The organism is Fructilactobacillus sp. X7R4C1, from assembly GCF_059901115.1.
The window spans coordinates 1-115,343 of the sequence record NZ_JBWXVD010000005.1; the positions used below are offsets into that span (position 1 = coordinate 1).

Here is a 115,343-nt window from a genome sequence, read left to right on the forward strand (position 1 = left end):
ACTTGGTATTGTCCGGGTACTTGGTTATTAACTTTCGAAGTATCAATCTTGGTAATCTTTGCGGGAGTTCCATCTTCGTTAGTTGCACTGGCACCGTAAGCTGCGGCATCGGTTGGTACATCGTCGCCGGCATAGATTGAAATGCCATGAGCGGTAATGTTAGCTTGATTAACCAAAACTGTTACCGGAACAAAGAAGGTTTTACCGTTGGAAGCAGAAATCGCAACTTGGTATTGTCCGGGTACTTGGTTATTAACTTTCGAAGTATCAATCTTGGTAATCTTTGCGGGAGTTCCATCTTCATTAGTTGCAGTGGCACCGTAAGCTGCGGCGTCGGTTGGCACATTGTCACCAGCGTAAATGGTGATGCCATGGGCAGTAATGTTGGCTTGATTTGCTAAAACAGTGACCGTAACCGTCATGCTTTGACCATTTGAGGAAGTGATGGTGACTGGGTATTGTCCGGGAACCTGATTATTAACTTTTGAAGTATCGATTTTAGTAATGGTAGCTTTGGTGCCATCTTCATTGGTAGCCCCAGCGTTATAAGCTGCAGCGTTGGTTGGAACAGCATCACCAGCGTAAATAGTAATTCCCTGAGCATGAATTGAGGATTCATCTTTAACTGGATTACCCCAAACCCATGTTCCGGGATGAGCTTCACCGTTGGTTAATTCATCTGAAGACAAGGCGTTTTGACCAGGAATCACGTGGCCATTGGCGTCGACTTGAACCCAACCAGCGTATTGACTAGGAACCGCTGGCAAATGGGAATCCAGCAAACCAGTTTCATTGCCTAATTTGAGTTCACTTAAACTTTGATCGTTTGCCAGCATGTCAGTCGTGTTAGTGGTTTGGGTATCAAAGTTAGAAAGGTCCAAACTTTTAAGGTCATAGCAGTTGGCAAACATGTTACTCATCGACGTCACGTTACTAGTGTCCCAGTTGGTAATTCCACTTAGGTCCGTGATGCTTTGATCACCGTTAAACATGTAACTCATGTCAGTTGCTTTACTAGTATTTAAGTTTGAAAGACCTTTGATGTTGAAGCCGTCAGTTAAAACACCGGTTCCGCAGAACATGTAAGCCATATCAGTTACATGACTGGTATTAAAACTACTTACATCTAATCCTTCCAATCGATAAGTAGATTGGAACATGCTGTGCATTACTTGAGCACTATTAGTATTTAGCTTGTTTATACCGTAGATACGCTTCAAAAATTGATCATCTTTAAACATGTTATAGAATCTAGTTACCTTTGATGTATCAATGCCACCAAGGTTTACATATTCAAGTTTAGTTCCGGTCATTCCATCCAAACCAGCGTTGGTGTAAAACATAGCATCCATGTCGGTTACATTACTGGTATTCATTCCCGTCAAATCGACCGACTTAAGTGCATGGTTGTCTAAGAACATATTGGTCATTTTGGTACAGTTCGAGGTGTCAAGGTTGTACAAGTTTTGATAATCTTGCACACCACTCCAATAAGCAAAGAGACCGTTAGCGTCATCAACAATTACCTTGGAATTAAAGATAACGTGTTGAACTTGTTTATAATTTTCTTGCAACCAATCATCAAGTTGAAATTCGTTGCCTAAGTCTCCACTGTCATTAAATGAGAGTGTTCTAGTTTGGGCATCATAAACATACTTAGCAGAACCCCAGGTTCCCTGTTGCGTCTGGTCAGCTAATTGAACGTTTTTGACTGGTTGAGCGTTAAATTGAACAGCTTGGTTATTTTGAACGTTGTTAGCAACTGAATTAGCTTGATCATCAATCTTTTCGACTGGTTTTGGTTCTGGATTCGTTGGAACAACAGCCGCTTTGTTTTGGTCCACCTGTGGCTGGTCGGCTTTGACCGGGTTAGTTTGCTGCTTCACACCCTGGTTATCAGCGTTTTGATTGGTAGCTTTTTGATCGGTTACTTGTGATTTGTCGGGCTGAGCATTTGAAGCATCAGTCGTTTGATTATTAGTCTGTGATTGGTCCTGTTTAGCAGGATTGGCAGTTGATTGACCATCATTTTGCTGGTCATTTGATTGCGCAACTGCTGGTTGATCGTTACCGTTTTGGTTTTGTGCTGATGGAGTAACGGTGTTCTTTTGAGTCGTTTGTGATTCCGCTTGCGCATTAGTTGCTGCAGGTTGATTTGATTGGTCATCTGGCTGCTGCTCGTTAGCAGTCGGTGCTTTATCAACCTGAGTTTGATTATTAGTTGTCGTTGGGTCAGCTTTAGTAGCATTTACAGGAACTGCGCTACCTGCTGCTTGTGCATCGGTTTTCACATTATTTGTAGCCGGTTGAGCGGTGGTATCAGCACTTACTCCGACGGCTAAACCAGACACGGTAGCAAAGGTTACCAGCCCAGCGACCATCCACCGCTTTCCAGCTTTATACATTTTGAAATGTTTCTTTGGATTACTTAACATAAAAACTCCTCCCACTCCATTTAAAAACACGCTTTGTGAAGTAATAATAATTACAATCACGGCCGTTAAGGTCCATTGCCAATCAAGTAATTAATTAATACTTCACAAGAATAACGTGGTTTGAACAAAATTCACGAAGTATTTTATGAACAATTTATTAAAAATTAAAATAATAGACGGAACAATTCGTAGAGTGGCAATAATTTGAGTACATCATCACAATTTAGATGGTTTTAAAATATATGTTACATAACATAATATTTGTAACTTTTAGTGTTGCTTGTAGGTAATTTGTGAAAAATAATTATGTGATTTCCATAATAATTTAATAATCATTATTCGATTATAATCGCCGTCTGGTGTGCAATTTCTCTGATTATAATTTTTATTCCATGATAAAAATTGATGTATCACAACATTATTAGCAATTCAAATATGAGAACAAAAATAAAAAGAGTTCACTATCATTTTTGGTAGTGAACACTTTTGAAGTTGTTATAAATGGTCCTAAGGACTGGTAAAATAAATATATACTATGTGATGGGTGATGTGAACGTGACTAAACCAATTATCAGAAATACCTACGATGCATTGATTATCTTATTAGCAATAATTTCCATTGTGCTGACCGTTCTTCAGTTCTTAAATAAGCTTAATCTTGACGCTGAACCAATACGTGGCTATTGACGATGCCATCTGGGTGATTTTTACCGTCGACTACTTCGGTGGGCTCTTGCTTGCCAAACCAAAATGGCAGTACGTAAAAACTCATCTGTTTGATTTACTCGCAATCATTCCGTTTGGGTACGGCTTATCTTTCTTCAAAATCTCTCGGGTAACCCGATTAACCCGCATCTTCCGACTTTTCAGGGTCGCGGGTGTCCTTGGTAAATTCAAGGAACGAATCGAACGGTTTCTTAAAACCAACGGCTTTATTTACCTATTACTCATATGTACGATTATTATCTTATTGTCAGCCGGCCTCTACTCCATCGTCGAAAACACGTCGCTCACTAACTCGATCTGGTGGGCCATCGCGACTACCACGACCGTCGGCTACGGTGATATTAGTCCTAAGACCGAAATTGGGAAGGGAATTGCCGTGGTTTTGATGTTAGTGGGCATTAGTTTTGTAGGGATGCTGACGAGTACCCTCACTACCTTCTTTTCCAAGGAAACAGACCACGGACCCGTTTCAGAAGCAGACGAGATTCGCAAATTCAAAAAGTTAATGGACGATGACATTATTACTAGAGAAGAGTTTGAACAAAAGAAGCGGGAATTGTTGAGAAAGTAGCACATGATTAAGACTTAACGTTAATAATTCTCTATTATTAAATATTCATAAGTCATTTTTGACAAAACAGTCATTTAACCTTATGATATATAGTAAGGTGATTTGTAGACAATATATTGACATAAGGAGGATGTTTATTATGGCAACTAAAAGTTTTAGTACTAATTTTAATTTCACAACAAAGTCTGCTCGTTCACTATATGACGCAATAAACGAATCCAAAAGAGTAGATATTAAAACGACAAAACCCGTTAAAGAATTTAGTAGTAAAGATCCTAATAGCTTACATCAAGAATTTGATTCATTATTTAGGAGAAAATAATTAGTGGCGTATAAAATTGTGAGCTTAGGCGATCTATTAGAGAATTACAAGGAACCAGAAATAACAGAAGTGTTCAACACCTTTCAAAGTAAGAATAAAGATGTTGAACACTTTTTAAAGTCTAAATCCATTGAATTTCAAAGGGTAGGATTATCAAGAACAACTTTAGTATTTTCAAATGAAAAACATCTTATCGGCTATTTCTCCATTTCTACAAAGCCCTTAACAATTTCAAGGAAAAACTGGAATAAACTTTCTCATAATATTCAAAAAAGATTAAATCCAATGGACGCACAATCATCACAAGGAACTCACGAAATTAGTTCCATTTTATTAGGACAATTAAGTAAAAACAATCGATATTGTCAAGAAATAAGTGGTAATGACTTATTATCTCTAGCTTACGACAAAATACGAGAACTCTGGAAATTAGGCGGTGGAAGAGTTCTTTACGTTGAAGTTGATGATAACCCGAAATTAGACTATTTTTATTGTAAAAATGGATTTAGAAGACTAGAAATTAGATCTGGCAAGAATGATAAAGACATTATTCCATATAAAACACTAAACAAACAAAACTTGTATGTAAAAAAATTATCAGATATTTAATTGACCATTTATACCAATAAAAAAGATTATCTTCGAATAAAGTGACCCATAATCATTAGATTATGGGTCACTTTATTAATGGCCTCTAAAAACAACAAAAGACTTAGATTAACGACATTTGAAATCAGCTTCAAATTGCCTTCTCTAAGTCTCACATTTGTCTTTAGTATCAAATAGTCAACCATAAGGAGCGATTTGCGCTCGCTCCTTACTACATTTTTAGTATAACACACTATCATCAATTACATATGGGAGGTATGACATGAAAACTAGAGAATGGAAAATTGGAAAGCACATAACCATCACGATGACACCACACCGGCCAACGTATAAAGACTGGCTCGGATTAGCCTTAATCATCTTCATCATCGCTTTGATTATTTGGTGGCTCGTTTAAATCCAAACTGAATATGATTAAACCAGTGCTTTACGCGCTGGTTTTTATTTATTGAAATAAAATAAACTCACATAATTATCACTTTTTACTTAAAAAAATTGTATTATAAAAGTCCTTATAGTATTATCAATTATGCAAAATAATTTATAAGCAGAAAGGACTTATGTTATGAGTAAATTTATTAAGTATGATAATTGTAAGGTATCAAAAGATGATAGTCATCAGTCGCACGTGAATCCAGTAAGGCTACATAAACGTTGGCTAAGGATTACTACTAGAAGCGCTTTGGTAGCGTCGGGAGTGTTTGCAGTGGGAGTATTCAACAATGCTGCTAGTGCAAACGTCCAGACGCAACCCACTATTCAACAACAAAATGGCACGTCTAATGCTATCTCAACTGATCAAAATCAGGTCAACCATGACAAGACGGCTGTAAACACCGACCAAAAGAACGTCGATTCCGACTCTCAAGCCGTAAGCAATCAACAGGGTGTGGTAAACAAAGACCAAGCTGCCGTTGACCAGGCTCAAAAAGAAGCGGCCGATGCCACTCCCGAAAACATCAAAAAGACTCAGGACCAAATTAATCAGACCGATAACGACATTAAAAAGGACCAAAGTCAAGTTGATAACGATCAAAAAGCCGAGAATGACGCCCAGGCGACCGTGGAGAAAGATGAGAAGAACGCTGATAATACTCAGCAGGCCCAAAATCAAGCCCAAAACGCTGTTAATAACGACCAGAATCAGTTAAACCACGATACTGACGCGCAAAATCAGGCGCAAAGTGCCGTTGACAACAACGAACAGAGCACCAAGGACGCCCAGCAAAAACAAGAACAAGCTGAACAACAAAAAGCGGATACTCAGACCACGCTTGACAACCTAGACAAGTGGCAAGCCGCCACTAAGAAAAAGCATGACGAGGCCGAAAACAACGTTAAACACGACCAAGATGCCATCAATAAAACGAACCAGGACATTAGTAACGCGCAAGATGACATTAGTTCATGGAACTCAACCCTTAGTGACGCTCAGAGTACCTTAAACGACGAGAAACAGTCTGAGAGTGCCTTTGAGCAAAGCATTCACATTCCCGCTGGCATGACCTTACAGGGCTTTCAGCAATGGAAGCAACAACATCCAAACGAAAACGCATCCGACTGGTTCAACCAGTTTGATAATGCGGCAATGGCTGCCAACCACTATCAACCAAGTGACATTGCGAAGCAGGATTATGTCCAGGTCGGGACTAACAGTAATGGCCAGGAAACCCCACAATTCACCAATAATCAAAAACTCGAAATGGCAGAATACGTCCAATGGCTCATTAATCAAATCCACAAACAGTTTGGTACCACTGACGTTGAAATTGGTAGTTATAGTATGGGCCAATTCGTTGACGACTTGGTAAATGCTTATAACCAAGATGATTGGAACATTAATAACAAAAATGGTTATGACGTCAACGCCATCAACAACTTGGCAGCCAAGTATGGGCTGAAAGTCTATCCCGGAGTGGACGGTTACGAAATCGTTACCCCTGGTGACATGACCTTTGACAACTACACCACCATGGATACCATCTACTCCAAACTCTACAGTATGATTATGAACTTGCTGTTTAATGACAGTAAGGCATCGGATGCTCACGAGATGAGTCTTCTGGGTCTCGACCCGCATACCGGAAACGTCAATAACGACAAATACCTTGGCATCAGTGTTGATAACTACGGTCAAATTCACTTGGTTTTGATTAGCCCAAGTCAAATTCAAGATTCGACTAAGTTTAATGTAGTTGCTACATTTATCGCGACTCCCGAAAAACTTGAACGCCAAATCGATGACACACTCGAATTAATCTCGGACTGTAAAGGAGCAATCAAACGTGCCCAACAAACGCTAGAAAACTCACAAAACAAGCTGGGACGTCTGACCAATCAATTAGGTAACGATGAAAAGCAAGTTACTCAGTATGATCCAGATAAATGGTCCGCTAACATTCACAAGGCCAAGGCCGAAATCAACGACTTAAACAATCAGATTGCCCAGCAGCAACAGACCATCGATCATAACAACGCTGCCTTTCCTGGCTTGCAGAACAAGTTAGCCCAAGCCAAACAGCGGGTCGCAAACGACACCAACCAACTTCATAACGATCAAAATAAGTTACAAAAGGCAACGGCCGCTAACGAACAGGCTCAAAGTGATTTAGACAAGGCCACCCAAGACCTCATCAACAAGCAAAAGGCCCTTGAACAAGCAGAAAAGCAACTCCAAGATGACCAAGCTAAACTGGCCGCCTTACAAAAACAACTGATTAATTACCAAAATGAAGCCAATAACTTAGCGAACGCCAAGGCCAAACTAGCCAACGATAAGGCAAAGTTAGCCGACCTTGAAAAACAAACGGGCGCCGATCAAGCCGCTTTAGATAAAGCTAAAAGTGACCTGGCAAAGGACCAAGCCGCACTGGCTCATGACGAGCAGGCTGCTAACCAAACTAATGGTCAAAACACGACCAAAAAGACGCACGCTCAAATCATCAACCACGCCATTGACCACGCGCAACGGACCACGAAACCACGGGCAGCTTACATCAACCACGCGGAAACGGTTCGTCCTGAAAGCGTCCAGGCCAATACGTCCGGTGTAACCCCGTTAACCGAAGTTAAGTACCGCATCAGTAAACAAGCCGATAATCATTTGACCACCTCACCGCTTGCTTATCGTCAATCTGTCAAGGTTGATAAGCTGACGAACCAGAAGAAGGGAATTTCAAACGTGACCCTTCCTCAAACCGGACAATCAAATACCACTTGGTTATCAATCGTCGGACTTCTCACCGCTCTGATGGGCATCTTTGGATTTGCTGACAAGCGCAATAAATACCTCAAATAATCTTTCACACATTGATATCCTAATAAACCCTAGTGATCATCACTAGGGTTTATTTTTTAATCGTGCTAATTGGATTTTATTTTAAATAATCGAAATTCATAAAAAATTTCTCCTTAAAGTCCGTATCTAATAATGAAAGAACAAAAAAGGAGAGATATCATGGAACTAAATGAATTACCACTGAATCTATGTGAACCACTTAAGCGAAAGATGCGCAACGAATTTGCGGTCGATATCAACTCGATTTTACCGTCACAGGTGAACCGGAAACTGACCACCTACGCCGTTAACTGGGACTCGGTCCTGTTGCTCATTAATTTAAAGGACGCCCACAACCAATTTGATTCCCTCGTCGTCGACCGTGTCTCAGGCTTTACCCTCGTGAAGCAAACCACCAACGTCTTAATGAAGGAGCTGTGGCAAAAGAACCACTTGTCCCTTGATAAAATCAAAACGCTGGCGGGTCACTGTCAGATTAGAAAGAACATCCCGTACGTTCGAAATGACGTCCAACTCCTGCGCTTAAAGCCCATTGACCATTGCAAGCGCAACACGTCGTGGGTCGCCTATCACAATCTCAATCATGTGATTCGCAGGGGCGACGACCGATTAGAACTGTACTTCAACGACATCGTCACACCAATTTATCTGGACGGCTCTTTTCCCTTTATCAAGAAACAGGAGGAGTATTCATACAAAATCAGAAGTTTGGAGGAAATGATATCCCGACAGGTGAATAACTTGTTTGGCTGTCAAGATGGTGGTAATTCTAACTATCACGGTCCGATTTCAGGTGGATCAGGATGGGAAGAATTGAACGAGCTATTGAAATAAAAATTGACGTACAAAGATTAAATATTTAAATAATTAACCTGTAATATTACCGATAGATAAAAAGTAGAGTTAGTATTACATACTAACTCTACTTTTTATCTATATACTTATTTATTAAAGAAACCTATTCTTTAGTTCACTAGCTTTTGTTTCAAATTCACTATTTTCGTTAGGATATATCCCAATTTCATTTATATGCTTTGTATCAAGTTCATTCATTATAGTTTCTTTATAATCACTAGGAATAACAATTGGACAATGTTTTAAAAATTCGTCTTCTGTACTAGAATCAGATTGATAAACAAACCAGCCCGATTGAGCAGAAATTCTATCATTACTTTTTCTTGGTTCAATCAAAAATTGATCATTTAATTGTAAATCACCAAACCAACACTGACGAATGATACTAGTATAATTTTCTCCTAAAATATCTTTAAGTTGACAAATACATTCATCCCGCAAATTGTAATATTCTTTTTTTCTGTTCTCCATTTCATTGTTTATCTGATCAACATTTTTATTAGGGTACTTTTGCAATGCTTCAACCTCAAAATCATGTTTTTTATTTACTTCCTTCACAATTTCTTCAAGCATTTTCTTATTTTCAATACCTTCAACTAATTCAACATTAGACAAAAGATTAGCCCTATTACTCGAATCATTACTAGTCATTTTATCACTATAGTCTGTACTAAAGCACTGATAAATGTATGCATCATCAGTTGAATGCTTCTTATCATTGTCTTCACAAGCAAAATAAGCAGCAACATCAACATTAGTTGTAACGTCTAATAATTTAGTTGGTAAACCATAATGTTGCATAAAAGATAGTTTATCAAATGGTTTTGGTAAACTATCAAATTTTTTAGGAAATTCAGCCATATATTCATTATACATGGCAGATAAATTTGGACTATCAAATCTACTTGCTAATGTCCTGTTTGGATTGGGATACTTTTTAGCTTCTCCTCTAAATATTTGTGGATCATCGGTTCCTTTAACTTTATTTCCGATAATATTACTGGTAGATCCATTCCCAGTATTAGTTGGATAAACCAATTTAACTGCTTTATGAATATCATCAAGTGATTTACAAACTATACTGCCATTAGTCATTTCCATAGATTTCCTCACTCTTCTTATACATTACTATTTAATTAGTGAATAATTTAATTATATCATTTCCAATTAATTGAAAAATACATTTAATTGCTTATAAAACAAATCACACTTTTAAAAAACTAAAATTAGGAAGAAAAAGTTAACATAATAAGTAAATATTTTGATGGATTCCTAGAAATAATTAGAAACTTAGTTATTTATAATGAATTGCATCATGTAGTTTCTATAGATGGGATTACTAAAGATACTCAAATTAATAATATTATTATGGATAAAAATAAATCAAACACTATATATAAAAAAATTGTAAAGAATGTTACCAATTAATTGAATCTTAAAACAGAATTTAATAACATCAAAATCATTTCCAGAACAAAGTATAATGTTATGCAAAATATTAAGTTGAGTGAAGATGAATTAGAACCTGAACATATTTTGCCCAAAACAATGTCAAAATATCATCATACTAAACAACAAGCAGTATCTCTAAATACAAATCACATAAAAAATATACATTTAATTGTTAATTTTTTAAAGTCTAAGTCAAAAAGTGTAACTTCAATCTCTAATAAACAAAATGTTACTTCAATATGAAATTTTAATTTTTTCTTCATAAGCAACTAAACATGTAGGTAAAGGAGAATGTAAATATGAATCATATAAAAATTATGGAAGAAGATAAACGGATACCTAAAAAAATAAAAATTAGAAATAAAAGATTAGCAAACTTAATTATAAATGCATTAACCATTTTTATATGCGTCATATTATGAATATAAAATTAACTCTAATCATATTTTGATAAATAATCTATATTAAAAAATTTGAATAGTTTATATTTGTAAAATAATTCTGTGAAACACAATTGTGAAATTAATTATTAATTTGTTTTAATTAAAACACTTATACTCATTGGCAGCGATAATATTATCCATTACATATAATATGTTACCAATTTGTTTTTGTTCTTTTAAACTTGGAATGGTTAAATTAATTTTTTGTAGATTTTTCTTGCTAATTCGTTTACGAGTGGATCCACTAACATAAGCATTTATTTTATTTAATGTTTCATTAGAATTAATTAATGAAATCAAAAACATGGAATCATTTTCTGAATTGGGTCTTGCTACTGCCACATCGACAACTGTAACCATCTTAATCGGATTATTTGGAACTAAAATAGCTCTTCCAGCTGGATCTGCAAGTCTACAAATTAAAATATCGTTTGGAAATACTTCATTCCCATTTAATTGTTCAAAATCGGAATTATTTATATATTTTGCTGTTTTATGATTATCTAAATACTTTCCCACTCCAATATTACCTGTTTGAATGACTCTATAATTCCCATTCTCGTGTATGTGTTCTTTTTCAATCCAATTTCCATCAGAAAGATTCGGGAAAAGCTCACCTAACTCACGCTGCTCCCAAACTAAAGCGCATATTTGCTTTGTGTATTTAGCTTACCTTTGGGAGCAGTGTAAGCTTGGTGATTTTAGTAATTCATACGCAGGAGGGACGCCATCAGTTACTCATAAAAGTTATTATGGGGGTGACATTCCGTTTATTAGATCATCAGAATTAAATTCTAAAATTACAAAATTATCTCTTACTAAACAAGGGATAGAAGAATCTTCTACTAAACTTATAAAAAAGGGAAATGTTTTGTACGCTTTATATGGAGCTACAAGTGGCGAAGTTGGAATCGCAAAAATAGATGGGGCCATTAATCAAGCAATTTTATCCATTGATACCGATATGGATAATGATAATTACTTTTTGTATTTATTTTTGAATTTTAATAAAGGAAAAATAATTCATAAGTATTTACAAGGCGGTCAAGGAAATTTATCTGGACAAATTGTTAAAAAAATACTTATTAAAAAGCCAAGAGATATAAAAGAACAGAAGTACGTAAGTTCTTCCTTTGGTAAAATAAATGATATTATCGCTGCCAATGAACTTAAGCAAAAAAGTGTCCCTACTGTAAGTTATGGACACTTTTTTAGATTTTTAGCTATTTAATTTCACAATCTAGATCAAACTAGCCAAATGTTTCATGACTTTATCATTATCCTGATTTTCTAACTCTTGAATAATATGAAGATATGTTTGTTGCGTTGTCGTCATATTAGAATGTCCCAATCTCCTCGCTACCGAAGCAACACTAACGCCAGCATACAATAACAAAGATGCATGCGTATGACGTAGTCCATGGATCGATATAACTGGAATATTAACTTTTTTACACAGTCGTTCTAACTTGTGATTAATCGTATCATTATAAACCTTGCCATGAACGAAAACTGGCTTATCTTGCGGTAAATTCTTCGTTAGCTGAGAAAATTGGATTACTGTTTGCCAATCTAAGGGTATCTTTCTGACTGAAGATCGATTTTTTGTTGGTGCATAGCCACCTTCAGCTGACTTATAATTCCATGTTTTACTTATATTAAGTGTCTGATGAGCAAAATCAAAGTCCTCTGGAGTAACTCCTAGAGCCTCAGCAAACCTTAATCCCGTCTTAGTTATCAATAGAATAAAGTAATCCCAATTAACTTCAGACCCTAAATCTAATGAGTTTAAAAGTGCCTGTAACTCATATTGATGTAAATACTTAATCTTGTGTTTCCGTTGTTTAACACCCTTAATAATCGCCTTTCTAGTTGGATCACGGTCAATAAAATCCTCTTCTAGCGCATCAATCAATGATCCCTTTAAATGCCGATGAAAGTCCATCGTTGTTTGTCGTTCATGACTTTCAGCATAATCATTTAAAAGTTGTTGATACGATAATCTACTAAGGTCTGACAACAATAGTTCCGGTGCCAGTTTTACCAACTGTTTATGAGTCATAATGTACTTTTCATAAGTAACATCCCTTACCGCATCTAACTTATATAACCTCATCCATTGATAAAAATATTCGTGAAACTTTACATCCTGTGCCATTAAAGCACCTCCATAAAAAATAAGTCGTTAGAAAGCTAACGACTTATTTTATCCTAAAGGTTTCACTCATCAGGATCATAATTTAAATTTTTTGGCATTTATACGTATTTTTTAAACAAACATGTTTTGCATCAAATATTTCTTCAGATTTTTGAGTTCATCGATCCTACGTTCATTGGCAGCGATAAGTGAGTCAAAGTTTTTGAAAAGAGTTCCAATTTTGTTTTGTTCATCTATTAATGGAAGTGCTAATTCAAAATTATTCAATGCTTTTTTTGTAATTGTTTTTATTGTTCCGCCCGGAGCTTTTTGTTTTTCTGTACGAAACAATTTTTGAAGTGAAATACTAAAAAAATATTTATCAATTGGATAATTAAATTTCTGAAATATTAATAAAGTTCGATCAACATACGCTGGATATTGTGTTATAGCAACTCTTCCAATGCTTCCTTGAATTGTAATTAAAATACTCCCGGTTTCTACAAATACACTTTTTGACTCAGCAACTTTTGAAATCTTTTGTTTAGTGTTCTTAACTAATTTTAAATTATTATTAACATCAACAACTTGCACAAATGGTTTACCATTTTCTTCGTCATACCATTCTTTTTTTCCATAAGGTTGGGGAAAAGATCCTCGTCTATACGTTGATATGTTTTTTAACTTACGCTGCTCCCAAGGGTCAGTAAATCCTTTAAATCTCCAATTTTGACTAAAAATTCGTTGCATTAACAACTTTTTTAGTTGTTTCAACTGTTCTAATTTACGTTCATTGGCAGCGATAAGTGAATCAATATCAGAAAGAAAAATACCGATCTTTAATTGTTCTTCTATAGTTTTTGGCATACTAGTTACTATTTTTTTTAAGTTTTTTTGACTTATTCCTTTGGCCGTTCCACCAGAAGATATTTTCATAATTTGTCGTTGGAATAAGTTAGATCTTAAGTATTGTTCAAAAAACTCATTATTCACTTTGAATTTATTTGTTTTAAATGCAATTATTCTCTGACTTAATATATATTTTTTATTATCAGGAACCAATGTGACATTTCCAGCTGGGGCTTCTGTAGTAAGAAGAACATCACCAGCATTAAGTTCTTTGTCCCCCATCCATTTTTTATAAAGATTATCATCAGCAAAATGTGCATCTACTAAGTTATCAATATATCCATTTTTTACATTTAAAGCTGAAAGAGCAAGAATATTACCATTATCACTCCATTCCAATCCAATCTTTTTTGGTGTCTTACCTCGATGATCCAAGACATCGTCTAAATTGTCATAGAACTTACGCTGCTCCCAAGGGTCAGTAAATCCCTTAAATCTAATTTTTGGAGTCATTTCTTCATTTTTCATTTAAATAACTCCTTAATCTGCTCAAGCTGCTGTTGAGCGACAGCATCCTGACCCACAAGATCGTCTAACATACCTGATATATCAGTTTCTAACCCACTAATTTCTTTATCAGTAGATTGAATATCTGATACTAATTTATCAACATCGACAGGAGGTTCTTCCTCAAAAGTATCAACATAACGCGGAATATTAAGGTTAAATTCATTCTCTTTAATTTCGTCTAAGTCAGCCTTATGAGCGTATTTATCTACGTCTTCTCGTTTCTTATAAGTTTTAACAATCTTATCAATGTCTTGTTGACGTAAAACATTTTGATTCTTGCTTTTTTCAAAATCACTTGAGGCGTCAATAAAAAAGATATCTTTATTAGTACGATGCTTAGAGAATACCAAGACAACCGTTGGAATTGAAGTTGAATAGAAAAGTTTTGCTGGGAGTCCAACAACAGCATCTAAATAATTTTTTTCAATCAAAGTTTTTCTAATGGTACCTTCAGCTCCCCCACGAAATAAAACACCGTGTGGTAAAACAATTGCCATCTTACCTTCGTTCGATAAATGATAAATAGCATGCAGAACAAAAGCAAAGTCAGCCTTTGATTTAGGTGCTAAACGACCAAAATCTCTAAAACGTGGATCTTTCATCTTGCGTTCATTATTGTCCCAATGGGCAGAATATGGTGGATTAGCAACCACAGCATCAAAGTTTCGCGGATGATCGACACCATCACTGTCCATTCCGTCTGGCCAATCCATTTCAAGCGTATCGGCGTTCCGTAAGTCCATATTTTGATATTCCACGCCATGCATCATAAGATTCATTCGTGCCAAGTTATAGGTTGTCGTGTTTAATTCTTGTCCAAAGAAACTAACTCGACCTTCATAACCCTTATGTTTTAACACATCTTGAACGGTCAAAAGAAGTGAACCAGAACCCATGGCAGGATCATAAACCGTAAACTGATGATCAATTCCATTAAAATCAGAAGTAGCTAATTCTGCCAACAATTTAGAAACTTCATGAGGAGTATAGAATTCACCAGCTTTTTTACCTGAACTACTAGCGAATTTAGCAATTAAATACTCATAAACATCCCCAAGAATATCATGTCCATCAGCATCGTTATAGTTAAATTTATTAACCATTTTAACGATATTGTTAAGAGCACGGGCTCTAGAACTCATGTTGTTCCCTAGACGAGAATTATTAAGATTCATATCAGTAAAGATGCCACTGAAATCTTGGCGAGCTTCTTTATTAATTTGTGCGTTTCGGTTAAAATCATCAAACATTTCTTGAAAGTCAGTGGCAGTAATAGTGCCATCTTCAACTTTTTGATTAATCGTAGCCCAGGTATATTGAGGTGCAATGGCATATCCAAGTGAATCGGCAGCGTCTTCCAAATAATCCTTTAAACTATCAGGATCTTCTTTAACAGCTTTTACATATGCATCATTGATGGTTTCACCATCTTGTAAATCAAATAAATCAGCATTTTTTTGATATTGTTCCTGACGTTCAGATAAGTAGCGGTAGAACATAAAACCCAGGATATAGTTCCGGTATTCACTAGCATCCATATTCCCACGAAGTTCATTCGCCATTGCCCATAATTCTGAAGTTATATCTTGTGCTTCTTTTGTTTGTTTTTCAGCCATTATTTAGTTCCTTCTCTATTTTTAATATTCTTGAGTTAAATTATCTGCGAATTTTTCTACTGCTTTACGTAAGTTAATTCTGTATTTAATCCTTGAAAGTGACTTAACTTCCGGATCAATGGCATCTTGCTGATAATAATTTTGAGCTAAATTAATAATCTTTTTTAATTCTCCATTGTTATCAAGGTCATCATTCCCATAAATGTGACGATCTAAGATCTTATTAAATAAATCCTTAGTTCCATCAGCATCAACAAATCCATACTTTTGGCGAAATTTTAAGATCTCACTTCGTCGTGATAGGTCTTCCTGATTATCCATTAAATCTTTCATGTCATCACCGTTTAAGGGATAAGCACCAAGTTTAGATTTATCGATTTCATCATTTTTAATTGCCTCAGCAGTTCGTTTGATTTTTTGAGCATATTTTTCATCAACTTGATTGGCGAGATCGTTCAATTTGTTATATGTTTCTACAGCACCATCTTCGTCTTGATCGTTGACTTGATTGGCAAGTTTAGCCAATAGTTCTCTGAGGTAATCGTAATCAACATCAATTTCATTAATATGTTCCATTTTAAAGTCAATCTCAAAATCAGGATCATCTTTTTTAAATGTATTCTTTAATTCCCGTTGGATCTTAGTGGTTAATGCAACCTCCTGGTCTTCAGAAATACCAAGCTGATTTAATAAATCATTTGGATTATCATAATCGTACTCGTCGTACTGTTTCAAAGCTACAACATTATTATTGTATGTTTTTAATAACTTTAAGGTCTCTTTATCCTCATCACGACTAGGTGAGATATATTGAAATCCATTGGTTAAGGTATCTAACTTATCAACCACATCAGACGTTTCAGTGATCATGTCCTTATAATCAGGGAGGATTACAGCCTCATCTGCTTCTTCATCCATTGGAAGTTTGGTTTGATAATTAGCAGAATCTTTGTTGGCATATACAGCCAAAGCATCATTCATCAAATCTTCAGATAATTTCGGCCATCGATAATTAACAATACGACCAAATCGTTTATAGTTGGAGTCTTGAATCCGATTAGTTCTGGAATAAGCCTGAATTAAATTAGCTCCACGCAAAGTTCGATCGACATATAACGTATTTAATGTCGGGGCGTCAAATCCAGTTAAAAGTTGATCCACTACAATTACTAGCTCAAGATAATTACCATCTGAAGCACTACGATTAAGTCTTGCCATCACATCTTCGCGGTATTCTTTAAAAGTGGTATCATCAAAATTTGTCCCAAACGTTTGATTATATTGTTTTATGGCATCACGTAAATTCCGATTAGTTTCTCCCATATTGTCTTTGTTGGAATTATCGTTACTAAAAGTTACCGCGACTTTTAATGGATGATCAGAATTGGCTGTTTTCTTAGTAATTGCATCATAATACATTTTAGCCATTTTAGATGATGAAGCCATCCCACCAACATGAGTCGTCAAGATGGCACTATATCGGTAATCAACAGAGCGATTCTTCCACTTTAAAAGAATATCATCAACTACTTTATTAATATGGTCTTCATTATAATCATAGACACTACTTGACACTTGGTCGTCCATGTCGGCCTGAGTAAGATTATTGATCTTATTATTAATTTTTTCTTGCGACCATTTGGGATACTTCTGTCGATAAAATTCAGGTAAATACTGAGTCCTTAAAATTGATTCTGGCAAGGTAGTGTTGAAGTCCACTTTAAATCCAAGCACATTATGGTCGGCAATTGCCTGACGAATGGTATAAGCATGAAGCAAATCACCAAAAATTTCTCGAGTCGTGGGTCCATCACTTTTACCATTTTTATCAGCAAATTTCGGTGTTCCTGTATATCCAACCCATTCAGAATGTGGAAATGCATCTTTAGCACGTTGCAACATATCTCCACTAGTGGAACGATGAGCTTCATCGACAATGAACAAAATATTTTTATCAGGTAATTTGGTTTTTCTTTGAACTAATTTATCTAGCTTTTGAATTGATGTTACAACAATTCCATTACCGTTACTTTTCAACTTTTTAGCTAAATCTCTGACGTTGGCAGTATTATCGACTACCCCATTTTTATTATTATCATCACTATCAGGATCATATGCTGAATAGCTTTCAGCCGTTTGTTGCGTTAAAGCTCTACGATCAACGATGAAGACAACTTTATCAACATTAGGGAGACGTGAAGCTAACCAAGCCGTTTTAAAACTACTAATGGTCTTACCTGAACCAGTAGTGTGCCAAATATAACCTAATTTTTGGTCTGCTTTTTCAAAAGTTGCCGTTTTTAGTTTATTGATGACACGTTTTGTAGCATAAACTTGATAAGGACGCATGACTTTAATACTTTGATGACCTCTAGATCCGTCTAAAATCATATAGTTGGTTGCCATTTCATGAGCCATGGGAATTGATAGTACTCGATTACTAAAATCACGCCAGTTTAATACTGGCTCATTATTACTTTCTTTTTCCCATTGAAAAGCAAAATCCGTATTAAAATCATCGTATGGAGTATTAGCCATGTATCGTGTTTCATTTGGTGTCATTCCCACTAGGATTTGAAGCGTCGAAAAAATATCAGTGTACTGACCTTCATCAATATACTGTTGCATTTGATTAAATGCTTCTTTTACTGGATGATCAGCTCGTTTTTCTTCGATTTGAATTATAGGAAGACCATTAATCAACATGGTAACGTCAAAACGACGATCTCTTCTTCCAGAGATCTTGGCAGGTCTCTCAATTTGGTTAACGATTTGATAAATATTGTCTCCGGCACCAATTTGATCCTGTTTAAAAACAGTTAAAATACCCTGTTTTCCATTATCTAGATCAACACTTACTTCTGATTGACCATTAAAACCATATAAAAAACGACCTGCCATGTATGGAGTATGAAGATCCTCAATTTGTCGTTTAACTTGTGAAAATTCATTAATACTTAACGGTCTATCTAATTTATCTTGATTATGTTGTTCAAGAATCACTTTGAAATTATTCCATAACTGCTCAGTCGTTTTAATATTAGGATCATATTGCCACTGTTTATCGTTTCCAATTTTAGTTAAATGATCGATTAATTCATCTTCAAATCCTAGTTCTGATTTCATATAAAAGTTACCACCTCATGATTTTAAAAAAATGCATATACAATGTGAATTTTATCATTAATAAAAGCAACTAGCAAAATGCTACGTAATAAATGGTCCTATAATTAACTTAATTATAGGACCATTTATTACTTTTATATCTTATACACTTTACTCTCATACGCCCTCAGCTTCTTACCAGCATCATCGTCGTAATTCCCAATCAACTTTTCCGCACCATCAGGTACCTCATAATCACGTTCCACCTCATGGTCAGTGAAATTACTGATAACTAATAAATTTTCGCCTTGATAGTGACGCTTATAGGCAAAGACCTCCTCATCGTCTGGGTCTAAGAGTTCAAAATCACCTTCAATGATAATCGGATTAGTCTTTCGTAGTTCAATTAACTTCTGATAATAGGCAAAGACCGAGTTTGGATCGTCAACCTCATCTTCAGCGTTAATTTCTTTGTAATTTGAATTTACCGCAAACCACGGTGTCCCACTAGTAAAGCCAGCGTTCTTGGAAGTACCCCACTGCATTGGTGTTCGCGCATTATCCCGCGACATATGAGCCAGATAACTCATCATTTTCGTTGGCGAAACAATCTTTTCTTTTTTGACATACTGGTCATAAGCATTAATTGTTTCAATGTCTTCATACTGACTCAAGTCCTCTTTATGAGCGTTCGTCATCCCAAGTTCTTCACCCTCAAAGATGTATGGCGTTCCTTGCATCATGTGAAGCGTGGTGCCAAGCATTTTAGCAGCCAATACACGATACTTGGGATCATCGGTGGCAAACCGACTCACCGCGCGTGGTTGGTCATGATTACTCCAGTAAAGTGAATTCCAACCCTTACCATTTAGCTTCGTTTGCCAGTTATTAAAGACTTGCTTTAGTTCAGTTAACTTAATTGGTTGATCGTTCCACTTTCCCAGTCTTGGATCTGGGTTGGGCGACAGCTCAACGTGCTGGAACTGGAAAACCATGTTCAACTCATGCGCGTTAAAGCCAGTGTATTCAATGGCTTGTTCTGGGTTAGTCCCTGACATTTCTCCAACCGTCATGATGTCATACTTAGACAAGACGTCGGTATTCAACTCGCGTAGGAATTCGCTTAAGCGTGGTCCATTCAACACCCCAGCACCCGGTGCCGAATATTTAGCATTGGCAGCTTTCGGCATGTTTGGCAATCCTTTGGGCTTGGAAATCAAGTTAATGGCGTCCATTCGAAAACCGTCAACACCCTTATCTAACCAGAACTTCATCAGACTTTTAACTTCTTCTCTAACTTTGGGATTTTCCCAGTTCAAATCAGGTTGACCGTCCGCAAAGAGGTGCAGGTAGTACTGACCCGTCTGTTCATCATACTTCCACGTTGAACCGTTGAAAAAGGAACCCCAGTCATTTGGGGCGTGACCGTCAACTGGATCACGCCAGTAGTAATAATCGCGGTACGGATTGTCTTTTGATTTCCGACTTTCCTGAAACCACTTGTGCTGATCGGATGTGTGATTAACAACTAAGTCCATCACAATTTTAATGCCTAGTTCATGAGCCCGGTCTAATAACCTCTGAAATGACTTCATGTCGCCGTACTTCGGATTAATTTTGCGATAATCTGAGATGTCATAACCGTTATCTTCTTCTGGCGACTCATAAATGGGATTAAGCCAGATGACATTGGCTCCTAACTTTTTAATGTACGGCAACCGTTCTCTAATACCATTTAAATCACCGACTCCATCACCGTTACTATCCTGAAAACTTTGTGGGTAAACTTGGTACACCACTGCATTTTTCCACCATTGTTTATCTTTCATCATTTCCACCTCTCAAATCAATTTTCACCAAGAATAGGCTCATCAAGGTATGGTTTGATGAGCCCATTTTTATTTACTTAAATAAATTCTTGTTTCATAAGTGCGCAACTCACTTTCGATATCATTATAATTCTGACGGATTTCTTTTGCATTTTCCACCATTGATAATTTTTCATAACAAACTCCTAAATTAAATCTTATTTTGAAGTTACAATTGGTTTCACGTGAATAGCACTAACAGCTAATACTCCAATCAACATCATAATTCCAGCTACCAAAATCATCCCCGGCATTGATTTACCAATTAATGGTAAGATCACAAAGCTGGCCAACGATGCGATGATCTGTGGCATACAGATACTAATATTAAAGAGTCCTAAGTAAGCACCTTCGTCCTCACCGTTTAAAGCTCCGGTAACGATTGACAAAGACTCAGATTGCATTGCCAAAAAGGAAATTCCGATTAAAACAAAGGCTAACACTGAAAGAGCTTGGGAATGAATAAATGACAACCAAACAAATCCAACCCCACCGGCAAACAATCCAATTCGATACCACATTTTACGTGAATTGGGTTTAGTTCGTGATAGAACCAAGAAACCAAAGATAGCAGCAGCCAGTCCCTCAATTCCTGACAAAATTCCAAACCAGTTCCCGGCTGCTTGGTATGCAGCAGAAGTTGGATCAGTGACATGCCAAATCGTCTTGGCAATTGAACCCGTTCCGTAAGTCCATAAGTATTGAAAAGCAAACCAACTAAAGAATTGGACGAACGAAACTTCCCAAAACGGACGAGGAGCAGTTCTTAACAATTTAATTAAACTACTCTTAGTTTTTTGACTGTTAACGTCAATCCCATGGTATTTAGCGTAGACCGTCGGACTGTATTCGTGAACCGATAATACCGTATACAATGACATGATTAAAAGAACTGCGGCAGCGATGTAAAAAGACATCTTAACCGATAACGGAACCACACCTTTTGGGGCAACGTTAGAAATTCCAATTGCCGTTAAAATAAATGGCAATAACGTCGCAAACACTCCACCTAGATTGGCATAGGACTGCTGCCATGACCAGGTCAAATCCTTTTGATCTTCATTTACCATGTCACCAACAATCATCTTGGAAGGTTGCATACATGCATTTGACGAAACATCCATCACAGCAATTGTGATAGCACCAAAAAGCAAAGCGGCAAACGATCCGTAACCAAATCCAAAGGATCCAGCGTTTGGCAATAATACCAACACGATGGCAGCTACTGGAGCACCCACTAGTAAGTATGGCATTCTTCTACCAAACCGATTCCAAGTGACATCTGAATATTTCCCAATTAAGGGCTGTATAATCATTCCAGCCAACGGTGGTAGTAGGAAAAAGAATCCTAATTTAGTTGGATCGGCACCAATGGTCTGAAAGATCCGTCCCATCTGTGAACTTTGAAGCGAAAATGCCATACTGACTCCAAAGAAGCCAAACGTCATCGCAAAAATTGTATACAAACTTAGCCGCGGAAGGGTGTCCTTCTTAGGTTTTGATTTTGATTTATCCATAACCATCCTCCTATTGCTTAAATTGTTGCTTTTTTAACAAATTCAATGTGATCACAATTTCAGTATAACGAATTGTTTGACTATGTAAATCGCTTACATACGCAACAAATTAACGGTTTGGGCCATTCACACAATTTATTTTATAAGATAAAAAATCTTGACTTACCATATGAAAACGCTTACTCTCAAAATAGAAATCACTACAAATGAAATGATTTCTAAGGAGATGTTTTAAATGACCGAGAAAATAACTTCAACTAACAAAATTATTAGTAATTTAAAGGATAAATTTCAAGACTTGTATTCACAGGAACCGACCAAGGCGTATTTCGCGCCCGGCCGAATCAACCTAATTGGCGAGCACACCGATTACAACGGTGGTCACGTCTTCCCGTGTGCCATTAGCCTCGGAACGTACACCGTGGTGACTCCGAGTAACGACAAACAGGTCAACATCTATTCGGAGAACTTCCCGGATACGGGAGTCAACTCGTTTCAAATCGACGACCTAACAATTAACCACGATGATGGCTGGATTAACTACCCCAAAGGCATGTTTAAGGCCTTTGCCGACAAGGGTCACAAGCTGGATCATGGTTTCAACATTCTAATTTACGGCACTTTACCGGATGAATCAGGATTATCATCCTCTGCTTCCATTGAGATGTTGTTTGGCAAGATTTTAAACGACCAGTTTAATGACGTCTTCTCGGGACCAGAACTAGCCAAACTCGGACAGCACGTGGAAAACACCGACATCGGTGTGAATTCCGGCATCATGGACCAGTACGCCGTTGAGATGGGCAAAAAAGACACGGCCATTCTGCTGGACACCAACACGATGAAGAGCGAGTTCGTGCCGATTAAACTCGGAAACGACAAAATCGTCATCATGAATACCAACAAAAAACGAGGACTCAAAGATTCCAAGTACAACGAACGGCGACAAGAGTGTGAGGACGCCCTAAAACTCGTCAATCAGGTGGCCGACTTCTCCTCATTTGGTGCCATGTCAAATGATGAATTCGACGAATACACCTACACCATTAATGACGCAACGTTGTTGAAACGAGCCCGTCATGCCGTTTCTGAAAACCAACGAACCTTAAGAGCCGTGAAGGCTTTACGCAACAACGCTATTGCTGAATTTGGTCGACTGGTGAACGCTTCTCACATTTCACTAGAATACGACTACGAAGTCACTGGTCCGAACTTGGATACGCTAGTTCATGAAGCTTGGAAGAACGGTGCCGTTGGATCACGAATGATCGGTGCTGGCTTCGGTGGTTGTGCGATTGCGATTGTTCCATCCGACCAAGTCGCAAGCTTCACCAAGAACGTTGGTGACACCTACAAATACCGCTTCGGCTACGACGCTGACTTTTACATCGCCAACATCTCAGATGGCCCTAAAGAAATCCAGATTTAGGTGAGGTGAACAACATGGAAAATCTCGTTGAACACTACGTGAACCAAGTCATTGATACTGGACAAACGTACCGACCAACGGATCGCACGTATCTCATAAATTATCTTTACCATCTGGTTGGTGAAAAGAACGTGTCCAGTCCGAATTTATCTGACCAATTATTGGCAACGGTCGACCAGCTAATCGACGTGGCCGTTAAGAATGGTCAAATTGACGATACCCTCAAAAACCGTGAACTGTTAGAAGCGGAACTGACTAATCTCTACACCCCGCTTCCAAGTGCAGTCAATGACAAGTTCTGGAACCTGTATCAGCAGGCTCCAGATCGGGCCACAAACTATTTTTACAATTTAAGCCAACAAAATAACTACATTAAAACCGCTCGCATCAAGAAGAACCTGCTCTGGGACATTGACACCAAGTTTGGGGATCTGGAAATCACGATTAACCTGTCGAAACCGGAGAAGGACCCCAAGGACATTGCCAAGGCCGGTCAAAACACCCACTTTGGTTATCCCGAGTGCAACCTGTGCGCTCAAACCGAGGGTTACTACGGTAATTCGCAAATTCCGGTGCGGGTCAATCACCGCATCATTGATGTTTTAGTCGGCGGGAAGCCGTGGGGCTTTCAGTATTCACCGTACTCCTACTTTGATCAGCACTGCATCTTTTTGGATGATGTTCACGAGCCGATGAAAATTAGCGCGCAGACGTTTTTCAATCTAACTGAAATTGTTTCGATGTTCCCTGCGTACTTTATGGGGAGTAATGCAGACCTGCCAATCGTGGGTGGTTCAATTCTGAGTCACGAACACTACCAGGGTGGCTATCATACCTTCCCAATGATGAAAGCACAGACCCGGTTTGCCTTTGACCTGGACCAGTATCCAGATGTCAAAGCCGAAGTTCTGAATTGGCCGATGTCGACGATTCGCCTGACTGGGACCGATAAACAGGAACTGATTGATTTTGCGACTCATATCTTAAATGAATGGCGCAAGTATTCGGATCCATCCGTCGATGTCCGCGCCGAAACAAACGGAACACCGCATCACACGGTCACACCGATTGTCCGCATGAACGAACAGGAGCAGTTTGAGGTCTACGTGGTTCTGCGTGATAACCAGACGTCCAAGAAGTATCCCGATGGCATTTTTCATCCCCACGCCGAATACCAACACATCAAAAAGGAAAACATTGGCCTGATTGAAGTGATGGGACGGGCCATTCTACCCGCCCGTTTGAAATCCGAACTGGCCGAGGTCAAGAAGTATTTACTTAATCAGCCCAACGACATCGCCGACTACCACGTTCCCTGGGCCAATCAACTTAAACAAAATTACCAACTCAATCCCGACAACGTCCAAGACGTGATCGATAAAGAAGTCGGGATTACCTTTATGCACGTCTTGGAAAACGCCGGGGTCTTCAAGCTTGATGACCAGGGGACCGCAGCGTTTCAAAAATTCATTCACACACTTTAGGAGGTTATTATTATGAATTGGCTAGCGATATTAATTGGTTTAGGACCAATGGTCGGTTGGGGACTTTTCCCCACGATTGCTTCGAAGGTTGGTGGAAAACCCGCCAACCAAATCTTAGGTGCCACCCTTGGAACCTTAGTCTTTGCGGTCGTCCTGTTTTTCATTGAAGGATTAGCCCTTCCCGGCTGGATCAGTACCACTTTTGGAATTATTTCTGGACTTGGCTGGGGCTTTGGTCAGATCATGCAGTTCAAGGGTTTTAAGTTAGTTGGATCATCACGAGTAATGCCGATTACCACGGCCTTTCAGCTGATTCTGACGTCGCTTTGGGGAGTCTTTGTTCTAGGCGACTGGACTGGCATTATCGGAAAAGTCTTAGGATTTACTGCCCTAGTTATCGTAATCCTTGGTGCGACCCTCACTGCTTGGGTCCAAAACCCAGAATCCACCAATAAGGGTGCTTTAAAGAAAGCTACGATCTTTCAGCTGATTGGTGCCCTTGGATACTTAGTTTACTCAGCCGCTCCACAGGTGGTCATCATGCCATCAATGAAGGCTTTATTGCCAAACATGCAAGCCATGGACGGGAACCATGCGTTTCTTCCCCAGGCCATCGGAATGGTACTATGTGCCGTGATTTACGATTTGTGGAACCTAAAAGACGAAAATGTCTTCATTCAATCCGTTTCATACAAGAACATTCTCGCTGGATTATCGCAAGGCTTTGGTATGTTAATGTACTTAATCTCAGCTCAACCTGACATGAACGGATTGGCCACTGCCAACGTTCTGGGTCAATTAGCCGTCCTCGTTTCCACTCTGACCGGAATTTACTTCTTGCACCAGAAGAAGACGCCAAAGGAAATGACTCTGACCTACCTCGGGTTAGTTCTCATTGTCTTTGCTTCCGCCATTACGGCATTTATTTAATTAAATTGAAATGGTATCATAGAAGTAACGAGGCTCCCTGCGTTAGTGGGAATGGCACCATCTTGTCAATGTCTCCACATTAGCGAGACCTATAGTACCAAAAAGGCTGAAACCGATTTAGGTTTCAGCCTTTTTATGTAGTTTTATGGATAAAAAAAGAGCTCATCAGCGACAGACCGATGAGCTCTCGATCATCAATTCTACCGAAAACCGGTGATCATGTATTACTTGTTATAAATATATTATAACTTAGTTAAATAGTAATTCAATCATACTATATAACAACTAAAAAAGAGTTCATCAACTTTTAGCTGATAAACTCAGTCCCATCACCCTATTAAATCGATGAGTAGATTGTATAATCTTCATTTGTTATTATACAGCATAATTATGTTAAATTAACTATTATTTAAAATAATTCGTTTTTCCATTTTTCAATTGCTTCTTCGAATGTTCCAAGAACTTCAAATTCTCACCATTCTCACAATGAATGGTAACCTCTTCATCGTCCTTCATAGCTTGATCCATGTACGTTTCAAAGTTCACTTTGAAATTATTACAATTAACCACTTTCATGTAGTATCATCTCTCTTCATACGTAAAAAATGAAATTTTTTATAGTGATGATTATACCATATAGAATAAAAAGTAAAACTAAAAAGAATGTCTTAAAAAAAGACACTCTCAATAATTGTTAAATACTGACTAAAATTAATATTCACTTTTAATCTTAAGTCTCGTTCTTCGACTTACCCGTCGTCAACATTTCATGAAAATTGTCGTAACTAACGGTAATCATGTCCGTCAAAGCCGGTTCCGTAAACGAACCAACGTGCGGCGTCACAATTGCGTTTGGATACTTTTTCATTAGGTTAACGACTTCCTGGTTCTTAATATTGTCGATCCCTTTGAATTCGTGACCAAAAATGTTAGCTTCATCAATTAACACGTCAGAACCATATCCACCTAATGTGCCGGACGCAAGAGCATTATCGACGGCTTTTAAGTCAACCACTTGACCACGAGCCGTATTAACCAAAATGGCATCGTCTTTCATTAAATTGATTTGGGCGGTACTGATTAAGTTATCAGTTTCACCTTTAATGTAGGGAACGTGCAGTGAAACAATGTCAGACCGCTTCAATAGTTCATCAATGGGGACGTATTCATCGATTTCAGGAGCGTTAACCTTGTGACCGTCGTTAGCGAGCACGGTTGCACCCATTCCACTGTACAAACTAGCTTCAGCACGACCAATGCGGCCCGCACCGATAATTCCAACGGTACTAGAATGAATCTCACGACTAAAGTACGAATCATTGACGATAAAATTGCCAGCGTGAGTGGCGTTGATTTCGGAAGCTACTTTACGAAATAGACTCATTCCGAGAGTCATTGCTAGTTCAGCCACAGCATATGGCGAATATCCGGGAACGCGAGCGACCTTGATGCCAAGTTCCTTGGCAGCCTTCATGTCAATATGGTCGTATCCAACCGTGCGTGTGAAGACATACTTAATACCCCAGTCGGCAAATTTCTGTAAATTTTCCCGGTCAGTCAGACAATTTCCACGAACTAACACCCCTTTTGACCCTTTGGAATCAATGGCGTTGTCGCGATTTAACATTTCTGAAACCAGGTTCAATTCATAATCGTATTTATTCAAATCTTTGAAGTAACTGACTTCAACGGGACGCACCCCGTACGCAGTAATTTTGAACATTTTATCACCCATTATTTGATAATCCCGGAGTTATTAATGACTTCCAGCAGCGCAATCCAAATTGGCATCATGATCACTGACAGAATAGTCGACAAGAACGATGCGTTGGAAGCCAAGACTGGATCCCGATTGAAACTAATTGCGTATGCTGAAGCAACCGTGGCAGTTGGGGTTGCCATCATGATGACAATCGTTGCAATGGCCACGTAGCTCATTGGCATGATGCCCAGCATTGAAAGTGCAGTCAAAGCAATCAGGTTGAACAATGGCACAATGATAACCTTGTTCCAACTGTAGTACCAAGAAAGCTTGTTGGAAGCGGCCTGCTTGAATGAAATGGAACCAAGCGTAACACCGATTGATAACCAAGCAAGTGGAGAGGATAGTTGCGCTAAGTAGTTCAACGGTTTCCAGAGCCACAAGGCGGTTTGGTCAATTCGATAGAAGGCCACACTACTCGTACCTTTGCCAGGAATTCCATTTAACATCGTTTGGACTGTTACATGTGGAACATAGTTTTGTCCTAGCCACAGAAAAAGCCCGAGGAAAGTTGCAATTACAACCGGATTTAGAAACATTTTCTTGATGTTTTTCATTTCCATCTTCAAACCTGACATTCTGATGTAGGCGTATGAATAAAGGAAAACCCGGTAACCAATGTTGAAAATGGAACTGTACATAATTCCTTTGGGTCCAAAGACTGCACCAACGATCGGAATTCCAAAGAAAGTCGTGGAACCAAACGTCGTTAAAATTCCCATCACTTCTTTTTTATCCTTGTCTTGTTTGGGATAAAGCAGTGGCGCAACGAAAATCAAGATGATGTAAATGATGAAACCCCATAATAGGACATTCATTCCTTCTTTCAAGGTATCATCGTTGATTGGCTGCATGAATGAGTTCAGTGCCAAAGCTGGAATGGCGACGGTCAGTACGACCTTTGACAACATCTTCCCGAATTTGTCGGTAAAAATGTTCTTCTTACGTAAAAAGAAACCAAGTAAAATAATGAAAATTGTTGAGGTGATCGAACTAATGATTCCCGCATTAGTGACGGTCTTCTCAATTGCTTGCATAACGTTCATGAACGTTAACCTCCAAGTAGAATATTATCGTACGCACAGTAAAGTACGTAAAAATGAAATTTTTCACGATAATAATTTTACCATAGGAAATAAAGTAATTTAAAGAAAACTTGTATGAAAAATCATATTTATTTAATAATCATTTTTCATTTCACTGTTCAGTTTAGCTTTAATATATTTTTCTGCATTGGGGTTTAACACATACAGAAAGTTAGCACTTTGCCAATTATATAGAGAAGATATAGTTTGACCGCTAATTCTTGTGATAAGCTTAGCATTTCTCAACTTTAAAACATTTTGATTGTATTCGTTTAACAATATGGCTCCTCCATGTGCATCATATAACTTTAAAAGTATTTTCCAACAATAAGGATCATTTGTTAAATTCATGCAAGACTTATCTACCTTTTCGTTGTCTCTTTTATTATTCCAACATCTTATTAAAAACGATGCAATCTGACAAATCAACAAAAAAAGTGATATTAGAAATACAAGAATTATCCAAAAATTATATTTTAATAACATATTATTAATACCTAATGTTTTTTTTAATGAAAATGGAAGTAAATTTAATAATAAAATTACTATTGATGTTAAAAAAGCAGCTATTAAAATAACGCAATTTTCTGGTTTAGAAATAAATGTAACTATTTTGATTAAAGAGTCTTTTTTCAATATAAATATCACCCACAGAGATTAACTCTAACTAATATTTGTTACTTTTCCTTATCCTTAATGAAAAGTTTATGCATTTCATTTCTTAAATCCCTAAGAGATCTATTTTTAATTCTTAAATCATCCATCGAACAATTAATATTATTATTATTGTTCAAATGTAAAAATGTACCATGCCATATATTATCAATCTCCGTATCAACATCTTCTAAGTTTTTATGCGTGAATAAAATATACCCTGTATTGCCATATTTACTGAGAATTTCTGTAATCAAATTTTGATTTTGTTCTATCATTAATTCTTTTGGTGAAAGCTTTTTGTCTTTCAAATATTCTCCATGATTATCAATAACTTTATTAACCCTAGTAGGAAAAACATCACGATGTTCCTTAAGCTTTCTTCCTATTTCAAACAAATAACCATATCTTCTATATTTTTTCTTCCAATTTTTGTTTTTTATCTTTTTATCTGGGAAAATATTGAATAATTTATGATTATTCATTTTTCTAAAAGAATATCCATCAAAATATTGTAAATCATATAAATAATCATAATTAGCAATTTGATTTACAGGGATGTAAAACGGTATTTTTTTATAAATTAGACAATAAATATAATGATTTTTACCGCTTACAACATTTACCAAATTCAAGGGATAAAGATAAGTAAAATCATTATATTCTATTACTCTAGGATCAAATGTTTTTACTGAATAATCTAATCTATCTTTTCTATATGGATATACCAAAACTGGCGTAGTTGATGATCTTAATTTTATCCTTTCCTTTAATTCATAAGTATAATTTAGATTAGGACTTTCTATCCCTAAAAGGTAAGGTAATTCCCTTCCTCTAGCAGAATCCAAAGAACTACTATCTTCCACTATTGAACTATCTACAACATCTTTAGCGTTTTGATCGTTTAATCCATTAGCTATTTCACGCATTTTATCAAAAACATTATCATATTTACCATTATCTAATAAATTACTTATATTTTTTATTAAATTAGTCAATTCTGAATCTTTATAACTAATATCCATTAAATACACAAGACCCTTCATATAATTTAATACACAAAAAGCCCCACTACAGGGCTTCCCATTACTATTTCATTTCCGTTTTCTTATCCTTCTTCTCCATTCTCATCTTTTCCTTATGCGTCTTCTTATGCTTCATCTGGAGATGTGAAGTGATTTCTCGATGATGCAACATATCCAACTGGTTATTTGATGAGCAATAGAACGCAATGAAGAAGATCAAAGTCGCAAGTAGTGCATACACGGCTCTTCTAAAATACTTAATGAAGACCGTCTGATCCCAGCTGTATCCCTTACCTAAAGCAGCCATAAAGTAGCGAACCAAGTAGTAAACAAACAGGACGAAGGCAATCACAAAGCCAGCAACTGACAAAATGTTTCTGGTGGCGATGGCAAAAGTTACAACAGCAACTAGCATACATACAACAAAGACGCAGTACGTCCAGCTCTTGATATAACTCTTATCAACGGCCCGATCGCGATTCGTCCAATACAAATAACACGCAATGATTAAGGCAATCACTGCAATAATCAATAAAATTGGTTTAAACATCTAATTCCTCCTTTAAATTTTATCTCCTAGGACACAATTTAAACTGTGAATCAGCATTCCGATCACCATCATATACATTGAGACCATACTGAAACCCATGGCTAACACCACGAAAGTCACGATCCAAAAAACAACTAAAAACCAATTAACAAATCCTTTAAAACTCATTATATTTCATCTCCGATATCCTCTTGTGATTACTTTCATCATACCATTAAATCGCCGTGAGCTGAGGAATTTGCTCAAGTTTTTGCGCCCTTTATAGTTCGCATTACATAATACTAAATATAACTTAGAGCTCTGTACTACCCACTAAAACATTTTCATCTTGACTAATCTTAAAGATATAGTATATTTTTATATTATTAAAAAGGAGTGACTAATATGCCCAAAAGTCGAGTGGAAGCATATGATGACGCGGTCATAGCCATTATCATGACCATAATGATTCTAGAAATCAAAGTTCCAGAAACTGCGAGTTTTAGTGGAATTATCGAACAATTACCTTACTTTGCCGCTTTCATTATCAGTGCTCTCCTGATCAGTACTGGATGGTACAATTTAATGAATACCTTCAATTCAATAAAGGTTGTCTCTAAGCCTGCATTCTGGAGTAACTTGCTCTTTCTTTTGTGCATGTCACCAGCTCCAATGGCAACAGCATGGGTGTCCCGTTTCCCATTTAGTCGGCATACCGAGTATTTTTACTTCTTCGTTTTCATCGTATGGTACCTGTCTTACTACTTATTAGATTACCTTCTAGTCAAAAGTAACGAACAAACATTCTCTAATGAACAATTTAAACACCACAAACGAATTAATCGCTACCACTTAACAATTGAAGTAGGTTGTGCTCTAGTCAGCTTGATAATTATCTATTTCTTTCCACTCTGGGGAATTATTTTCTCAATTCTGACTGCATTTTCTTGGATTTTATACAGCTGTTTTAAGTGATGTTTGGCTGTGAAAGACCAATCCTTGACCCTATCAACTTTTAAGACTAGGTTCTAAATCAAGAATGGGAAGTTGACGACGCCATATTGTCCATCATCTTTACCCTGACCTAGCGTTCTTCTAGTCTATTTTTGACGAATTACGAGTATAACTAAATCCACAAAAAAAGAGCTCTCAATGAGAGCTCTTTTTCTTACTTATTAAAGTTGAACATCGTATTTGTCGAAGAAGTCTTTAAGTGGTAACAAGCCTTCGCCACCATATTCTGCGAAGAATTCTGGTAATGTGTAAGTCTTGTTGTCATTCTTGTCCTTCTTGTAATTTGGACTGATGGTTTCAACGATTTGACCATTTTCAATCTTAACGATCAAATCTTCAACTGGAAGTCCACGGTCTTGGTTAATCTTTGCGTCAATCAAGAATGGGTGACCAGCTTTGGTAACCTTAACGGCTTTGTCAAATGCAGCAGGAAGTTCAGAAACGTTGTGAACAGTTGTAGCGTCAATTCCCATTCCCTTAGCAATCAATTCAAAGCTTTGACCTTGAAGTTGAAGGCCGAAGAATTGCATTGGTAAGTCTTCTTGTTCACCTTCGATGAAGCCTAAGTCTTCGTTTGAAGTAACCACGTTAATAACTGGAAGTTGATACTTCGTCAAGGTTACTAAGTCTTGGATAACCATTGAAAGGGCACCGTCACCGGCAATGTTAAAGACTTGACGATCTGGGTAAGCTTTCTTAGCAGCAATGGCACCAGGAAGTCCAGAACCCATCGTTGCGAACAATGCGGAGATGACCCACTTGTTAGTTGGTTGAATGTCCAAGTATCTGAAACTGTTGATGATGTTGTCACCAACGTCGATTGAGAAGACGGCATCTTTGTCGGCTACTCGGTTAATTTGTTTGTAGATTGGGGCAACTGGCATGGTTGAGTTAGCGTTAGTCATGGTGTCCTTCAAGTGTTTACCAAAGTCCTTGAATTCTTCCATGAAACTACCATTACTCTCATCGGTTTCGTCACTGCCAATGTTTAACATCTTGTGAATGTACTCCATCCAGTTAGCTTGATCAGCAACGGCGGCCTTGTAGAATGGACTTGGAGCAACTTTTTCACTTTGAGCCAATGCCTTGTCAACAAATGAACCAGCGTCAGACCAGATTGGGAGGTCAACTTCGTGGTGACGACCAAGTTGGATTTGAGAGTCATCAACTTGGATGTAAGCGAATTTGTGACTTGCATAAACTGATTTAGCGAATGGGAAGTCCCCACCAATGGCGATAACTAGGTCAGCGGTACTTAAGATTTCGTCAGCGGCCTTTGATGCGGCACGGTTGGCGGTTCCAAGGTTAGCTTCGTAGTTGGCGTCAACGTAGCCTAAAGCTAATCCGTCCATAATAACTGGAATCTGGAGTTTCTTTGAAAGTTCGATTAACTTGTCGCCGTTGCCCTTGATTCCACGACCAACGTGAAGCACTGGACGTTTAGCATTTTTAATCATCTTAAGGGCTTGACTTACTTCGTCATCGGTTGCGACTGGTTCTGGAGCTGGCTTGTCATAAGTCTTTGATGCAGAACTGTACGGAACATCGGGGATTTCTTCAAAACCAAAGTCATTTGGAATGACAACTACGGCAACACCCTTCTTTGCGTATGCTTCGTGAATCGCACGGTCAACAACGTGTGGCAAGCTTTCAGGAGTCATTACGATACGGTCATAAACCGAAACATCAGAGAACATTGGGGTCTCTGGAAATTCTTGGAAGTAATTGTAGTTCATGTTGTCGTGACCAACTTGGCCAACGATGGCAAGGACTGGAGCGTGATCTTCTTTAGCGTCATACAAGCCGTTTAGTAGGTTAACCGCACCAGGACCAGCGGACCCAAAGGCAACCCCGATTTTACCAGTTAATTTAGCGTGAGCAGCGGCCGTTAAAGCACCAACCTGTTCGTGTCGAATTTGTACGTAATTAATGTTATCTTTTTCTTGATCGAGCGCAGCAAGCGTTGAGTTAATGGAACCACCAGGGTATCCATAAACGTCCTTAACGCCATATGATTCAATAACTTTAAGCATTGCTACTGCTGCAGGAATTTTCTTTACATCTGTCATAATTTCTTCCTCCCAAAAGTACTTAATTCTTTTGTTGACCCTAATATACTCCCATATGAAAACGGTTGCAATAAAAACGCTTACTAAATTTACTAAGTCTTTTTAATGTAAATCATGAAATTAACAAAAGGCAATAAATTCCCAATTTAACGGCAATTGAGCGTATTATTGGTTATCTTTTGGCGCGTCATATGTAATAATACTAGTAAGGAGGTGAAGAACATGAACTTTTCTGGATTAGTTGAAACTGGCGATGGTCGTTTGATTAACGTGAACAACGTGAACTCAATCCATCCCCGCGAATCAGAAGGTAACATCATTTCATACCAAGTTACTTTCAACAACAATACTACTGAAGAAATCGACATCGATGCTTTTGAAGCCCTTAAGAACATTGCTTTAAACAAAGATAACAAGTAGGATTGGCAATACTTAGAAAAAACAGGTCAACTGTGAGGTTGGCCTGTTTTTGTGTGGAATAAGTTTCACGTGAAACAAAAAAATCCTCCAAACATTGGGAGGATTTGATCGTATTTTTAGACACAGTGTTCAATTATTTCTCAGGAATTTCCCACTCGTGGTCCTGATTATGTTTCTTCATGTAATTCATGAACTGCTTGGAATTGTAAGCTTTCTTGATGTCCTGGGCCCACTTGGTGTGCTCATTCTTCTTGTTTACAACTGCTAGCAGCATGTACTGACTCTGTGGATTTTCACGCAGAAGCATTGAACTAGCGGGAATCTTAGCCCCGTAAGTATCAGAACCAGGGATGATGGCATAATCAACACTGTTTCTGGAACGTGGTTCGTTGGCCGAATCCATCTCGTCAAACTTCAGGTCGTACTTGTTGTCGATGATGTCATTTTTAGTGGCCTTGATGGGATCCACGCCTTTCTTCAGCTTAATCCAACCGGCTTTTTCCATTACTAGAAAAGCCCGTGACATGTTGGATGGATCATTTGGAATGGCAACCGTGTCACCCTTCTTAACGTCCTTTAAGCTGTGCTTTTTGGCCGGATAAATCCCAGTTGGAATGGTTGGCACCTTAGTCAAGGCAACCAAATTACCATGATTTTCCTTGTTAAAGTTATTCATGTAGGCGCCGTGTTGTTCAACGTTTAAGTCAACCTGACCCTGGTTTAATGCCATGTCAGCATTCAGTAAGACGGAGAATGACTTATTTTTAACCTTATAACCGTCTTTTTCAAGAATGGGTTTGATACCCTTCATAAACAGGTCACTGTAAGGACCGGGTGAACTTGCCAACGTGATGGTTTTCTTGTTTGATTGTGGTGCATGTGCCTTCTGATACGGCCGATACACAAACGTATATCCAAATAAAATCATGATAATTGCGACTAAAGCGGTAATCCAATATCTTTTCTTCATCCTATTTCTCCCCTTCAACTATGCCATCCTGTTTCTGCCAAAACCTCGTTAAACGAAACAATTAAAAAATCAGTTAGACTATCCATAAAGTTAGCCTAACTGATCCTTTTTCTCAACGTAAATAGAGTAGATTAGTATATTCGATTGAGTTGGAATTCACCAATCTCAGTTAGACTAACAAAATGTTGTATCTAACTGAGCACAAAAATTACTACACTTAGATACAGGTGTTTGATCAACACCCGCATCTAAAACTACGAACGCTGACCTACATGTAACAAGTACAGCAACAGCAAGTATTTTGATAGTTCGTAGTAATCGTTGTCATTGGTTTCATCCCTTTCTTATTTTGCATTAATTTAACCACAGAAATCGCGAGTTGTAAAGGATAAAGTTCACAAATCATTTTATAATATTATTAGCTCCTTTAACAATGTAGGATGATAATGACTCAAGTCCTGTAATAATAGACTCAACATATTTTAACAAAACATCTAAATGTATATTTTGAGTACTATTTATAATTAAATTATTAACATCACCTATAGTTTTATTTATTTCAAATAACTTTTTATTGACTGTATCATTAAAATTCTTTACTTTATCTATTTTCTTCTGATCAGTAGTTCTTGTTTGGTAAACATGATTTAATGTCGTAAACGTATCAGAGTCTTTCATAAGAATTTTGATTAATTTTTCGACACTAATATTATTACGATCTAAAGAATCTCTATTGAAATATCCCTGGTGTAAATCTCCAAGTAAACTAATATATAAATCCGAGATTGATAATAAATCACTAGAAATGCTCATATAACCTTTAAAATTTTCAGTGGAAATTGCTGAATCAAAACTGTTCTGTCTTTCTTCTTCCAGTTGATTTTTCAATAGTTTATTTTGATGATCCATTTGTTTTTTTATATTTTTATTTTGAGCTTCAATTTGTCTATTGACATTCTCATTTTGAACATTTATTTGTTTTTCCAAAGAATTAGCTTGATCTTTAATTTGTCTATTTACTTGCCATACAACACCACAAATACCAATAATAGCACCAAAAAAACTTGCCCATCCATCACCAGTAATTCCAGCTTTAATTAGAAACCCGATTACTACTAAAATACTGACTATTACAACTACTATTTTCATCCAATATTGTTTTACAACCCTTAATCCTTTACATATCCAATTACAAACTTTACTTATCCATTTTAATGCTCGATATTTAAAAGAACCACAGTTTTTATCATTCTTGCAGCATGACCACTTCTTACTCATTACTCAAACCACCTTATCCATTAATACATCAAAGTATAGAAAAAATCATGTGAATTGTCTAATTTAATAAAAATAAAAAGCATCCGACTAATCGAATGCTTTTTACGTATTTATGCTTTATTTGCTTTCTTCAACTTGCGATGCTTCAAATACAACATCACCGCAATGGTCACGGGAATGGTCAGAACCACTCCAATCGCCGAAATCAACGTCATGATCAACTCTGACGCAAAGATTTTGTCGTTCATGACCATGCCGATACTGTAATGCAAACGCGCAAACCAGATGAACAAACCAACTAGCTCCCCGTAGAAACTAAAGAACAGGGTGTTAAAGGCCGTTCCAACAATTTCTTTTCCAATCGAAACCCCGATATAACTGAAGTCCTTATCAGAAATCTTGATGTTGTGGTCCTGAATCTCAACTAAACCGGTGGCCATCGCAACGGCCGCTTCGGCCACCGCTCCCAAACAACTCAGAATCGTCATCGCGCACGAAACGTTTAGGAATTTCACGCCAATTAAGAGCGACATTCCTTCCAAATCTTCGGTATTCTCGGGTCCAAAACCTTGCACCTGCGCCCAGTGTTCCACCGGAATGATCAACGCAATTACGATTGCCACCACGATTAACGAGGTCACAAACGCTACGTCGGCGTTTCGTCCTTGCTCATTACCGAAGTAAATTGTAATGACAAGGATAATGACGGCGTTAACCAGTGTGACCCAGAGGTACGGAATGCCAAACGCAATCAAAACCACGGACATGAAAACCAATCCAAAGTTACATAGTAATCCAATGAAGGCCACGAAACCCTTGGAGCCTCCTGCCAGCAGCATTGCGAAAAAGAGAATGATTAATAAGACGGTCATGGTACTCATTTGATCACCTTCGTTTCACAAAGCACACTCGCAATCAGGCTGGTAATCGGCACCGTCAGCGTGATTCCAATCGCACTAATCAGACTTTGAATGATTCCAAGTGACATAATCATTGAAAACGAGTAGCCCCAACTGTTACCGTTTCTTAAGAACAGCACCATCATCGGAAAAGTGCCAGCCACGAAGATGAGGAACAAAACGTTAATCAGCGGTCCCATGATTGACCGCCCGATGTTTTGCCCGTTCTTTAAGAGCTTTAAAAACGAAAGACTGTGGTCTTCCTCATAAACCGCAAACAGACTGGACGTGATGTCCGCCGAGAGGTCCATGATGGCCCCCAGTGACCCAATCATACAACCAACAAAGTAGATTGGCAGTCGTTGCTGGGTCACGTAGTCCATCATCTCAAAGTTCATACCCCGTTCGTGTGTCACTGACAGCACAATAAACGCAATCAGAATTGCGACCGCGGTCCCTAGAATCGTGGACGAAATCGTCACGACCGTCTCCTTTGACACCCCAAAAATCAAGATGGCGGTGACAATCGTGAAAATTACCGACAAGATGGCAAACAAGATGAACGGATTAAAGCTCGTCCCCACGTCAATTGAGACCGCCAAAAAGAACAGGACGGCGTTGATGATGATACTTAGAAGCGCCATGGAGCCACTGAACTTCAAAATCACCAGCAACAACATCACCGTTAGCCAGATTAAGAAGACAACCGCGGTGTCCCGCTTAAAACCGTTGATCAAAATCGACGAAGGCTTTAAGTTCTTGTTGGCGACGTGGATAAAGACCTGTTGTCCGGCATGATACTTCATGTCGGTTGCCCCGGCACCAGAATACTGGTTGTTGGCGGTAATCGTCTTGCCCTTGTACTCCCCGTTTAAAACTTTCAGCGTCAGTTTCTGGTTTTCTTGGTAGTCATGATTCTTAAATTCATCAGTTTGTGAAGTGCGACCATAGTTATGCACGTTTACGACTCGAGCCACCGTCTGTTTGTACATTGGTGCGTCGAAATGGGTGAAAGTCACGGCGACGATCCCCGAGATTAGCACCAAAACGATGGCGAGCCAACGAATCTTTAGCTTTGGATGGATTCGTTTCAAATTCTCATCCCCTAATTATTTACGTTCAGTGTATCATACTAAAATTAAGTTTCGCTAAACTTACGTATTTATAGCTAGACAACAAAAAACACCTCTGAATTAAATCAGAAGTGTCATGAATTTTATTTAATAATTACCAAACGAATAATCCAACGATTCCAGCCGAGAGTAATGATACCAAGATTCCGGATAGGATTAAGTATCCAACGTTTCTGGAAATAACGTCGTTCTTTTCCCGACTTACAAGGCCTTTCAAGCATCCAATGACCATGCCAACGGTACTGAAGTTGGCAAAGGAAGTCAAGAAGACACAAAGTTGAGCCTGGTAGTGAGCTGGGAAAATGTGTAAGTTGTTGATATGGGGAGCAATGGCACCCATGACCACGAATTCGTTGGTCACTAACTTGGTTCCCATATATTGAGCAAACTGGAAGGCGTGGTTAACGTCCATCCCCATCAGCCATGCAAATGGGAACATTACGATTCCAAGCAAATGTTGCAGAGAAAGCCAAGGATTAATGAGTCCTAGTAACTTACTAATTAAGTTAGCAAGGGCCACGAAGGCAATGACGTTAGCAGCGATGATTAATACCAGTTTACCGGCACCTAAGATTGAGTCACCCAAAAATGAGAAGAACGGTTCTTTCTTGGGTTTTTCCGGCTTATCAGCAACCGTTTCCTCAGCAACCTGCTCTGAGGGTTCCGTCATCGTCGCAATTGTGTCTTCTTCAGGCGTAACGTGAACGGGATTCAGTAGTGAAGTCACGATGATGGCGTTCAAGATGTTAAGCGGGATCGCGGTTAAAACGTATTGCCCCGGAATCATCTGGGTATACGAACCAACGATCGCAGCGGTGATACAAGACATCGACATCATGGCAACCGTTAAGAGTCGTTCACTGGATAATTTCTTGAGTTGCAGACTAGAAACAGCTAGGGCTTCCGTGTTTCCCAGAAACATCATTTCAACGGCGTAAAATGACTCGAACTTTGGTTGTCCCGTAACCTTTGATAACGCAATTCCGATCCATTTAATGATAAATGGCAAAATCCCAAAGTATGTAAGGATATCAAACAACGGAACAATCATTAAGATTGGAAGCAGTGCTGAAGTCACAAAGTTCATCTGTTTGACGTGCACCCAGTTTGGCAGCGCAAAGGCAATCCCAGTGTAAGCAACCTGGACAATCCAGTTGAATCCTTCAGCGGCACCCTTGACGGCGTCTCGACCCCAACTAAAGCGAGTAAGGAGAAACGCGATGACGAGGTTTAAGACTAAAACGACAATGACCGATCGCCAGTTGACGTGCTTGTGATCCTTGGAAAACAAAAAGGCAATTCCGAGGAACACGGCGACCCCAATGATGTTAATGATTAGATAGTAATTCATCGAACTTTCTCCTCCATTTTATATGCAATGTTCGGATATTGTCAGATAACAAAATTCGAACAACCTGTTTTTTATAATAATAGTATTAAATATTAACAATTTCAACCTTCATCGCGGAAATGGTTCACGGATTGGTTAATTTTCCCGTAAAAAAAGACTAATTATCGGTTAAAACCAACAACTAGTCTAATTAATTTATTTCTTTTCTCGTCGTTTATCAATGCGTTCGTCGTACCACGTAAAAATCAGGAGCAACCCAATCATAATCAGATTGACAATCGACTGCAGGACTTGATCTGGAACTAGTCCATACATTAAAACGGTAATCAAAAACAGCACCAGGTACTTAGCCGAACGCAAATACTCCTGGGTGTAGACGTAGCGCGCAAACTGCATGATTGACAGGATGGCGATGATTAAAAACGAACCATCCCGTAGAACGTGCTTTGACACATCTAGTTTCATATGCGTTAACCCTAAACCTGATCGGTTGGTCGAATCACGATTTCGTTGACCGAGGCATCCTTGGGCATGTCAATGGCGTACAGGATGGATTGCGCAATCCGTTTGGGACTAAGCGGCGTCAAGTCGTATGACTCAAACTGCTTCTTGATGTCTGGATCGGTAATATGATTAGGCAATTCGGTAACGACCGCACCGGGTGAAATCATAGTCACCCGAATACCAGACTTGGCTTTAGCCTCTTCCTCTCTAAGAGAATCACTAATCATCTTAACGGCCGCCTTTGTGGCACTGTACACCCCACTGTTAATTCCAGAAGTGTGGGCCGCCACCGAAGCGGTGTTGATGTACTGACCGCCACCTTGACCACGCATCGTATCAAGGGAAGCGGTAATGCCGTACAAAACACCCCTGATATTGACGTCAATCATGAGATTCCAACCCTTGACGTCACCCTTAATCAGTGGTGATTGGGGCATCACACCAGCGTTATTCATCCAAACGTCGATGCGACCAAACTGGTCAACCGCAGCGGACGCCAAGTTTCTGACCTCATCGAGTTTGGTGACATCGGTCTTTTGAATGGCGGCCACACCACCGTCAGCTTGGATATCTTCCTGAATCGCACGTAAGCGATCCTCTCTTCGAGCGCCCAGCACGACCTTGGCTCCGTTCTTTGCCAACAACTTGGCGGTCGCTTCACCAATTCCACTAGAAGCTCCCGTAATTACAACTACTTTATCTTTAACAGCCATCTTAATTCTCCCTAACTATTTTAAATTGTTAAGTGCGGTTTCGATACTCATGTCACCACTGTGCATGATGATTACCTTGTCAAAGGCATGTTGGTTATTTAAAACGTCAAACAAGACCTGCGAAACGTCGTTGATTGAATTTGAACCGGGTTGGTCATCATTAAAGGTTACTTCGCCGGTTCCAGGGGTCTCAAGCAAGGAGCCCGGTTGTAAAATAGTGTAATTCAGGTCAGTATCGTGAATTAACCAGTGGTCGGCCATGAACTTAGCAGCCTGGTAGTCCTGTAACTTGGCGTAATGTTTCTTTCCTTCCCACTGGTCTGGTTGAAGCGCAAAGGCTGAACTGAGCATGATGTAACGTTTGACGCCGGCTTTTTCGGCGGCCTGCATGGTCTTGATGGCTCCGTAACTGTCAACTAAGACCACGTTGTGTCCACCGGATCCAGCGGTGAAGTAGATGGCATCAAAGCCCTTCATTGCGTCGGCCATTGCGTTAACACTCATGTCGACGATGCTAAACTTCATGGTGTTAATTTTGGGACGTTCCTCAACGGTGTCCACAAACTTGACTTCTTCAGGATGACGAGCCGCAATGGTAACCGAATCGTCAGTGTTTTTTTGAAATTGTTTTACTAGGTCAGAACCGACTCTTCCGGTTCCACCAATAATCATAATCTTCATAATTGAAACCTCCTATATACGTCTAAAGCATAACAAATTCAACTAAACGTTAATAGCGATATGCATGTGAAGTTTATGTTAAAGCCAGCGTTAATCGTGCCACTGTTCAATCACATAAAATAAATAAAGATAGACATTTTTATCATGTATGATATACTATGTTTGTACCGCGTAGGCGGTAGTTTTCAAACAAGATGCACTACTCCTTTCTATTTGATGGTTATGACCCACAAGTACCATGAAGTTCCCTTGCAACTATTTTTGATAGTTGCAAGGGAACTTTTTGTTTTAAATACTAATCATGACATTGGATTACCTCTAACTAGATAAGAATAATCTTTGACATTTCGTTCTTAAATGCTAATATCAAATTGGAAAAATGGTTATAATCCCGCGGGCCACTTAATAACAACTAAAAATCACCCAAAGACTAGTTCATAGTCATCGGGTGATTTCTTCCGTCGTTATTTTTTAATGACCGTTGCTCGACCATTTTCCTCAAAATCGGCAACGTTGTCTAATGACGTAATCACGGCTTCCTTGCCGGTGTTTTTCACAAACTGCATCGCCGCTTGAATCTTGGGTTCCATTGAACCCTTACCAAATTGACCTTGTTTTAGATACATGTCCAGTTCGTCAAGCGACACGTGTCCCAGTTCTCTTTGATTTGGTTTACCGAAATTAATGGCCGCCTGGTCAATGCCAGTCAGGATAATTAACTGATCAGCATTGACCATTTGTCCGATTAACGAAGCCGTAAAGTCTTTATCAATCACGGCTTCAACGCCTTCGACGTCCCCGTCATCGGTCATGACGACCGGAACGCCGCCACCACCGCCAGCAATGACAGTGAACCCACTGTCAACCAAGGTGCTAATCTGCTTGGCTTCTAAAATGCTGATGGGATGAGGCGATGGAACGACCCGCCTGAATCCGCGACCGGAATCTTCGACAAATTTCCAGTCCGGATGTTTCATTATAACGGAATTAACGTCCGCGTAAAACGGACCGATGGGCTTGGTTGGATCCTTAAACGCTGGATCATTGGGATTGACTAATACCCGCGTGACAATGGTTGAACTAGTCATATCATTGTCTGAGAGGGCATCCCCAATCCACAGTCCTAACTCACCTTGAGTCATCGCTCCAACCACGTCAAGTGGCATTGGCGGATTTTCCTTCGTGCTACCGTTTAGTTCTTGGAGCAACAAGTTTCCAACTTGCGGGCCATTGCCGTGAGTAATCACTAACTGAAGGTTCTCAGTTGAATTACGCACGAACTTCACGATTTTTTTCGTGGTTTTTTTTAAAGCTTCTCTCTGCCCTTTCGCAGTTGGATCATCGGTTAAAATCGCATTGCCGCCCAGAGCTATCACGATTCTCTTCATTTACGACACTCCTATCTTTCCCATAAATAGAGCAATGACCGCCCCAATGGCGGCAATCGTTATCAATGCCATCATGATCCATTCAAAGGGTGTGATTTTACGTCCTTGATTCTTGATTGCCTTGATGTAGAAACCAAAGCCTAGAACGTATGCAATTGAGCATAACCACAAGAATTGTAGTCCCGCCACTGCGATTCCGACAACTTCAAACAATAGAGCTAGGATTCCTGGCATCATTTTCTTGACCGAATGAGCCTGCAGTCCAGCCTTAATTTGATCGGCACCAACCAGCGCGTAACAAATCACAATCGCTGCCGTACACAACGAGATTGCCAGGTTGTACGCCTGATCGGTAAATAGTAACGAAATCAAAACAATTTGTACCAAAATCTGAGTTAACCACAATGAGTGTGAAGGTGAATTGTGCTTGTTTAAGTAACCGAACCACCGGGGTAGTAGCTTCTGATCAGCTAGTTGTGACGTCGCTTCAACCGGAAGCATGGTCCATGACAGGAGGGCACCGACCATGGTGATTATAAGTGAGATACTGACAAAAGCCGCACCTATTGGTCCAATCATATCTTTAACAACATAGGTTAGGGCCGGGTTACTCAACTTAGCTAGTTTGGCTTGGGGTAAGTAACCATATGGTAGCATCGCAATCACGATGTTGATGATCAAGAGTGAGATGGTGCCAATAATGGTCGCCTTGGCCGCATCAGAACGCTTCTTAGCGCGTCCTGCCATCATCGTGGCACCTTCAATCCCGATGAAGATCCACATGGTGGTGATGATACAGCCCTTGACTTGATCAAATACCCCCATTGCCGTCGCCGGACTATACGTGAAGTTAGTACTAAAATTAGCCCAGAAGTGGGCGGTGAAAACGTTAGCCTTGAATAAGACAATTCCTAAGATTGCGAAAGCAACCAAGGGAATTATTTTTATTACGGTGATAATGGTATTGATGAAAGCCGCGTTCTCAATCCCCATCGTTACTAACCACGTGAGTAGCCACGTGAATACCGACGCAATGATTACCGCTTGAATTGAGTTGCCTGATCGAAAAACCGGAAAGAAATAACCGATCGCTGACATCATCATGGTGGCAAACGCAATGTTACCAAGCCATGCCGATAGCCAGTATCCCCAGCCCGATAGAAATCCAGCAAAGTCACCAAATCCATCTCTGGCAAAATCGGAAATTCCAGTCAGTTCTGGTTTATCCTCACTTAGAGACTTCAAACTCATTGCTAGTGCAAAAATTCCGACTCCAGTAATAATCCACGCAACGAGCGCGGGTCCCGGAGTGGCCGCTGCCGCAATCTGTTCACTGGCATTATAAATTCCAGCGCCAATCGCGGAACTAATGACCAGCATGATTAATCCAAATAATGAAACTCCCTTTTTATTTCCCATATAATTTACGCAATCCTCTCAAATCCTAATTTAGGACATGATTGTATCATTGATAATCCTATTTATGCTTTAGTAAAATTTAATTTTCGTTGTACATACTTAAGTCGCCTAAAGTGGCGGCCATAATTGCCATGATCGAGTGCTTGCGGTTGCCAGCTTCAACGAACTGGCGCCCGTAAGGACTTCTAAAGACCTCGTCGGTTACTTCCATTTCGGGACTATTTAGGCCCTTGTACTTTTTAACCGCCTCTTTGGCAGTGGTGGTGTTGCCGTCATGAAAGGCTGGTAGACAGTGCATGAAAATCAATTCATCGTCAGGAGTACCCGTCTTCTTCATTAAGTCCATGTTGACTTGGTACGGTAATAACTGGTCAATTCGTTGTTGCCAGTTGTTTTCACCCATTGACACCCAAACGTCGGTGTAGATGATGTTTGAGCCTTTGACACCTTTGTCAATGTCAGAGGTAATCATGAAGTGGGCCCCAGATTGCTTAGCGTACTTTTCGGCCAGGTCGACCACCGCTTTTTCGGGATGCAGTTCATCTGGAGCCACGATGTGAACGTTCACACCCAGCATCGAGCCGGTCACCAGTAAAGAATTAGCCACGTTATTTCGCCCATCACCAACAAAGGTCAACGTGAGCCCCTTTAAGTGACCGAAGTTTTCCTTCACGGTCATGAAGTCAGCAATCATTTGAGTGGGATGCCACTCGTTTGAAAGACCGTTCCAAACGGGGACTCCCGAGTACTTGGCCATGATTTCCATGTCGGACTGTTCAAAGCCCCGGTACTCAATCCCGTCAGCCAGTTCGCCAAAGACTCGCGCGGAGTCTTCTACCGATTCCTTTTTGCCGAACTGACTTGAGGTTGGATCAATGTAGGCCGTGTTTCCACCTAAGTCGTCACCACCAAGTTCAAACGAAAGTCTGGTTCTGGTCGAAGTCTTTTGAAACAAGAGCACCAGGTCCTTGTCGTGTAAATACTTGGTCACCTTGCCATACTTCTTGTGTTCGTTTTTCAAGTTAATGGCAAAATCAATCAAAGCTTCAATCTGGGCTGGTGTAAAATCAGACTCCTTTAAAAAAGAACGTCCCTGCATTGATTTTAATTCCTCTAGTAATGTACTCATTTGATTTGCTCCCCCTCTAATTATTTTTATCAAGTGGTTCACGAATGATTGGTTGTGACATACAACGAGCTCCACCACGGCCACGCGATAGTTCTGAAGACAAAATCTCGTAAACGGTAATGCCGTGTTTCCGCATCACATCAATCGTGACCGTGTTGCGATCGTATGTGACCACTTCCCCGGGGGCAATTGCCAAGTTGTTTGACCCATCGTTCCACTGTTCACGTGGAGCGGCAACTGGATCACCATCGCCGGTCTCCATCATGTCAATCTCAGATAATCCAAGAACTTCCTTGAGTGTATCCGGCAGACTTTCACGATGTTCCATGTTGATGGTATTGTTTTTTCCGGGATGAAGGATGTTAATATTCATCTTACCACCGTTCATGATCCCTGGATATACGGTAAATTGGTCGTAGTTGACCATGGTGAAGACCGTATCTAGATGCATCATGGCATGGTTATGCGGAATTTGGACCGCCACGATCGTGTCAAAATGTGACTTCGGGTCCTCAAAAAGTTTATGAGCCAGTTTTTCAATCGAACGAGTTGAGGTTCGTTGCGAGCAACCAATTGCCATGACGTGATCGTTTAAAACGAGTTCGTCACCACCCTCAATCCGAGCATCATTATAGCGGTCCAGCCAAACGTCAACTTTTCCGGCAAACCGTGGATGATACTTCATCACGTACTCCGTGATGAGTGACTCCGGACGCCGCGCCTCAAAAGTCATGTGGTTAATCGTTAAACCAGATCCCATCGAAGCTTGCGGATCCCTTGTAAAGTACGCATTTGGTAGTGGATCCAGTAGGAAGGGATCAAAAGCGTTCGTCCCGGCCACGTCGTGCAAACTTGGGTGAGTAAAATGAATTTTATCTCGTCTTAGGCCGGCATAAATCGTACTGACCAAGTCGTGAATCGAGAGACTCTCAAAGTAGCGCTTGATGTCCTCTGCCGAACTACCCGTGTAGTAGTGTTCATTTAGGTAAGTTGACTCAAAATCATCCCTTACGTCATCCTTTTTTAAGATGTCTTCCAACAAATCCTCGATATACACAACCTCCACTCCATGATCACGGAGTAGATTGGTGAAATAATCGTGCTCTTTGTCAGCGATTTTTTGATACGGGATGTCATCAAACAACATCTGCTTCATGGTATCTGGAATGACATTTTCAATCTCTTTTCCAGGCCTGTGCATTAAGACAGACTTCAGCTGCCCAATTTCAGAGTTCACTTCAATTGCAGATTTCATAATAATCCTCCTTAAGAATTGTTATTCATGCTTATGGTTAAACGATTTAACCACCCATATCGTACGGGGTTTCGCAATTTATAACAAGCATTTTAACCGACTAGAAAAAGTTTCCTAGTCGTACGTCAATAATGATAACTGTTTCACAAATTTTGTCAAATCGTTCAAAGGTTGATAATTTGTAAAAGTGGATATGTGTTGATACACTGGGAAAGTTAAACGTTTTTGCCAAATTTTAACTAACTTTTTAATAGTTACATGTTTAACAATCGTCGCATCAGAAAAATCCTCGAACGTAATATAACTTGGCTCTTAATTAATTAACTTTGTTGAATGTACTGATTAATGATAATCCATTATTAGTTGATACTTAGCCCCTTTAAATCAGCCTTAATCGCCAGTACTTGTCAACCATCTAAAATAATTAAAAATAATCTCGCTTTTGTTTTAACGCAATGGTATAATTAGTTCGGTAATGAGAAGTACCAATCAATCTCTTTTGCCATTTTAAAAACATACCTGTGCACCAAATCTATTGAGAGACCTCCACGTCTACTCGGATTTGGTGTTTTTAGTAAAACAGAAAGGGGGTTACCTGAATTGACAGTCTTTAAGGAACTACTTGAACTAGTGATTTTGGTGTTACTGATGGTCTTAACCTTTTTTCATCCCAATCCATGGGTGGGAATTGGCCTAAACGTCCTTTTAATCTTAATCTTGTGGCTCTTCCCCGAGGGAAGTAATAAGATTAACAAACTCTTCAAGTACATAATCACAGCGGTCTTCTTGATCTCGATTATCCTGATCGTCCTGCAGATGATTTTTCAATAAAAAAAAGGAGCACTTCATTTTTTGAAGTGCTCCTTTTGCGTATTTATTTATAGTCCTAATTACCTAAAAGCTTGGTGTAAGAAGCAATGTCACTTACGGCAGCCTTTAACTGTTTGGAATAGTATTCTTCTGATGGCGCATTACTTACAAAATTGCCATCCTTTTCAAAGTTGTCGTCAATGTGACCAATCATGGTCATGTGTGGCAACATTACCATTCCCAACATGGATAAAGTGGGAAGAATGCCTAAAGCCGAAGCTTGACCAGACAAGGCACTGCTAGAATACGAAACAATTCGGGCAGGCTTGTCAGCCGTTTCAAAGCCAATATAATCAAGGGCGTTCTTAAACGCACCAGAAAGACCGTTGTCATAGACTGGTTCGATAAATAGATAACCGTCACCAGCCTTGATGTTATCAATCCACTTCTTGGGTGCCCCCGTTAATTTCCGGTCAGGATCACCCATTGGTGGTAGTGGCTCATTGAAGATTGGTAAGTCTAAATCACCAATATCAATAAAGTTCAACTTGACCTCGTTGTCAGACTCAAGTTCTTCTGCGTTCTTCTTTAAAAAGTTAAAAATTCCGGCACCACTAGAATTGGATCGGGCACTACCTAAAATTACGTCAACTGTTTTCATTTAATCTCTCTCCCTTTACTCACAAAAAGTAAGTTAATATGTACTTTAATTCTATTTAATTTCCGAAATAAAAGCAAGCAAAAGGTCCCCTTCGTAGTTGGCCTATCACAATTCTTTATAAATTAGTTAACTTTCATTACAATCAAAACCCACTATACTATAATAAGGTGAGAAGTAGATGAGGGGGAAGTAACATGAAGAATTGGCTTAATAAGATTCTCAAATCAGTCCATGGCGATTCTGACAAGAAGTCATCGGATCATGCCGAGAATAAAAATCAAAACACTCCAAATGAAGCAAAAAACAGTGATAGTAAGCAAACCACTGAACAAAACCAAGATCCAAAGCAAATCAAAAACGATAAATTACTTGGAACAAGCAACGCCATTGATAAGTGATTCTTAAGCAAGATGATTGTGATTGATTCAGCTGAACACTATACTTTAGTTAGTAGATAATTTGTAGGAGGTACTAAAATGACGAAAAAAATGGAAGTCCAAGTTTGGTCCGATATTGCATGTCCGTTCTGTTACATCGGACGAGCCCACTTCAAGTCCGCACTAAGTGATTTTGACCATAAGGACGACGTTGAGGTTCATTACAATAGTTTTGAACTTGATCCCAACGCATCTGGTGAACCAGAAACCATGGCTGACCATATGAGTAAGGAAAAGGGAATGTCAAAGGAAAAAGTTTCTGAGTTTCTATCAACCATCACCGAACTGGCAAACGAAGCTGGTTTAAAGATGGATACCGGAAAGATTAAAGTAGTGAACACCTTAAAAGCTCACCGTTTACTTCACTTTGCGGGAACCAAGGGCAAAGAATCCGAACTGATGGATAAGTTGTTTGAAGCTTACTTTGCCGACGGTTTAAACGTTGACGACAACTCCGTTTTAGTTGACCTCGCCATGAGTGTTGGTCTAAATCAGGACGAAGTCAAATCTGTCATAGACAGTGATAAATTCAAGGACGACGTCAGAGCTGACGAAGCCGCCGCTCAACAAGTTGGAATTAACGGGGTTCCGTTTTACATCTTTAACAAGAAGTACGCCGTTTCTGGTGCTCAACCGGTGAAGGTCTTCAAGTCCGCTTTAGACAAGGCTTGGGCTAGCTTTCAACCAATTGAAATGGTTGGTGGCGATGACAACCAACAAAAAGGTGCTAACTGCGAAGGCGGCAGTTGCAGTATTGACCCAAATGATAATAAAAATTAATTAAACTAAACGGTCCGTTGGAATAATCCAGCGGACCGTTTTTTATTTAATCAGATGGAGGTGTCTTCCCCAGAGTTCCACAAAAGGACCCGAACACAACGAGATGATGACCGTCATAATTCCAATTGGACCAGAGACGAAGAACGCCAAAAACATGAAAAGAACATCCTGAATCACCCGCACTGACCAGTACGGCATGTGCAGTCTTTGAGAGAAAATGGGAGCAATCGCGTCATACGAGGACACCCCGAACTTGGCCGACATGTAAACGGCAATTCCGACCGTGAATATCAGGAATCCAAGGACAGCGAACAACAATTTCAACCAGAAGTTATCGAACACCAAGTAGGCACCGAACCAGAGCGTGAAATACTGAACCCCGTAACCCACCAGCATGTTAATCAAAGTCCCAAAGCCAATCTGATGGTAATCCAAAATCAGCACGATGACTAACAGAATCATGTAGTCGATGAACTGGATGTTACCTAAGCCAAGCGGTAAATGGTGCGATAATCCGACACTTAATGCGGTAAAGGCGTCCATTCCGAGGTTTTCTTTCCGCATCAACGTCATTCCCAAAGCGATAATCGCCGTTCCAATAGCGGTAATTAGAACTTGAACCAGAAAACGCAGCACCCGATGCGAATTTAAAATTTTCATTATTACTGACATCCTTTCGGCGTGTACGTGTAGTTGAAGCAAATATCCATATTTTACAAATAAAATAATAAAAAAAGCTAATCAGCCTGTTTCCTATTTATGGTACGGACTGCCGCTATTAATCATGAAAGCCCGATAGATTTGTTCGGTCAACACTAAGCGCATCAGCTGGTGCGGTAGAGTAAAACGACCAAATGATAGTTCAAAGTTAGCCCGCTCCAACACCTTAGGAGCAAGTCCCAACGACCCACCAATCACAAAGGTAATGTCTGAGTGACCGTACGTTGCGAGATCCTTGATTTTTTTCGCAAAGGCTTCAGAGGTCAGTTCATCGCCTTGAATTGCCAAAGCAATCACATACTCGCGGTCTTTAATTTTAGCCAAAATTCGGGTTCCTTCTTGCTCCATCACCTCGTCCATTTCCGCTTGACTAAGGTTCTCAGGCGCCTTTTCGTCGGGAACCTGAACAATCTTAAACTTGCAAAAACGAGAAAGTCGTTTGACGTACTCATTAATTCCGTCTTTGAAGTATTTTTCCTTCAATTTTCCAACTACCACCAATTTAATGTTCATAAGTCGACTCCTTTAAACAGACTATCCACAAAGTTATCCACAGGTACCTTCACAAACTATCCCGTTTCTGGAGAATTTAAAGACCTGTTAATATTTCGATTTTGTCAACAACATTTTTATTTATCCACAGAAATAAACAAGACATATGTTCGTTAACGCAATTTTCGTTGTTGTGATATCAACGTTTATCGCGTTCTTTTTTTAATAAAATTTTGTTACATAAACTTATGCACACTGCCTGTGGATAACTTCTTGATGCTTTTCCACTATCATTTAAAGCCTAAATTACAGCTTTTGTGTTTTCACAATGAGTTTATCCCCAAAGTTATGCACAGACTTTTACCACTTGACATTTCCAACCACGTATTTTCTGATTATTAATTTTTTTTAAACCAATTTTGTTCGGAGTTTACCGTCAATCCCTCTATCACGGAATTCATAAGTATCGTTACAATCATCACAACTAAAATTCAGGCCTCAGACGGACAATTGCTTCAATTATCGCATTAAGCTATCCGAATGTCAGTTCACTCTTTTCAAACAAAAAATGTTCGCCGCATCTACTCTACGACGAACATTTTTTAAATTACTGCTGTTTTGCTTGCTGATCTAGCGTAATCTCAGCCGTTTTCATTTGCCCATTATGATAATAGGTAACGGAAATCTTGTCGCCAACGTTATGCTCATACAGGATGTCACGTAACTTACCCTGATTGGTAATGTCTTTTCCAGCCAACTTGGTAATCACGTCATTTTTCTTGAGACCCGCATTAGCGGCTGGTGAGCTACCCCTAACGTCCATTACTACAACTCCATTGGTAACGTTTGAAGGGAGCTTTAAAATCGATTTCTGTTGCTTAACCGAGATGTTAGCTAGGTCCACATACTTAATGCCTAGTTCGGGACGAATTACCTTTCCGTTCTTAATGAGCTGGTTGATAATCCGTACGACCTCGTTACTTGGAATGGCAAAACCCATCCCTTCAACACTGGTACCGGAACTATCTTTCGACAATTTCATGGAATTAATTCCCACTACTTGACCAGCGCTGTTTAGGAGTGGTCCTCCCGAGTTTCCGGGATTAATGGCGGCATCGGTCTGAATAACCGTTGCGTCACCGGCACTGGCGTTCTGTTGCCCATTCTCGGTGCTAGCCTGCGGAACTTCCCGCTTCTTTGCGGAAATGATTCCCTCAGTCAGAGACGAAGCGTACTCAGAACCAAGTGGCGATCCAATCGCAAGGGCGGTTTGACCCACCTTGATGTCGTCAGAATTACCGAAGTTAGCCACCTTATTGACACCATCGCCGTTAATCTTAAGAACGGCAAGGTCGGTTACGGCATCATGGCCAATTAGCTTAGCTTCCTTTTTCTGGCCGTTACTCAAGATGACTTCCAGGTTGGACGAACCAGACACCACGTGATTGTTGGTCACAATGTACGCTGAGCCGTTATCCTTATTGTAGACAACTCCAGAACCCTCACTAATCTGTTGCTGATCCTTTTGGTCTTGGCCACCATTGTCTCCGCCATTTCCTCCGAACACGCCACCAAACATACCCTGAAGTGGATCAGAGTCACTGGACTTGGTCTTCTCGGTGTTAATGACCGAAACAACGGTATCCTTGTTGTCCCTAAAGACTTTTTCCGCCTGATTAGAGGCATTTACCCTTACATTCTCAACTTTTGCGGTTCCGCCACGATTAGAACCCGCAGGGACGGATTGAGTTCCTAGAGACATTCCGCCGTTATACCACGAAATCCCACCATAGGCAATTCCACCGCCCAATAGACCGGCTACTAGTGCCACGATGGCGACTGTTAGTAGCGGATGTGTTCTCTTCATATTTACACCCCATTTAATATTATTCTATCAAATAGTTTTTAAAAAAGTATCAATTATTCTCAAAGAGTTATTAAATCGGATGGTTTTTCGACGTCGGTGTCAAACAAATTGAAGTCATGACCAACCCCAAAGTCCTCATTTTCCAGCATGGAAGCGACGGTAAGATGAGCCAAAGACTTCATGTTGTTATGATGACTGCGGTGTCCGATGAAGATGTTCTTGGTGTCACGTCCGATGATTTTCATCATGGCATCCGCGCCGTCTTCGTTTGACAAATGGCCCTCATCACTCATGATGCGCTGTTTGGTTGGCCACGAATAGTCGCCGTTTCTCAGCATTTCCACGTCATGATTACACTCTAAAACGTACGCGTTGGCGTCTCTTATGACCCCTTCAATGTGATCAGAGACGTAGCCCGTATCAGTCAACACCACAAAACTCTTATCGCCGTCGTGAAAATTGTAGAACTGGGCGTCGGCAGCATCATGGGACACACTGAAACTTTCAACGTCCAAGTCCCCAAACGACTTAGTGGTATCGGGATCAAAAATAAACTTTTGTTCCTCAGGAAATTTTCCGATCTTGTTACCCATCGCGTTCCAGGTCTTCTCGTTCGCGTAGACCTGCATGTCATACTTACGCGCCAAGATTCCCACTGATTTGGCATGATCGGTATGTTCGTGGGTCACAAATAACTTATCAACGTCGGTCAAACTCCGTCCAATCGAATTCATGAGGTTCTCAATCTTTTTGCCCGACAGTCCGGCATCAAGTAAGACCTTGTGCTGGTTCGTCTCAATATAAGTAACGTTGCCGCCACTTCCGCTCGACAATACACTGATTTTCATTGGATCTTCGCTCAACTTATTCCCAGCTTTCTAATTATCTTCTGTCCCACTTGTGATTTTATTTTTAAAGTTCTCCTGAACGTTTTCGGTCTTTAAGACCGACCCAGTGAAAGCGTTAATCCGCCTTATGGAAACGTCCTTGGAGTTGCGGGTCTGGATGGCAATGACCCACGTAGGGATGTAGACCCCATTATTATTAATGTTTAACAATTTAGTGTACGATCTTCTGGTCCAAAGCACCCTAGAGTTATTGGGAATCTCATTATACTGGTAGAGCCAGATCAGTGCTCGTTCTTCCGAAATGGTCTCAGAACTCTCGTGTAAAATCTTGATGTTATTAAGCGCCGTTTGCGTATAACTCTTAATATTCCCGTCGTCATCTAAATAGAAGATGATTCTGGCATTATTGTCCATCAAATTACTCGTCAAAGCCTTCTGAATGTAGACAATCTTACTTGAATTGGACTGGTTTTGGTCATACTCATAATCCTCACCGTTAATCACAAAACTCTTTCTTTTCATGAGTGGATCCAGTGTGTTCTGTGGGTTCCGATTATCAATGTCAATTGGCGTCCGCAACGTACTTACGACCGCTCCATTTTCAAAGCGCGCGTCCTGATTTCTCAAGTTACCCATCTCATTTGCGAGATTACCATCATTAGAAGCGGAAATGTAGTAACCGTTAGAGCGCTTATTTGAGAGCTTGCCAACGGAAATTTCATCCCTGCGCATTTCTTTGATAATGGTGGAGTTCGCACTGTTTTGACTCGTGTTCTCGGACTGCATGTTTTGGTTTTGAACAATCATTAGGACCAAGAAGACGTCCAAAATAATGAAAGCCAGCAAGAAGATCTCTTGAATTCGTTTAAAATTCATTAGAAGCTCTCCTTTCCGGTCCCATTGCCAATTAACTGGGAGTTAATCCAAGTGCCGTCGTAATTAACGAACCATGATGGCTGCAAGGTGATTAACTGCTTGTTGTTCTTTTCGGGAACAACTTGGTAACCAAGGGTGATGGATCTAACCTTTTTCATGTCAATTCCCTGAGCGGATAGTTGGTTTAAGATTGTTCCAGTACTTGGAAGGGTAGTACTTTCGGCGTTCGTTGGAATTGGGATTTGGAAACTTAAAAGTGAAAATTCATAACGATTGGCTCCACCATTTCCCATCTTAAACGAACACGTCCCCAGCCGCTTCTGATTAAAGACCGGATAACCCTCAACAAACGTTCGGTAGGTGACGGTGTTTTTGACCGGATTATAGCTGTCAAAACGAGCATTATCCAGTGGAATCCCTAGTTTATTAGCGTAACGATAAGCTGAATTTAAAACATCCTCATAGCTGTGGCCCCGCTTACTTTGCTGGTAGTCCTGATAAATAACGTTGTCCTCATTGTCAAAGTTTAACGACTGGTCCCGACTACTGTAAGTCGTACTCTTCTTTCGGTGCTTAACGCTGGTATCCGTCGTATTACCTAGTACCCGATTAATGTAAGCCGTCTGGGACTGTTCTACGAGTAAATACCCGTAATTACGCATCTTGACCTGGCTTGGGTAGAAGAGAAACGGGCGATCGTTTAACGTCCGCATCTGGACGTCCACACTTTGAACTTTCGTAGTAAGAATGTTCTGTAACTTGGCTAAATTCCGCTTTTTAGTGGTGACCTGGTACACGTGGTAGCCATCATCGCCTAGCAGGTAAAAGTGGGTACTATCATTTAGTGGGATGACCATGCGATCAACGTTGAAATCATTCTTTTTCACCTTATGATTAAAAATCTTACTTAACAAATTAACTGGAACTTCGCCACCATAATTCAACATCAGCGAATTTTCAGAGTTAAGGGTATCGATATACCGCTTTTGGTTATCCTTTGAGACCTCTTTGATTGACTTGACCTGATAGGTCTTAATGTTTTTGACGATTTCACCGGTCAAACTCGTGGTCTCACTTGTGAGCGACTTCTGTTTCCCACTCCTAGTGGTAGTAATAACCTCGGTGGGAGAATAGATATCATAACGATTCTTCGAAGAAACTTCGCTTTTAAGCGTAGCTGATTTATCCTGATGCATACGACTCCCAAAGCGAGCTGGATTAACCAGTAGCGCCACGATGAGCACCAAACTGACTAGTACGGCAATGCACAGTGAAACCGGTAAAATATAAGGTTTAAGCTTCTCCTTCATCCCAAAGATCCTCCTCGACTGGTTCGTTTGGTAGTGAAATATAGAACGTTGAACCCTTTCCTTCAATACTATCGACCCAAATATGTCCGCCAAAGGCTTCCACAATTTCCTTAGAGATTGCAAGCCCAAGTCCACTTCCACCTTGAGCCCGTGAACGAGCTTTATCGACTCGATAGAAACGATCGAAAATGTGTTTAATGGCTTTTCGTGGCATTCCTAATCCCTGATCAGAAATACTCATGATGATGCGGTTGTTCTGTTCGTACAGCCGACAGGTAATGACGCCACCGTCTGGTGAATATTTGATCGCATTATTCATAATATTATCAATGACCTGGGTAAAACGGTCGGTATCGATGTCAGCCCACAGATCCTGCTTAGTAAAGTCCCGTTTAATGGAATAATTCTTCTTTTTCGGATCGTCATCGGTCTTAATGATCATGTCAAAACGATCCAAGATGTAGTTAAAGAGCTTATTGATGTTAACTAGTTCCGTATCGTACTTCTGGGTTCCAGAATCCATCCGCGACAGTGTCAAAAGATCGTTGATCATTCGAATCATTCGGTCGGTCTCGTCCTGAGTGACCTTCAAAAATTTGGGTGCTAACTTTTTATCCTTCCAAGCGCCGTCCTGCAAGGCTTCAATGTAGGAATGCACACTGGTTAAGGGCGTTCGTAGTTCGTGTGAAACATTGGATACAAACTGCTTCCGATCGTCATCAATCTTTTGTTGCAAGGTGATGTCATGGAACACGCAAACAAGCCCATTAATAAAGCCGGATTCACGCTGAATCAACGAAAAATGAGCTGATAAAATCAGCTTATGGTCGTGATCAGAAAAGTCCAAGTTGACCTGTCCTGGGTCTTCAATCAAGTTTTTAAGGGTGAACCGGTCGCGTAAATGCAAAACATCTAGGATGGACTTACCGATGACCTGTTGCTTACTAACGCCTAGAAAACTAAGCGCCTCATCGTTGATGATGATGACGTTTCCGCGACGATCCGTGGCAACCACACCGTCGGTCATGTTATCTAAGACCGAATCCAGACGCCTTCGCTCTGACTCGGTTGACTCCTGAGACTCTTCCACCCGCACTGACAGGTTGTTGACGGCCTTCGCTAGTTGACCCAACTCGTCATTTCCGTAGACCTTAACGTGCCCCGAATAATTACCGCGAGCAATCTGTTCCGTCTGCTTCTTCATTGCGTCGATTGGCTTCGTAATGGCCCGAGAAATAATGAACGTTAGAAGCAAGCCCAAGATGATGGCGACGATCGCCGCAAACAGATAGATTAAGGTGATACTGTTGATGTTTTGATAAACCGGGTTCAGATTAGCCCGAACGTAGACGACCCCTTCCATGTTGTTTTCGTTGCCCTGACTATTAATCAAGGGTGTAATCATGGTGTAGTAACGGTTCCCATCACTGTAAGTGTTTTTCTCGATGGTTTTACCGTTATTTAAGGCATTCTTAATGTCATTGTCGGTGGTCTTTTGTCCCACTAACGACTGGTCGCTACTCTGATTGGTTCCACGGATGTTCCCCCTGGAATCCACCACCAGAATATCATCAGAATTGTTGGTATCAACGTCTTCAAGGATCGTCTGAATCTGCTTATTAGCCTTGGTTTGGTTCTTTTTGGCTAACTGCTTTTTAAGGGATGTATTAACGTAGGGCTTCAGTTGGATGGAATCCTTAAACGTATTCAAATTTTGGTACTCGAGTTGACGCACAAAAACGGCACCCACTACTTCCAAGGTAATGATCATCATTAAGGCGAAAACTAACGCAATCTTAAAATGAATGGACCTTAAAAAGTGCCAACGTCTTTTCTTCTTCATTACATGAATACCTCTAAACTAATCAATTTGGGTTATTCTTCTTTTTCGGAATCCCGCAGGTAATAACCAACCCCACGTCTGGTTACTAACCACTTGGGGTGACTTGAATCATCTTCAATTTTTTCTCGTAAACGACGTACGGTCACGTCGACGGTTCGAACGTCACCGAAGTAATCGTATCCCCAAACCGTCTGAAGCAAGTGCTCTCTGGTCATCACTTGACCAATGTGTTGGGCCAGATAATGAAGAAGTTCGAATTCTCGGTGGGTAAGATCAACACCCTTTCCGCGTTTAGTAACGGAGTAAGAGTCAGGATGAATCACCAGGTCACCGATTTCGATATCGTGATTATCGTCTTTTCCTTCCCCAGCTGAGCCAGTGATATTCTGCCGTCTCAAGTTGGCCTTGACCCGTGCCACTAATTCACGGTTGGAAAATGGCTTAGTAACGTAATCATCGGCACCGAGCTCTAGACCCAATACCTTGTCGAGTTCAGAATCCTTGGCAGTCACCATGATAATTGGCATGTTGTGGGTCTTTCGAACTTCCTTGGCAACTTCTAAGCCATCGACCTTTGGTAACATGAGGTCAAGAATAATGAGATCGGGTGTATTACTATCAACCTTATCAAGGGCCTCTTGCCCATCGTGTGCGACGTCAACTTCAAATCCTTCTTTGGTTAAACTAAATTTTTCAATGTCTGTAATTGGTTTTTCATCATCGACAACTAGAATTTTTTTCTTCATAATATTATTTGTCTCCTTTGGACTACTGGTAGTCCCTATATCAATCAAGTTTGGGATCAAGGCTTATTTTACGCTCAATCCTAGTTAAATTGTAACACATCAAATTACTCGCTTCACGTTATTCAACAACTGTTGTTAATTAATAACAGCTCTTTTCAGTATTTCTTCCGTATCTGCAATTTCGCCTTTTTTGTAAATTAGTGTTGCATGGGGTTTTTCGGTATGCTATTATAATAAATGTACTTTTGATTTGGGCAGTTAGCTCAGCTGGCAGAGCAACGGACTCTTAATCCGTGGGTCCAGGGTTCGATCCCCTGACTGCCCATCACATATCATGATCATGGTTAACGCCATGATCTTTTTTTATATCATTAATTTCACTAAAAAAGGAAAGACCATCTTCGTTAATTGCGAAGGATCCTTCCTTTTTTATTTTTTAATTGCTAAAATCTCGGTTAAAATTGCTAAAGCAGCACAAAAGCCGGCCATCGCCAGACCAATCCAAATCAAGCTTTGATCCTCAATAAACGGAACGAGGATCAAAAACATTGCCGCCAAAAAGGCCAAGATTAACGATAGGACATGTTGCTTCTTCACGCTTAACACCTCTAATCCTTGAACACCATGGGATTACATCAATTGTTTCACGTGGAACAATTATCATTTAAAACAGTGAAACCTGTTGATAGGCAACTTCATCTAATTCTTTCAACTGATTAATCACAACTTGGACACCTTTGGTGGTAAAAGCCGCGTTTACGTATAGTTTATCCGCTCCACATGGTTGAGGCAAGTTAAAATGACCAATTTTTGGTACCATTAACTGCTTTTTCACACTCAGGTCACTGGGGCTATTATTTCCCTTGAGCCATTTGATGGTGTAGTGATGGGTTCTTAAGAACTGGTAAAACTCACGTTTCGTCATTTCCATCCCACTTACGTGTAACTCACCGTAAACGTCATCAATCGATTTAGTAATCTGATTCTGCTTTAAACTATTTCCGTAACGCAACACGATTGGTTTTACCTGCTGCTGAATCCAGCGCATTAGTCGGTCAGCACGTGGATAATTACTAAGGGAAGCAAGACGACACGTTCCCGCCACGGTTAATCGGTTAACTCCATTTTCATCAGTCACTAGTTCACTGTCTGAAAGTGAAACCATTTTAGGCTTCAATAAATTAATTACATCTAAGTAGTCAAAATAGACGTTCGCCCCATCGAAATAAACGGTCAATGGATGACCCCGAAAACCACCTACATCAATTACCTGCACGTTCTCACCTCCAACTAGTCCTTAATGTCGTTTAAGATCCATACTGAGATTGCCGCCAAAACCATGGTAACCGCCGCAATCGCAAAGATGTTAGCAATGGATCCAATTGCCATCACAACTAGTGGACTAGCAAGTGAAGCCACAATTTGAGGAATACAAATTTGAACGTTAAACAGTCCCATGTACACACCAATGTACTTTCCTGGAATCTCACGGGTTACAAAAGTCAACGGGTAGACCGAAACGCCAGCCCATCCAATGCCAATCAAAATAAACGCAAGCACCTGCAAGAAAACGGTGTGGGAGAATGCTGACATCAAAAAGCCGGCTCCGCCAATTACCAAACTAATTGAAAAGAGCAACTTGTACTTTCGTTGGGGGATTCTTGATAGTAAAAGTGAAAAAATAACAGCTGATAAAGCATAAACGGCCGATAAAATTCCAAATAAATTACCACCGGACTGATAACCACTGCTCATCGGATTGGTTGTGTTGAAAACGTTTTTGGCAATGATACTCGTCCCGTACATCCACATGTAGGCAAAGCCAATGTAGGCAAAAAGTTGGATGATGGATACCACCCAGAAAACGCGTGGGGCATCTTTTAAAAGCATCCACGTACTCTTTTTGGCCCGTTCGCCATTCTGCTCCAGTCCATGATAGTCATTAAACTGTTTAGGGGGATACTCATCAACCTTCATGACGGTAATAAACGTACAGAAGATTAAAACGACCACCGCAACGTAGAACGAAAAAATGACTGAATTAGGAATCATCCCTTTACTAGCGGTGTTACTGACCCCGAGCTCGGTGAAAACCCACGGCGATAAACACGCTAGCACACTCCCAATGTTTAAGAAAAAACTCTGAATTGAGTAAGCAAACCCACTCTGGCGTTGATTAACCATGTCACCAATCAACATCTTGTAGGGTTGCACACACATATTGAACGCAATCATCAAAACCAACGTGATGACTGCGGCCAGTGAGATCGTAATGATGCTCGGCCAGCCAAAATCACCAACGTTTGGTAAAAGAAACAGGGTAATGGCGGAAGCAACGGTCCCAATAATGAGGTAGGGAATTCTTCTCCCCCATTTTGGCACCCAGGTTCGATCGGACCACGCTCCCACTAACGGTTGGACAAATAATCCCGCAATTGGGGGAATAATAAACAGAAGCCCTAAAAGACTCGGAGAAGTCCCGAGGGTCTGAAAAATTCTTCCCAGTTGCGAATTCATTAAGCCAAACGCCATTTGGACTCCAAGAATTCCAAAGGATAGAAACCAGATTGCGGCCGTGGTAAGTTTTGGCAACCCTTGTGTCTTTTCATTGTTATTCATTGAAAATCCTCTCAATCATTCTTAATTTTAATAAAAAGACCACTTACTCTGTAAGTGGCCTTTTACTGTACACCATCGTTTGAAGCGTATGAAATCGATGAAAACTTATTATACGATTTAATAAAGAGCAGTTTAACCGTTCCACGTGGACCCGAACGGTTCTTTTCGATAATAACTTCAACTTCGCCAACGTTATCATCGTCATTTTCAACACCGGAACGTGGATCTTGGTCATCATCGTCTGAATCGTGTTCATAATAATCCTCTCGGTATAAGAATGCAACAATGTCAGCATCCTGTTCGATTGACCCCGATTCACGGATGTCAGACAGCACCGGACGCTTGTCCTGACGCTGTTCCACTCCACGCGAAAGCTGAGATAACGCAATCACTGGCACCTGTAATTCATTGGCCAGTTTTTTAAGTTGTCTGGAAATCTCAGACACTTCCTGTTGCCGGTTTTCTTTATTACCACCCTCAATTAACTGGAGGTAGTCGACCACAATCAGCCCTAAGTTCCCCGTTTGTTTTGCCAAACGACGACAGTTGGCCCGAATTCCAGCCATTTTATTGCCGGGAGTATCATCAATGTAAATGTGGGCCTTAGAAAGACTGCCCATCGCGATGACTAGATTTTGCCACTCCTCTTCGGTCAACTGACCCGTTCTAAGGTGATTGGCATCAATACTACCTTCAGCACACAACATTCGGTTTACTAACGATTCGGCACTCATTTCCAAACTGAAAATGGCCACCGTCTTGTCGGTCTTGGTTCCCACGTTTTGTGCAATGTTTAGCGCAAAAGCGGTTTTACCAACGGCCGGTCTGGCAGCTAGAATCATCAATTCGCCGGGATGAAGTCCGGTCGTCATCTTGTCGAGCTCATGATAACCGGTCGCAAGTCCCGTGATGTCGTCGCCACCATTTTGAGAAAGTTGGTCAATCTTTGTAAATGATTCGTTTAAAACGTCCTTGATGTTCTTAAATCCCGACTGATTACGGTCCTCAGAGACGTTCATAATGTCGCGTTCGGCATTATCTAAGAGGTCTTCGACGTCTTCGGACTGTTCGTATCCCTGAGTGGCAATGTTAGTAGCCGTCTGAATCAAGCGCCTAAGCACGGCCTTATTTCTTACAATTTTAGCGTAGTAGACCAAGTTAGCGGCCGTTGGCACGGCGTTGGTCAGATCAATGATGTAAGGCACACCACCAACGTCTTCCAGCTGGTCACGCTGCTTCAAAAGATCGGTCACGGTCACGGCATCAATGCCCTGATCGTCATCATTTAGATCCAACATCGCCTTAAAAATTAATTGATGCGCCCGCTTATAGAAGTCATCTGGATTCAGATATTCCATCGCGTCAACTAAACCGTCGGTACTCAGAAAAATGGAACCCAAAACGGCCTTTTCGGCCTCAATATTTTGTGGTGGCGTGTGATCATTTAAAGTATCGTTGTTCATTATCGACTCTTTTCTAACTGCAACTTACGACTATTTTTCGCTGACGTGAACCCGAATTTGAGCGGAAACCTGGGGATGAACCTTAACGGGAACATCAGTGTAACCCATGGTCTTGATTGGTTCACTTAATTCAATCTTCCGTTTATCCAGTTTAATGTTGTATTGATCCAAAAGTCCCTGAGCAATCTGTTTACTGGTAATAGAACCGAACAAGCGACCGTCAGACCCAGCCTTGGCTTTCAACTCAACGACGGTTTTGTCATTTTCAAGTTCTTTTTTCAGTTTCTTGGAATCTGCTAGTTCCTCTTGCTCGTGCTCCTGTTCAACGTGTTGTTGAGCCTTTAATTCACTGATAGCCTGCTTGGTAGCTTCTTTAGCCAAGCCCTTCTTAATCAAAAAGTTGTTAGCATACCCAGATGGCATGTCCTTAACATCGCCCCGGTTGCCCTTGCCTTTAACATCGCTTAAAAAGATTACTTTCATTTTAAATCCCTCCTTGTTTACTAATAATTTAACAGATTTAAACTAATTCTGCTATTGGTCGGTTTTATCATCGTTATTAACGATTTTATCAATGGCACCTAGCAGTGTCTTCTTAACCTCTGAAACACTTTCGTCGGGAATTTGCGTAGCTCCCGCTGATAAGTGGCCACCTCCACCAAGTGCTTCCATAATCAACTGAACGTTAATGTTACCATTACTTCGCGCCGAGATTCCAATGTTCCCGTTCGTCCGCTTAAAGACGATAAACGAGGCTTCCACTCCGTCAATCGTCAGTAGCGAATCAACGGCTTGCGCGGCAATGACCGAATCATATTCCTTATCATCTTCAGCGGTAATCAGGGCCATGTTCTCATCAATCTGTTCCATCATGGAAATCAGGTGGTTTCGGGCCATGTAATTATTGATACTTTCCTTCATGAAGTCGGCCATTTCGTCAGCGTTGGCACCGGCTGACCGCAGATAGCTCGCCGCATCAAACGTTCTCGTTCCCGTTCTAATCGTAAAGGATTGGGTGTCAACCACAATCCCACTCAGCATGGCAGTCGCCTCTAACTGGTTGATTGGATCAGCGTCCTGAGACTGATACTCAAACATCTCGGTAATCAGTTCGCAGGCTGAAGAAGCGTAGGGTTCAATGTAAACCAGGATCGGATTCTCGGGAAAGTCTTCCCCACGTCGGTGATGGTCAATGATGACGACGCGGTTCTTTAAGCGTTTGTAAAGGTCCCCAGAAACACCCATGTCAGGTTTGGAATGGTCAACCATAATCAGCAAACTGTTGTCAGTTGCCTTTTTCAACGCCTTATCTGGAGTAATAATTGATTCTTTAATGTCTGGATAATCATCAATCGCGTTTAATAACCGCTTGATGTCTGAGTGCGGTTCTTCGTCATCCATCACAATCCAACACTGCTTCCCGTTCATCTGGGCAATCCGTCTGATTCCCATGGCGGCTCCCATCGCATCCATGTCAGGTTGAGCATGACCCTGAACGAAGATCTGATCCGATTCTTTCATTAACTCTTGTAAAGCGTGGGAAATCATCCGCGCCCGGACCCGAGTTCGTTTCTCCATTGGGTTCGTCTTTCCACCATAGTAGCGGGCCTCTTTATCCTTGGCCTTAACAACCACCTGATCGCCACCACGACCGAGGGCTAAATCAAGGTTACTCTGAGCCTGGTCGGCTAAGTTGTTCAGATTATTATCATCGTATGCAATCCCGATACTAAGGGTCAAAGGAAGGTTCTGTTTCGAGGTATCTTCTCGAATCACGTCTAAAATCTTAAATTTATCCGCCTCAATTTGATTCAACGCGGAAACGTACAACAGGATAAAGTAATGATCCGCATCAATTCGCTTTAGAAAAATCCCGTATTCCTGCGCCCACGAGCTCAGTTCGTTGGTGATGTAGTTTCTAAGGTTCGAGACGTCCTGGTCGCTCATTGACTGCGTAATTTCGTCAAAGTTATCCAGAAAAATCTGGCCGACCGCAATTTTACCGTTTTCGTACTTCTTTTCAATCTCAGCATAGCGGGTAATGTCCATCATGTAGACGGTGTTGTACTCTCTTTGAATCAACATATCGAACATGTGACCGCGCCAGGTGACCTCAATCGGCTTGGTCTGGTCAAGGTTGGCCTGAATGATGTCAAAGAGGTCTGGAGCAGAATGGTCAAGTGGATATCCGACCACCTCCGTACTATCAAAGTATGGCTGTAAATATGGATTAATCCACTCCACCACGTGGTTATCATCAAGGATTAAGATCCCAATCGGCATCTCAAGTAGTGACTCCTGTTGTCCGCGCATGATTTGATAGGACAAATCATTGATGTACTTATCGGATTCTTCACCCACGCGGTTCATCGTGTTAATGGTATAGACGAGTCCCACACAAGCAATCAGTAAAAGAACGATTCCGATAAAGAAGTTGTAGAGAAAGGCAATTACTAGTCCCAAAATCAATGAAATTGCAATAAAAATCGTAATTTTTCTTAATCGTGTATTTTTTAAAAATGGCGGCAACGTCATTTGTGAAAAGAATTTCTTCATAGTAACTCCCATCTTTGCTCCATTATAGCTTCTATTTTATCACATTGAGGCAACCCAATAATCGGATAAAAAAAAAGACCCAACTAAATTAGTTAAGTCTCAAATTCTTAATTAGTCTCCAACTACGAATGGCATTAAGCCCATGATGCGGGCACGCTTGATCGCAATGGTCAACTTACGTTGGTTTTTAGCGCTTGTTCCGGTAACTCGACGAGGTAAAATCTTACCACGTTCTGATACGAAACGTCTTAACAAATCAACGTCTTTGTAATCAATGTATTCAATGTGATTAGCGGCGATAAAGTCAACCTTACGGCGACGATGGCCACCTCTTCTTTGTTGAGCCATGTGTAATTCCCTCCTAAAACATTAATCAAATCGTTCCATTAAAATGGAAGATCGTCATCGGAAATATCAATCTGGTCTCCAGAGTTAGCAAACGGATCCTTCGAATTGTCGTTACCTTTGCTATTGTTAGGAGTGGCCTGACCACTCGTCTTTGGAGTTCCAAATGGATTTTCGCTAGGAGCGTGATTGCCACCGTTGTTAACTTGACCCTGACCATTTCCATTCTGTGAACGTGGTTCAAGGAGAGTGAAGTTCTCAACGACTACTTCGGTAACATAAACCCGTTGACCCTGCTTGTTTTCGTAATTTCGGGTCTGAATTCGACCTTCAATTCCAACCAGGGAACCCTTATGCACAAAGTTGGCAAAGTTTTCAGCTGATTTGCGCCAAATGACACAGTTGACGAAGTCAGCTTCCCGATCACCATTTGAATTAGTGAAACGACGGTCAACAGCTAGCGTAAAAGTACCCACTGCTGCGCCGTTTTGGGTGTATCGCAAATCAACGTCTCGTGTTAAGCGTCCAGTAAGAACTACTGTATTAATCATACTGAAAAACTCCTTTCATTCTAATTATTTGTCGTCTCTTCTTACGATCATATGACGTAAGATGTCTTTGTTAAACTTAGCAAGACGGTCAAACTCGTCTAGACCTTGGTCGTTGTCGCCTTCTTCAACGTTAACAATGTGGTAAGTACCTTCATTGTAACCGCCGATTTCATAAGCAAGACGACGTTTTTGCCAGTCTTTTGAATCGATTACGTTTGCGCCGTTATCAGTCAAGATCTTATCGAAGCGGTTGACCAAGTCAGTCTTGGCAGCATCGTCGATATCTGGTCTGATGATGTAAGTAATTTCGTATTTGTTTTCCATGAATTACACCTCCTTGTGGACTGTCGGCTCTCCAGTGATTTGGAGAGCAAGGGGAGTCAATTAAAATCTAATTAAACTCACAACGATTGATTATATCATTGATTGTTTTTTACTTCAACAGGACATTCGAGACGTTGACTTGCGATACATGATTAAATACGAAGCTTTTTTTAAATCTTTTTTTTAATCACCATTATAAATTGAATTTTTTACGACCACGTAATCAACTTTTCTAATGGCATCGATGTCTTTTCCACCAGCATAAGAAATTGATGACTGCAAATCTTCTTGCATCTCCCGTAAGGTGTCGTAGATGCTGCCCTTAAACGGAACCAGTAATTTCTTTCCTTCAACGTTCTTGTAGGCACCCTTTTGAAATTGCGATGCGGAACCAAAGTACTCTTTGTATTCCTTACCGTCTTTTTCAACGTTTTTACCGGGCGACTCTTTGTGGCCTGCAAACATCGATCCAATCATGCACATTGTAGCACCAAAGCGAATTGATTTGGCGATATCGCCATCGGTCCGAATCCCACCGTCAGCAATGATGGGCTTTCTGGCACCCTTCGCACAGTACCGAATGGCAGCTAACTGCCATCCTCCCGTTCCAAATCCGGTCTTAATCTTGGTAATGCAGGCTTTCCCGGGTCCAATTCCAACCTTGGTAGCGTCCGCTCCGGCATTTTCAAGTGCCCGCACGGCTTCTGGCGTTCCAACGTTTCCAGCAATCAGGAAAGTGTCAGGCATCTGTTCTTTGACAAATTTAATCATATTGATAACCGAGTCCGAGTATCCGTGAGCAATGTCAATCGTAACGTATTCAGGAAGCTGGTTGGCTCTGACCAACTCTTTAATGAAGTCATACTCGCCAGGCTTGACTCCAATGCTGATAGAGGCAAAGACCCCGTCAGCGTGCATCTTTTTAACAAAATCAAGTCGTTTCTCAGGTTGAAAACGGTGCATGACGTAAAAATAACCGTTTTTTGCGAGGCTTTCGGCTAAGTCAGCATTAATGACCGTCTGCATGTTGGCGGGTACGACCGGAATCTTGAACTTACGGCCACCAAATTCCACGGAAGTATCACACTCACTTCTAGAATTGACCACACACTTATTCGGAATCAGTTGAATATCTTCGTAATCAAACACGTCCATCTTCATAACTCTCCTTGATTATTTTACGAACTATTTTGTCAAATTTAGTTTAAATGTTTCAAACACAACCAATATCATAATCGAATTGCACCATTTAATCAATATGAAAGTGCCAATTTACGAATGTTAACCATAAATTTAGGCAAAAAAATAGCACTACCGTTAACGTAGTGTTATTTTTAACCATTATTCTTCGGATTGATCAGTAGATGAAGCTGGTTCATTGACCTTTGATTCGTTTTCTTCATCCTTAGCAACGACAGCCATCGTCGCAACCTTAGCATTATCGTCAACTCGGATTAAATGAACTCCAAGGGTGGCACGGCCGGTTTCAGAAACGTTATTAACCGCAAACCGAATCATAACACCCATGTTAGTGATTAGCATGATGTCTTCATCACCAGTCACGGTACTTAATCCCACTAGGGGACCATTCTTCTTGGTAACGTTTGACGTCTTGATTCCCTTACCTCCACGACCCTTGATCGGGTAGTCAGAAGCTTTCGTGCGTTTCCCGTATCCATTTTCAGAAATGACAAACACGTCACTGTCAGGTGTCAAGATGGCCGCTCCAACCACATAGTCGTTTGGTCTAAGGCGAACTCCTCTAACTCCTGAAGCCGAACGTCCCATGGACCGAACGTCATCAGCTCTAAAGCTAACGGCGTATCCCAAATGAGTTCCAATGATCATGTTATCGCCGTTATCCACGATGGATACGCCAATCACTTCATCATTATCGTGTAAGTGAATGGCCTTTAAACCATTCTTTCGAATGTTCAAGAAGTCAGAGACTGGGGTTCGTTTAACCGTTCCCAGTTTCGTTGTAAAGAACAGGTACTTGTCCTCGTCATTATGCTGGGACGAAATACTGATAACCGTTTGAATCTTCTCATTTTGACCGAGATTTAAGAGGTTAACAATTGGAATTCCCTTCGCAGATCGTCCGTACTCTGGGACTTCATAGGCTTTCATACTATAAACTTTGCCAGCATTCGTGAAGAACAAGAGTCGATCATGGGTTGCCGTTGACAGGAGATGTTCAATGAAATCGTCCTTATTGACACCCATTCCTTGAATTCCACGACCTCCACGGTTCTGGGCCTTGAACTCATCGGTTGGTAATCGTTTAATGTAACCGTTGTGGGTCAATGTAATTACGATGTTTTCCTCTTCAATTAAATCTTCGTCTTCAATACTGGTGATTTCGCCAACCAGTAATTCGGTCCGCCGTTTGTCACCAAACTTCTTCTGAATCTCAAGGAGTTCATCGTAAATGATGCCGTTGATCCGATCTCGACTGTTTAAAATGTCTTTGTAATCTTTAATGTTAGCCAGTAATTTGTTGTGCTCGTCGGTAATCTTGCCACGTTCCAGTCCAGTTAATCGAACCAGGCGCATGTCTAAGATCGCTTGGGCTTGCTTGTCGTCTAAATCAAAATTACTAATCAGTTCGTTTTTGGCGATATCGCCAGTCGCGGAATTACGAATAATCTTGATGACGGCGTCAATGTTGTCAAGAGCAACCAGTAACCCTTCCAGAATGTGAGCTCGGGCTTGAGCCTTACGTAAGTCAAACTTTGTTCTTCTAGTAATAACTTCCACCTGGTACTCCAGGTAGTACTGCAAAATTTGTTTCAGACTCAAGACTTTCGGCGCACCATCAACGATGGCTAGCATGTTGAAACTAAAGGAGGTTTGCATCAGGGTTAACTTGTACAGATTGTTCAAGATAACTTCGGCTGAAGCATCCCGTTTAACATCAATCACAACCCGCATTCCATCCTTATCGGACTCATCGTTAATGGCGGTAATGCCCTCAATTCGTTTGTCCCTTACTAGTTCAGCAATCCGTTCGATTAACTTGGCCTTATTGACCATGTACGGTAATTCAGTCGCAATAATGCGCTGCTTGCCGTTTTTTTGTTCCTCAATGTCAACCTTAGCCCGAACGATGATACTACCACGGCCCGTTTCGTAGGCCTTTCTGATTCCAGATTTGCCCATGACCACTCCCCCAGTTGGGAAGTCAGGTCCAGGAAGAGCTTCCATCAGATCATTGGTGGTGGCGTCCGGATTTCTCATCAAAATGTGAATTGCACTAATTACTTCGCTTAAATTGTGAGGTGGAATGTTAGTGGCCATTCCAACCGCAATCCCAGAAGCTCCGTTTAAAAGGAGGTTCGGAATTCTGGCCGGTAAGACCACCGGTTCACGTTCGGTGCCATCGTAGTTGGGCTGAAAATCAACGGTGTCCTTGTTGATGTCTCGCAACATTTCCATCGCAATCTTAGAGAGTCGTACCTCGGTGTAACGCATGGCAGCGGCACCATCACCGTCGACGGAACCAAAGTTTCCGTGTCCGTCAACTAACATGTAACGATAACTAAATTCCTGCGCCATTCGAACCATGGCCTCATACACGGAACTGTCACCGTGAGGATGGAATTTTCCTAGAACATCCCCAACAATTCGCGCGGATTTCTTGTAAGGCTTATCCGGTGTAACTCCTAGTTCGTGCATATCGTACAGAATTCGACGATGAACCGGTTTCAAACCGTCACGAACGTCAGGAAGAGCACGGGACACAATCACACTCATTGCATAATCCAAGAATGATGATCTCATCTTCTTCGATAATTCAATGTTTTGAACTCGACTTGGTTTATTATTTTCTTCATTTGCCAAGAGATTTTGCCTCCATTCCTTGTTAAATCAGTCAATTAACCTAATTGTTTCACGTGAAACAATTTATACATCCAGGTTTTCAACAAAGGTTGCGTTGTCTTCAATAAACTTCCGTCTTGGAGCCACCTTTTCACCCATTAACATGGTGAAGGCTTCTTGAGCAGCCGAAGCATCATCCGAAGTAACCCTTAGAAGCCGACGATGATCTGGATTCATGGTGGTGTCCCACAACTGCGAGGCATCCATTTCGCCTAAACCTTTGTATCGTTGAATTTGTGGTTTTGGTGAAGCCGGAAGTTGAGCTAACAACTCCTGAAGTTCCTCATCAGAATCAACGTATCGTTGGAATTTGTTTCCCTGACGAACTCGGTACAACGGTGGCTGGGCAATGTAGACGTATCCAGCATCAATCATTGGACGCATGTAGTTATAAATTAAGGTTAGAAGCAAAATCTGAATGTGGGCTCCATCAACATCGGCATCGGTCATGATGATTAACTTGTGGTAGTTAACCTTACTAATGTCAAAGTCACTACCAAAGCCAGTCCCCATCGCGGTAAACAAAGAACGAATTTCTTCGTTAGCCAGAATTTTTTCCATCGTGGCCTTTTCAACGTTTAAAATCTTGCCACGAATTGGCAGGATGGCCTGCGTCAGTCTAGAACGACCCTGTTTAGCAGAACCACCAGCCGAATCACCTTCGACGATAAACAATTCGGAGACTTTCGGGTCCTTACTGGTGTTGTTAGCCAACTTCCCGGGTAAACTGTTGATTTCAAGTCCGCTTCGTTTTCTGGTTACTTCTCGAGCTCTTTTAGCGGCGGCTCGCGCTTTAGAAGCTACGGAACCCTTTTCAACAATCTGTTCGGCAATTTGGGGATGTTCCATCATGAACTTGGAAAATTCCTGACCGAAAATGTGGTTCGTAGCGGTTCTCGCATCAGAGTTACCAAGTTTGGTCTTGGTCTGACCCTCAAATTGAGGATCGGGATGCTTAACCGAAACGACCGCGGTCATTCCTTCTCGAACATCGTCACCAGAAAGGTTTGGCTCGCTATCCTTAATTAAATTGTTGTTTCTCCCGTAGTTATTGATAATTCGGGTTAAAGCCTGCTTAAACCCTTCTTCGTGGGTTCCACCCTCATAGGTATTGATGTTATTAGTAAACGTCAAAAGGGTGCTGTGATAATCATTAGTGTACTGAATTGAAACTTCGACCGTGATGCCATTTTCCTGACCCTCAATGTAGATGGGATCCTTGAAGATTGGAGTGCGACCCCGATCGAGGAATTCAACGTAATGCCGAATTCCACCTTCGTAGAAGAAATCGTGTTCCACGGGCTTTTCGGGGCGATCGTCTCTAATTGTGATTCTTAACCCCTTGTTTAAAAAGGCCAGTTCTCTGACACGCGTGGTCAAAGTCTTCATGTTAAAGGTCGTGGTCTCGGTAAAGATGTCTGGATCGGGAACAAAGTGAACCTTAGTTCCGTGAGCATCCCTGGGTGCGTCCCCAATGACTTTCATTGGCGTCTTGACGTGACCCCTTTCAAAGTCCATGTAGTACCGCTTGCCACCCTTAGTAACAACAACGTCTAGTTCCTTTGACAAGGCGTTTACCACTGAGGCTCCGACTCCGTGAAGTCCACCGGACACTTTGTATCCGCCACCGCCGAATTTACCACCAGCGTGGAGGATAGTGAAGACGGTCTCTAGTGCCGACTTACCGGTATCTTTTTGGGTATCCACGGGAATCCCCCGACCGTTATCAACGACCGTAATACTGTTATCTTTTTCCACGGTAACGTTGATTTCGTCAGCAAAACCCGCCAACGCTTCGTCAATTCCGTTATCGATAATTTCCCAAACTAAGTGATGGAGTCCCTGTTCGTTAGTGGCTCCAATGTACATTCCGGGACGCTTTCTGACCGCTTCTAGTCCCTTTAGGACTTGGATTTGACTAGCGTCGTACTCCCCGGCCCGTTCTCTTTTTGCTTCTTTTTCTTGATCAGTCACTACAATTCCTCCTCAACTACGTTACTCGGATACAATGACTCCCTTTTCAATGTGAAAAGTCTTGGGATTGTTGATTAAATCAGATGCGACCCCACTCATACTTGTGGTGGTTAGAAAGGTTTGAACCCGATCCTGAATGGCAGTCAACAAGTGGGTCTGTCGACTTTCATCAAGTTCAGACAAAACATCATCAAGTAGTAAAACCGGGTATTCACCGGTTTCTTCTTTCATTAAATCGATCTCGGCCAACTTCGTGGATAATGCCGCCGTCCGCTGTTGACCCTGCGAGCCAAAAGTGGAGACATCCTTGCCGTTAACCATGAAGTGTAAATCGTCACGATGCGGCCCAAAGATCGTCGTTCCTTGCCTCACTTCTTTATCTCGATTGGCCTTAAATTTAGCCAGCAGACTCTGATAGATTCGTTCCACTGACGTTAAATCGGCCTTTTTTAGCGCGGTGACGTACTTAAATCGCAACGTTTCCTTTTGTTGTGAAATTTCGTAATGGATGGCCGAAGACCATTTCTGTAATTTGGCAATCAGTTGGATGCGTTGAAAAATAATCTCGGCCGCATACGCTGAAAGCTGGTCTGACAATACATCCAGGTAGACCAGATCACTCTGTTTGTGAAGTAATAGTTCACGTAAATAAGCGTTTCGTTGTTTCAAAATTCGACGGTACTGGGTCATGTTGTATAAATAGCGATTACTCATCTGGCCAAACTCCATGTCCATAAAGTGCCTTCTAATCTGAGGCGAACCCTTTACAATCGACAAATCTTCGGGAGCAAACAAAATCACGTTCAGCTGCCCGACGTAAGACGATAGCTTGGGCTGCTCAATGTGATTGACCTTAGCTCGCTTGCCATTTTTACCAAAATCAAGCTCTAGTTCAGTGGTGGTATGGTTCTTTTTAACTCGACCCCACAATTGCGCATGGTGTTCTTCCCAATTAATCAAATCACGATTGGTAGTGGTCCGATGACTTTTGGTAAGTGCGAGAGCGTAAATTGCTTCAAGTAGATTGGTTTTGCCCTGGGCGTTTTGTCCAAGTAACACGTTCACTCCATCTGAGAAATGAACGTCAGCATCTTTATAATTACGAAAATTGCGTAATTTCAATTCTTCTAGCTGCATGCTTAACCCTACTTTGTCTTAATAAAAAACATCCCTACGTCTGGAATTGAGACCGTATCACCCTGGTAGAGTTTCTTGCCACGTCGATTCTCAGGCTCATCGTTTAGATACACCATATTTTCCTTTAGGTACCACTTCGCTTTGCCACCTGATTCAACAATGTTCTCTTCTTTTAAGAGTTGCCCTAAAGTTATGTACGGAGTCGTTATGAAAATGTCTTTTTTCATGAATTCACCCACTTTCAATCTATTTCTATTATACGCTAAAATTTGGTAAAAGTACATAAATCGGGCGATTTTATGCGTTTTATGCGCGTGTACGCATTTCTAGACAAAAATGCCTCAAATGATCTAAAAAGCTCATATTCGTAAATAAATGGAAATATGAGCTTTTTTAATATTTTGAGGTCTTTGGTAAATATAATTTGGTTTCATTTTAAAGACATAAAAAAAACGACCTCAAAATGAAGGTCGTTAATAATCATTCTTAATTAAAAGGTTCGAACTGGGGTAATCAATTGGATGAAATCTTCTTTATTTTCGGTTGGAACCAGCGTGAACGGACGAAGAGCTGAAGTAAACGCAATCTCAATGTCAGTTTGCCCAAAAACTCTGAGAGCTTCCTTCATGTAATCGGGGTTAAACGAAATTTCAAGGTCATCGCCCTCTGAAGTCTTTGGCTTTAAATCCTCTTCAACGGTTCCAACGTCAGGAGAATTCCCCGAAATGGTAACAACTTGGTCGGTTGGTTTAATCGTCAACTTAATGACGTTATTTCGTGATTCATGTGACAACAGCGAAGCCCGCTCGATTGCGGCGAGCAAGTCACCGGCCGCAAACTCCATCTTGGTACTTGAGGTCTTTGGAATCAGACGCGAAGTATCCGGATAATTGCCCTCAAGTAAACGTGAGTAGAACCGGGTGTCGCCGAGGGTAAAGAGGACCTGATTCTCTGACAGGTTCATCTGGATGTTTTGATCGATTCCGTCAAGCATGTGTGAGAGTTCTTTTAAACTGTCACCTGGGATGACCACGTCAAACTTACCGTCGTCATCAGCTGGAAGACTAACTCTTCGTTGGCTTAAACGGTGACTGTCGGTTGCAACCGCAAGCAACTTATTGTTAGCAAGCGTGAAGTGCACCCCAGTCAAGATTGGCCGACTTTCCTGTTTTGAAACCGCAATGACCGTCTGTCCGATAACCTGTCTGAAAATATCAGCCGCTAAATCAACCGTATTCTCGGAATCAATTTCAGGTAGATGTGGGTAACCGTTCGCATCAAGACCGTTGATCGTAAATTCTGAGTTGCCTGACTTAATCGTGGTCTGAAAATTGTCACCAACTTCTAATGACATGGTTTTGTCGGGTAACTTTTTAACGATCTCACTAAAAAAACGAGCTGGTAAGACAATGCTACCAGTTGAGTTAATCGTGAGTTCATTATCTGGATTAGAAGCTTGAATGCTAGTTTGAATTGAAACGTCAGCGTTACTACCAGTTAGTAGAATGTCACTTTCTGATACGTCTAATTTTAAACCCGTCAAAATTGGAATGGTCGTTTTTGATGAGATTGCTCTTGATACGGTATTTAGTGCTTTGATGAAAGCATTACGGTTAATTACGAATTTCATTGCCAAATTTCCCCCTCAAAATGTGGTGCATGTTTATTTACTTAATTAAAAAGATAAAAAACAGTAGAAGCAGTAGGCACTGTTAATACTGTGGATAACTCAATGATTAGTTACGGAATAAAAGTTATCAACTGTGGATAACTTTGTGGGTAAATCAACGGTTAAATTCCCGTTTATCCACACCCGTTATTATAACATTTTTAAACCGAGCAACGCTTAGTGCTGGAGTTCCGTCTTGATGTCTGAGATTTGCTTACTCAGATCAGAATCGTTTGCGGCCATTTTACTAATCTTGTCGTAGGCGTGAATGACGGTAGTGTGATCCTTACCACCGAATTCGTCGCCAATTTTTGGAAGCGAATTGTCGGTCATTTCACGTGACAGGTACATGGCAACCTGTCTAGGAACCACGATGGCCTTGACCCGTTTGGTGCCCTTAATTTCCTTTACACTAATGTGATAGTAAGAGGCGACTTTCGAGATAATGTCTGACACGGTCAGAGCCGAGCGCGCCTTGGCCAACTTCAGCGGCCTTAGGGCGTTTGCCACTAGTTCAGTATCAATGGGGGCGTTATTGAGTTTGGAAAAAGCCTGAACCCTTGATAACGCCCCCTCCAGTTCTCTAACGTTAGACTCAATTTGACTCGCAATGTAGCCTAATGCGTCCGCTGGAATGTTCATGTTGTCAGCTTTGGCCTTGGCCCTAAGGATAGCGGTTCGTGTCTCTAAATCGGGAGCAGTAATGTCAACGGATAGTCCCCACGCAAACCGGGAGACCAACCGGTCTTTTAGTTTTGGCACTTCGTTTGGCAAACGGTCAGACGTTAGCACAATCTGCTTGTGATTGGAATATAACGCTTGAAAGGTGTTAAAAAACTCATCCTGAGTTCCTTCTTTATTACCAAAAAACTGGATGTCATCAACTAAGAGGACGTCGACGTTTCGGTAAACGTTTCTGAAATCATCCATCTTATTGTTTTGGATGGCACCGATAAAGTCGTTGGCGAATTTCTCACTTGTAACGTACATCACCCGCTGACTCGGGTCGTGTTTGATAATGTTGTTGCCAATCGCGTGCATCAAGTGGGTCTTACCTAGACCAACTCCACCATATAAGAAGAGTGGATTGTACAATTTTCCGGGTGACTCACTGACCGCTAACGCTGCGGCCTGAGCCATCTTGTTACCCTGTCCAATCACGAAGGTTTCAAAGGTGTAATTGGGCTCCAAGTGCGTGTCGGTGTAACTATATGATTTTTCGTTCTCATCTTCCGGTGTAGGAGCTGGGGTTTGCTTCTTTTTTAATTCTTCTTCTAGAACAAATTTTGGTGAAATGTTCTTGTAAGTAATGGCATAAGCGTACTCAACCAGCTGACTTTTAAGCATTTTCTCCCAGTAGTCACGGTGAAGCGAGGATGGTAATTCGAGTGTTAGGGTATCGCCATCATATGAGATTGGGTTCACGGTGGCGATCCATGTATCATATGTCGTTCCCTCAAATTTCGGATCCGCTTTAAATTTACTTTTAATTTTGTTCCATAATTCGTTTTGATCCATTGAGAGTGACTCCTTGTGTTTAAATTATGAATGTATAATATCATTTTTAAAAAAAGTTTTCCACAGAAAAAACATGGTGTGGACAAATGTTTCACACCCTGTTTACTGTTTATCCACAGTACTGTTAATAAATATCAAAATCACGCGAATATTTTAGTTAATTAACACGAAAATGTGGACAACTAATTATTAATGTGACGGGGATGTCAGCGTGATTATTGATTTTATCCACAGATTGTGGTTAACGTTGTTAACATGCTGTGTTTTTGTTTAAAAACGTGTTGAATTCGTGTTAATTACGGGATGAGTTATCCACAATAATCCACAAGTAAATTTTATGAAACTTTTTTGAATCGAACGGAGTGTTACCTATGAATTTAAAATCTCTATTTGAAGATTGGTCGATTTGTGATACTATAAGTTAGAAAAGCTATTGAATAAACAATTTAATATAGGCGATTAATTAGTAAGGAGGGTTAGTAATGAAAAGAACTTACCAACCAAAGAAACGTCGTAGAAACCGCGTTCACGGATTTAGAAAACGTATGAGCACTGGCAAAGGTCGCAAAGTGTTAGCACATCGACGTCAAAAAGGTAGAAAAGTATTATCGGCATAGGCCACTGACCATTCAGTGGTCTTTTTCATTATTTTTTGAAAATACTTGGAGATTATTCATGAGAAAATCGTACCGTGTCAAAAAAGAAGCTGACTTTCAAAAGGTTTTCGAAAAACATGATTCAGTTGCTAATCGACAATTTGTCGTGTATCAACTGGAAAAGCCGGGACAAAAACATTTCCGCATCGGGATTTCCGTTGGAAAGAAGATTGGAAATGCCGTGCATCGCAACTGGGTTAAACGTAGAATTCGCCAGTCGATCACCGAATTAAAGCCAGACCTAAAAACGGACGTTGATTTTTTAATCATTGCGAGACCGAGAGCGGATGCGATGTCACAAAAAGACGTTAAGGCAAGTCTAATTCATGTTTTAAAGTTAGCTCATTTACTAGATTCTGATTATAGCGAGGAATAAAATTGAAAAAACTTAAACGAATCGCTACTACACTTGCAATTGCCAGTATTGGTCTGGTGCTTACGGCATGTAGTAACGCCCCAATTACTAGTCATAGTAAAGGAATTTGGGATGGCTTAGTTGTCTTGAATTTCTCAAGAGTGATTATTTGGTTATCAAAGTTCTTTGGCGATAACTATGGAATTGGAATTATCCTCTTCACCATTCTGGTTAGAATTATTCTTCTTCCGTTAATGATGTATCAGACCAAGAGTATGAAGAAGACTCAGGAAATTCAGCCCCAATTGAAGGCCCTGCAAAAGAAGTACTCCAGTAAAGATTCAGAGACCATGGAAAAACTGCAGACCGAGCAGCAAAAGCTCTATAAGGAAGCAGGAATTAATCCATGGGCCGGCTGTTTGCCAATGGTAGTCCAGTTGCCAGTGATCTTCGCCTTGTATCAAGCCATCTGGCGAACTCACATTCTTCGAACTGGTCACTTCTTGTGGTTACAGCTGGGAACTCCAGATCCGTACTACATTCTGCCAGTTTTGGCCGCCGTGTTCACGTTCCTTAGTTCGTGGTTGTCAATGAAGGGTCAACCCGAATCAAACGGAATGACCACGATGATGACGATTGGGATGCCAATCATTATCTTCTTCACCGCGTTAAACGTGCCATCAGCTTTGTCACTATACTGGGTGGTAACCAACGCGTTCCAAGTAGTTCAAACGTTATTGATTCAGAACCCTTGGAAGATTAATCGTGAACGTGAAGAAAAAGAACGTGAAAAGCGTCAACACGATCGCGCCGTTAAAAAGGCCATTCGAAAGGCCAAGCAGAGTAAACATCACAAATAGATTACTAAACAAAAAGCAGACGTTGGTCTGCTTTTTTTATTTTTGTGACAAATGTAATATTACATCTCTAAAATCCTATTCCAACAGCTATTTAATTTGTGCTAAGATTAATAGCGTTAGACGTTTACAAAAATAGGAGAACAATAATGACGAAATACACCGGAGCCACCATCGAAGAAGCCGTTAAAAATGGCTTAAAATCACTTGATACTAATCGAAATAATGTTGAAATTAAAGTTATTAAAACCGCAAGTAAGGGATTTTTCGGACTTTTTAAACATCCCGCAGAAGTTGAAATGGAATTGAAATCATCTGCTCCAGACCCAAAACCAGCAGGTGGCAAGTTAAAAATTAAAAGAGAAGCGAGCACGGCGGTTGCTAATCCGGTTCAAACTGAGGATCGTCACGCTAGAAACGTTGAAGCTATTAGTGGACTAATTAAATATTTACAAGCAATTACTGATCAGATGGGGATTGAGGCCGAACTAAGTTATGAGATGCCCAACAATCGGCACGTGATCATTAACTTTGATACGCCCAAAGAGGGGCTTTTGATTGGCAAACACGGTCGGACCATCAATGCCTTACAGGAGTTAAGTGGGATTTATCTAAATAACATGGGGATTAGCTACCTTGAAGTCGAACTGGATACGGCTAATTATCGTAGTCGTCGCCTTCAGATCCTTACTAGTCTAGCTGAGCGAACCGCCAGAGAGGTTTCCGTCACTGGCAAGCCGGTCTATTTGGACCCGATGCCATCTTTTGAGCGCAAACAGATTCACGTGACGCTGGAAGATAACCCCTACGTGATGACATATTCGGCAGGACGGGAACCCCATCGTTCAATCGTGGTAGCTCCACGGTAAAATGATTGACAAAATAAAACTTTCGTCCTATTATGTGTAGGATTGTAAATTCGAATAGGTAAAGTAGTGAAAGTACTTTATCCACGCAACGGGCGTGGCTTAAGTACTTTTTTTATGCGATTAAAAATGAGAAAGGAGTTTTCAAAATGGCACTGACAACGACTGATTACGATACCATTGCGGCAATTTCGACCCCACCTGGTGAAGGTGGCATTTCGATTGTTCGGGTTAGTGGATCGGATGCAATGAAGGTGGCTGAAAAAATTTATCGAGGCAAGAACCTCGAAAAGGTGGCATCGAACACGATTAACTATGGTCACATTGTTGATCCAGCAGACCACAACAGTGAAGTTGATGAAGTGATGGTCTCGGTCATGAGAGCACCCAAGACGTATACCAAGGAAGATATTATTGAGATTAACTGTCACGGTGGTATTGTGGCAACCAACAAGATTTTGCAGTTGGTCCTAAGTAACGGTGCCAGAATGGCGGAGCCGGGTGAATTCACTAAGCGAGCCTTTTTAAACGGACGTCTGGACCTTTCACAATCGGAAGCCGTGATGGATCTGATTGAAGCGAAGACTGACGAATCGATGAAAGCAGCTTTAAATCAGCTCGATGGGAACCTTTCTCATTTAATTAAGCACCTGCGTCAAGACATCTTAGACGTGCTGGCTCAGGTCGAAGTCAACATTGACTACCCGGAGTACGATGACGTGGAGACGATGACATCGAAGCTTTTAATGGATAAGTCCAAGGAACTAAAAGCGCAGATTGACCAATTGCTAAAGACGGCTAAACAAGGAAAAGTCTTACGAGACGGTTTAAACACCGCTATCATTGGACGGCCCAACGTGGGTAAGTCGAGTTTATTGAACCGTCTCTTACACGAAGAAAAGGCGATTGTAACCGACGTGCCGGGAACCACGCGGGATGTTTTAGACGAATACGTGAACGTTTCTGGCGTTCCCTTGCACCTAGTTGATACCGCTGGGATTCGTGATACTAACGATAAAGTTGAAAAGATTGGAGTCGATCGTTCCAGAAAAGCGATTAAGCAGGCTGACTTAGTCTTATTAGTGTTAAATGCTAGTGAGCCGCTAACCGATGAAGATCGTGAACTCTTGGATTTAACGCAACACAGTAAACGAATTATTCTATTGAATAAAACAGATTTGCGAGAAAAAATTGATGTTGATGAGTTAAAGAACCGCTATCATGCTGATAACGTGATTAAGACCCAAGCCGTAAAGGATAACGGAACCAAATCCTTAGAGGATACGATTTCGAAGATGTTCTTTACTGGTGGCATTAAGAGTTCTCAAAATGACGTTATGGTCACCAATGCCAGGCATATTAGTCTCTTACAACAGGCCAGTGATGCCCTTCAGTCCGTTGAAAATGGGTTAAATAACGGGATGCCCGTTGATTTAGTTCAAATTGACATGACGAACGCTTGGGATTTACTGGGTGAAATCACCGGTGATAGTTACGATGGCGAATTACTGGATCAATTATTTAGTCAGTTCTGTTTGGGGAAATAAGACTTTGACTCAATGGAGGTTTTTAAATGAATAAAATGATACAGCAAGAAGTGAAGCAGACTTACAATGGTGGCGATTACGACGTCATCGTCGTTGGAGCCGGCCACGCTGGCTGTGAAGCTGCACTGGCCGCTGCCCGCATGGGTCAAAAAACACTGCTTGTGACAATTAATCTTGATATGGTGGCGTTTATGCCATGTAATCCGTCGGTTGGTGGCCCCGCTAAGGGAACGGTCGTAAGAGAAATCGACGCCCTTGGTGGTGAGATGGGGAAAAACATCGACAAGACCTACATTCAGATGCGGATGTTAAACACCGGGAAAGGTCCCGCCGTTAGAGCCTTAAGAGCTCAGGCTGATAAGCACGCCTACCACCATGAAATGAAAAACACCCTGGAAAAAGAGCCCAATTTGACGCTCCGCCAGGGAATCGTAGAACGTCTGATCGTGAAAGACGGTCAGGTTGAGGGTGTGGTTACCAATACGGGTGCCAAATATCACTCCAAAGCCGTGGTCATCTGTGCCGGGACGGCCGCTCGTGGTAAGATCATTATTGGTGAACTGATGTATTCCTCGGGCCCAAACAACTCAATTCCAGCCATTCATCTTTCAGAAAACCTGGAAGATTTGGGCTTTGAACTAAGACGATTTAAGACGGGAACGCCACCGCGTGTCAACGGTGATACCATTCACTACGATGAAGCGGAGGAGCAACCGGGCGACGAAACGCCCCATCATTTCAGTTACACCACTCCGTATGCCGATTATTTACCGGTTTCAAAGCAAATTTCGTGCTGGTTGACGTACACTAATGAAGAAACCCATCAGATTATCAAGGATAATTTGGATCGCGCCCCGATGTTTACTGGGGTCATCGAAGGGGTTGGTCCCCGTTACTGTCCATCAATTGAGGACAAGGTCGTTCGTTTTGCGGACAAAAAGCGCCATCAGGTCTTCTTGGAACCGGAAGGACGTCACAACGAAGAGTGGTACGTCGATGGGATGTCGACCTCCCTTCCAGAAGAAGTCCAGCAACAGATGCTGCACTCCGTGAAGGGTCTCGAGGACGCTAAGATGATGCGTCCCGGTTATGCGATTGAGTATGACATTATCTCTCCATATCAATTGAAGCCAACGCTTGAAACCAAGAAAGTTAGTGGATTATTTAGCGCGGGTCAAACCAACGGAACCTCGGGATACGAAGAGGCCGCGGGACAAGGCTTGATCGCTGGAATTAACGCTGCCCTTAAGATTCAAGGGAAAGACCCGTTGATTTTGCAGCGGGACCAGGGATACATTGGCGTTCTAATCGATGACCTGGTTACAAAAGGAACCAACGAACCGTACCGACTTCTGACGAGTCGGGCTGAATATCGACTCCTGCTTAGAAACGACAATGCTGATATGCGGCTGACACCAATTGGTCACCAGTTGGGTCTGATTTCAGATGAACGTTATGACAAGTTTGTTGAAAAACGTAATGCCGTTGAGGATGAAATCAAGCGTTTGAACACCGTACGGATTAAACCAAGTGAAAAGGTCAACCAGTTCGTTGAAGCTCAGGGTGATAAACCGTTAAAAGACGGCATCATCGCAGCCCAGTTCTTACGTCGACCGTACGTAAATTACGAAAAGTTACTTGATTTTATTCCCGCTCCAGCAAAAAAACTGGATCCAGAAGTGGTGGAACAGGTCGAAATTAGAACGAAGTACGCTGGCTACATCAAAAAAGAAGAAGATAAGGTCGCCCGCATGAAGAAGATGGAATCCAAAAAGATTCCTGATAAGATTGATTACTTCGTAATTGATGGGATCGCAACTGAGGGTCGCCAAAAATTGGAGAAAATCCAACCGGAGACGATCGCACAGGCCGCCCGAATCAGTGGGGTTAATCCATCTGACATTGCCATTCTCTCCGTTTACATTCAGCAGGGAAAAATTGCGAAGAAAAAATAAGATCAAGCTGGACTACGTGAATAGTCCGGCTTTTTGTTATTTCTAAGTTAAGTTTTTAACAATTTTTGTAGTAAACTATTGCAATCAATATGTAAGCGCTTTATACTATTAACAATAAACGATACAAAAAAATGGCAAAGGGGATCATTTTTATGCGATATGGAAGTATTGAAGCAGGTGGAACAAAGTTCGTTTGTGCGGTTGGTGATGACGATTTCAATATTGTTGATAGTGTTCACATTCCAACTACGACACCAGAAGAAACGTTAGCAAAGGTCGTTGAGTACTTTAAGAAGTTTGATCACATTGATGCATTTGGGATTGCATCATTTGGACCAATCGACGTTCGAAAAGACTCTGACAAATACGGTTGGATTATTAAAACCCCTAAAAAGGGTTGGAGTAACGTCAACTTTGTTGGAACCATGAAACGTGAATTTGGGGTTCCGATTTACTGGACGACCGACGTTAACGGTTCAGCTTACGGTGAATACATCAAACGTAAACAGGCTAATAAAAATATTGAAGCCGTTAGTTACATCACTGATGGAACTGGGATTGGTGCTGGAACCGTCATCAAAGATGAATTCTTAGGGGTTCGTGGAACTCCTGAATTTGGTCACATTCGAGTTAAGAGACACCAAGATGACATGAACTTTCCTGGAATTTGTCCTTATCATGGTGACTGTCTTGAAGGGGTTGCATCTGGTCCGACTTTTGAAGCTCGAAACAACATTAAAGGTCAAGATACCCCACCAGATGATCCAGTTTGGAACATCATTGCATACTACATTGCCCAAGGGGTTATCAGTTTAACGGTTAACTTCCGTCCTGACCAAATTGTGCTTGGTGGAGGTGTATGTACCCCTCAATTTGTGCAAAAGGTTAGAGACCAATTCAATCTGTTGTTTGATAACTATCTTGACGTTGGTCCACTTGATGAATACATTAGTCGTCCAGTCGTACCACACAACGGTTCCGCTACTTTTGGTGATTTCGTATTAGCTAAAAAGGCTTTGGACGAATCAAAGAAATAATTAATTAAATTGTTTAAAGGGATGCCTGCGGGTGTCTCTTTTTTTGTGTCAATTGACATTTATGGTACCTTAAAAATAAGGAGGATTAATCATGATGTTTATTAGTAATTCACAAATTCGTTTTAAAGTAGATGCTGAAACAAAAAAACAATTTGATGCTCCAAATGAACGTTTAACTAAAGCAATTAAAAGTAATGATTATAAGAAGTTTGATAATCCTGATGAAGGGTTGAAGTGGCTAAATGAGTGAAAATTCCTATGTTTATAAACTTGCTATTGAAAACAAGTTTAAAAAACATCATTTTAGCTAAATCTATATACAACTATTTCCCGCAATGATATGATATACATAATGAAAGCGGTTGCAAATAGGGAGGCAGTAAAATGAGTAAAAAAGTTGTTGTGATTGGATCTACCAACGTTGATAAAGTTCTAAACGTTGATAAGTATGCGTTACCTGGTGAAACCTTAGCGGTGAAAAACCACCAAGAATCTCATGGTGGCGGAAAGGGTGCCAATCAGGCAATTGCTGCGGCAAGATCTGGTGCCGATACGACTTTTATCACTAAGTTAGGTGATGACGAAGACGCTAAGTTCATGATTGAAGGATTTAAAAAGGACGGGATGAACCTTGATTCCGTGATTACTACTAAAGCGCAACAAACTGGGCAGGCCTACATTACCGTTGATAGTACTGGTCAAAACTCGATCTATGTCTATGGTGGAGCCAACATGGCCATGACACCGGAGGACGTTGACCAACACGAAGACGCCATTAAGAATGCGGACCGTGCGATTGCACAACTAGAAATTCCAGTACCAACGATTATCGAAGCATTTAAGATTGCGAAGAAAAATGAGGTTCAGACCATTTTGAACCCAGCCCCTGCTAAGAAGTTACCAGAAGAATTACTCCAATTGACTGATATTATTACCCCTAACGAAACGGAAGCAGAGGCCCTCACTGGGATTAAGGTGATTGACGACGATTCCATGATGAAGAACGCGGAGTACTTCTTTAAACTAGGCATTAGAATGGTGATCATCACCGTTGGGGACAAGGGTTCATTCTATGCTACTCCAGCAAGTCATGCTTTCATTCCAGCCTTTAAGGTCAAAGCTGTTGACACAACCGCTGCTGGTGATACTTTCATCGGAGCCTTGGCATCACGTTTGGATTTAAACAATGCTAACATCAAAGATGCGATGTTGTACGCTAACCACGCCTCATCACTGACGGTTCAAGTGGCTGGAGCACAGAACTCCATTCCTTATGAAAAAGATGTCTTGGATGTCATCAGTAAGACTTCCAAGACTAAAGAAGTGATCGAAAAAGAGAAGAAACAAGCTGCTGAATACGCCGCTGCTCGAGTTCCAAATCACATTGTGTTAGGACTTGGATCTGGTAGTACGGCTGCCTACTTCGTCAAAGCCATTAACGAACGAATCAAAAAAGAGGGCTTAGACGTTCAATGCGTCGCCACTTCAGTTGGCACCGAGAAATTAGCCGAAAGTCTTGGAATGCCAATGCTTGACGTTAACACCATTGATCGGGTGGACTTAACGGTTGATGGCGCCGACGCCGTTGACGACAAGCTCAACGGAATCAAGGGTGGCGGAGCTGCCTTACTCTTTGAGAAATTGGTCGCAACCATGTCAGACAAGAACGTTTGGATCGTTGATTCGACCAAGTATCACAAGACCTTAGCTGGGCAGAAGTTGCCAGTTGAAGTCATTCCGTTCGGTGGAATGGGTGTCTTCCGATACTTAAATGAAGCCGGATACAAACCAGAGTTCCGCTTCAGAGATGACGGTGATATTCTTCAAACTGACTCAGGAAATTACCTAATCGACATTACAATTCCAGAAGATGCTGACTTACAAAAGTTAGCTCACAACTTGAAGAACTACACCGGAGTTGTTGAACACGGTCTGTTCTTAAATATTTGTGATCAGTTAATTATCGGTGGCGATAAGGTTAAGGTAATTGATCGTCCGAAAGAAGAAGCCAAGAAATAGTTGATAAGTAAATTTCCGGATTGGCGATAAAGCTGATTCGGTTTTTTATTTTGATTTTAAAGGTATAATGATTAGAAAATGGGTTGAGGTGATGTTTAATGACAATTAACATTATTTTGAGTAGTTCAAGAAAGGCCAGTCTGGGACGTCGGATCTTTAAGTACTTACGTAATCGACAAGGTGATTTTGAGCGGGTTAATAATGCTGATTTCAATTTTATTAGTTTGGCGGACTACGATTTGCCTTTTTTCTACGAAGATGTTGCGCCAATGGACAACCAAAACCGGATTTTAAAACCTAATGAACAAAAATGGGTGGATGACATGAAGAAAGCGGATGGTTATCTCTTTTTGGTTCCTGAATATAATCATTCGTTTCCGGCTGTTTTAAAGAATGCGCTCGACTTTTTGGCGTTTGAAGCCAAGGGCAAACCGGCCAAGATTATTACCTATTCTAATAATTCTCGAGGTGGCCAATCTTCTTATCCGGCTTTGTTACCAACGCTTGGACAACTGGGCCTATTTACCCTGCCAAAGCCAACTTTAATTCGAAAGGTCGATAAAAATTTTGCTGACGATGGGAGTTTTGTAAAAGATGCTCCCGGGGAAGCCGTAGACATAAGAAAATTAAATCGAGCTTTTTCCGAAATCGCGTTTTACAGTCAGTTATTTAGGGACCATCCCTTTAAATATGATGCCAGTATTTATGATGAATAAACAAAATTAAGATAGTTTCACATGAAACAATTTGCTAAATTACCCGTTACTACTGGTTTAGAGTGGTATTATACGAGATATAAAAATAGTTAAAGGAGAACGGAATATGAAATCAGTTGCAGTATTTTGTGGTGCGGCTCCTGGCAATGATCCAGCATACCAAGAAGCCACCAAAAAATTGGCAAAATGGTTGGTTAACCATGACTTAGCGTTAGTTTATGGTGGTGGCGGTGTTGGTCTCATGGGATTGCTTGCCAAGACAGTTTTAGAACTTGGTGGAGTAGTTCACGGCATCATGCCAAAAGAGTTAGTTGAGCGTGGGGCCAGCATGGACGGGCTGACTAGTTTGGACGTAGTGCCTAATATGGATATTCGCAAACAAAAAATGTTGACTCAATCGGATGGTTGTATCGCACTTCCAGGTGGTCCTGGGACTCTAGAAGAGATTTCTGAAGCTTTTTCATGGGCTCGAATTGGCGACAATGATGATCCATGTGTGTTGTATAACGTTCAGGGATACTACGATCCGCTTAAACAAATGTTTGATGAAATGACCGAAAAAGAATTTTTGACGGTGGAAGATCGCAAAAAGTTACTTTTTTCGGATTCGTTGTCTGAAATCTATGAATTTATGACCACATACACAGCACCAAAGATTAGAACCTACACAAAATAAGATACGAAAAAACATCCTCATTTTTTTTAAGTGGGGATGTTTTTTGAGTTTTATTCAATTATTAATAATAAATAATGTGTATATCATGTTTTCATTGTTTACATAATGCCTTACTATTGATCTAAGGGGATGGAATTATGGTAAGGAAAAGAAAAGCTAGAAGCAATGTACGCGATGATAAAGATATTTTAGCAAATATTCAAGCTAGAAATGATGCTCTTAACGGCAAAACTAATAAAATTGGAAATATTGATGACTTCGATAAGTGGGCAGATAACTTATGATGAAGAGGTGAGTCGCTTGAATACAGAAGAAAGTAGGTTACTGGGATTGTACCACTAGCAATAGTGGCTCTTATTATCTCGTGTGCGACCATTAATTGTGCTAAGGCATACGCGATAATAAAAAAGCTAACCGCAAAGATTAGCTTTTTACCCAAATAACACATAAATCTGCGCGGGAAGAGATGGTAACGACATCTCTTCCTTTTTTATTACTCTTCAATTCTATTTCTAATTTATAAATCTGTCAATTATTTTATTATTTGGCATGAAATCATCATCAAAATAGTTTCACGTGAAACAGAAAATAATTTTATCTACCAAAATTTTCTTAAGGACAACTCGTACTTATTGGTGTTGTCCTTTTTGTTTGCTCTAATTACACTGATTATTAATATTCGTTAATTAATTAATATATTGGAAAGCAAAGAATATATTGAGTGCATATTTAAATAAAATACGAACAATTAAAAGATATTTATTGAAAATTGTATGTATCATGATATGATTAATTTGTCTGGTACAACAATTTTTTGGGAGGGACTCGTAATGAAACTCAAGCAAGCTTTGAAATGGATCACAGCAGGTGCTGCCATTACATTTTTGTCGGTTGGATTAGTTGGATGTGGGAAACAGTCTAGTAACTACAAACCAAAGAAATTGACGGTTGGTTTTACTCCGTCAGTGAACGCTGGGCAGGCCAATGCAGAAGCCAAGCCACTCGCCAAACAGTTAGAAAAACAGCTTCATATCCCGGTTACGGTCAAGGTTTCAACTGACGGGAATTCACTTATTCAGGCCATGGGTTCAAAGACATTAGATGTTTCTGAAATGAATCCTGGGGACTTTGTCTTAGCGCAAAAGAATTACAAGGTGGTTCCCCTCGTTCAAGCGACGCGCCAAGCACGCGATCCGAAGACTTTGCAACTTACTAACAAGTCATCAGATCACTTTTATTCCACAATTGTTGTCAGAAAAGATAGTGGTATCAACAACATCAACGATTTAAAGGGCAAAAAGATTGCCACTGGTACCACGAATTCAACGGCGGGTTATATTTATCCGGTCGTTGAGCTTATGAAGCACGGAATTAATATTAACAAGGATGGCATCAAGACCGACGTTATTAATGGTTACGATCAGGCCGTGCTGTCCGTTTTAAACAAAAATAACGATGCTGCGTTCACCTTCCAAGGTGCTCAAACTTTAGTCCAAAAGGATAATCCGAACGTTATGAAGGATACCAAGGTCATTTACACGACTAAGGCCATTCCAAACGACGTGGTTGCTTGTCGAAGTGATATGTCGGAGTCGTGGCAGAAGAAGATTGCCAAAGCCTACGAGAACATGGCAAAGACCAAAGAGGGTCACGACGTTATCTTCAAGATTTATCAAGAAGAGGGATACGTTCCGTACAAGAAGTCAGAATTTAAGCAACTTCATTCGTACATGGACCAAGCTAACAAGATTAGTAAAACCAAAGAATAAGCGAGAGGGATTAAATTGAGCGATTCGGATATTTTACAAGTTAATCATGTTACCAAAACTTATCCTAGTGGTATTAAAGGATTAGATGATATTAGTTTTAACGTCAAACGCGGTGAATTCATCGCTGTCGTTGGACTCTCGGGTGCTGGGAAAAGCACCCTGTTTCGTTCCATTAATCGGATGCAAGATATCAGTGACGGTAAGATTATCATCAACGGGACTGATATTTCTAAATTGAAGGGGAAAGCGCTCCGTCACTTTCGCCGAAAAATTGGAATGATTTTTCAAAGTTTCAACTTAGTGAACCGGCTTACGGTTCAAAAAAACGTCTTAAGTGGGAGGGTTGGCTACTATCCAATCTGGAAGACGCTTCTCGGTTTGTACAGTAAAGAAGACAAGGAGAAGGCCGTTCGATCACTGGACCACGTTAACATGCTCAAAAAATTATACGATCGGGCGGACTCCCTTTCTGGAGGACAGATGCAACGGGTTGCCATCGCACGAACAATGATGCAGGAACCTGATTTGGTTCTGGCTGACGAACCAGTTGCCTCGCTAGATCCCAAGACTAGTCACGGGGTCATGCAGGATTTGAAGAATTTAAACGTCAAGGATCACGATACTGTTCTGGTGAACCTACATTCAGTTGAACTAGCACTTGAATTTGCGGACCGAATTATTGGAATTCGGGATGGAAAATTGGTGTTCGACAAGCCAGCGGCTGACTCGACTCCAGAAGATTTGAAGGCGATTTACGAAGGAGGCAATAGCTAATGCACACTAGCGACATGCCGAAGATGTCCTTTGTCAAAAAGTATCACGTTAAGGGCATCATCGTAATTGCCATTCTGATAATTCTGTTCGTTTACTCCATGAAAATTTGTGGGGTTGATCCCAGCTTGTTTATCTCGAACATCGCCCAGTTTGGGGTTCTGATTGGTCAAATGAGTAACCCGGACTGGTCGTACTTTAGTTTTATCTGGGATCCGCTGGTTCAGACCGTTCAGATGGCAATCCTTGGAACCACGATTGGGACCGTTTTTGCGATTCCCGCCGCTTTTCTGGCCGCTCGGAATCTTGACCACAGTAAGGTTATTCACGGCACGTCTCGGTTCGTACTGGACATCGTCAGAACGTTACCATCACTGCTACTAGCAGCTATCTTAGTTGCCATCTTTGGGATTGGTCCAACGACTGGAACGATTACCCTTGCCATCTTCTCGTTTGGGATGATTTCTAAACTGTTCTATGAAGTGTTAGAGACAGTCGATATGGGGCCAGCTGAAGCCATGAAAGCTTCTGGTGCCAGCATCCTTCAAATTATTCGCTTAGCGATTATTCCCCAGATTGCGGGTCAGTTTTGTAGTTTCTTCCTGTATACCCTAGAAGTTAACGTTCGTTCATCAACCGTTTTAGGATACGTTGGTGCTGGAGGACTTGGGTTGTATCTTCAACAAACCATCGATGAATTTAACTACTCCGAGACGGCGGTTGTAATTCTTGCAACCTTCGTAACGGTTCTGGTGATTGACATCCTTAGTAATTACTTGAGGAGGAAACTACAGTGACCCTTCCAAAAATTAACGAAAAACAAAAACGATGGGACCGCTACAGCTGGATCGTTTGGGCAATCATCATCATTTTGATTTATGGCTGGTGTTTCTCTGACATGAAATTTAGTCAGATTCAGGAATCGGCTGGCACGGTTTCCAAGTCCATCTTCATGGGACTAATTCACCCTGATTGGTCCTACATCTACAACGGTAGTGGTGAAGACCTGGTGTCACAGTTGATTATGACGCTTGCCATTGCCTTTTTAGGAACCATCATTGCCGCTGTCATCAGTGTTCCGTTTGCGTTCTTCGCTGCTCATAGTAAGAGTAGTAAGTATAACGTAACGTCTAAGGTGGGAACCTTCCTTTTGACCGCCATTCGAGCTTTCCCCGAAATCGTTTTAGCGATTATGTTCATTAAAGCAGTGGGACCCGGTAGTTTTGCCGGAGTCATGGCACTTGGGATTCACTCCATCGGGATGCTAGGGAAACTCTTCTCAGAATCCATTGAGGAAATGAATCACAGTTCGGAGTATTCCATCGTGGCGGCTGGCGGCAGCAAGCCACAGGTTTTCGCACTATCGACGTGGCCGACCATCCTGCCGGCTTTGATTTCATACACTTTGTACAGCTTTGAAATTTCAGTTCGAGCTGCCTCAATCCTTGGTTTGGTTGGTGCTGGCGGAATCGGGGCTCCGATGATTATGGCATTGAACACTCGGAACTGGCCGAGAGTGGGGATCATCTTATTGGGGATCGTCATCATGGTCATGGTGATTGATGGCTGTTCCGGATACATTAGAAGGAAATTAATTTAATGAATAGTCAAAAATACCAACTAATTCCAAATGGGAGTTAGTTGGTATTTTTTTCGTTTATAGTATAATTTACCTAAGGATTGAATTTAATTGAAAGAAGAGTGTCTGTATGCGATTTCTTAAGTCATTAGGTAAGTTTATCTTGGCACCATTGCTTTCGGCTTTGATTGTTTTCGGTAGTTTTCCAGAATTGTTTGCGGTTATAAACATTAAGACCAGCCTCACCCTTAGTCCCGCCATGTTTTGGATTATTTTAATCTACGGAATGGTGGTGTTCGCCGTAGTTTACGCTTTGTTTTATAACGTTCTGTTTAAAAAGGGTAAACCAAGTTCAACTAAATACAATAAGTACGCATCAGTCGGGATGCTTATCATCAACCTGATCTATGTTGTTTCCGCGTTGCTGCTTGGCTTGATCATGATTGGAATGAAAATGCCACAGTTTATTGATTCCATTGTGAGTGGTTTTACGATAATTGGATTGCCCATTATCCTAATTCTGAACTTAATCGATTTCTTGTGTTATCCAACCAAGAAAACGTACGTAATTAATGGAATTTTCTTTGCGTTTGCCACTATTGTTTATGTGATGTTGTGGTGGAACTAATTATCAATATTGAATAACGAAATATTTTGATTGAGCTAATCAGTGATGATTGGCTTTTTATTTTTATTAAATTTAGATCCAATGTTATAACAAATCATTACGATAATTAAGTTAATTATTATCTTTTTTAACAAAAATCGATTAATTTATGCATTATTAGAAGATTAAAATGAGCAAAGCAGATAGTTGGAATTAAATAAAGAAGAAATACAATTAAAGATGTGTTGCTTAATTTCCAATATTTAATTATGATCCAAATCATAATTGGTAATTCTAAAATGGCAGACACTATGCCAGGTGTGTAAGATTTAAAACGTATTGTTGCTGAGTAGTGAATTAGAAAATGGAAAGTGTAAATCAACAAAAACGATAAATAAAGGATCGAATTATTTGAAATAATACAAATAACTGATATTAAAACTAATATAATAAATTCTTCTAATACACCAACGGAAAATAAACTTGAATTTTTTGCAGCTCCAAATAATGGATTCTTCATTTTTGATAAGGTTACGACATTCTTTTTTACCCAATTTGGAACGAAAATAATTTCTTCAAAATCGTGAAGCATAAATAAAATTGGTAAGATCCAAAAGCTTAAAAGTATTTTCATTTTCAATCTCCTTGCTGTCACATGTGTGACATTTTTTGAATTGCTGTTAGTATAGTACTGAAGATTAAATTTCGTCTATACTATTTCAACAAGTGATACATATTTCGTTATTTTGTGACAGGAGGATAAAAAATGAGTAAGAGTACTGATCGGTCAAGAGCGTGGCTCGTTGACGCTTTCTTCGAACTATTAAAACGCAAGAATTATTCTGAAATTACGATTAGTAACGTTACTCAAGAAGCCCAATTAGCTCGACGAACTTTTTATCGTATTTTTGATAATAAGGCGGATTTACTGAATTATTATTGTGACAATTTGTTTAATGAGTATTTTGAAATGTTGAAGCAAAAAGTTAATGAAGAGATGTCATTTAAAGATATATTGGATATCTTTTTTGCTTTTTGGTGGTCTAAAAAAGATAAGGTAAGGATTTTAATTCAAAGAGATTTATTTATTCCGATTATGTTGAAAAAAAGAGATAAATCTGAGGATGTTTATTCTTTATTTAGTTTCCCGTGGCATGTAAACGTGAGTGAAAATGGGGCAAATTACATCATGACTTTTTTCGTTGGTGGATACTGGAATGTATTAGATAAGTGGCTTAGGAAGAATAATCCTGAATCACCCGAATATATTTCGAAATTGTTGTTTAAAGCTTTAAACAAGATAAAATAAGCTGACAATCTAATGGTGATTGTCAGCTTATTTTTAATGGCATATTTTGATTATTTTATTAATTTAGTACAATAGACGTATAAGTGTTATCTACAAAAAATATCATTTAATAAAAAGAGGTCATTTGATTTTGAAAAGTAAAAAACATCAATTACTGACGCTGAGCGTAATATTTTCGCTGGTGTTTTTAATCATGCCGCTGATCTTCAATCCTAGTACGGTCAATGCTAGTAACAAACAGCCGCCCATTTCACAGAATGAAATTAACATAAAGGCCAAAAGTGCCATTGCCGTTGATGCCACCAGCGGCCAGATCATTTATAGCAAAAACGCTAACCAAGAGTTGCCGATCGCATCCGTTAGTAAACTTATTACTACATATATTGTGTTAAACCAAATAAAAGCAAAAAAGATCTCGTGGGACAGCAAGGTCAAAATTAGCCCTGGGGTTGCTAATTTGAGTCAGAAACGTGATTTTACCAACGTTCCGTTGAAAGCTGGGCAATTGTACACGGTTAAACAACTGTACGACGCGAGTCTGGTTTGTTCTGCTAACGGTGCTGCCATGGCACTTGGCGAATATTTGGCAGGTCCTAACCACGACTTCGGTAAAATGATGAATCAAGAAGTCAAAAAATTGGGAATTAAGAACGGGCAATTCTATAACGCATGTGGATTGGCTAATCACGATTTAGGCGCGCTAAAGAATCCGAAACTAAGTGATGACGCTGAGAATACGATGTCAGCTAAGGAATTAGCTCAATTAGCACAGAAATTAATTACTCAATACCCGCAAATCTTAAAGACTACCTCAATGACCACATTGGAATGGGATGGAAAGACGCACAAGAACACTAACTTACTTCTGGGCCAAACTAATCCATTCAAGATTGACGGATTAAAGACGGGAACCAGTAATACCGCTGGCGAGAATTTTGTGGGAACCGGTACCAGCAACAACGATCGGGTCATCACTGTGGTTTTGGGAGCACCCAAGGAGCAGCGTTTCACCCAAACTCAATTAATGCTCAATCAAATCAGTCAAAACTTGGAACCAATTACGATTGGTGACAACGTGATTAAAAATAAAACCGTCAACGTTGTTAACGGACAAAATCCTAAAACTAAAATTGGCTTGACGGCACCTCAAACGTACTGGTTACCGCAGGGTGAAAAATTAAAGACAGACTTTGTCTCTACCAACCACTCTAGGGTTTTCAAAACGCCACTTGCTCCAATTATGAAGGGCGAGAGGGTTGGAACGGTTAACATCCAGGCGTCTCAAAATGAATTAGACTTATTACCAAACAGTTCCATGAGTGTCCCCGTCGTTTACAAATCGACCAATCCAGTAAATGTGATGAAGATGGTCATGGGCGCGATTGAATTACTGGTTATCCTTCTGTTGTTAGTCTACTTAATTCTACAAATCAGGAAGTTTAATCGACATCGACACTAGTAATTAAAATTATGAAGTTTTCATTAATCGACTGCAAAAAGTGTTGTCGGACGTGCTAATATGCATTATACTAGTAAATGTAATTGAGTTTTGCTTGCGAGCGGCTAGCTCAACTTGTTAGAGCAACGAATTCTTTATTCGTGAGATTGAGGTTCAAGTCCTTGGCTGCTCATATAAATATAAAATAAAATGATTGCCTAGTGAGGCAATCATTTTTTTATGGATTCGATTCGGTTTAAATGTCGTTGTGTGATTTATTAATGGTATTAACCGTATGTAACGTTAGAGTAGATATAAATTACTTAATTGTTACGTGATGGTAGCTGGGATATTGTTTACTTTCATAATATGATAAAGGGAATTACTGAGTTGTTGGTAATTCCCTTTTTAGTGAAAATATAACGCTACGATAAAGCTAATTGTCATTGTAAAGATATGGATGAAGACGCCGATTGTATCTGGAATTGCATATTTGGTTGATAGTCCCGGCTCGATGGAAATCATCCCGACTAAAAGAGTAATTGAAAAGAAGATGATTGAAACTAGAACAATTTTCATTAGATTATGTTTATTTTTAATGGTTGTTATCCAGTTATGATAAGTAACAATGTAACAACAAAGGTTGATTACTAAGAATGGAGTTACCCATTCAAAGTGAAGATGAAAGGGCCTAAACAAGTTCATTATGCTTAACAGCAAAAATAAAATGTTTGCGTAATAAAAAATAGTGGAAATATTAAAATGCTTTTTTGAAACCGTCTGATTATTAGTAGTTTTTACGTTATCTTTTAATAAATTATCAACTGATACATGATAAAGGTCACTAAGATCAACTAAAGTTCCGGCATCAGGATAATGACGTCCAGTTTCCCAGCTGGAAACGGTTTTTCTAGACACATTTAATTTTTTGGCAACGTAATCTTGGGTTAAATTATTTTTCATGCGAGCGTGTTTTAATGTTTGAGAAATATCCATAGATTAATCCTCGTTCTGCTTGTATTAGTAAGTAATGATAATTTCGTTATTGATATTATATGCGTTATTTATATTATGTGAATAGCTTAAAATGAGATAAATAATAAAGAAGGACAACACCATGTTACGTTACGAATCTAAAGCTAACTTAATATTGTTAAACATCACTGCCATGATTGGAAGCTTTGATAATATTATCATTGCTTACATAATTAGTTCTCTGATTTCATTTGCCACTAAAAGAAACTTAGATGGTGTTCCAAAATTCGCTATCAGTGCGACCGTGTTTGCCATTATTGTGTTTGTCGCTACGATTTGTCGAAATTATTTTGAGTCTAAATCTAAGCAACAAATTAATGAAAATGTAAGGTCCAAATTGTTTAATAATATGCTTTACTCTCATGAGAGTAGTGATAAATATCTTAGTTTTTTGACGAATGATTATAAATTGTTAGAAACTAATGGGATTAATTCTGAGTTGCAAATCATGAAATATAGCTATTCAATCATTTTTTCAGCCATATCGTCTTTACTCTTAAGTTGGGAAATTACCCTTTTATTTGTCATCGGGGCTTTGATGCCCATGGTTATTTCTCATTTTACGCAAAATTGTATCAAAAGCGCTTCTATGTCATGGTCTTCAGCTAGTAAAAATTATTTAAATAATATAAAGAATTTAATCGATGGTAGAGATACTTTACAGATTTACAATGGTGAGCAGAATGCGGCAAAAAAGAATCAAGTTGATACTCATACACTTGAAAAATCACTTTTTAGTCTTAATTTCATCACCAATAATGCCAACACGATTGTTGAATTTTCTGGGATGATATTTAGTCTAGTTATTCCGTTTGTTTTTGGAATTGCATTAGTTATTAGTGGTCATCTTCAATTAGCAACTTTCTTTGCTATAGTTCAATTATCGAACACGATTACAGCGCCAAGTATGGATATCATTCAGCTAAGAAATCAGATTATTTCGACTAAAGACATTAAATCAAAAGTCGAAAGTATGATGAAACCAGTTGAAGTTGACAGTCTAAACGGTGAAAAACGTTTTTATGAACTGGCGATGAACAACGTTACTTTATCGATTGATAATAAGTTGATTTTAAGGAATCTCACGTTTAACGTTCAAAATGGTGAAAAGGTAGCTATTATTGGTGAATCTGGTTCGGGGAAGTCTTCTTTATTTAAATTAATTTTAAATGATCAATTTCAATCTCATGGAGAATATTCTATTAATAATTGTTTGATCAATCTTCATAACATACGTAAATTTCAAGATTTGTTTGGGTATATTAGCCAGGATACGTATATTTTTGACGATAGTTTCCTGTACAACATTACCTTTGGAAAAAAATCAAAAACTAATATAAATGAAGTTATTTCTAAAGCTGGTCTGACTAATGTGGTAAAAAAGTATGGAATGAATTTTATGCTTGGTAGTAATGGAATTAATTTATCTGGTGGTGAAAAGCAAAGGATCGGAATCGCAAGAGCTTTATACACGGATCGACCTGTGATTCTGGCGGACGAAATTAGTTCGGCATTAGATCAAAAGACAGCCAGTGAGATTCATAATATTTTATTGAAGTCGGATAAAACCTTGATAGAAATTATTCACCATTATAGTCAGAAGGATTTAGCTAGATACGATAAAGTAATTGATTTGAGCGATTATAGTGCCACGATTTAGTGAGTTTATTTAAATTGACATCCAACTATTTATTCCATATAATAAAAACGAGAAGAAATCTCTAACTTTTTTCTCATCGCAAGTTGGATGCGATTATCATAGGTGAGTTAGTCCACTATGATTGGCTTTTTTTATTATTACGTCTGCTGTGGTGATTTTAATTGCTGACAGTACTAAAACACACCGTAACTGCTAGAAGACTAGTGGTTATGGTGTGTTTTGGTTTTAACTATATTTTTCAACGTTCTTTTTGATAAAGTTGGCGGAAGCCTGGAGTTTATCTTTCTCTTCATCGGTTAAATCAAGTGGGACATCTTCGATTACGCCGTCTCTTCCAACTACAACTGGATAGGAGAAGTATACGCCATAGTCGGAACGGTAGTTTGAGACTGGTAAAACGGTGCGGGCATCAGCGAGAACGGTATTTGCGAGTCGCACTGCGGCACTGGCAACTCCGTAACTGGTGTAACCCTTACCTTGCATTACTCTAAAACCGCCGTGGCGCGCTTCCTGGTCTAAAGTGTCGAGGTCAAGATGACGACTTTTGGCTAATTTTTCGATTGGTTGGTCAAGAGCCCGAACGGTCGACCATGCGGTAAACTGGGAGTTACCGTGCTCGCCAAGGTTGTAACCAGTCACCGAGCGTGAATCAATCCCTAGCTTTTCACCAACGGCACGCTTCATTCTGGCAGAATCTAGGAGTGTTCCCGTTCCGATGACGTGCTTTTTTGGTAAACCAGTAATTTGTTGGTACAACTGAGTAATCACGTCAACTGGATTGGTAATGGCAATCAAAACGCCATTAAAACCGGAATCACGAATCTTGGGTGCGACCTCTTTGACCTGTTCGATGTTGTAGGATAATTCGGCAAAACGATTGTCGCTGTCGTTATTTGACAGTTTAATCTTACCAAGGGCCGAGATAACAACGTCGGCGTCCTTTAAGGCGTCGTAATCATTCACAATGATATTGGTGTGAAAGGGTAGATTAGGCATCCCCTCCCGAAAGTCAATGGCGTCAGCGTTGACCTTGGCGTCGTTTTTATCAATCATTACTAAATCATCGGCGAAACCGTTCACAACGATGTAATTTGCCACCGTTGATCCAACGTGACCGTCACCAATGATTCCAATTTTTCTAGTCATAATATGCCTCCCATTAATTATTTGGTTTCAGTTTAACAGATTGAGGTTGATTGGGAGTAAAAAAAGTTGGATTGACATTTATGCGTTTATCACATACAATAATAGTGTAATAAAAAAGGAAGAGATGTCCGATATCTCTTCCAAGCGCGTATTTCAGGTGCGTTAATTGGTTGGGCTAATCAGTGATGATTAGCTTTTTTTATTATATATGGATATTAAAGTGACCCGTTAATTTATCGTTTAAAATAATCAACTTTATTTGTATTTATTAATTAGCTTATTAGGATTATTTAATTCGTTAAATTCATTTTGATTTAAGTGGATAACGCCATTTCCAATCATTGGAATTCCGCTCACTTTTGCGATCTTATAATTTGAATATACGGTCAAAGAGGTTTTAATATTGTGTTTGCTTTCATGACTTACATATTTATAGCTTACTTTAGCATCCTTAGGAACCCTTTCTTTCTTTACTGAATTATAGTTTTTATCTATTTTTGAAAGAATATCAGTGCTTTTATGACCATTTGCCGTTTCAATAACTTTGTTATTTGCATCATATACTTTTAAATAATCTTTCCCAGAGCTATTTAACGAGAAATTCTTACATCCACTTAGAATAAACAACATTGTTACGCAAAGAATTGGAATTATAAACTTTTTAGATAAATTCATAACTTCCTCCTTGTTTTTTAATAATTTTACCGAAGTTAGAATAATTGTCAATATTAGGTTAATTTTCTAAAAGATTGTTTATCTTCACTAAAATCCTTCCTTGTTTTCCATGATCACTTAAATGTTTTTGGGCTTCTTTGACATGATTAAAATCATAGGTTGAGTCAATATAGGATTTTAAAGAACCATCATTTAGCATTTGGATAATTTTGTTGTATTTTTGAGGAGCAATTGGTTTATTTTTAAACAGATAATTAATCTCTTTACGAATGGGAATAAAGTTCGGTAATGCTGACGAAAAAATGGTTCCGTGCCTACATAATTTGACTTCTAAACTGTGCAATATTTGTACATTTCCAGTTGTGTCTAAAACACAGTTGAACTGGTTGTTAGACAACTCATTTTTATCGGTCACAATATTATTTTTAAAATTACTAGATAAGAATTTTTGATCAATTTCAGAAGAAAAAATTACCGTTTCGGTTCCTAATAAATTTAACATTTGAATTAGGTAACTCCCAACACCACCCGATGCTCCAATTAAAAGGACTTTATCACTGGAAGTAATCTTTGATTCTAGGATCATCATTAGAGCAGTATCTGCACCGCCAAAAATGGTAGCACCTTGTTTCAAAGAGACTCCGTTAGGCAATTTAAATGTATAAAATGGTATTTTTGGTGAAACATATTCGGCATAGCTTCCAGTTGTTGAAACCCCAATCACATTTTGGTTGATATTTTTGCTGTTTTTTAATAATCCTGAATTTTGAATAGTACCGGAAAAGCTATATCCAATAACATTAGGAAGTACCTTTGAATTTAAATCCCCTAGTAGTCCATTTTCACTATAAATATCCCACGGTAAAACTGGTACGTACTTTACTTTGATTAAACTAGATAATGGTAATATTCTTGGTTGTGATATTTCTTTAGATACCAGACCGTCAATTCCATCATAGTTGGTTTGAACAATTGCTTTCATATTAATTTCTCCCTTATTTTTTATGATTTAATTTTAAATAAGCAGATAGAAAAACGATAATTAGTATTCTAATTATCGTTTTTTAGTAAGCTCAATTATTCTTATATTTAATTAAGGGAGGGATACTTATGTTGTGGCAATTGATTGTACTTTTCTTTATCAGTCTGTTAATTAGTAAATTTTTTTCGGTATCTTTACTTACTACAGCACTGGTAGTTTATGCAATATACTTTGTGTTATTTTTTATTAAATTACTTATCTTACTTTGGTTAAGAAAAAAGTTATGAAATCATCTAAAGTTTACAGATTTTTATTAATTTTTTGGTTAAATACATCTGATAAAACAGTGGCATTTTTTCTAGATTTATTTTCGTTGTCTTTATCACGCAACTTTTCGTAGCATTTTGATAGTAAGAAGTATAAATCAGACAACATGTAGTTAGAATTGTTTTTTGTGATCCAAACGATTCCATCTGAAATAATATTAATTGCATCGCTATATTTTTGGTGATCATAAAGGGTTAAAGCGTATTGATAAAAGACAACATTTAAATTTTCACTGTAATCTTTGAAATGATAATTTTTAATTTTGTTGATTAGAAAATTGAATTGTTCGCTATTGAGTTTTGCTGATTTGGAATTGATAAAGTCAATTGCGCTGAGTAGGAGAATTTCAATCGACGATAAGTTTCGCTTGGCTTTTGAATTATAGGTGTATTGTAATGCCATTTTAAGAATTTTGGCAGATTCCTTTGGATCTTGCTTTAGTTGAAATACCGCACAACCGTAATAATAGTAATATTTCTGAAAATCTTTGTCGTAGTGAAGTTGATTAATGACATCTGAATGATCCAGCAGGTCGACTAATTTTTGATATTCATGTTGATTACATAAATTTTCGATTTTTTTCGTAATGTCTTTGAATGAGCCAATTTCAAAATAGTCAGCTAGTAGAACACTATCAATGGAAATGTCTAGTTTATGACAGATCTGTGATAAAAGAATGGCATTTGGGATATAATTTCCCATTTCGATACTACTAATCATAGACTGTGAACAGATTCCGCTTGCTAGTTCAGATTGAGATAAGTCATGTCTTTTTCTCTCGATCATAATGTTGCGTCCCATTATTTTTGATGCATGATTAACAGTGTTCATGATAGATGCTCCTTCAAGAGAATTGGCTCGTTTAGGCAATTATAGACGACCTTACGGATAATGTGTATAATCATGTGCAAATACTATTATTAGAATTATTGGAGTGTTTTACATATAAAATTATGGGCTGGAGTATCCATTTTTGAAGCATTAACGTTTGTTGTATTTACAACACTAATTTTTGTTAGAAAAGTTGATGCGACTGGTGTAGTCCAAAATACTGAACTTAAATGGATTACTTTTGGAATTTTGCTAGTTCCGTATGTAATTCTCTTTATTTGTCAGTTAATTTGGTACCTCATGATTAAAAAATACCACTCAGCAAAATAAAAAAGCTAGCATATTCGTATCTAAATATGCTAGCTTTTTACTTCCTAAATTTTATCAAATGCCTGTTTCAAATCGTCCAGTAAATCTTCTTTATCCTCAATTCCGACTGACAAACGAATCAGACCGTCAGCAATCCCGTCCTTAAGGCGTTCTGCTCTTGGAACGGAACCATGGGTCATGACCGCTGGGACTTCAATCAAGCTTTCCACGCCACCAAGGCTTTCGGCCAGGGTAATAATTTGCAAACTTTCGACAAACGTCTTCGCTGACAGTCCTGGTTGTAGTTCAAACGAAATCATAGGACCAAAGTTACGCATCTGTTTCTTTGCCACTTTGTAGTTCGGATTGTCAGGATCACCAGGGTAGTATACCTTCGCAACTTTTGGTTCATTTTTGAGAAAATCAAGAATCGCATTGGTGTTATCCTGGTGAACTCGCATGCGAGCACCCAGCGTCTTAATGCCACGTTGAACCAACCAACTGTCATCTGGTCCAAGTGTACTACCGATGGAATTCTGCAGAAAGGCCAACTGTTCGGCAATCTGGTCATCATTGGTGACGGCAACACCTGCCACGACGTCACTGTGTCCACCGAGATACTTCGTGGCGGAGTGAACCACCACGTCAGCGCCCAAATCCAATGGGTTCTGATTATAAGGGGTCGCAAAGGTGTTATCAACGATGGTTTTGGCACCGTGTTTTTTCGCCATTTCGGATAATTTGTGAATGTCGGCTACCGTCAGCAGTGGGTTCGTAGGAGTCTCAAAGTAAATGGCCTTGGTGTTGGGCTGAAAAGCAGCCTTGACGGCGTCTACATCTTGCATGTCAACGGCCGTGAATTCTAGTCCAAAACGTTTCATCACTTGATTAATTAGACGAATCGTCCCGCCGTATAGGTCTTGGCCGACAATGATGTGGTCACCCTTGGAATACATCGAAAGGATGGTATTGATGGCAGCGGTCCCCGAACTGAAGGCAAAGCCGGCAGTTCCGTTTTCGAGTTCCGCCATCTGGGTTTCAAAGGCGTAACGGGTCGGATTGCCCGTCCGTGAGTATTCCCAGCGTGGATTGCCTCCCAGCTTAGTTTGTTTGAAAGTTGAGACGCGATAGACCGGGACGGAAACGGCTCCCGTTTCCTTGTCACCAGTGATTCCGCCGTGAATTAATTTTGTGTCAATGTGCAAATTAAAAACCTCCTTGAATGTGACTATTAGGATTGATTATAGACTAGTGGTGAAAGTTAAGAAAGAAATGGCATTATGGAATTTAATTTTGTAAAATCGGTTTTATCGTTTCGTGACATGTGTTAGAATCTCCCTATTCAATTAATGTTAGGGGAAGTTTATCATCATAAAAAAATTAGAAAACAAGAAAATCGTATACTGTCTTTTAGCGATTATCGTTGTTATTGGATTAGTGATTCTGTTTAAAGATTATTTTCCACAGATTCGGATGTTTTTTGATCCGAGTCAGAGGGGCGTGGCCGTCAAAGAAATTCATGAGCATGGGGTCATTGATGCGGCTCTGTTTTTAATTGTTTTAACGTTTGCGACGCTGTTACCATTTGTTCCTTATCAAGTAATCTGTGTGTTAGCCGGCATTTGTTTTGGAAACGTTCTGGGCTTTTTTATTAATTTAATTGGATTAACCCTTGGTGGACTATGCAGTGTTAAGTTGATTAAGTCCGTCCGTAATATCGCAAGTAATTATCGAGATAAAGAATTGAGTTTTAGTAACGTTAAGCATCCCTTTATCATTCTGTGTATTGGTTATGCCATCCCGTTCTTCCCCGTTTATTTAATTAGTTACGCGGCTTCACGGTTCAAAATATCACGCAAACTACTGGTTCTAGCGGTTGTGATTGGGTCAATCCCACAGTCAATTATTTATATCGTTGGTGGGATGTACATCATTAACGGTAGTTTGAAGCGAATTGTCGGCGTCCTAGTTGGTGCCATTCTGTTTATTATTGTTTTACACATGGTTATTAATCACTTTACAAATAAAGATAGTTCTAAGACTAAGCATCAAGAAACAGCGAAAGATAGTCAAAGCAAATCGAACTAGACTAATTAGGCAATCCATCCGGGTTGTCTTTTTTTACGTTCAAAATTTGACTTCTAGTAATGATAATGGTGTTATAATCGAGCCGTTCAATTGTTTGTAACAAAAAACTAAATAACGAGGGTTGCTTCCGATACGCCTCGCTAAAAACAATGAGGAGATGTTCATAATGTTACATGCATTAGCAAAGAGTCGATGGTTTGACCTAGTTGGAGTTGCAATCGTGGTGTCTGCGTCGATTGCGAGTGGTTATCTGACGGAGAATCTGGCAGACGTCACGCACTGGGGCTCCTGGGCGGTCTTTGTTCCGTTTGGAATTATTTCGATCGTAAACGCCGTCCTTTCCATTTATTCGACTCGTCTGACGGGACGAATGAATAACCTCGGCAACATGATTGGCATCATTAACGTGGTGTTGTCCGGCTTTATTGACTACGTTTTAGGTAATAAAGCGGCGGTCGTTACCTATCCGGTGACTTTCATCATCTACACGTTTGCGATTAATAAGTGGATGAAGACCGCTAAGTACAAGGCGACCAAACCGTATACGGGAATCAAGAAGTGGGTCGTCATGACCAGCATTTTACTTTTGAGTCTCATATTTTCGTTTGCGGCCAATTTAGTGGGATGGCCTAACGGTTACACGCATTTGTTATTCTGGATTGTCGTGATTGCGTTTGATTTGTCGCTGACTGCGAACATTTTAAACGCCATGAAACTGACCGTTCAGTGGAAGTACTGGTTCGTCTACAATCTGATCCAGTTACTAAAGGCCATCGTACAAGGCAACTTCGCAAACGTTGGCAAGTACATCTATTACATTATTAACTCGATTTGTGCGCTTGATTTCTGGGAGAAACCAATCTTGAAGCCAGCGAAAATTAAATAATTAAGTAAGGGAATCCATTTATTGGGATTCCCTTTTTTATACATAATTAAAGTTTATTCCATCACAATATTGGGGAATTTTTTTGGCTTTTGACTCTACTAGAAACACAAGGGTTTGAAAGAATAATTTCTTAGATAATTATGATTTTGATGTGTTATAACTTGAATTTTTTTAGAAGACGAGTATAACAATCTGTAAGCGGTTACAGATCAAACCAATCATTTCGAAAATTCCAATCCTGTTTTATAGAAAAGAGTTTAAAAAATCAATTGTTGATTAATGAAATCAGCTTTTTCTTTGATCATAATTGCTCAATAATTAACAATTTTACATTATGGGAGGGTTTACTTATGAAGATTGAAGCAGCGGTCGTTAATAAGAAAAATGGCAAGTTCGAAATTAAAGATGATGTCGAATTAGCCAAAATGCAACCAGATGATTTACAAGTTCACATGGTTGCAACTGGAATTTGTCACTCAGATGAAGCTTTAAGAAAGGGCACGGCTGAGATTGGTTATCCGATTATTCTGGGTCATGAAGGTTCTGGGATTGTCGAAAAGGTTGGTTCGGAAGTAAAAGACTTTAAGCCCGGCGATCACGTCGTTCTGTCATTTTATGGTTGTGGAAACTGCATTAACTGTTTAAGGGGAATTCCCACTCAATGTTTAAACTACGCGGCCAATAACCTATCAGGGGTTCGTCCCGATGGCAGTGCACACTTTACCGAAAATGGACACGATGTTGCCGACATGTTTGACCAATCATCGTTTACCACGACCACGGTGGTTCGTGAACGAAACGCCGTTAAGGTCTCAAAGGACCTCGATTTGAGAAAGTTAGGACCATTAGGTTGTGGCTACGTGACTGGTAGCGGAACGGTCTTTAACACTTTAAAGCCCGAACCCGGCTCAACGATTGCGGTCTTTGGGACTGGAGCCGTTGGGTTAGCTGCCATGATGGCTGGTCGGATTGCCGGATGTACCAGTGTGATTGCCGTTGACATCGTTCCTTCCCGTTTGAAGTTGGCCAAGGAACTTGGCGCCACCGACGCCATCAACAGTAAAGACGAGGATCCCGTTGAAGCCATCAAGAAATTAACTAATGGGCACGGAGTTGACTACGCCGTTGATACCACTGGTGTTAAACAGGTCATGGAAAGTTCGATTCAAGCCTTGGCTCAAGGTGGAACAACGGCTACGATTGCCGTAACCGACCAACACATTAACTTGGATACTTGGAACGACCTTTGTACCAGTGATCGCAAGGTTGTCGGTGTTAACATGGGTGATTCGATCCCGCAAGTCGACGTTCCACGTTTAATTCGTTTTTACCAATTAGGCATGTTCGACTTTGATAAGACCGAGAAGTTCTACCCATTTGATGAAATCAACGAAGCCAATGCTGATTCCATCAGCGGAAAGACGATTAAACCGGTATTAGTAATTGATAAGGACTACCAACCCGGAAAGTAAGGTTGATTAAATCACTTTAACATGATTGTTGAAATTAAACGTTATTGAAAGGAAGCATCATATTATGACTGAATTAAAACATTACCAAATGTACATTAACGGAGAATTTAAAGATTCAGATTCAGGAAAAGTATTAACGGTGCTCAATCCAGCGACGGGACAAGCAATCTCAACCGTTCCTAGTGCTAGTAAGGAAGAGACTAAACAAGCCATCGATGCCGCAGCTAAAGCCGAAGAATCATGGAAGAAGGTTCCGGCTGCCACTCGTGGTCAGTATTTGCACGCGGTCGCAAATGAAGTTCGTAAACAAAAAGATCATTTGATTTACATGCTTCAAGAAGAACAGGGCAAGATTAAGTCACTTGCCACCACTGAGATCCTGTTCTCAGCCGATTACTTTGACTACATGGGAAGTGCCAGTCGAACCTATGAGGGTGAGATTCTTCAATCCGATAATGAGGACGAAAGTATCATGATTGAAAAGCAACCAATTGGCGTTGCGGCCGGCATTTTACCATGGAACTTCCCGTTCTTCTTAATTGCCAGAAAGATGGGTCCAGCACTAGTCACCGGAAACACCATTGTGATGAAGCCAAGTTCTGACACCCCTAACTTAGCACTTGAATTCGCTAAGATCGTTGAAAAAGTTGGCATTCCTAAGGGCGTTGTTAACATTGTCACGGGACCTGGTTCGGTCGTTGGCGACGAATTGTCAAAGAACAAAAAGGTCGGCATTATCAGTCTAACTGGTTCGGTTGAATCAGGGAAACGAGTCATGACGAGTGCCGCTACCCATTTGGCCAAAGTGTCACTTGAACTTGGTGGAAAGGCTCCCGCCATTGTATGTAAAGACGCTGATATTGACTTGGCGGTTCAATCCATCATTGATTCCCGAGTTGATAATAACGGTCAGATCTGTAATAACTGTGAACGAGTATACGTCCAAGAAGACGTGGCCGACGAATTTATCAAGAAATTATCGAAGAAAATGTCAGAAATCACGGTTGGCGATCCGATGAAGGACGAAAATGTTGGGATGGGTCCGTTGATTAATCAAGGAGCTTTGGATAAAGTTTCGAAAATGGTTGACCGAGCCGTTGAAGCCGGGGGTAAGGTTACCGCTGGTGGTCACAAGTTGAACATCGAAGGTGGTTTTTACTACGAACCAACGGTCATCACGAACGTCAAACAGGATTCTGAGATTATTCAGGATGAAATTTTTGGACCGGTTCTCCCAATTGTGACCTTCAAGACCTTAAGTGATGCCATCAAAATGGCTAACGATAGTGACTTTGGCCTTACTTCATCAATCTTTACCGAGAATCTGGATAACGCTCATCGAGCCGCAAACGAACTCGAAGACGGTGAAACCTACATTAACCGTTACAACTTCGAAGCCATTAATGGTTCACATTCTGGTTGGAAAGAATCTGGAATTGGTGGTGACGATGGTAAACATGGAATTGATGAATTCTTAAATACTCACACCATCTACTTGCAGGGACACCCTGATAAAGCAAAATGATAATCAATATTAATAATTAGAAACGGGATGAACTCATAGAGTCGGACCAAAAGTCGACTTTATGGGTTCATTTGTTTTACTTCTGTTTCTTCTTCATAAATTGTCAAAGTAGCTAAAAATTGATAAGATTTAGGCACTAATAAAAGATCGTCGAGGAATTTTGAATGAAATTACGTGCTTTAGAGAAAACTGATTTACCCAAACTCCATGAACTGTTTAATGATAAGCGCGCCATGGACTACTGGTTCACCGAATCGTATCTTTCTATGTCGTCCCTTAACGAAAGATACGAACGTGAGAACAATGATCCGGCCGTTCGCAATTTTGCGATTGACGTCAAGAGCAAGTTTGCCGGAATTGTGGCGTTGATTGATATTAATCCACGCGATCGAAACGCGGAGATTGAGATTGCGCTTGGTGACGAATTCGTTGGCAACGGCATTGCCCAGGCGGCGTTTGACGCTTGTGTGAACTATGGATTTGAGACGTTAAACCTCCACAAGATTTTCTTGTACGTTGACGTGCAAAACAAACCCGCCGTTCACATTTACGAAAAGTTTGGGTTTAAGATTGAAGGAACGCTCAAAGACCAGTTTTACGTTAACGGAAGTTACCATGACGTGTACTGGATGGCAAAATTTGAAGATGAATCGGTTTAAGACAACCAATCTTTGGTTGTTTTTTCTTTCCTACAAAACGCTTTACTTGCATTCAAGTCCAAGTAAAGGTGTAAATTATGGGGTAGTTAATAAATAACAAATAAGGAGAGTTATCATGGAATACTTTACATTAAATGACGGCAACCAAATGCCCGCAACTGGTTTTGGGACCTTTCAAATCACTAACCCCGAAGAGGCCGAACAATCGGTTATCGACGCCATCGCATCGGGTTATCGTTTAATCGATACGGCTCAATACTACCAAAACGAGGAAGCCGTGGGTCGGGGGCTGAAGAAGTCTGGCGTAAAACGCGAGGATTTATTTGTCACCTCTAAGGTCTGGTTCACTGATAGTGGTTACGACAAAACCATGAAAATGTTTGAGACCAGTCTCAAAAAATTGGGACTGGATTACCTTGATTTATACCTGATTCATCAACCATACGGCGATACCTTTGGCTCATGGCGGGCCCTTGAAGAACTTCAAAAGGCTGGCAAAATTAAGTCCATTGGGGTTTCCAATTTCTACGATGATCAGATTACCAATTTGGCACTGTTCAACGACGTTAAGCCCGCCATCAACCAGATTGAGATTAATCCTTGGGAACAACAAAAGCCCGCCGTCGACTATCTGGAATCATTTGACGTTCGTCCAGAAGCATGGGCTCCATTTGCGGAGGGCAAACACGCTATCTTTAATAACGAAACCCTGAAAGCAATTGGTGCTAAGTACAAAAAGAGTGTTGGTCAGGTCATCTTACGTTGGGAATTTCAACGTGGAATCGTGACCCTGGCTAAATCAACTCATAAGAATCGGATGGAAGAAAACATCAATATCTTCGACTTTGAATTAAGTGACGATGATATGAAGGAGATCGCCAAGTTGGACAAGGGTGAAAGCCAATTCTTTGACCACCGTGATCCAAAGACCATTCAAAATTTCGTTAAGTAATGAGAATGCGAAAGGCATAATTTATGAAGAAAATTTTAATTATTGGAGCGACCGGAAACGTCGGTCAAGAGGTCAGAAAGAACCTGTTGGAAAAGACCGATGATTTTTTGACACTCTTTTCAAGAAGTGCAGGTCAAAGGTTTAGTGATGATGATCGTGAACGAGCCGTAAGTGGCGACGTAAATGATTTATCTGACCTTGAAAAAGTAGTGCATGGTCAGGACGAAGTGTTTGTGGCGCTTAGTGGCAATTTACCAGAAATGGCCAGGAACATTGTGGCCGCCATGGATGATGAAAACGTCAAACGCCTAGTCTTCATTACGTCAATGGGCATCTATAATGAGGTCCCTGAAGAAATTTCGGCAAGTGGAAACCTGAAAAATAATCCGCGACTGGCATCATATCGTGAGGCGGCCGATGTGATTGAAGGGTCTGACCTTGATTACACGTTAATTCGCCCTGGTTGGTTTGATAACGGCAGCAGTCAGTATGAGATTACCTATAAAGGTCAAGATGTTAGCGGCAATCGGGTGGCCGTTGCCAGTATTGCTGACCTAGCGACGCGCCTGCTTCAAGATGACCAGCTGGATGTAAGAGAAAGTTTAGGAATTAATCGAAAAGCTTAGTTAAATGAATGTGAGGAATTGAAATGAAAGCAACGGAATTTATCAAACCGGGCGATGTTGAACTCGTTGACACGCCCAAACCCAAGATTGAAAAACCAACCGATGCCATTATCAAGGTGGTAAGGGCCAGTGTTTGTGGATCCGACCTCTGGTGGTATCGTGGCATTGACGAACGAAAACGCGATACCTTTGTTGGTCACGAAGCCATCGGGATTGTCGATTCAGTTGGGTCCGACGTCAAGGACGTTCAACCCGGTGACTTTGTGATTGCACCATTTACCCATGGTTGTGGTCACTGTGCCGCTTGTTTGGCGGGCTTTGACGGTAACTGTATGAACCAGGAAAAGGGTACCAACATTGGTTATCAAGCCCAGTACTTCAGATACATCAACGCCAACTGGGGACTCGTCAAGATTCCGGGTCAACCATCGGACTATTCGGACGAAATGTTGAAGTCATTAGTTACCCTTTCTGACGTCATGGCAACGGGTTATCACGCCGCTGCCAGCGCCGAAGTGAAGGACGGTGACACCGTTGTCGTCATGGGTGACGGTGCCGTCGGCCTTTGTGGTGTAATTGCGGCCAAGTTGCGTGGCGCAAAACGCATCATTGCCATGAGTCGTCACGAGGATCGCCAAAAGTTAGCCAAGGAGTTTGGCGCCACTGACATCGTCCCAGAACGTGGGGATGAAGCGGTGAAGCACGTGATGGAACTAACTGACGGAGCTGGCGCTGATGCCATCCTTGAATGTGTTGGAACCGAACAGTCGGTTGATACGGCAACTAAGGTTGCTAGACCAGGCGCTGTCGTTGGCCGGGTGGGAATTCCCCAAAAGGCTGACATGAATACCAACAAACTTTTTTACAACAACACCGGTTTGCGTGGCGGCATTGCGCCCGTTACCACCTACGACCGTGATGTCTTGTTGAAGGCGGTTCTTGACGGCAAGATTAATCCCGGAAAAGTTTTTACCAAGGAATTTGATTTAGATCACGTCAAGGATGCTTATGCTGCCATGGATAAGCGGGAAGCCATTAAATCGTTGTTGATTGTTGATAAGGATTAATTATGTTTGACTGAACAATAGTTTAATGAAATTAGAATAACTAGTTTTCCAAAAAATAAGTCCTTACTCGATTTGAGTAAGGGCTTATTTGGTATATTCACTTACACATCCTGGTCGGTTGGACGAACCAAGACTTCGTTAATATCAACGTTTTCTGGTTGACTCATCATGAAGACGGCGATTTCCGCGATGTTTTCAGGACTTAACCAACCATGCTTGCCAGCTTCAATCTGTTTTTTAATCTTGTCATCGTTGATGGTGTCCATCAGGTTGGTGTCGACAAAGCCGGGTGAGACAATCCCAGTCCGAATTCCATTTTGGTGTTGTTCCTGACGGAGACCCTCCATGATGGCTTTGACGGCGTACTTGGAACCATTATAAACGGCCGAATTAGGGTAAACCACGTGTCCAGCAACGGAATCGGTGGCCATGATTAAACCTTGACCCTGTTGTTTCATTTGGGGAACCGCGGCTACAATCCCGTTCAAGACTCCCATGATGTTGGTGTCAATGGCTTTTTTCCAATCGGCTAACCGATCCGGGTCGTCGACAGGCCCCTGTGGCATGATGCCAGCGTTGTTATACATGACGTCTAGTTGACCGTACTTGTCGATTGCCATGCCGGTCAGTTCCTGGACGTCTTCTTTTTTAGTAACGTCAGTAATTTTGTAAGAAAAGTTTTTTGGATTATCAACTTCGGTGGAAAGTTCTTCAAGTTGTTCCTCGTTTCTAGCACCGGCGACCACTTTGGCGCCCCTAGACAAAGCTAACTTGGCGGTGGCAGCTCCCATCCCAGAACTACCACCTGTGATAACTACAACTTTATTTTCGATTGTCATAATAAAACCCCTCTTCCAACTTATGACTTCCGATACGAGATCATTTAACGCTAAATTTAATCCTGATTCAAGTAAATGGGTTCCAAAATTGATTAAGATTCTGTGACAAAAAACTCCCACTCATTGAATAGGAGTCAAATCAAAGTTTTATTAGATGTTTTGGTCGGTTGGGCGAACCAGGACTTCGTTAATGTCAACGTTTTCTGGTTGACTCATCATGAAGACGGCAATCTCTGCGATGTCGTCAGGTTCTAACCAGCCATACTTGGTGTTGTTATTTTGTTCAATACTCTTTTGAATTTGATCGTCGTGAACGGTTGACATCAGGTTGGTATCAACGGCTCCGGGTGACACAATCCCGGTCTTGATGCCGTTTTGATGTTGTTCCTGACGCAATCCTTCCATGATGGCCTTAACGGCGTACTTTGAACCGTTGTAGACGGCTGAACCAGGGTAAACTACGTGACCTGCGACCGAGTCGGTAGCCATGATTAGGCCGTAACCCTGTTTCTTCATTTGAGGAACCGCGGCCACAATACCGTTTAGGACTCCCATGATATTGGTGTTCAAAATATCCTGCCATTCGCTCAATTTAGCTGGATCGTCAACCATTCCCTGCGGCATGATGCCAGCGTTGTTATAAATTACGTCGAGCTTGCCAAACTTTTTGATGGCTAAATCGACTAAGGATTGCACCTCGTCTTTTTTCGTAACGTCAGTTTGTTGATAGGCAAAGTTTTCGGGATGGTCAACTTCATCGGCCATTCGTTCTAATTTTTCTTCGTTTCGTGATCCAACGACCACTTTGGCACCTCTTTTGAGGGCTAACTTAGCGGTTGCTTCTCCCATTCCAGAAGAGCCACCGGTGATGACAACAACTTTATCTTTAACAGACATCATAACAACTCCCTTCTTAATACAGTTAAAGGGTAAACCCTCATATGGCGTAAACGTCAAGAAAGGCGACTTGATGAAATTTTTCCGTCTTCCATGTAACGTTTTGAGACATTAAATCTGTTCAAATGAAAATTAAAGCCTAGACTATTAGTATACTAAATTGATGAACGGGCGTGACTAACATGGCAGCAAACGAGGTTTTTGTATTTATCTGTACGATTTTGGTGTTCTTCATGACACCGGGACTGGCGTTTTTCTACGCCGGGATGGTTTCAAGAAAAAACGTGGTGAACACCCTGATGTCGGTTTTCATCATGTGCAGCATCCCCGTTCTTTTGTGGGTCATCATTGGCTACTCGCTCTCGTTTTCGGGGAACTACTTCAACGTCATTGGCGGGCTGCATGATTTCATGTTACATAATTTCAACTTTACCGCTCCAGCAACTGCCGGTCCCATCTCGAACGGTTCATACATGCTGTTTCAGATGATGTTTGCCATCATCACGCCAGCCCTTTGGATTGGTGGAATCGTTGGCCGGATGAAGTTTAAGTTCTTGATTATGTTCACGATTGCCTGGTGTATCTTGATTTACTATCCACTCGTTCACATCGTGTGGGGTGGGGGCTTTTTACAAGAGATGGGCGTCTTGGACTTTGCTGGTGGAACGGTCATTCACATTAACGCGGGAATTACCGCCCTGGTTTTGGCCGTCATGCTTGGAAGACACAAACGCGGCAAAAACGACAAGGCTTATAACCTGACCTGGGTCTTTTTGGGAACGGTCATCTTGTGGCTTGGTTGGTACGGTTTTAACTGTGGGTCGGCACTCGCCATTAATCACATTGCGTTTCAGGCGATGCTGACGACCACGATTGCTACGGCAACCTCGATGTTAACGTGGATTATTTTGGACGTCTTCATCCTAGGCGCACCATCCCTGATGGGCGCATGTACCGGAACTTTGTGTGGCCTGGTTGCCATCACTCCGGCCTGTGGGTTTGTTGGAATTGGAAGTGCGATTGCGATTGGCATCATTGCCACGTTATGTAGTTACACCTTCATTAAATACTTAAAGCCCCGCTTGCACGTCGACGATACGTTAGATGCGTTCGGTTGTCATGGGGTATCTGGAATTGTTGGTAGTCTTTTGACCGGACTGTTCGCTAGTAAGGCAATTAATCCGCAGGTGAAGTTTAGTGGCATCTTTGCTGGTGGTTCACTTCATCAGTTTTGGATTCAGCTGCTGGCAACTGGTTTCAGTATCGTGTTTGTGACCGTCATGGTTTTCTTGATTGTGTTAGTGCTAAAGCACGTTACGAAGATGCGAGTTACTCCAGAAGAAGAGGCTAAGGGACTAGACCTGAGCGAGCATAAGGAACGAATTGATTGTGATGCGATTAATCGCTAGGATAACATGAAAGAAAATAATTTTATGTAGCTTGCCTATTAAGTAAAAAAGCTCCTTCCTAAAGTGAAAGGAGCTTTTCTCTAGTCTTTAGTTCCAGAAAAATAGTTAAGTAAAAAGTCAATTAATTTTTCAATCAAATGAGTTAATAAATTAATTATTACTGGAATAATGACTGATAGTAAGAGATACATCAAATCACCGACGAGTATAGTTAGTATTGTGGTGTAAATACTCGCCTTAATTAGTGTATCATTGACTAAATAATAATATTAGATATAATTAAAACAGTAAGAGATACACAAGTCACCAGTTTGTGGTGAACTGATGATTGAGCTTATCAGCTAAAGCTGGTGGGCTCTTTTTTGTCTTACTATCGAAGCTAATGCCAATTGAATTACCACGTTTTTGATTTTATTTTTTTCATTTTAAAACCAACATTGTTAATATTGTCTATTCAGTTTGATTATTCTAGCTCTATATACTTCACTTGAAATTGTGGGAATAAAATCCTAATACCTGAATAATTGAGTCTTCCGTAAACACCAATGTTTTTTTGCCCTAACGATCCTACGTAATAATCTAAGTTTCCTGACCCTTGATCATCAGATAAATTTTTGAGTGGTTCATATTTATGGCGTTTTATGTAGTTGTAAGTGGCTAAATTTTTGCTAAACTTTTTAATTTTAGTATTTGATAAAGTTATTGCTCTCATTTGAATGCTCACTGCTGCATGGTCAGCAAACAAAAGGTCGAAAGCAAGAAAACCAATCGATAAAATGATAATGAGTGATGTTGATATAAGAATTGTTTTAGCTTTCATTTTGTAGTCTCCTTAATTTATTATTTTTCGTGATAATATTTTATCACTAAATATTATTT

The 115,343-nt window shown here is 40.3% G+C and carries 108 protein-coding genes and 2 tRNA genes; 47 read left to right on the forward strand and 63 right to left on the reverse strand.

The window, feature by feature from the left end; all coding sequences use genetic code 11:
• Positions 1–2,435: BspA family leucine-rich repeat surface protein (locus AC6UC9_RS05635; RefSeq protein WP_500701388.1), on the reverse strand; the 2,435-nt coding region annotated here is incomplete at its 3' end.
• A 676-nt stretch (positions 2,436–3,111) separates the two neighbouring features.
• Here AC6UC9_RS05635 and AC6UC9_RS05640 point away from each other — a divergent pair.
• The 6 genes from AC6UC9_RS05640 to AC6UC9_RS05665 all read left to right on the forward strand — a co-directional run bounded on the left by AC6UC9_RS05640 (position 3,112) and on the right by AC6UC9_RS05665 (position 8,795).
• Positions 3,112–3,732, forward strand: a complete 621-nt coding sequence (locus AC6UC9_RS05640; RefSeq protein ID WP_500701389.1) for an ion channel — start codon at positions 3,112–3,114, stop codon at positions 3,730–3,732.
• A 139-nt stretch (positions 3,733–3,871) separates the two neighbouring features.
• Positions 3,872–4,054, forward strand: a complete 183-nt coding sequence (locus AC6UC9_RS05645; RefSeq protein WP_500701390.1) for a hypothetical protein — start codon at positions 3,872–3,874, stop codon at positions 4,052–4,054.
• Positions 4,055–4,057: 3 nt separating this feature from the next.
• Positions 4,058–4,663, forward strand: a complete 606-nt coding sequence (locus AC6UC9_RS05650; protein WP_500701391.1) for a hypothetical protein — start codon at positions 4,058–4,060, stop codon at positions 4,661–4,663.
• Positions 4,664–4,925: 262 nt separating this feature from the next.
• Positions 4,926–5,060, forward strand: coding sequence for a hypothetical protein (locus AC6UC9_RS05655; RefSeq protein ID WP_500701392.1), 135 nt, complete (start codon positions 4,926–4,928; stop codon positions 5,058–5,060).
• A gap of 168 nt (positions 5,061–5,228) precedes the next feature.
• The gene (locus AC6UC9_RS05660; RefSeq protein WP_500701393.1) at positions 5,229–7,961 is read left to right on the forward strand and encodes an SEC10/PgrA surface exclusion domain-containing protein; all 2,733 of its coding nucleotides are present in this window, start codon (positions 5,229–5,231) and stop codon (positions 7,959–7,961) included.
• A 159-nt stretch (positions 7,962–8,120) separates the two neighbouring features.
• The gene (locus AC6UC9_RS05665; protein WP_500701394.1) at positions 8,121–8,795 is read left to right on the forward strand and encodes a hypothetical protein; all 675 of its coding nucleotides are present in this window, start codon (positions 8,121–8,123) and stop codon (positions 8,793–8,795) included.
• A gap of 114 nt (positions 8,796–8,909) precedes the next feature.
• On the opposite strand, the gene AC6UC9_RS05670 is transcribed toward AC6UC9_RS05665, so the two are convergent.
• Together AC6UC9_RS05670 and AC6UC9_RS05675 are read right to left on the reverse strand one after the other, a co-directional pair.
• The gene (locus AC6UC9_RS05670) at positions 8,910–9,917 is read right to left on the reverse strand and encodes an FRG domain-containing protein (RefSeq protein ID WP_500701395.1); all 1,008 of its coding nucleotides are present in this window, start codon (positions 9,915–9,917) and stop codon (positions 8,910–8,912) included.
• An 890-nt stretch (positions 9,918–10,807) separates the two neighbouring features.
• Complete coding sequence (locus AC6UC9_RS05675; RefSeq protein ID WP_500701469.1) at positions 10,808–11,362, reverse strand: restriction endonuclease subunit S; 555 nt, start codon at positions 11,360–11,362, stop codon at positions 10,808–10,810.
• Positions 11,363–11,369: 7 nt separating this feature from the next.
• Between AC6UC9_RS05675 and AC6UC9_RS05680 the strand changes: the two genes are divergently transcribed.
• Entirely contained in the window at positions 11,370–11,942 is a 573-nt protein-coding gene (locus AC6UC9_RS05680; protein ID WP_500701396.1) for a restriction endonuclease subunit S, read from the forward strand.
• Positions 11,943–11,951: 9 nt separating this feature from the next.
• Here AC6UC9_RS05680 and AC6UC9_RS05685 read toward each other — a convergent pair whose 3' ends face one another.
• The 6 genes from AC6UC9_RS05685 to AC6UC9_RS05710 all read right to left on the reverse strand — a co-directional run bounded on the left by AC6UC9_RS05685 (position 11,952) and on the right by AC6UC9_RS05710 (position 22,373).
• The gene (locus AC6UC9_RS05685; protein WP_500701397.1) at positions 11,952–12,869 is read right to left on the reverse strand and encodes a site-specific integrase; all 918 of its coding nucleotides are present in this window, start codon (positions 12,867–12,869) and stop codon (positions 11,952–11,954) included.
• Between the two features lie 111 nt (positions 12,870–12,980).
• Positions 12,981–14,225, reverse strand: coding sequence for a restriction endonuclease subunit S (locus AC6UC9_RS05690; protein WP_500701398.1), 1,245 nt, complete (start codon positions 14,223–14,225; stop codon positions 12,981–12,983).
• The gene (locus AC6UC9_RS05695; protein ID WP_500701399.1) at positions 14,222–15,883 is read right to left on the reverse strand and encodes a type I restriction-modification system subunit M; all 1,662 of its coding nucleotides are present in this window, start codon (positions 15,881–15,883) and stop codon (positions 14,222–14,224) included. The genes AC6UC9_RS05690 and AC6UC9_RS05695 overlap by 4 nt, the downstream gene beginning before the upstream one ends.
• Before the next feature lie 21 nt (positions 15,884–15,904).
• Entirely contained in the window at positions 15,905–19,009 is a 3,105-nt protein-coding gene (locus AC6UC9_RS05700; RefSeq protein WP_500701400.1) for a type I restriction endonuclease subunit R, read from the reverse strand.
• Between the two features lie 134 nt (positions 19,010–19,143).
• A complete protein-coding gene (locus AC6UC9_RS05705; protein ID WP_500701470.1) occupies positions 19,144–20,817 on the reverse strand; it encodes a glycoside hydrolase family 13 protein in 1,674 nt (557 codons plus the stop codon).
• Between the two features lie 197 nt (positions 20,818–21,014).
• Positions 21,015–22,373 (reverse strand): SLC45 family MFS transporter, encoded by a 1,359-nt coding sequence (locus tag AC6UC9_RS05710; protein WP_500701401.1) that lies wholly within the window; start codon positions 22,371–22,373, stop codon positions 21,015–21,017.
• A 235-nt stretch (positions 22,374–22,608) separates the two neighbouring features.
• On the opposite strand from AC6UC9_RS05710, the gene AC6UC9_RS05715 reads away from it, so the two are divergent.
• The 3 genes from AC6UC9_RS05715 to rbsU are packed head-to-tail and all read left to right on the forward strand — an operon-like array spanning position 22,609 to position 26,216.
• A complete protein-coding gene (locus AC6UC9_RS05715) occupies positions 22,609–23,802 on the forward strand; it encodes a galactokinase (protein WP_500701402.1) in 1,194 nt (397 codons plus the stop codon).
• A gap of 14 nt (positions 23,803–23,816) precedes the next feature.
• Positions 23,817–25,286 (forward strand): UDP-glucose--hexose-1-phosphate uridylyltransferase, encoded by a 1,470-nt coding sequence (gene galT / locus AC6UC9_RS05720; RefSeq protein WP_500701403.1) that lies wholly within the window; start codon positions 23,817–23,819, stop codon positions 25,284–25,286.
• A 12-nt stretch (positions 25,287–25,298) separates the two neighbouring features.
• Entirely contained in the window at positions 25,299–26,216 is a 918-nt protein-coding gene (rbsU, locus tag AC6UC9_RS05725) for a ribose/proton symporter RbsU (protein WP_500695984.1), read from the forward strand.
• A gap of 405 nt (positions 26,217–26,621) precedes the next feature.
• On the opposite strand, the gene AC6UC9_RS05730 is transcribed toward rbsU, so the two are convergent.
• From AC6UC9_RS05730 to AC6UC9_RS05755, 6 genes are all read right to left on the reverse strand, one after another.
• Positions 26,622–26,792, reverse strand: a complete 171-nt coding sequence (locus AC6UC9_RS05730; RefSeq protein WP_500701404.1) for a hypothetical protein — start codon at positions 26,790–26,792, stop codon at positions 26,622–26,624.
• A gap of 154 nt (positions 26,793–26,946) precedes the next feature.
• Positions 26,947–27,951, reverse strand: a complete 1,005-nt coding sequence (locus AC6UC9_RS05735) for an NAD(P)-dependent oxidoreductase (protein ID WP_500701405.1) — start codon at positions 27,949–27,951, stop codon at positions 26,947–26,949.
• Positions 27,951–29,024: an AEC family transporter gene (locus AC6UC9_RS05740; RefSeq protein ID WP_500701406.1), complete on the reverse strand. Its 1,074-nt coding sequence runs from the start codon at positions 29,022–29,024 to the stop codon at positions 27,951–27,953. The genes AC6UC9_RS05735 and AC6UC9_RS05740 overlap by 1 nt, the downstream gene beginning before the upstream one ends.
• Positions 29,025–29,156: 132 nt before the next feature.
• Positions 29,157–29,699, reverse strand: a complete 543-nt coding sequence (locus tag AC6UC9_RS05745; protein ID WP_500701407.1) for a super-infection exclusion protein B — start codon at positions 29,697–29,699, stop codon at positions 29,157–29,159.
• A gap of 41 nt (positions 29,700–29,740) precedes the next feature.
• Positions 29,741–30,742, reverse strand: coding sequence for a DUF6710 family protein (locus AC6UC9_RS05750; RefSeq protein WP_500701408.1), 1,002 nt, complete (start codon positions 30,740–30,742; stop codon positions 29,741–29,743).
• Between the two features lie 64 nt (positions 30,743–30,806).
• Positions 30,807–31,292, reverse strand: a complete 486-nt coding sequence (locus AC6UC9_RS05755; protein WP_500701409.1) for a hypothetical protein — start codon at positions 31,290–31,292, stop codon at positions 30,807–30,809.
• Positions 31,293–31,676: 384 nt separating this feature from the next.
• Between AC6UC9_RS05755 and AC6UC9_RS05760 the strand changes: the two genes are divergently transcribed.
• The gene (locus AC6UC9_RS05760; RefSeq protein ID WP_500701410.1) at positions 31,677–32,246 is read left to right on the forward strand and encodes a TMEM175 family protein; all 570 of its coding nucleotides are present in this window, start codon (positions 31,677–31,679) and stop codon (positions 32,244–32,246) included.
• A 200-nt stretch (positions 32,247–32,446) separates the two neighbouring features.
• Here AC6UC9_RS05760 and AC6UC9_RS05765 read toward each other — a convergent pair whose 3' ends face one another.
• The gene (locus AC6UC9_RS05765) at positions 32,447–34,354 is read right to left on the reverse strand and encodes a thiamine pyrophosphate-dependent enzyme (protein WP_500701411.1); all 1,908 of its coding nucleotides are present in this window, start codon (positions 34,352–34,354) and stop codon (positions 32,447–32,449) included.
• A 222-nt stretch (positions 34,355–34,576) separates the two neighbouring features.
• On the opposite strand from AC6UC9_RS05765, the gene AC6UC9_RS05770 reads away from it, so the two are divergent.
• On the forward strand, positions 34,577–34,774 hold the full coding sequence (locus AC6UC9_RS05770) for a hypothetical protein (protein ID WP_500694170.1): 198 nt from the start codon (positions 34,577–34,579) through the stop codon (positions 34,772–34,774).
• 133 nt (positions 34,775–34,907) lie between these two features.
• On the opposite strand, the gene AC6UC9_RS05775 is transcribed toward AC6UC9_RS05770, so the two are convergent.
• The 12 genes from AC6UC9_RS05775 to AC6UC9_RS05830 all read right to left on the reverse strand — a co-directional run bounded on the left by AC6UC9_RS05775 (position 34,908) and on the right by AC6UC9_RS05830 (position 47,494).
• Positions 34,908–35,744: a MetQ/NlpA family ABC transporter substrate-binding protein gene (locus tag AC6UC9_RS05775; RefSeq protein WP_500701412.1), complete on the reverse strand. Its 837-nt coding sequence runs from the start codon at positions 35,742–35,744 to the stop codon at positions 34,908–34,910.
• A 402-nt stretch (positions 35,745–36,146) separates the two neighbouring features.
• Positions 36,147–37,022, reverse strand: coding sequence for a hypothetical protein (locus AC6UC9_RS05780; RefSeq protein WP_500701413.1), 876 nt, complete (start codon positions 37,020–37,022; stop codon positions 36,147–36,149).
• Between the two features lie 110 nt (positions 37,023–37,132).
• Entirely contained in the window at positions 37,133–37,903 is a 771-nt protein-coding gene (locus tag AC6UC9_RS05785; protein WP_500699683.1) for a YibE/F family protein, read from the reverse strand.
• Positions 37,900–39,015 carry a YibE/F family protein gene (locus AC6UC9_RS05790; RefSeq protein WP_500701414.1) on the reverse strand — a complete coding sequence of 372 codons (1,116 nt, stop codon included), beginning with the start codon at positions 39,013–39,015 and terminating at the stop codon, positions 37,900–37,902. Before AC6UC9_RS05790 ends, AC6UC9_RS05785 begins: the two co-directional genes overlap by 4 nt.
• 133 nt (positions 39,016–39,148) lie before the next feature.
• Entirely contained in the window at positions 39,149–40,405 is a 1,257-nt protein-coding gene (locus AC6UC9_RS05795; RefSeq protein ID WP_500695972.1) for a NupC/NupG family nucleoside CNT transporter, read from the reverse strand.
• 195 nt (positions 40,406–40,600) lie between these two features.
• A complete protein-coding gene (locus AC6UC9_RS05800) occupies positions 40,601–40,870 on the reverse strand; it encodes a hypothetical protein (RefSeq protein WP_500695971.1) in 270 nt (89 codons plus the stop codon).
• Between the two features lie 11 nt (positions 40,871–40,881).
• Positions 40,882–41,622, reverse strand: a complete 741-nt coding sequence (locus AC6UC9_RS05805; protein WP_500701415.1) for an SDR family oxidoreductase — start codon at positions 41,620–41,622, stop codon at positions 40,882–40,884.
• 15 nt (positions 41,623–41,637) lie between these two features.
• On the reverse strand, positions 41,638–42,303 hold the full coding sequence (locus tag AC6UC9_RS05810) for an SDR family oxidoreductase (protein ID WP_500701416.1): 666 nt from the start codon (positions 42,301–42,303) through the stop codon (positions 41,638–41,640).
• A gap of 464 nt (positions 42,304–42,767) precedes the next feature.
• A complete protein-coding gene (gene arcC, locus AC6UC9_RS05815) occupies positions 42,768–43,691 on the reverse strand; it encodes a carbamate kinase (RefSeq protein WP_500701417.1) in 924 nt (307 codons plus the stop codon).
• Positions 43,692–45,110, reverse strand: a complete 1,419-nt coding sequence (locus AC6UC9_RS05820) for a basic amino acid/polyamine antiporter (RefSeq protein WP_500699689.1) — start codon at positions 45,108–45,110, stop codon at positions 43,692–43,694. It lies immediately after the preceding gene.
• 79 nt (positions 45,111–45,189) lie between these two features.
• On the reverse strand, positions 45,190–46,239 hold the full coding sequence (gene argF, locus AC6UC9_RS05825) for an ornithine carbamoyltransferase (RefSeq protein ID WP_500701418.1): 1,050 nt from the start codon (positions 46,237–46,239) through the stop codon (positions 45,190–45,192).
• A 16-nt stretch (positions 46,240–46,255) separates the two neighbouring features.
• Entirely contained in the window at positions 46,256–47,494 is a 1,239-nt protein-coding gene (locus AC6UC9_RS05830) for an arginine deiminase (RefSeq protein ID WP_500696271.1), read from the reverse strand.
• Between the two features lie 600 nt (positions 47,495–48,094).
• Between AC6UC9_RS05830 and AC6UC9_RS05835 the strand changes: the two genes are divergently transcribed.
• Positions 48,095–48,325 (forward strand): hypothetical protein, encoded by a 231-nt coding sequence (locus AC6UC9_RS05835; RefSeq protein ID WP_500694182.1) that lies wholly within the window; start codon positions 48,095–48,097, stop codon positions 48,323–48,325.
• A gap of 55 nt (positions 48,326–48,380) precedes the next feature.
• Here AC6UC9_RS05835 and AC6UC9_RS05840 read toward each other — a convergent pair whose 3' ends face one another.
• Positions 48,381–48,965: an NADPH-dependent FMN reductase gene (locus tag AC6UC9_RS05840; protein WP_500701419.1), complete on the reverse strand. Its 585-nt coding sequence runs from the start codon at positions 48,963–48,965 to the stop codon at positions 48,381–48,383.
• A gap of 194 nt (positions 48,966–49,159) precedes the next feature.
• Here AC6UC9_RS05840 and AC6UC9_RS05845 point away from each other — a divergent pair, with 194 nt between their 5' ends.
• On the forward strand, positions 49,160–49,363 hold the full coding sequence (locus tag AC6UC9_RS05845) for a hypothetical protein (protein ID WP_500694184.1): 204 nt from the start codon (positions 49,160–49,162) through the stop codon (positions 49,361–49,363).
• Between the two features lie 78 nt (positions 49,364–49,441).
• Positions 49,442–50,182: a DsbA family oxidoreductase gene (locus AC6UC9_RS05850; RefSeq protein WP_500701420.1), complete on the forward strand. Its 741-nt coding sequence runs from the start codon at positions 49,442–49,444 to the stop codon at positions 50,180–50,182.
• Between the two features lie 42 nt (positions 50,183–50,224).
• Here the strand turns inward: AC6UC9_RS05850 and AC6UC9_RS05855 are convergent, their stop codons facing one another.
• The 8 genes from AC6UC9_RS05855 to yycF form a co-directional block, all read right to left on the reverse strand.
• Entirely contained in the window at positions 50,225–50,842 is a 618-nt protein-coding gene (locus tag AC6UC9_RS05855) for a YczE/YyaS/YitT family protein (RefSeq protein WP_500694186.1), read from the reverse strand.
• A 93-nt stretch (positions 50,843–50,935) separates the two neighbouring features.
• Positions 50,936–51,415: a 23S rRNA (pseudouridine(1915)-N(3))-methyltransferase RlmH gene (rlmH, locus tag AC6UC9_RS05860; RefSeq protein WP_500701421.1), complete on the reverse strand. Its 480-nt coding sequence runs from the start codon at positions 51,413–51,415 to the stop codon at positions 50,936–50,938.
• Positions 51,416–52,001: 586 nt separating this feature from the next.
• Positions 52,002–53,261, reverse strand: a complete 1,260-nt coding sequence (locus AC6UC9_RS05865; protein ID WP_500701422.1) for a S1C family serine protease — start codon at positions 53,259–53,261, stop codon at positions 52,002–52,004.
• Positions 53,262–53,320: 59 nt separating this feature from the next.
• Positions 53,321–54,109, reverse strand: a complete 789-nt coding sequence (locus AC6UC9_RS05870) for an MBL fold metallo-hydrolase (protein WP_500701423.1) — start codon at positions 54,107–54,109, stop codon at positions 53,321–53,323.
• 30 nt (positions 54,110–54,139) lie between these two features.
• Positions 54,140–54,985 carry a two-component system regulatory protein YycI gene (locus AC6UC9_RS05875; protein ID WP_500701424.1) on the reverse strand — a complete coding sequence of 282 codons (846 nt, stop codon included), beginning with the start codon at positions 54,983–54,985 and terminating at the stop codon, positions 54,140–54,142.
• Positions 54,985–56,295, reverse strand: a complete 1,311-nt coding sequence (locus tag AC6UC9_RS05880) for a YycH family regulatory protein (RefSeq protein ID WP_500701425.1) — start codon at positions 56,293–56,295, stop codon at positions 54,985–54,987. Before AC6UC9_RS05880 ends, AC6UC9_RS05875 begins: the two co-directional genes overlap by 1 nt.
• On the reverse strand, positions 56,279–58,138 hold the full coding sequence (gene walK, locus AC6UC9_RS05885; protein ID WP_500694192.1) for a cell wall metabolism sensor histidine kinase WalK: 1,860 nt from the start codon (positions 58,136–58,138) through the stop codon (positions 56,279–56,281). Before walK ends, AC6UC9_RS05880 begins: the two co-directional genes overlap by 17 nt.
• 32 nt (positions 58,139–58,170) lie before the next feature.
• Positions 58,171–58,884 (reverse strand): response regulator YycF, encoded by a 714-nt coding sequence (gene yycF, locus AC6UC9_RS05890; protein ID WP_500701426.1) that lies wholly within the window; start codon positions 58,882–58,884, stop codon positions 58,171–58,173.
• A gap of 252 nt (positions 58,885–59,136) precedes the next feature.
• Here yycF and AC6UC9_RS05895 point away from each other — a divergent pair.
• Positions 59,137–59,209 (forward strand) — tRNA-Lys (locus AC6UC9_RS05895).
• Between the two features lie 104 nt (positions 59,210–59,313).
• Here AC6UC9_RS05895 and AC6UC9_RS05900 read toward each other — a convergent pair.
• The 16 genes from AC6UC9_RS05900 to dnaA all read right to left on the reverse strand — a co-directional run bounded on the left by AC6UC9_RS05900 (position 59,314) and on the right by dnaA (position 76,922).
• A complete protein-coding gene (locus AC6UC9_RS05900; RefSeq protein WP_500694193.1) occupies positions 59,314–59,481 on the reverse strand; it encodes a hypothetical protein in 168 nt (55 codons plus the stop codon).
• A 67-nt stretch (positions 59,482–59,548) separates the two neighbouring features.
• Positions 59,549–60,160, reverse strand: a complete 612-nt coding sequence (locus AC6UC9_RS05905) for a hypothetical protein (RefSeq protein ID WP_500701427.1) — start codon at positions 60,158–60,160, stop codon at positions 59,549–59,551.
• Between the two features lie 14 nt (positions 60,161–60,174).
• Positions 60,175–61,503 carry an MFS transporter gene (locus AC6UC9_RS05910; RefSeq protein ID WP_500701428.1) on the reverse strand — a complete coding sequence of 443 codons (1,329 nt, stop codon included), beginning with the start codon at positions 61,501–61,503 and terminating at the stop codon, positions 60,175–60,177.
• Positions 61,504–61,565: 62 nt separating this feature from the next.
• The gene (dnaB, locus tag AC6UC9_RS05915; RefSeq protein WP_500701429.1) at positions 61,566–62,966 is read right to left on the reverse strand and encodes a replicative DNA helicase; all 1,401 of its coding nucleotides are present in this window, start codon (positions 62,964–62,966) and stop codon (positions 61,566–61,568) included.
• A gap of 30 nt (positions 62,967–62,996) precedes the next feature.
• Entirely contained in the window at positions 62,997–63,449 is a 453-nt protein-coding gene (gene rplI / locus AC6UC9_RS05920) for a 50S ribosomal protein L9 (RefSeq protein WP_500694197.1), read from the reverse strand.
• A gap of 51 nt (positions 63,450–63,500) precedes the next feature.
• Entirely contained in the window at positions 63,501–65,522 is a 2,022-nt protein-coding gene (locus AC6UC9_RS05925; protein WP_500694198.1) for a DHH family phosphoesterase, read from the reverse strand.
• A gap of 111 nt (positions 65,523–65,633) precedes the next feature.
• Positions 65,634–65,870: a 30S ribosomal protein S18 gene (rpsR, locus tag AC6UC9_RS05930; protein ID WP_010022194.1), complete on the reverse strand. Its 237-nt coding sequence runs from the start codon at positions 65,868–65,870 to the stop codon at positions 65,634–65,636.
• 38 nt (positions 65,871–65,908) lie between these two features.
• Positions 65,909–66,418, reverse strand: coding sequence for a single-stranded DNA-binding protein (ssb, locus tag AC6UC9_RS05935; RefSeq protein ID WP_500694199.1), 510 nt, complete (start codon positions 66,416–66,418; stop codon positions 65,909–65,911).
• A 24-nt stretch (positions 66,419–66,442) separates the two neighbouring features.
• The gene (rpsF, locus tag AC6UC9_RS05940; protein WP_500694200.1) at positions 66,443–66,742 is read right to left on the reverse strand and encodes a 30S ribosomal protein S6; all 300 of its coding nucleotides are present in this window, start codon (positions 66,740–66,742) and stop codon (positions 66,443–66,445) included.
• 183 nt (positions 66,743–66,925) lie between these two features.
• Positions 66,926–67,897 (reverse strand): GMP reductase, encoded by a 972-nt coding sequence (locus AC6UC9_RS05945; RefSeq protein ID WP_500701430.1) that lies wholly within the window; start codon positions 67,895–67,897, stop codon positions 66,926–66,928.
• A gap of 186 nt (positions 67,898–68,083) precedes the next feature.
• Positions 68,084–70,525: a DNA gyrase subunit A gene (gene gyrA / locus AC6UC9_RS05950; protein ID WP_500701471.1), complete on the reverse strand. Its 2,442-nt coding sequence runs from the start codon at positions 70,523–70,525 to the stop codon at positions 68,084–68,086.
• Between the two features lie 123 nt (positions 70,526–70,648).
• On the reverse strand, positions 70,649–72,598 hold the full coding sequence (gyrB, locus tag AC6UC9_RS05955) for a DNA topoisomerase (ATP-hydrolyzing) subunit B (RefSeq protein ID WP_500694202.1): 1,950 nt from the start codon (positions 72,596–72,598) through the stop codon (positions 70,649–70,651).
• Between the two features lie 21 nt (positions 72,599–72,619).
• Positions 72,620–73,735 carry a DNA replication/repair protein RecF gene (gene recF / locus AC6UC9_RS05960; protein WP_500699701.1) on the reverse strand — a complete coding sequence of 372 codons (1,116 nt, stop codon included), beginning with the start codon at positions 73,733–73,735 and terminating at the stop codon, positions 72,620–72,622.
• A gap of 8 nt (positions 73,736–73,743) precedes the next feature.
• Positions 73,744–73,962, reverse strand: a complete 219-nt coding sequence (yaaA, locus tag AC6UC9_RS05965) for a S4 domain-containing protein YaaA (protein ID WP_500694205.1) — start codon at positions 73,960–73,962, stop codon at positions 73,744–73,746.
• Positions 73,963–74,225: 263 nt separating this feature from the next.
• On the reverse strand, positions 74,226–75,365 hold the full coding sequence (gene dnaN / locus AC6UC9_RS05970) for a DNA polymerase III subunit beta (RefSeq protein WP_500694206.1): 1,140 nt from the start codon (positions 75,363–75,365) through the stop codon (positions 74,226–74,228).
• Positions 75,366–75,581: 216 nt separating this feature from the next.
• Complete coding sequence (gene dnaA / locus AC6UC9_RS05975; protein ID WP_500701431.1) at positions 75,582–76,922, reverse strand: chromosomal replication initiator protein DnaA; 1,341 nt, start codon at positions 76,920–76,922, stop codon at positions 75,582–75,584.
• A 482-nt stretch (positions 76,923–77,404) separates the two neighbouring features.
• On the opposite strand from dnaA, the gene rpmH reads away from it, so the two are divergent.
• From rpmH to AC6UC9_RS06060, 17 genes are all read left to right on the forward strand, one after another.
• The gene (rpmH, locus tag AC6UC9_RS05980; protein ID WP_500694208.1) at positions 77,405–77,539 is read left to right on the forward strand and encodes a 50S ribosomal protein L34; all 135 of its coding nucleotides are present in this window, start codon (positions 77,405–77,407) and stop codon (positions 77,537–77,539) included.
• A gap of 58 nt (positions 77,540–77,597) precedes the next feature.
• Positions 77,598–77,954, forward strand: a complete 357-nt coding sequence (rnpA, locus tag AC6UC9_RS05985) for a ribonuclease P protein component (protein WP_500695946.1) — start codon at positions 77,598–77,600, stop codon at positions 77,952–77,954.
• 2 nt (positions 77,955–77,956) lie between these two features.
• Positions 77,957–78,793, forward strand: coding sequence for a YidC/Oxa1 family membrane protein insertase (locus AC6UC9_RS05990; protein ID WP_500696254.1), 837 nt, complete (start codon positions 77,957–77,959; stop codon positions 78,791–78,793).
• Between the two features lie 146 nt (positions 78,794–78,939).
• A complete protein-coding gene (gene jag, locus AC6UC9_RS05995; RefSeq protein ID WP_500701432.1) occupies positions 78,940–79,659 on the forward strand; it encodes an RNA-binding cell elongation regulator Jag/EloR in 720 nt (239 codons plus the stop codon).
• 146 nt (positions 79,660–79,805) lie between these two features.
• Positions 79,806–81,203 (forward strand): tRNA uridine-5-carboxymethylaminomethyl(34) synthesis GTPase MnmE, encoded by a 1,398-nt coding sequence (gene mnmE / locus AC6UC9_RS06000; protein ID WP_500701433.1) that lies wholly within the window; start codon positions 79,806–79,808, stop codon positions 81,201–81,203.
• Between the two features lie 26 nt (positions 81,204–81,229).
• Positions 81,230–83,158, forward strand: coding sequence for a tRNA uridine-5-carboxymethylaminomethyl(34) synthesis enzyme MnmG (gene mnmG / locus AC6UC9_RS06005; RefSeq protein ID WP_500701434.1), 1,929 nt, complete (start codon positions 81,230–81,232; stop codon positions 83,156–83,158).
• Positions 83,159–83,310: 152 nt separating this feature from the next.
• The gene (locus AC6UC9_RS06010) at positions 83,311–84,195 is read left to right on the forward strand and encodes an ROK family protein (RefSeq protein ID WP_500694214.1); all 885 of its coding nucleotides are present in this window, start codon (positions 83,311–83,313) and stop codon (positions 84,193–84,195) included.
• Positions 84,196–84,286: 91 nt separating this feature from the next.
• Entirely contained in the window at positions 84,287–84,445 is a 159-nt protein-coding gene (locus AC6UC9_RS06015; RefSeq protein ID WP_500701435.1) for a hypothetical protein, read from the forward strand.
• Between the two features lie 134 nt (positions 84,446–84,579).
• A complete protein-coding gene (gene rbsK, locus AC6UC9_RS06020; protein WP_500701436.1) occupies positions 84,580–86,214 on the forward strand; it encodes a ribokinase in 1,635 nt (544 codons plus the stop codon).
• 98 nt (positions 86,215–86,312) lie between these two features.
• Positions 86,313–86,930 carry an NADPH-dependent FMN reductase gene (locus AC6UC9_RS06025; protein ID WP_500701437.1) on the forward strand — a complete coding sequence of 206 codons (618 nt, stop codon included), beginning with the start codon at positions 86,313–86,315 and terminating at the stop codon, positions 86,928–86,930.
• 106 nt (positions 86,931–87,036) lie between these two features.
• On the forward strand, positions 87,037–87,606 hold the full coding sequence (locus AC6UC9_RS06030; protein WP_500701438.1) for an LOG family protein: 570 nt from the start codon (positions 87,037–87,039) through the stop codon (positions 87,604–87,606).
• A gap of 137 nt (positions 87,607–87,743) precedes the next feature.
• Positions 87,744–87,890: a hypothetical protein gene (locus AC6UC9_RS06035; protein WP_500701439.1), complete on the forward strand. Its 147-nt coding sequence runs from the start codon at positions 87,744–87,746 to the stop codon at positions 87,888–87,890.
• Between the two features lie 546 nt (positions 87,891–88,436).
• Positions 88,437–89,375, forward strand: a complete 939-nt coding sequence (locus AC6UC9_RS06040) for a phosphate/phosphite/phosphonate ABC transporter substrate-binding protein (protein WP_500701440.1) — start codon at positions 88,437–88,439, stop codon at positions 89,373–89,375.
• A gap of 9 nt (positions 89,376–89,384) precedes the next feature.
• A complete protein-coding gene (phnC, locus tag AC6UC9_RS06045) occupies positions 89,385–90,149 on the forward strand; it encodes a phosphonate ABC transporter ATP-binding protein (protein WP_500701472.1) in 765 nt (254 codons plus the stop codon).
• The gene (phnE, locus tag AC6UC9_RS06050) at positions 90,149–90,943 is read left to right on the forward strand and encodes a phosphonate ABC transporter, permease protein PhnE (protein ID WP_500701441.1); all 795 of its coding nucleotides are present in this window, start codon (positions 90,149–90,151) and stop codon (positions 90,941–90,943) included. Before phnC ends, phnE (AC6UC9_RS06050) begins: the two co-directional genes overlap by 1 nt.
• Positions 90,940–91,746, forward strand: coding sequence for a phosphonate ABC transporter, permease protein PhnE (gene phnE, locus AC6UC9_RS06055; RefSeq protein WP_500701442.1), 807 nt, complete (start codon positions 90,940–90,942; stop codon positions 91,744–91,746). Before phnE (AC6UC9_RS06050) ends, phnE (AC6UC9_RS06055) begins: the two co-directional genes overlap by 4 nt.
• A gap of 109 nt (positions 91,747–91,855) precedes the next feature.
• A complete protein-coding gene (locus AC6UC9_RS06060; protein ID WP_500701443.1) occupies positions 91,856–92,353 on the forward strand; it encodes a hypothetical protein in 498 nt (165 codons plus the stop codon).
• Positions 92,354–92,480: 127 nt separating this feature from the next.
• Here AC6UC9_RS06060 and AC6UC9_RS06065 read toward each other — a convergent pair whose 3' ends face one another.
• Positions 92,481–92,966, reverse strand: a complete 486-nt coding sequence (locus AC6UC9_RS06065) for an HXXEE domain-containing protein (protein ID WP_500701444.1) — start codon at positions 92,964–92,966, stop codon at positions 92,481–92,483.
• Positions 92,967–93,098: 132 nt separating this feature from the next.
• Here AC6UC9_RS06065 and AC6UC9_RS06070 point away from each other — a divergent pair, with 132 nt between their 5' ends.
• The 3 genes from AC6UC9_RS06070 to AC6UC9_RS06080 all read left to right on the forward strand — a co-directional run bounded on the left by AC6UC9_RS06070 (position 93,099) and on the right by AC6UC9_RS06080 (position 95,272).
• Entirely contained in the window at positions 93,099–93,641 is a 543-nt protein-coding gene (locus AC6UC9_RS06070) for a TetR/AcrR family transcriptional regulator (protein WP_500701445.1), read from the forward strand.
• Between the two features lie 130 nt (positions 93,642–93,771).
• Positions 93,772–95,100: a D-alanyl-D-alanine carboxypeptidase family protein gene (locus tag AC6UC9_RS06075; protein WP_500701446.1), complete on the forward strand. Its 1,329-nt coding sequence runs from the start codon at positions 93,772–93,774 to the stop codon at positions 95,098–95,100.
• Between the two features lie 98 nt (positions 95,101–95,198).
• Positions 95,199–95,272: transfer RNA gene (locus AC6UC9_RS06080), tRNA-Lys, on the forward strand.
• Positions 95,273–95,487: 215 nt separating this feature from the next.
• Here AC6UC9_RS06080 and AC6UC9_RS06085 read toward each other — a convergent pair.
• The gene (locus AC6UC9_RS06085; protein WP_500701447.1) at positions 95,488–96,075 is read right to left on the reverse strand and encodes a helix-turn-helix domain-containing protein; all 588 of its coding nucleotides are present in this window, start codon (positions 96,073–96,075) and stop codon (positions 95,488–95,490) included.
• A 121-nt stretch (positions 96,076–96,196) separates the two neighbouring features.
• Between AC6UC9_RS06085 and AC6UC9_RS06090 the strand changes: the two genes are divergently transcribed.
• Entirely contained in the window at positions 96,197–97,774 is a 1,578-nt protein-coding gene (locus tag AC6UC9_RS06090) for an ATP-binding cassette domain-containing protein (RefSeq protein ID WP_500701448.1), read from the forward strand.
• Positions 97,775–97,999: 225 nt separating this feature from the next.
• Here the strand turns inward: AC6UC9_RS06090 and AC6UC9_RS06095 are convergent, their stop codons facing one another.
• From AC6UC9_RS06095 to AC6UC9_RS06110, 4 genes are all read right to left on the reverse strand, one after another.
• Positions 98,000–98,920 carry an L-lactate dehydrogenase gene (locus AC6UC9_RS06095; protein WP_500701449.1) on the reverse strand — a complete coding sequence of 307 codons (921 nt, stop codon included), beginning with the start codon at positions 98,918–98,920 and terminating at the stop codon, positions 98,000–98,002.
• A gap of 255 nt (positions 98,921–99,175) precedes the next feature.
• Positions 99,176–99,595: a hypothetical protein gene (locus tag AC6UC9_RS06100; RefSeq protein ID WP_500701450.1), complete on the reverse strand. Its 420-nt coding sequence runs from the start codon at positions 99,593–99,595 to the stop codon at positions 99,176–99,178.
• 58 nt (positions 99,596–99,653) lie between these two features.
• The gene (locus AC6UC9_RS06105) at positions 99,654–100,577 is read right to left on the reverse strand and encodes a zinc-binding dehydrogenase (protein ID WP_500695925.1); all 924 of its coding nucleotides are present in this window, start codon (positions 100,575–100,577) and stop codon (positions 99,654–99,656) included.
• Positions 100,578–100,877: 300 nt separating this feature from the next.
• Positions 100,878–101,735, reverse strand: coding sequence for a helix-turn-helix transcriptional regulator (locus AC6UC9_RS06110; RefSeq protein ID WP_500701451.1), 858 nt, complete (start codon positions 101,733–101,735; stop codon positions 100,878–100,880).
• A gap of 114 nt (positions 101,736–101,849) precedes the next feature.
• Here AC6UC9_RS06110 and AC6UC9_RS06115 point away from each other — a divergent pair, with 114 nt between their 5' ends.
• A complete protein-coding gene (locus tag AC6UC9_RS06115) occupies positions 101,850–102,065 on the forward strand; it encodes a DUF3923 family protein (protein WP_500701473.1) in 216 nt (71 codons plus the stop codon).
• Positions 102,066–102,109: 44 nt separating this feature from the next.
• Here AC6UC9_RS06115 and AC6UC9_RS06120 read toward each other — a convergent pair whose 3' ends face one another.
• The gene (locus tag AC6UC9_RS06120) at positions 102,110–103,249 is read right to left on the reverse strand and encodes a trans-sulfuration enzyme family protein (RefSeq protein ID WP_500701452.1); all 1,140 of its coding nucleotides are present in this window, start codon (positions 103,247–103,249) and stop codon (positions 102,110–102,112) included.
• 232 nt (positions 103,250–103,481) lie between these two features.
• On the opposite strand from AC6UC9_RS06120, the gene AC6UC9_RS06125 reads away from it, so the two are divergent.
• The 8 genes from AC6UC9_RS06125 to AC6UC9_RS06160 all read left to right on the forward strand — a co-directional run bounded on the left by AC6UC9_RS06125 (position 103,482) and on the right by AC6UC9_RS06160 (position 111,319).
• Complete coding sequence (locus tag AC6UC9_RS06125; RefSeq protein WP_500701453.1) at positions 103,482–104,132, forward strand: TVP38/TMEM64 family protein; 651 nt, start codon at positions 103,482–103,484, stop codon at positions 104,130–104,132.
• A 166-nt stretch (positions 104,133–104,298) separates the two neighbouring features.
• Positions 104,299–105,018 carry a nicotinamide mononucleotide transporter gene (locus AC6UC9_RS06130; protein ID WP_500701454.1) on the forward strand — a complete coding sequence of 240 codons (720 nt, stop codon included), beginning with the start codon at positions 104,299–104,301 and terminating at the stop codon, positions 105,016–105,018.
• 350 nt (positions 105,019–105,368) lie between these two features.
• Complete coding sequence (locus tag AC6UC9_RS06135) at positions 105,369–106,490, forward strand: NAD(P)-dependent alcohol dehydrogenase (RefSeq protein WP_500701455.1); 1,122 nt, start codon at positions 105,369–105,371, stop codon at positions 106,488–106,490.
• A gap of 64 nt (positions 106,491–106,554) precedes the next feature.
• Positions 106,555–108,015 (forward strand): aldehyde dehydrogenase, encoded by a 1,461-nt coding sequence (gene aldA / locus AC6UC9_RS06140; RefSeq protein WP_500695920.1) that lies wholly within the window; start codon positions 106,555–106,557, stop codon positions 108,013–108,015.
• A gap of 164 nt (positions 108,016–108,179) precedes the next feature.
• Positions 108,180–108,674, forward strand: a complete 495-nt coding sequence (locus tag AC6UC9_RS06145) for a GNAT family N-acetyltransferase (protein ID WP_500701456.1) — start codon at positions 108,180–108,182, stop codon at positions 108,672–108,674.
• Positions 108,675–108,789: 115 nt separating this feature from the next.
• Positions 108,790–109,626 (forward strand): aldo/keto reductase, encoded by an 837-nt coding sequence (locus AC6UC9_RS06150; protein WP_500701457.1) that lies wholly within the window; start codon positions 108,790–108,792, stop codon positions 109,624–109,626.
• Between the two features lie 23 nt (positions 109,627–109,649).
• On the forward strand, positions 109,650–110,252 hold the full coding sequence (locus AC6UC9_RS06155; protein WP_500701458.1) for an NAD(P)H-binding protein: 603 nt from the start codon (positions 109,650–109,652) through the stop codon (positions 110,250–110,252).
• 23 nt (positions 110,253–110,275) lie between these two features.
• Complete coding sequence (locus tag AC6UC9_RS06160) at positions 110,276–111,319, forward strand: zinc-dependent alcohol dehydrogenase family protein (protein ID WP_500701459.1); 1,044 nt, start codon at positions 110,276–110,278, stop codon at positions 111,317–111,319.
• 101 nt (positions 111,320–111,420) lie between these two features.
• Here AC6UC9_RS06160 and AC6UC9_RS06165 read toward each other — a convergent pair whose 3' ends face one another.
• Both AC6UC9_RS06165 and AC6UC9_RS06170 read right to left on the reverse strand, forming a co-directional pair.
• The gene (locus AC6UC9_RS06165) at positions 111,421–112,158 is read right to left on the reverse strand and encodes an SDR family oxidoreductase (protein WP_500701460.1); all 738 of its coding nucleotides are present in this window, start codon (positions 112,156–112,158) and stop codon (positions 111,421–111,423) included.
• Positions 112,159–112,308: 150 nt separating this feature from the next.
• Complete coding sequence (locus AC6UC9_RS06170; protein WP_500696228.1) at positions 112,309–113,055, reverse strand: SDR family oxidoreductase; 747 nt, start codon at positions 113,053–113,055, stop codon at positions 112,309–112,311.
• 182 nt (positions 113,056–113,237) lie between these two features.
• Between AC6UC9_RS06170 and AC6UC9_RS06175 the strand changes: the two genes are divergently transcribed.
• Positions 113,238–114,464: an ammonium transporter gene (locus AC6UC9_RS06175; RefSeq protein ID WP_500701461.1), complete on the forward strand. Its 1,227-nt coding sequence runs from the start codon at positions 113,238–113,240 to the stop codon at positions 114,462–114,464.
• Positions 114,465–114,927: 463 nt separating this feature from the next.
• Here AC6UC9_RS06175 and AC6UC9_RS06180 read toward each other — a convergent pair whose 3' ends face one another.
• Positions 114,928–115,284, reverse strand: a complete 357-nt coding sequence (locus AC6UC9_RS06180; RefSeq protein WP_500701462.1) for a hypothetical protein — start codon at positions 115,282–115,284, stop codon at positions 114,928–114,930.
• Positions 115,285–115,343: the final 59 nt, after the last annotated feature.

Bases quoted from the DNA above. Each gene is read 5' to 3' on its own strand.
- AC6UC9_RS05750 (WP_500701408.1), bottom strand. From the start codon at position 30,742: ATGGATATTAGTTATAAAGATTCAGAATTGACTAATTTAATAAAAAAT.
- yycF (WP_500701426.1), bottom strand. From the start codon at position 58,884: ATGAAGAAAAAAATTCTAGTTGTCGATGATGAAAAACCAATTACAGAC.
- rpsF (WP_500694200.1), bottom strand. From the start codon at position 66,742: ATGGAAAACAAATACGAAATTACTTACATCATCAGACCAGATATCGAC.
- AC6UC9_RS06135 (WP_500701455.1), top strand. From the start codon at position 105,369: ATGAAGATTGAAGCAGCGGTCGTTAATAAGAAAAATGGCAAGTTCGAA.
- AC6UC9_RS05715 (WP_500701402.1), top strand. From the start codon at position 22,609: ATGACCGAGAAAATAACTTCAACTAACAAAATTATTAGTAATTTAAAG.
- rpmH (WP_500694208.1), top strand. From the start codon at position 77,405: ATGAAAAGAACTTACCAACCAAAGAAACGTCGTAGAAACCGCGTTCAC.
- AC6UC9_RS05700 (WP_500701400.1), bottom strand. From the start codon at position 19,009: ATGAAATCAGAACTAGGATTTGAAGATGAATTAATCGATCATTTAACT.
- AC6UC9_RS05775 (WP_500701412.1), bottom strand. From the start codon at position 35,744: ATGAAGAAAAGATATTGGATTACCGCTTTAGTCGCAATTATCATGATT.
- AC6UC9_RS05765 (WP_500701411.1), bottom strand. From the start codon at position 34,354: ATGACAGATGTAAAGAAAATTCCTGCAGCAGTAGCAATGCTTAAAGTT.
- dnaA (WP_500701431.1), bottom strand. From the start codon at position 76,922: ATGGATCAAAACGAATTATGGAACAAAATTAAAAGTAAATTTAAAGCG.
- AC6UC9_RS05795 (WP_500695972.1), bottom strand. From the start codon at position 40,405: ATGAATTACTATCTAATCATTAACATCATTGGGGTCGCCGTGTTCCTC.
- walK (WP_500694192.1), bottom strand. From the start codon at position 58,138: ATGAAGAAGAAAAGACGTTGGCACTTTTTAAGGTCCATTCATTTTAAG.
- rpsR (WP_010022194.1), bottom strand. From the start codon at position 65,870: ATGGCTCAACAAAGAAGAGGTGGCCATCGTCGCCGTAAGGTTGACTTT.
- rplI (WP_500694197.1), bottom strand. From the start codon at position 63,449: ATGAAAGTAATCTTTTTAAGCGATGTTAAAGGCAAGGGCAACCGGGGC.
- rlmH (WP_500701421.1), bottom strand. From the start codon at position 51,415: ATGAACATTAAATTGGTGGTAGTTGGAAAATTGAAGGAAAAATACTTC.
- AC6UC9_RS06090 (WP_500701448.1), top strand. From the start codon at position 96,197: ATGTTACGTTACGAATCTAAAGCTAACTTAATATTGTTAAACATCACT.
- AC6UC9_RS06130 (WP_500701454.1), top strand. From the start codon at position 104,299: ATGTTACATGCATTAGCAAAGAGTCGATGGTTTGACCTAGTTGGAGTT.
- arcC (WP_500701417.1), bottom strand. From the start codon at position 43,691: ATGAAGAGAATCGTGATAGCTCTGGGCGGCAATGCGATTTTAACCGAT.
- AC6UC9_RS06100 (WP_500701450.1), bottom strand. From the start codon at position 99,595: ATGAATTTATCTAAAAAGTTTATAATTCCAATTCTTTGCGTAACAATG.
- dnaN (WP_500694206.1), bottom strand. From the start codon at position 75,365: ATGAAATTCGTAATTAACCGTAATGCTTTCATCAAAGCACTAAATACC.
- AC6UC9_RS06170 (WP_500696228.1), bottom strand. From the start codon at position 113,055: ATGTCTGTTAAAGATAAAGTTGTTGTCATCACCGGTGGCTCTTCTGGA.
- aldA (WP_500695920.1), top strand. From the start codon at position 106,555: ATGACTGAATTAAAACATTACCAAATGTACATTAACGGAGAATTTAAA.
- AC6UC9_RS06040 (WP_500701440.1), top strand. From the start codon at position 88,437: ATGAAACTCAAGCAAGCTTTGAAATGGATCACAGCAGGTGCTGCCATT.
- AC6UC9_RS05740 (WP_500701406.1), bottom strand. From the start codon at position 29,024: ATGAACGTTATGCAAGCAATTGAGAAGACCGTCACTAATGCGGGAATC.
- yaaA (WP_500694205.1), bottom strand. From the start codon at position 73,962: ATGAAAAAAGACATTTTCATAACGACTCCGTACATAACTTTAGGGCAA.
- AC6UC9_RS05780 (WP_500701413.1), bottom strand. From the start codon at position 37,022: ATGAGTAAGAAGTGGTCATGCTGCAAGAATGATAAAAACTGTGGTTCT.
- gyrA (WP_500701471.1), bottom strand. From the start codon at position 70,525: ATGAGATCATCATTCTTGGATTATGCAATGAGTGTGATTGTGTCCCGT.
- AC6UC9_RS05810 (WP_500701416.1), bottom strand. From the start codon at position 42,303: ATGAAGATTATGATTATTGGTGGAACCGGAAGAGTCGGTTCTGACCTA.
- ssb (WP_500694199.1), bottom strand. From the start codon at position 66,418: ATGATTAATACAGTAGTTCTTACTGGACGCTTAACACGAGACGTTGAT.
- AC6UC9_RS06155 (WP_500701458.1), top strand. From the start codon at position 109,650: ATGAAGAAAATTTTAATTATTGGAGCGACCGGAAACGTCGGTCAAGAG.
- rbsU (WP_500695984.1), top strand. From the start codon at position 25,299: ATGAATTGGCTAGCGATATTAATTGGTTTAGGACCAATGGTCGGTTGG.
- AC6UC9_RS05850 (WP_500701420.1), top strand. From the start codon at position 49,442: ATGACGAAAAAAATGGAAGTCCAAGTTTGGTCCGATATTGCATGTCCG.
- AC6UC9_RS05830 (WP_500696271.1), bottom strand. From the start codon at position 47,494: ATGAAATCTGCAATTGAAGTGAACTCTGAAATTGGGCAGCTGAAGTCT.
- AC6UC9_RS05770 (WP_500694170.1), top strand. From the start codon at position 34,577: ATGAACTTTTCTGGATTAGTTGAAACTGGCGATGGTCGTTTGATTAAC.
- AC6UC9_RS05735 (WP_500701405.1), bottom strand. From the start codon at position 27,951: ATGGGTGATAAAATGTTCAAAATTACTGCGTACGGGGTGCGTCCCGTT.
- AC6UC9_RS06165 (WP_500701460.1), bottom strand. From the start codon at position 112,158: ATGACAATCGAAAATAAAGTTGTAGTTATCACAGGTGGTAGTTCTGGG.
- AC6UC9_RS05925 (WP_500694198.1), bottom strand. From the start codon at position 65,522: ATGAAGAAATTCTTTTCACAAATGACGTTGCCGCCATTTTTAAAAAAT.
- AC6UC9_RS05730 (WP_500701404.1), bottom strand. From the start codon at position 26,792: ATGAAAGTGGTTAATTGTAATAATTTCAAAGTGAACTTTGAAACGTAC.
- AC6UC9_RS05875 (WP_500701424.1), bottom strand. From the start codon at position 54,985: ATGAATTTTAAACGAATTCAAGAGATCTTCTTGCTGGCTTTCATTATT.
- AC6UC9_RS05800 (WP_500695971.1), bottom strand. From the start codon at position 40,870: ATGAAACTAGATGTGTCAAAGCACGTTCTACGGGATGGTTCGTTTTTA.
- AC6UC9_RS05655 (WP_500701392.1), top strand. From the start codon at position 4,926: ATGAAAACTAGAGAATGGAAAATTGGAAAGCACATAACCATCACGATG.
- AC6UC9_RS05690 (WP_500701398.1), bottom strand. From the start codon at position 14,225: ATGAAAAATGAAGAAATGACTCCAAAAATTAGATTTAAGGGATTTACT.
- AC6UC9_RS06175 (WP_500701461.1), top strand. From the start codon at position 113,238: ATGGCAGCAAACGAGGTTTTTGTATTTATCTGTACGATTTTGGTGTTC.
- AC6UC9_RS06015 (WP_500701435.1), top strand. From the start codon at position 84,287: ATGATGTTTATTAGTAATTCACAAATTCGTTTTAAAGTAGATGCTGAA.
- dnaB (WP_500701429.1), bottom strand. From the start codon at position 62,966: ATGAACAACGATACTTTAAATGATCACACGCCACCACAAAATATTGAG.
- AC6UC9_RS05645 (WP_500701390.1), top strand. From the start codon at position 3,872: ATGGCAACTAAAAGTTTTAGTACTAATTTTAATTTCACAACAAAGTCT.
- AC6UC9_RS06095 (WP_500701449.1), bottom strand. From the start codon at position 98,920: ATGACTAGAAAAATTGGAATCATTGGTGACGGTCACGTTGGATCAACG.
- AC6UC9_RS06180 (WP_500701462.1), bottom strand. From the start codon at position 115,284: ATGAAAGCTAAAACAATTCTTATATCAACATCACTCATTATCATTTTA.
- AC6UC9_RS05785 (WP_500699683.1), bottom strand. From the start codon at position 37,903: ATGAGTACCATGACCGTCTTATTAATCATTCTCTTTTTCGCAATGCTG.
- AC6UC9_RS06025 (WP_500701437.1), top strand. From the start codon at position 86,313: ATGACAATTAACATTATTTTGAGTAGTTCAAGAAAGGCCAGTCTGGGA.
- mnmE (WP_500701433.1), top strand. From the start codon at position 79,806: ATGGCACTGACAACGACTGATTACGATACCATTGCGGCAATTTCGACC.
- AC6UC9_RS05805 (WP_500701415.1), bottom strand. From the start codon at position 41,622: ATGGCTGTTAAAGATAAAGTAGTTGTAATTACGGGAGCTTCTAGTGGA.
- AC6UC9_RS06110 (WP_500701451.1), bottom strand. From the start codon at position 101,735: ATGAACACTGTTAATCATGCATCAAAAATAATGGGACGCAACATTATG.
- AC6UC9_RS05870 (WP_500701423.1), bottom strand. From the start codon at position 54,109: ATGAAAATCAGTGTATTGTCGAGCGGAAGTGGCGGCAACGTTACTTAT.
- AC6UC9_RS06060 (WP_500701443.1), top strand. From the start codon at position 91,856: ATGCGATTTCTTAAGTCATTAGGTAAGTTTATCTTGGCACCATTGCTT.
- AC6UC9_RS05840 (WP_500701419.1), bottom strand. From the start codon at position 48,965: ATGAAAACAGTTGACGTAATTTTAGGTAGTGCCCGATCCAATTCTAGT.
- argF (WP_500701418.1), bottom strand. From the start codon at position 46,239: ATGAGTACATTACTAGAGGAATTAAAATCAATGCAGGGACGTTCTTTT.
- AC6UC9_RS06010 (WP_500694214.1), top strand. From the start codon at position 83,311: ATGCGATATGGAAGTATTGAAGCAGGTGGAACAAAGTTCGTTTGTGCG.
- AC6UC9_RS05865 (WP_500701422.1), bottom strand. From the start codon at position 53,261: ATGAAGAGAACACATCCGCTACTAACAGTCGCCATCGTGGCACTAGTA.
- AC6UC9_RS05755 (WP_500701409.1), bottom strand. From the start codon at position 31,292: ATGTTTAAACCAATTTTATTGATTATTGCAGTGATTGCCTTAATCATT.
- AC6UC9_RS05695 (WP_500701399.1), bottom strand. From the start codon at position 15,883: ATGGCTGAAAAACAAACAAAAGAAGCACAAGATATAACTTCAGAATTA.
- AC6UC9_RS05820 (WP_500699689.1), bottom strand. From the start codon at position 45,110: ATGGGAAATAAAAAGGGAGTTTCATTATTTGGATTAATCATGCTGGTC.
- rnpA (WP_500695946.1), top strand. From the start codon at position 77,598: ATGAGAAAATCGTACCGTGTCAAAAAAGAAGCTGACTTTCAAAAGGTT.
- rbsK (WP_500701436.1), top strand. From the start codon at position 84,580: ATGAGTAAAAAAGTTGTTGTGATTGGATCTACCAACGTTGATAAAGTT.
- AC6UC9_RS06105 (WP_500695925.1), bottom strand. From the start codon at position 100,577: ATGAAAGCAATTGTTCAAACCAACTATGATGGAATTGACGGTCTGGTA.
- AC6UC9_RS05760 (WP_500701410.1), top strand. From the start codon at position 31,677: ATGCCCAAAAGTCGAGTGGAAGCATATGATGACGCGGTCATAGCCATT.
- AC6UC9_RS05705 (WP_500701470.1), bottom strand. From the start codon at position 20,817: ATGAAAGATAAACAATGGTGGAAAAATGCAGTGGTGTACCAAGTTTAC.
- AC6UC9_RS06160 (WP_500701459.1), top strand. From the start codon at position 110,276: ATGAAAGCAACGGAATTTATCAAACCGGGCGATGTTGAACTCGTTGAC.
- AC6UC9_RS06030 (WP_500701438.1), top strand. From the start codon at position 87,037: ATGAAATCAGTTGCAGTATTTTGTGGTGCGGCTCCTGGCAATGATCCA.
- AC6UC9_RS06070 (WP_500701445.1), top strand. From the start codon at position 93,099: ATGAGTAAGAGTACTGATCGGTCAAGAGCGTGGCTCGTTGACGCTTTC.
- AC6UC9_RS05670 (WP_500701395.1), bottom strand. From the start codon at position 9,917: ATGGAAATGACTAATGGCAGTATAGTTTGTAAATCACTTGATGATATT.
- AC6UC9_RS05685 (WP_500701397.1), bottom strand. From the start codon at position 12,869: ATGGCACAGGATGTAAAGTTTCACGAATATTTTTATCAATGGATGAGG.
- AC6UC9_RS05660 (WP_500701393.1), top strand. From the start codon at position 5,229: ATGAGTAAATTTATTAAGTATGATAATTGTAAGGTATCAAAAGATGAT.
- AC6UC9_RS06035 (WP_500701439.1), top strand. From the start codon at position 87,744: ATGGTAAGGAAAAGAAAAGCTAGAAGCAATGTACGCGATGATAAAGAT.
- AC6UC9_RS06085 (WP_500701447.1), bottom strand. From the start codon at position 96,075: ATGGATATTTCTCAAACATTAAAACACGCTCGCATGAAAAATAATTTA.
- AC6UC9_RS05855 (WP_500694186.1), bottom strand. From the start codon at position 50,842: ATGAAAATTTTAAATTCGCATCGGGTGCTGCGTTTTCTGGTTCAAGTT.
- AC6UC9_RS05665 (WP_500701394.1), top strand. From the start codon at position 8,121: ATGGAACTAAATGAATTACCACTGAATCTATGTGAACCACTTAAGCGA.
- phnE (WP_500701441.1), top strand. From the start codon at position 90,149: ATGCACACTAGCGACATGCCGAAGATGTCCTTTGTCAAAAAGTATCAC.
- AC6UC9_RS05710 (WP_500701401.1), bottom strand. From the start codon at position 22,373: ATGGATAAATCAAAATCAAAACCTAAGAAGGACACCCTTCCGCGGCTA.
- AC6UC9_RS06145 (WP_500701456.1), top strand. From the start codon at position 108,180: ATGAAATTACGTGCTTTAGAGAAAACTGATTTACCCAAACTCCATGAA.
- AC6UC9_RS05910 (WP_500701428.1), bottom strand. From the start codon at position 61,503: ATGAATAACAATGAAAAGACACAAGGGTTGCCAAAACTTACCACGGCC.
- AC6UC9_RS05880 (WP_500701425.1), bottom strand. From the start codon at position 56,295: ATGAAGGAGAAGCTTAAACCTTATATTTTACCGGTTTCACTGTGCATT.
- recF (WP_500699701.1), bottom strand. From the start codon at position 73,735: ATGCAGCTAGAAGAATTGAAATTACGCAATTTTCGTAATTATAAAGAT.
- mnmG (WP_500701434.1), top strand. From the start codon at position 81,230: ATGAATAAAATGATACAGCAAGAAGTGAAGCAGACTTACAATGGTGGC.
- galT (WP_500701403.1), top strand. From the start codon at position 23,817: ATGGAAAATCTCGTTGAACACTACGTGAACCAAGTCATTGATACTGGA.
- AC6UC9_RS05845 (WP_500694184.1), top strand. From the start codon at position 49,160: ATGAAGAATTGGCTTAATAAGATTCTCAAATCAGTCCATGGCGATTCT.
- AC6UC9_RS06150 (WP_500701457.1), top strand. From the start codon at position 108,790: ATGGAATACTTTACATTAAATGACGGCAACCAAATGCCCGCAACTGGT.
- AC6UC9_RS05945 (WP_500701430.1), bottom strand. From the start codon at position 67,897: ATGGACGTGTTTGATTACGAAGATATTCAACTGATTCCGAATAAGTGT.
- jag (WP_500701432.1), top strand. From the start codon at position 78,940: ATGACGAAATACACCGGAGCCACCATCGAAGAAGCCGTTAAAAATGGC.
- AC6UC9_RS06065 (WP_500701444.1), bottom strand. From the start codon at position 92,966: ATGAAAATACTTTTAAGCTTTTGGATCTTACCAATTTTATTTATGCTT.